Source organism: Microbacterium sp. X-17 (assembly GCF_039615055.1).
The window spans coordinates 1-112,654 of record NZ_JBDHNI010000005.1 but is presented as its reverse complement, the minus strand read 5'-3'; the positions used below and the strand labels follow the sequence as shown (position 1 = coordinate 112,654).

At 71.4% G+C, this 112,654-nt stretch carries 107 protein-coding genes, 2 tRNA genes and 1 pseudogene (1 of these 110 cut by a window edge); 36 read left to right on the top strand and 74 right to left on the bottom strand.

Going from position 1 to position 112,654, the window contains the following annotated elements; translation table 11 throughout:
• Both ABCS02_RS23445 and ABCS02_RS23440 read left to right on the top strand, forming a co-directional pair.
• On the top strand, positions 1–167 hold the 3' portion of the coding sequence (locus ABCS02_RS23445) for a long-chain-fatty-acid--CoA ligase (protein ID WP_345838115.1). It extends 1,522 nt beyond the left edge of the window; 167 of the gene's 1,689 nt are visible here — the last part of the coding sequence; its start codon lies beyond the left edge, outside the window; its stop codon occupies positions 165–167.
• A gap of 4 nt (positions 168–171) precedes the next feature.
• Positions 172–759: a GNAT family protein gene (locus ABCS02_RS23440; RefSeq protein WP_345838114.1), complete on the top strand. Its 588-nt coding sequence runs from the start codon at positions 172–174 to the stop codon at positions 757–759.
• Here the strand turns inward: ABCS02_RS23440 and ABCS02_RS23435 are convergent, their stop codons facing one another.
• The 5 genes from ABCS02_RS23435 to ABCS02_RS23415 all read right to left on the bottom strand — a co-directional run bounded on the left by ABCS02_RS23435 (position 760) and on the right by ABCS02_RS23415 (position 6,240).
• Positions 760–1,164 (bottom strand): PIN domain-containing protein, encoded by a 405-nt coding sequence (locus tag ABCS02_RS23435; protein WP_345838113.1) that lies wholly within the window; start codon positions 1,162–1,164, stop codon positions 760–762.
• The gene (locus ABCS02_RS23430; protein WP_345838112.1) at positions 1,161–1,415 is read right to left on the bottom strand and encodes a type II toxin-antitoxin system prevent-host-death family antitoxin; all 255 of its coding nucleotides are present in this window, start codon (positions 1,413–1,415) and stop codon (positions 1,161–1,163) included. The genes ABCS02_RS23435 and ABCS02_RS23430 overlap by 4 nt, the downstream gene beginning before the upstream one ends.
• 98 nt (positions 1,416–1,513) lie before the next feature.
• Positions 1,514–3,790 carry an NAD-dependent DNA ligase LigA gene (ligA, locus tag ABCS02_RS23425; protein ID WP_345838111.1) on the bottom strand — a complete coding sequence of 759 codons (2,277 nt, stop codon included), beginning with the start codon at positions 3,788–3,790 and terminating at the stop codon, positions 1,514–1,516.
• A 50-nt stretch (positions 3,791–3,840) separates the two neighbouring features.
• Complete coding sequence (gene mnmA / locus ABCS02_RS23420) at positions 3,841–4,932, bottom strand: tRNA 2-thiouridine(34) synthase MnmA (RefSeq protein WP_345838110.1); 1,092 nt, start codon at positions 4,930–4,932, stop codon at positions 3,841–3,843.
• 129 nt (positions 4,933–5,061) lie between these two features.
• Positions 5,062–6,240, bottom strand: a complete 1,179-nt coding sequence (locus ABCS02_RS23415) for an aminotransferase class V-fold PLP-dependent enzyme (protein ID WP_345838109.1) — start codon at positions 6,238–6,240, stop codon at positions 5,062–5,064.
• Between the two features lie 216 nt (positions 6,241–6,456).
• Here ABCS02_RS23415 and glgX point away from each other — a divergent pair, with 216 nt between their 5' ends.
• The 3 genes from glgX to glgB are packed head-to-tail and all read left to right on the top strand — an operon-like array spanning position 6,457 to position 12,858.
• Positions 6,457–8,544 (top strand): glycogen debranching protein GlgX, encoded by a 2,088-nt coding sequence (gene glgX / locus ABCS02_RS23410; protein WP_345838108.1) that lies wholly within the window; start codon positions 6,457–6,459, stop codon positions 8,542–8,544.
• 58 nt (positions 8,545–8,602) lie between these two features.
• Positions 8,603–10,690 (top strand): maltotransferase domain-containing protein, encoded by a 2,088-nt coding sequence (locus tag ABCS02_RS23405; RefSeq protein WP_345838107.1) that lies wholly within the window; start codon positions 8,603–8,605, stop codon positions 10,688–10,690.
• Complete coding sequence (glgB, locus tag ABCS02_RS23400) at positions 10,687–12,858, top strand: 1,4-alpha-glucan branching protein GlgB (RefSeq protein ID WP_345838106.1); 2,172 nt, start codon at positions 10,687–10,689, stop codon at positions 12,856–12,858. The genes ABCS02_RS23405 and glgB overlap by 4 nt, the downstream gene beginning before the upstream one ends.
• Before the next feature lie 15 nt (positions 12,859–12,873).
• Here the strand turns inward: glgB and ABCS02_RS23395 are convergent, their stop codons facing one another.
• Positions 12,874–13,815, bottom strand: coding sequence for a tetratricopeptide repeat protein (locus ABCS02_RS23395; RefSeq protein WP_345838105.1), 942 nt, complete (start codon positions 13,813–13,815; stop codon positions 12,874–12,876).
• Complete coding sequence (locus tag ABCS02_RS23390; RefSeq protein WP_345838104.1) at positions 13,812–15,626, bottom strand: glycosyl transferase; 1,815 nt, start codon at positions 15,624–15,626, stop codon at positions 13,812–13,814. Before ABCS02_RS23390 ends, ABCS02_RS23395 begins: the two co-directional genes overlap by 4 nt.
• Positions 15,627–15,735: 109 nt before the next feature.
• Between ABCS02_RS23390 and ABCS02_RS23385 the strand changes: the two genes are divergently transcribed.
• Positions 15,736–16,794, top strand: a complete 1,059-nt coding sequence (locus ABCS02_RS23385) for an AI-2E family transporter (RefSeq protein WP_345838103.1) — start codon at positions 15,736–15,738, stop codon at positions 16,792–16,794.
• On the opposite strand, the gene ABCS02_RS23380 is transcribed toward ABCS02_RS23385, so the two are convergent.
• The 9 genes from ABCS02_RS23380 to rpsB form a co-directional block, all read right to left on the bottom strand.
• The gene (locus ABCS02_RS23380) at positions 16,769–17,503 is read right to left on the bottom strand and encodes an alpha/beta hydrolase (RefSeq protein WP_345838593.1); all 735 of its coding nucleotides are present in this window, start codon (positions 17,501–17,503) and stop codon (positions 16,769–16,771) included. The genes ABCS02_RS23385 and ABCS02_RS23380 overlap by 26 nt on opposite strands.
• Before the next feature lie 45 nt (positions 17,504–17,548).
• On the bottom strand, positions 17,549–17,833 hold the full coding sequence (locus ABCS02_RS23375; protein ID WP_345838102.1) for a hypothetical protein: 285 nt from the start codon (positions 17,831–17,833) through the stop codon (positions 17,549–17,551).
• Between the two features lie 14 nt (positions 17,834–17,847).
• On the bottom strand, positions 17,848–18,465 hold the full coding sequence (locus tag ABCS02_RS23370) for a transglycosylase SLT domain-containing protein (RefSeq protein ID WP_345838101.1): 618 nt from the start codon (positions 18,463–18,465) through the stop codon (positions 17,848–17,850).
• Positions 18,466–18,577: 112 nt separating this feature from the next.
• Positions 18,578–19,162, bottom strand: coding sequence for a DivIVA domain-containing protein (locus tag ABCS02_RS23365; RefSeq protein ID WP_345838100.1), 585 nt, complete (start codon positions 19,160–19,162; stop codon positions 18,578–18,580).
• A gap of 1 nt (position 19,163) precedes the next feature.
• Complete coding sequence (locus ABCS02_RS23360; RefSeq protein WP_345838099.1) at positions 19,164–20,192, bottom strand: phosphatidate cytidylyltransferase; 1,029 nt, start codon at positions 20,190–20,192, stop codon at positions 19,164–19,166.
• A gap of 5 nt (positions 20,193–20,197) precedes the next feature.
• Positions 20,198–20,752: a ribosome recycling factor gene (frr, locus tag ABCS02_RS23355; protein WP_345838098.1), complete on the bottom strand. Its 555-nt coding sequence runs from the start codon at positions 20,750–20,752 to the stop codon at positions 20,198–20,200.
• Positions 20,753–20,818: 66 nt separating this feature from the next.
• Positions 20,819–21,544 carry a UMP kinase gene (gene pyrH, locus ABCS02_RS23350; RefSeq protein ID WP_345838097.1) on the bottom strand — a complete coding sequence of 242 codons (726 nt, stop codon included), beginning with the start codon at positions 21,542–21,544 and terminating at the stop codon, positions 20,819–20,821.
• A 91-nt stretch (positions 21,545–21,635) separates the two neighbouring features.
• Entirely contained in the window at positions 21,636–22,463 is an 828-nt protein-coding gene (gene tsf, locus ABCS02_RS23345; protein WP_345838096.1) for a translation elongation factor Ts, read from the bottom strand.
• A 105-nt stretch (positions 22,464–22,568) separates the two neighbouring features.
• Positions 22,569–23,522 (bottom strand): 30S ribosomal protein S2, encoded by a 954-nt coding sequence (gene rpsB, locus ABCS02_RS23340; RefSeq protein ID WP_345838095.1) that lies wholly within the window; start codon positions 23,520–23,522, stop codon positions 22,569–22,571.
• Between the two features lie 323 nt (positions 23,523–23,845).
• Between rpsB and ABCS02_RS23335 the strand changes: the two genes are divergently transcribed.
• Positions 23,846–24,397 (top strand): M23 family metallopeptidase, encoded by a 552-nt coding sequence (locus tag ABCS02_RS23335; protein ID WP_345838094.1) that lies wholly within the window; start codon positions 23,846–23,848, stop codon positions 24,395–24,397.
• Positions 24,398–24,415: 18 nt separating this feature from the next.
• On the opposite strand, the gene ABCS02_RS23330 is transcribed toward ABCS02_RS23335, so the two are convergent.
• From ABCS02_RS23330 to ABCS02_RS23290, 9 genes are all read right to left on the bottom strand, one after another.
• Complete coding sequence (locus tag ABCS02_RS23330) at positions 24,416–25,387, bottom strand: tyrosine recombinase XerC (protein WP_345838093.1); 972 nt, start codon at positions 25,385–25,387, stop codon at positions 24,416–24,418.
• A 151-nt stretch (positions 25,388–25,538) separates the two neighbouring features.
• The gene (dprA, locus tag ABCS02_RS23325) at positions 25,539–26,711 is read right to left on the bottom strand and encodes a DNA-processing protein DprA (RefSeq protein ID WP_345838092.1); all 1,173 of its coding nucleotides are present in this window, start codon (positions 26,709–26,711) and stop codon (positions 25,539–25,541) included.
• Complete coding sequence (locus ABCS02_RS23320; RefSeq protein WP_345838091.1) at positions 26,708–28,231, bottom strand: YifB family Mg chelatase-like AAA ATPase; 1,524 nt, start codon at positions 28,229–28,231, stop codon at positions 26,708–26,710. The genes dprA and ABCS02_RS23320 overlap by 4 nt, the downstream gene beginning before the upstream one ends.
• Positions 28,228–28,590, bottom strand: coding sequence for a YraN family protein (locus ABCS02_RS23315; protein WP_345838090.1), 363 nt, complete (start codon positions 28,588–28,590; stop codon positions 28,228–28,230). Before ABCS02_RS23315 ends, ABCS02_RS23320 begins: the two co-directional genes overlap by 4 nt.
• A gap of 200 nt (positions 28,591–28,790) precedes the next feature.
• Positions 28,791–29,114, bottom strand: a complete 324-nt coding sequence (locus tag ABCS02_RS23310) for a DUF2469 family protein (RefSeq protein ID WP_345838089.1) — start codon at positions 29,112–29,114, stop codon at positions 28,791–28,793.
• 41 nt (positions 29,115–29,155) lie between these two features.
• The gene (locus ABCS02_RS23305; protein WP_345838088.1) at positions 29,156–29,815 is read right to left on the bottom strand and encodes a ribonuclease HII; all 660 of its coding nucleotides are present in this window, start codon (positions 29,813–29,815) and stop codon (positions 29,156–29,158) included.
• Positions 29,812–30,567 carry a signal peptidase I gene (lepB, locus tag ABCS02_RS23300; RefSeq protein WP_345838087.1) on the bottom strand — a complete coding sequence of 252 codons (756 nt, stop codon included), beginning with the start codon at positions 30,565–30,567 and terminating at the stop codon, positions 29,812–29,814. Before lepB ends, ABCS02_RS23305 begins: the two co-directional genes overlap by 4 nt.
• Positions 30,568–30,700: 133 nt before the next feature.
• On the bottom strand, positions 30,701–31,048 hold the full coding sequence (rplS, locus tag ABCS02_RS23295) for a 50S ribosomal protein L19 (protein ID WP_345838086.1): 348 nt from the start codon (positions 31,046–31,048) through the stop codon (positions 30,701–30,703).
• Between the two features lie 171 nt (positions 31,049–31,219).
• Complete coding sequence (locus ABCS02_RS23290) at positions 31,220–31,714, bottom strand: MFS transporter permease (protein WP_345838085.1); 495 nt, start codon at positions 31,712–31,714, stop codon at positions 31,220–31,222.
• 54 nt (positions 31,715–31,768) lie between these two features.
• Here ABCS02_RS23290 and map point away from each other — a divergent pair, with 54 nt between their 5' ends.
• The 5 genes from map to ABCS02_RS23265 all read left to right on the top strand — a co-directional run bounded on the left by map (position 31,769) and on the right by ABCS02_RS23265 (position 38,206).
• The gene (gene map, locus ABCS02_RS23285) at positions 31,769–32,551 is read left to right on the top strand and encodes a type I methionyl aminopeptidase (protein WP_345838084.1); all 783 of its coding nucleotides are present in this window, start codon (positions 31,769–31,771) and stop codon (positions 32,549–32,551) included.
• 327 nt (positions 32,552–32,878) lie between these two features.
• Positions 32,879–35,458: a nitrite reductase large subunit NirB gene (nirB, locus tag ABCS02_RS23280; protein ID WP_345838083.1), complete on the top strand. Its 2,580-nt coding sequence runs from the start codon at positions 32,879–32,881 to the stop codon at positions 35,456–35,458.
• The gene (gene nirD, locus ABCS02_RS23275; RefSeq protein ID WP_345838082.1) at positions 35,455–35,835 is read left to right on the top strand and encodes a nitrite reductase small subunit NirD; all 381 of its coding nucleotides are present in this window, start codon (positions 35,455–35,457) and stop codon (positions 35,833–35,835) included. The genes nirB and nirD overlap by 4 nt, the downstream gene beginning before the upstream one ends.
• Positions 35,832–37,064, top strand: a complete 1,233-nt coding sequence (gene cobA / locus ABCS02_RS23270) for a uroporphyrinogen-III C-methyltransferase (RefSeq protein ID WP_345838081.1) — start codon at positions 35,832–35,834, stop codon at positions 37,062–37,064. The genes nirD and cobA overlap by 4 nt, the downstream gene beginning before the upstream one ends.
• Positions 37,061–38,206 carry a uroporphyrinogen-III synthase gene (locus ABCS02_RS23265; RefSeq protein ID WP_345838080.1) on the top strand — a complete coding sequence of 382 codons (1,146 nt, stop codon included), beginning with the start codon at positions 37,061–37,063 and terminating at the stop codon, positions 38,204–38,206. Before cobA ends, ABCS02_RS23265 begins: the two co-directional genes overlap by 4 nt.
• On the opposite strand, the gene trmD is transcribed toward ABCS02_RS23265, so the two are convergent.
• Positions 38,167–38,889, bottom strand: a complete 723-nt coding sequence (gene trmD / locus ABCS02_RS23260; RefSeq protein WP_345838079.1) for a tRNA (guanosine(37)-N1)-methyltransferase TrmD — start codon at positions 38,887–38,889, stop codon at positions 38,167–38,169. The genes ABCS02_RS23265 and trmD overlap by 40 nt on opposite strands.
• A 164-nt stretch (positions 38,890–39,053) precedes the next feature.
• Here trmD and ABCS02_RS23255 point away from each other — a divergent pair, with 164 nt between their 5' ends.
• On the top strand, positions 39,054–40,466 hold the full coding sequence (locus tag ABCS02_RS23255) for an MFS transporter (protein WP_345838078.1): 1,413 nt from the start codon (positions 39,054–39,056) through the stop codon (positions 40,464–40,466).
• A gap of 126 nt (positions 40,467–40,592) precedes the next feature.
• Here ABCS02_RS23255 and ABCS02_RS23250 read toward each other — a convergent pair whose 3' ends face one another.
• The 4 genes from ABCS02_RS23250 to rpsP form a co-directional block, all read right to left on the bottom strand.
• Positions 40,593–44,672: a bifunctional nitrate reductase/sulfite reductase flavoprotein subunit alpha gene (locus ABCS02_RS23250; protein ID WP_345838077.1), complete on the bottom strand. Its 4,080-nt coding sequence runs from the start codon at positions 44,670–44,672 to the stop codon at positions 40,593–40,595.
• A gap of 103 nt (positions 44,673–44,775) precedes the next feature.
• On the bottom strand, positions 44,776–45,423 hold the full coding sequence (gene rimM, locus ABCS02_RS23245) for a ribosome maturation factor RimM (RefSeq protein WP_345838076.1): 648 nt from the start codon (positions 45,421–45,423) through the stop codon (positions 44,776–44,778).
• A gap of 2 nt (positions 45,424–45,425) precedes the next feature.
• Complete coding sequence (locus ABCS02_RS23240; RefSeq protein WP_345838075.1) at positions 45,426–45,656, bottom strand: RNA-binding protein; 231 nt, start codon at positions 45,654–45,656, stop codon at positions 45,426–45,428.
• Positions 45,657–45,660: 4 nt separating this feature from the next.
• Positions 45,661–46,101 carry a 30S ribosomal protein S16 gene (gene rpsP / locus ABCS02_RS23235; protein ID WP_345838074.1) on the bottom strand — a complete coding sequence of 147 codons (441 nt, stop codon included), beginning with the start codon at positions 46,099–46,101 and terminating at the stop codon, positions 45,661–45,663.
• A 193-nt stretch (positions 46,102–46,294) separates the two neighbouring features.
• On the opposite strand from rpsP, the gene ABCS02_RS23230 reads away from it, so the two are divergent.
• From ABCS02_RS23230 to ABCS02_RS23215, 4 genes are read left to right on the top strand one after another with little or no spacing between them, the layout of a single operon-like run.
• Positions 46,295–46,639, top strand: a complete 345-nt coding sequence (locus tag ABCS02_RS23230; protein WP_345838073.1) for an SMR family transporter — start codon at positions 46,295–46,297, stop codon at positions 46,637–46,639.
• Entirely contained in the window at positions 46,636–46,959 is a 324-nt protein-coding gene (locus ABCS02_RS23225) for an SMR family transporter (protein ID WP_345838072.1), read from the top strand. The genes ABCS02_RS23230 and ABCS02_RS23225 overlap by 4 nt, the downstream gene beginning before the upstream one ends.
• A 31-nt stretch (positions 46,960–46,990) precedes the next feature.
• Positions 46,991–48,154 carry a glutamate--cysteine ligase gene (locus ABCS02_RS23220; RefSeq protein WP_345838071.1) on the top strand — a complete coding sequence of 388 codons (1,164 nt, stop codon included), beginning with the start codon at positions 46,991–46,993 and terminating at the stop codon, positions 48,152–48,154.
• Positions 48,155–48,203: 49 nt separating this feature from the next.
• Entirely contained in the window at positions 48,204–48,974 is a 771-nt protein-coding gene (locus tag ABCS02_RS23215) for an SGNH/GDSL hydrolase family protein (protein WP_345838070.1), read from the top strand.
• A 3-nt stretch (positions 48,975–48,977) separates the two neighbouring features.
• Here the strand turns inward: ABCS02_RS23215 and ffh are convergent, their stop codons facing one another.
• Both ffh and ABCS02_RS23205 read right to left on the bottom strand, forming a co-directional pair.
• Positions 48,978–50,534 (bottom strand): signal recognition particle protein, encoded by a 1,557-nt coding sequence (gene ffh, locus ABCS02_RS23210; protein ID WP_345838069.1) that lies wholly within the window; start codon positions 50,532–50,534, stop codon positions 48,978–48,980.
• A 12-nt stretch (positions 50,535–50,546) separates the two neighbouring features.
• Positions 50,547–51,107, bottom strand: a complete 561-nt coding sequence (locus tag ABCS02_RS23205; RefSeq protein ID WP_345838068.1) for a helix-turn-helix domain-containing protein — start codon at positions 51,105–51,107, stop codon at positions 50,547–50,549.
• An 80-nt stretch (positions 51,108–51,187) separates the two neighbouring features.
• On the opposite strand from ABCS02_RS23205, the gene lipB reads away from it, so the two are divergent.
• Both lipB and lipA read left to right on the top strand, forming a co-directional pair.
• Entirely contained in the window at positions 51,188–51,826 is a 639-nt protein-coding gene (gene lipB / locus ABCS02_RS23200; RefSeq protein ID WP_345838067.1) for a lipoyl(octanoyl) transferase LipB, read from the top strand.
• Between the two features lie 26 nt (positions 51,827–51,852).
• On the top strand, positions 51,853–52,824 hold the full coding sequence (gene lipA, locus ABCS02_RS23195) for a lipoyl synthase (RefSeq protein WP_345838592.1): 972 nt from the start codon (positions 51,853–51,855) through the stop codon (positions 52,822–52,824).
• 13 nt (positions 52,825–52,837) lie between these two features.
• Here the strand turns inward: lipA and ABCS02_RS23190 are convergent, their stop codons facing one another.
• The 9 genes from ABCS02_RS23190 to ABCS02_RS23150 form a co-directional block, all read right to left on the bottom strand.
• Positions 52,838–53,338, bottom strand: a complete 501-nt coding sequence (locus tag ABCS02_RS23190) for a DUF2004 domain-containing protein (protein WP_345838066.1) — start codon at positions 53,336–53,338, stop codon at positions 52,838–52,840.
• 36 nt (positions 53,339–53,374) lie between these two features.
• Positions 53,375–54,247, bottom strand: coding sequence for a signal recognition particle-docking protein FtsY (ftsY, locus tag ABCS02_RS23185; protein ID WP_345838065.1), 873 nt, complete (start codon positions 54,245–54,247; stop codon positions 53,375–53,377).
• Between the two features lie 74 nt (positions 54,248–54,321).
• Positions 54,322–57,852, bottom strand: a complete 3,531-nt coding sequence (gene smc, locus ABCS02_RS23180; protein ID WP_345838064.1) for a chromosome segregation protein SMC — start codon at positions 57,850–57,852, stop codon at positions 54,322–54,324.
• 30 nt (positions 57,853–57,882) lie between these two features.
• Positions 57,883–58,818, bottom strand: a complete 936-nt coding sequence (gene mutM, locus ABCS02_RS23175; RefSeq protein ID WP_345838063.1) for a bifunctional DNA-formamidopyrimidine glycosylase/DNA-(apurinic or apyrimidinic site) lyase — start codon at positions 58,816–58,818, stop codon at positions 57,883–57,885.
• Entirely contained in the window at positions 58,811–59,503 is a 693-nt protein-coding gene (gene rnc / locus ABCS02_RS23170) for a ribonuclease III (protein ID WP_345838062.1), read from the bottom strand. Before rnc ends, mutM begins: the two co-directional genes overlap by 8 nt.
• 7 nt (positions 59,504–59,510) lie before the next feature.
• A complete protein-coding gene (gene rpmF, locus ABCS02_RS23165) occupies positions 59,511–59,720 on the bottom strand; it encodes a 50S ribosomal protein L32 (protein WP_018188062.1) in 210 nt (69 codons plus the stop codon).
• Positions 59,710–60,207 carry a DUF177 domain-containing protein gene (locus ABCS02_RS23160; protein WP_345838591.1) on the bottom strand — a complete coding sequence of 166 codons (498 nt, stop codon included), beginning with the start codon at positions 60,205–60,207 and terminating at the stop codon, positions 59,710–59,712. The genes rpmF and ABCS02_RS23160 overlap by 11 nt, the downstream gene beginning before the upstream one ends.
• Positions 60,208–60,312: 105 nt before the next feature.
• On the bottom strand, positions 60,313–60,810 hold the full coding sequence (coaD, locus tag ABCS02_RS23155; protein WP_345838061.1) for a pantetheine-phosphate adenylyltransferase: 498 nt from the start codon (positions 60,808–60,810) through the stop codon (positions 60,313–60,315).
• A gap of 132 nt (positions 60,811–60,942) precedes the next feature.
• The gene (locus ABCS02_RS23150; RefSeq protein ID WP_345838060.1) at positions 60,943–63,099 is read right to left on the bottom strand and encodes an ATP-dependent DNA helicase RecG; all 2,157 of its coding nucleotides are present in this window, start codon (positions 63,097–63,099) and stop codon (positions 60,943–60,945) included.
• 23 nt (positions 63,100–63,122) lie between these two features.
• On the opposite strand from ABCS02_RS23150, the gene rsmD reads away from it, so the two are divergent.
• Positions 63,123–63,701 carry a 16S rRNA (guanine(966)-N(2))-methyltransferase RsmD gene (rsmD, locus tag ABCS02_RS23145; RefSeq protein WP_345838059.1) on the top strand — a complete coding sequence of 193 codons (579 nt, stop codon included), beginning with the start codon at positions 63,123–63,125 and terminating at the stop codon, positions 63,699–63,701.
• Here rsmD and thiL read toward each other — a convergent pair.
• Positions 63,671–64,660, bottom strand: a complete 990-nt coding sequence (gene thiL, locus ABCS02_RS23140) for a thiamine-phosphate kinase (protein ID WP_345838058.1) — start codon at positions 64,658–64,660, stop codon at positions 63,671–63,673. The two genes, rsmD and thiL, sit on opposite strands and share 31 nt — an antisense overlap.
• Before the next feature lie 56 nt (positions 64,661–64,716).
• On the opposite strand from thiL, the gene ABCS02_RS23135 reads away from it, so the two are divergent.
• Entirely contained in the window at positions 64,717–65,241 is a 525-nt protein-coding gene (locus ABCS02_RS23135) for a DUF3515 family protein (protein ID WP_345838057.1), read from the top strand.
• A 3-nt stretch (positions 65,242–65,244) separates the two neighbouring features.
• Here the strand turns inward: ABCS02_RS23135 and ABCS02_RS23130 are convergent, their stop codons facing one another.
• The 6 genes from ABCS02_RS23130 to leuC all read right to left on the bottom strand — a co-directional run bounded on the left by ABCS02_RS23130 (position 65,245) and on the right by leuC (position 71,548).
• Positions 65,245–66,330: a D-alanine--D-alanine ligase family protein gene (locus ABCS02_RS23130; RefSeq protein ID WP_345838056.1), complete on the bottom strand. Its 1,086-nt coding sequence runs from the start codon at positions 66,328–66,330 to the stop codon at positions 65,245–65,247.
• Positions 66,236–67,360, bottom strand: coding sequence for an NAD(P)H-dependent glycerol-3-phosphate dehydrogenase (locus ABCS02_RS23125; RefSeq protein WP_345838055.1), 1,125 nt, complete (start codon positions 67,358–67,360; stop codon positions 66,236–66,238). Before ABCS02_RS23125 ends, ABCS02_RS23130 begins: the two co-directional genes overlap by 95 nt.
• Entirely contained in the window at positions 67,357–68,061 is a 705-nt protein-coding gene (locus ABCS02_RS23120; RefSeq protein ID WP_345838054.1) for a lysophospholipid acyltransferase family protein, read from the bottom strand. The genes ABCS02_RS23125 and ABCS02_RS23120 overlap by 4 nt, the downstream gene beginning before the upstream one ends.
• Positions 68,062–68,123: 62 nt before the next feature.
• Positions 68,124–69,488, bottom strand: coding sequence for a UDP-N-acetylglucosamine 1-carboxyvinyltransferase (gene murA / locus ABCS02_RS23115; protein WP_345838053.1), 1,365 nt, complete (start codon positions 69,486–69,488; stop codon positions 68,124–68,126).
• A gap of 10 nt (positions 69,489–69,498) precedes the next feature.
• On the bottom strand, positions 69,499–70,104 hold the full coding sequence (gene leuD / locus ABCS02_RS23110) for a 3-isopropylmalate dehydratase small subunit (RefSeq protein ID WP_345838052.1): 606 nt from the start codon (positions 70,102–70,104) through the stop codon (positions 69,499–69,501).
• Position 70,105: 1 nt separating this feature from the next.
• Positions 70,106–71,548 (bottom strand): 3-isopropylmalate dehydratase large subunit, encoded by a 1,443-nt coding sequence (gene leuC / locus ABCS02_RS23105; protein WP_345838051.1) that lies wholly within the window; start codon positions 71,546–71,548, stop codon positions 70,106–70,108.
• A gap of 249 nt (positions 71,549–71,797) precedes the next feature.
• Here leuC and ABCS02_RS23100 point away from each other — a divergent pair, with 249 nt between their 5' ends.
• Positions 71,798–73,150, top strand: coding sequence for a PLP-dependent transferase (locus tag ABCS02_RS23100; protein WP_345838050.1), 1,353 nt, complete (start codon positions 71,798–71,800; stop codon positions 73,148–73,150).
• Positions 73,147–74,460, top strand: coding sequence for an LLM class flavin-dependent oxidoreductase (locus ABCS02_RS23095; protein ID WP_345838049.1), 1,314 nt, complete (start codon positions 73,147–73,149; stop codon positions 74,458–74,460). The genes ABCS02_RS23100 and ABCS02_RS23095 overlap by 4 nt, the downstream gene beginning before the upstream one ends.
• Positions 74,461–74,588: 128 nt before the next feature.
• Here ABCS02_RS23095 and ABCS02_RS23090 read toward each other — a convergent pair whose 3' ends face one another.
• The 3 genes from ABCS02_RS23090 to ABCS02_RS23080 all read right to left on the bottom strand — a co-directional run bounded on the left by ABCS02_RS23090 (position 74,589) and on the right by ABCS02_RS23080 (position 77,590).
• Complete coding sequence (locus ABCS02_RS23090; protein WP_345838048.1) at positions 74,589–75,422, bottom strand: DUF559 domain-containing protein; 834 nt, start codon at positions 75,420–75,422, stop codon at positions 74,589–74,591.
• A gap of 222 nt (positions 75,423–75,644) precedes the next feature.
• On the bottom strand, positions 75,645–76,667 hold the full coding sequence (locus ABCS02_RS23085; protein WP_345838047.1) for a TerC/Alx family metal homeostasis membrane protein: 1,023 nt from the start codon (positions 76,665–76,667) through the stop codon (positions 75,645–75,647).
• A 167-nt stretch (positions 76,668–76,834) separates the two neighbouring features.
• Positions 76,835–77,590, bottom strand: coding sequence for a class II glutamine amidotransferase (locus ABCS02_RS23080; RefSeq protein WP_345838590.1), 756 nt, complete (start codon positions 77,588–77,590; stop codon positions 76,835–76,837).
• A 215-nt stretch (positions 77,591–77,805) separates the two neighbouring features.
• On the opposite strand from ABCS02_RS23080, the gene ABCS02_RS23075 reads away from it, so the two are divergent.
• Positions 77,806–78,762 (top strand): alpha/beta hydrolase, encoded by a 957-nt coding sequence (locus ABCS02_RS23075; RefSeq protein ID WP_345838046.1) that lies wholly within the window; start codon positions 77,806–77,808, stop codon positions 78,760–78,762.
• A gap of 35 nt (positions 78,763–78,797) precedes the next feature.
• Here the strand turns inward: ABCS02_RS23075 and ABCS02_RS23070 are convergent.
• Positions 78,798–78,873 (bottom strand) — tRNA-Glu (locus ABCS02_RS23070).
• A 94-nt stretch (positions 78,874–78,967) separates the two neighbouring features.
• Here ABCS02_RS23070 and ABCS02_RS23065 point away from each other — a divergent pair.
• Together ABCS02_RS23065 and ABCS02_RS23060 are read left to right on the top strand one after the other, a co-directional pair.
• The gene (locus ABCS02_RS23065) at positions 78,968–79,603 is read left to right on the top strand and encodes an MBL fold metallo-hydrolase (RefSeq protein WP_345838045.1); all 636 of its coding nucleotides are present in this window, start codon (positions 78,968–78,970) and stop codon (positions 79,601–79,603) included.
• Between the two features lie 66 nt (positions 79,604–79,669).
• Positions 79,670–81,643 carry a glycosyltransferase family 39 protein gene (locus tag ABCS02_RS23060; RefSeq protein ID WP_345838044.1) on the top strand — a complete coding sequence of 658 codons (1,974 nt, stop codon included), beginning with the start codon at positions 79,670–79,672 and terminating at the stop codon, positions 81,641–81,643.
• A gap of 6 nt (positions 81,644–81,649) precedes the next feature.
• Here ABCS02_RS23060 and ABCS02_RS23055 read toward each other — a convergent pair whose 3' ends face one another.
• Entirely contained in the window at positions 81,650–82,423 is a 774-nt protein-coding gene (locus ABCS02_RS23055) for a hypothetical protein (protein ID WP_345838043.1), read from the bottom strand.
• A 151-nt stretch (positions 82,424–82,574) separates the two neighbouring features.
• Between ABCS02_RS23055 and ABCS02_RS23050 the strand changes: the two genes are divergently transcribed.
• The gene (locus ABCS02_RS23050) at positions 82,575–84,593 is read left to right on the top strand and encodes a DUF262 domain-containing protein (RefSeq protein ID WP_345838042.1); all 2,019 of its coding nucleotides are present in this window, start codon (positions 82,575–82,577) and stop codon (positions 84,591–84,593) included.
• Here the strand turns inward: ABCS02_RS23050 and ABCS02_RS23045 are convergent.
• The 4 genes from ABCS02_RS23045 to ABCS02_RS23030 form a co-directional block, all read right to left on the bottom strand.
• On the bottom strand, positions 84,572–85,450 hold the full coding sequence (locus ABCS02_RS23045) for an alpha/beta hydrolase (RefSeq protein WP_345838041.1): 879 nt from the start codon (positions 85,448–85,450) through the stop codon (positions 84,572–84,574). The genes ABCS02_RS23050 and ABCS02_RS23045 overlap by 22 nt on opposite strands.
• Positions 85,451–85,505: 55 nt before the next feature.
• Positions 85,506–85,871, bottom strand: coding sequence for a DUF2255 family protein (locus tag ABCS02_RS23040; RefSeq protein ID WP_345838040.1), 366 nt, complete (start codon positions 85,869–85,871; stop codon positions 85,506–85,508).
• A 97-nt stretch (positions 85,872–85,968) separates the two neighbouring features.
• Positions 85,969–86,847: an ABC transporter permease gene (locus ABCS02_RS23035; protein WP_345838039.1), complete on the bottom strand. Its 879-nt coding sequence runs from the start codon at positions 86,845–86,847 to the stop codon at positions 85,969–85,971.
• Positions 86,844–87,743, bottom strand: coding sequence for an ABC transporter ATP-binding protein (locus tag ABCS02_RS23030; RefSeq protein ID WP_345838038.1), 900 nt, complete (start codon positions 87,741–87,743; stop codon positions 86,844–86,846). The genes ABCS02_RS23035 and ABCS02_RS23030 overlap by 4 nt, the downstream gene beginning before the upstream one ends.
• Before the next feature lie 111 nt (positions 87,744–87,854).
• Between ABCS02_RS23030 and ABCS02_RS23025 the strand changes: the two genes are divergently transcribed.
• From ABCS02_RS23025 to ABCS02_RS23000, 6 genes are all read left to right on the top strand, one after another.
• The gene (locus ABCS02_RS23025; protein WP_345838037.1) at positions 87,855–88,103 is read left to right on the top strand and encodes an SHOCT domain-containing protein; all 249 of its coding nucleotides are present in this window, start codon (positions 87,855–87,857) and stop codon (positions 88,101–88,103) included.
• Positions 88,104–88,118: 15 nt separating this feature from the next.
• Positions 88,119–88,388: a DUF5652 family protein gene (locus ABCS02_RS23020; RefSeq protein WP_345838036.1), complete on the top strand. Its 270-nt coding sequence runs from the start codon at positions 88,119–88,121 to the stop codon at positions 88,386–88,388.
• 24 nt (positions 88,389–88,412) lie between these two features.
• Positions 88,413–90,077 carry a SulP family inorganic anion transporter gene (locus ABCS02_RS23015; protein WP_345838035.1) on the top strand — a complete coding sequence of 555 codons (1,665 nt, stop codon included), beginning with the start codon at positions 88,413–88,415 and terminating at the stop codon, positions 90,075–90,077.
• 90 nt (positions 90,078–90,167) lie between these two features.
• The gene (locus ABCS02_RS23010; protein WP_345838034.1) at positions 90,168–91,955 is read left to right on the top strand and encodes a TIGR03767 family metallophosphoesterase; all 1,788 of its coding nucleotides are present in this window, start codon (positions 90,168–90,170) and stop codon (positions 91,953–91,955) included.
• Entirely contained in the window at positions 91,952–92,305 is a 354-nt protein-coding gene (locus tag ABCS02_RS23005) for a hypothetical protein (RefSeq protein WP_345838033.1), read from the top strand. The genes ABCS02_RS23010 and ABCS02_RS23005 overlap by 4 nt, the downstream gene beginning before the upstream one ends.
• Entirely contained in the window at positions 92,302–92,901 is a 600-nt protein-coding gene (locus ABCS02_RS23000) for a hypothetical protein (RefSeq protein ID WP_345838032.1), read from the top strand. The genes ABCS02_RS23005 and ABCS02_RS23000 overlap by 4 nt, the downstream gene beginning before the upstream one ends.
• A gap of 2 nt (positions 92,902–92,903) precedes the next feature.
• On the opposite strand, the gene ABCS02_RS22995 is transcribed toward ABCS02_RS23000, so the two are convergent.
• Positions 92,904–92,975: transfer RNA gene (locus tag ABCS02_RS22995), tRNA-Gln, on the bottom strand.
• 115 nt (positions 92,976–93,090) lie between these two features.
• Here ABCS02_RS22995 and ABCS02_RS22990 point away from each other — a divergent pair.
• The gene (locus tag ABCS02_RS22990; RefSeq protein WP_345838031.1) at positions 93,091–93,645 is read left to right on the top strand and encodes a hypothetical protein; all 555 of its coding nucleotides are present in this window, start codon (positions 93,091–93,093) and stop codon (positions 93,643–93,645) included.
• 15 nt (positions 93,646–93,660) lie between these two features.
• On the opposite strand, the gene ABCS02_RS22985 is transcribed toward ABCS02_RS22990, so the two are convergent.
• The 15 genes from ABCS02_RS22985 to otsA all read right to left on the bottom strand — a co-directional run bounded on the left by ABCS02_RS22985 (position 93,661) and on the right by otsA (position 110,988).
• The gene (locus ABCS02_RS22985; RefSeq protein WP_345838030.1) at positions 93,661–94,893 is read right to left on the bottom strand and encodes an LCP family protein; all 1,233 of its coding nucleotides are present in this window, start codon (positions 94,891–94,893) and stop codon (positions 93,661–93,663) included.
• 70 nt (positions 94,894–94,963) lie between these two features.
• Positions 94,964–96,481: a glutamate--tRNA ligase gene (gene gltX / locus ABCS02_RS22980; RefSeq protein ID WP_345838029.1), complete on the bottom strand. Its 1,518-nt coding sequence runs from the start codon at positions 96,479–96,481 to the stop codon at positions 94,964–94,966.
• Between the two features lie 10 nt (positions 96,482–96,491).
• Positions 96,492–97,781: an MFS transporter gene (locus ABCS02_RS22975; RefSeq protein ID WP_345838028.1), complete on the bottom strand. Its 1,290-nt coding sequence runs from the start codon at positions 97,779–97,781 to the stop codon at positions 96,492–96,494.
• Positions 97,774–98,541 (bottom strand): fumarylacetoacetate hydrolase family protein, encoded by a 768-nt coding sequence (locus ABCS02_RS22970; protein ID WP_345838027.1) that lies wholly within the window; start codon positions 98,539–98,541, stop codon positions 97,774–97,776. Before ABCS02_RS22970 ends, ABCS02_RS22975 begins: the two co-directional genes overlap by 8 nt.
• A gap of 102 nt (positions 98,542–98,643) precedes the next feature.
• The gene (locus tag ABCS02_RS22965) at positions 98,644–99,747 is read right to left on the bottom strand and encodes a branched-chain amino acid aminotransferase (protein WP_345838026.1); all 1,104 of its coding nucleotides are present in this window, start codon (positions 99,745–99,747) and stop codon (positions 98,644–98,646) included.
• 46 nt (positions 99,748–99,793) lie between these two features.
• Positions 99,794–100,846: a 3-isopropylmalate dehydrogenase gene (locus tag ABCS02_RS22960; protein WP_345838025.1), complete on the bottom strand. Its 1,053-nt coding sequence runs from the start codon at positions 100,844–100,846 to the stop codon at positions 99,794–99,796.
• Positions 100,847–100,850: 4 nt separating this feature from the next.
• Complete coding sequence (gene serA, locus ABCS02_RS22955) at positions 100,851–102,443, bottom strand: phosphoglycerate dehydrogenase (RefSeq protein ID WP_345838024.1); 1,593 nt, start codon at positions 102,441–102,443, stop codon at positions 100,851–100,853.
• Between the two features lie 185 nt (positions 102,444–102,628).
• A complete protein-coding gene (locus ABCS02_RS22950) occupies positions 102,629–102,991 on the bottom strand; it encodes a bacitracin resistance protein (protein WP_345838023.1) in 363 nt (120 codons plus the stop codon).
• Positions 102,988–103,515, bottom strand: a complete 528-nt coding sequence (locus ABCS02_RS22945) for a DNA polymerase III subunit gamma/tau (RefSeq protein WP_345838022.1) — start codon at positions 103,513–103,515, stop codon at positions 102,988–102,990. Before ABCS02_RS22945 ends, ABCS02_RS22950 begins: the two co-directional genes overlap by 4 nt.
• Positions 103,516–103,603: 88 nt before the next feature.
• On the bottom strand, positions 103,604–104,629 hold the full coding sequence (ilvC, locus tag ABCS02_RS22940) for a ketol-acid reductoisomerase (RefSeq protein ID WP_345838021.1): 1,026 nt from the start codon (positions 104,627–104,629) through the stop codon (positions 103,604–103,606).
• A gap of 54 nt (positions 104,630–104,683) precedes the next feature.
• Positions 104,684–105,193 (bottom strand): acetolactate synthase small subunit, encoded by a 510-nt coding sequence (ilvN, locus tag ABCS02_RS22935; protein ID WP_345838020.1) that lies wholly within the window; start codon positions 105,191–105,193, stop codon positions 104,684–104,686.
• A 2-nt stretch (positions 105,194–105,195) separates the two neighbouring features.
• Positions 105,196–106,998, bottom strand: a complete 1,803-nt coding sequence (locus ABCS02_RS22930; RefSeq protein ID WP_345838019.1) for an acetolactate synthase large subunit — start codon at positions 106,996–106,998, stop codon at positions 105,196–105,198.
• 37 nt (positions 106,999–107,035) lie between these two features.
• Positions 107,036–108,754, bottom strand: coding sequence for a dihydroxy-acid dehydratase (gene ilvD / locus ABCS02_RS22925; protein WP_345838018.1), 1,719 nt, complete (start codon positions 108,752–108,754; stop codon positions 107,036–107,038).
• A gap of 9 nt (positions 108,755–108,763) precedes the next feature.
• Positions 108,764–109,573 carry a trehalose-phosphatase gene (gene otsB, locus ABCS02_RS22920; protein WP_345838017.1) on the bottom strand — a complete coding sequence of 270 codons (810 nt, stop codon included), beginning with the start codon at positions 109,571–109,573 and terminating at the stop codon, positions 108,764–108,766.
• The gene (gene otsA, locus ABCS02_RS22915) at positions 109,570–110,988 is read right to left on the bottom strand and encodes an alpha,alpha-trehalose-phosphate synthase (UDP-forming) (RefSeq protein ID WP_345838016.1); all 1,419 of its coding nucleotides are present in this window, start codon (positions 110,986–110,988) and stop codon (positions 109,570–109,572) included. The genes otsB and otsA overlap by 4 nt, the downstream gene beginning before the upstream one ends.
• 76 nt (positions 110,989–111,064) lie before the next feature.
• Between otsA and ABCS02_RS22910 the strand changes: the two genes are divergently transcribed.
• Both ABCS02_RS22910 and ABCS02_RS22905 read left to right on the top strand, forming a co-directional pair.
• A complete protein-coding gene (locus ABCS02_RS22910; RefSeq protein WP_345838015.1) occupies positions 111,065–111,319 on the top strand; it encodes a hypothetical protein in 255 nt (84 codons plus the stop codon).
• 370 nt (positions 111,320–111,689) lie between these two features.
• Positions 111,690–112,511 carry a hypothetical protein gene (locus tag ABCS02_RS22905; protein WP_345838014.1) on the top strand — a complete coding sequence of 274 codons (822 nt, stop codon included), beginning with the start codon at positions 111,690–111,692 and terminating at the stop codon, positions 112,509–112,511.
• A gap of 16 nt (positions 112,512–112,527) precedes the next feature.
• Here ABCS02_RS22905 and ABCS02_RS22900 read toward each other — a convergent pair.
• A pseudogene (locus tag ABCS02_RS22900) lies at positions 112,528–112,654 on the bottom strand (4-hydroxy-2-oxovalerate aldolase); the annotation flags it as partial.

The following is a 112,654-nucleotide window of genomic DNA, read 5'->3' as shown; positions in this document are numbered from 1 at the left end:
TGACCGACGGCGTGACCGAGTTCGACCCGGAGGCCGTACGCGCGTTCGCCCGCGACATCCTCACGCCCTACAAGGTCCCGCGGCGGATCGTGGTCGTGGACGAACTGCCGAAGTCGCTCATCGGCAAGGTCCAGCGCCGCCTCGTCCGCGACGCCCTGAAGCCCTAGCCGCATGGACTTCGCGGCCACCCCCACGCTCGCCCACGAGCGCGTCGTGCTCGAACCGTTGAGCCTGGCGCGGAACGACGATCTCGCGGATGCCGTTGCGATCGAGGATCTCTGGCGCACCTGGTACACGAGGATCCCGTCCCCGAGCGGGATGTGGGCGGCGATCTCGGAGCGACTCGAACGTCAGCGTGCCGGAGCGATGGCGCCCTGGGCGATCGTCGACCCGGCGACCGGACGGGCCGTCGGCGTCACCTCGTATTGGGACGTCGATCCCGCCAATCGCCGCGTGGAGATCGGCGGAACGTGGCTCTCGCGTCCCGCGCAGGGCACCGGCATCAACTCCGCGGCGAAGCTTCTCCTCCTGACGCGCGCGTTCGAAGAGCTGGGCTGCATCGCCGTCGAGTTCCGCACGCATTGGCACAACCACCAGTCGCGGCGCGCGATCGAGAACCTGGGCGCGAAGCAGGACGGCGTCCTGCGCAAGCACGTGATCTTCGATAACGGCACGGTGCGCGACACTGTGGTGTTCTCGATCACCGACGACGAATGGCCGACCGTGAAGTTCGGCCTCGAGGCACGGCTCGCGCGCTGATCAGACGCGGATCACCTCGACACCCGGTGCATCGGCGAGCAGGTCGAAGTCGGCATCCTGCGTGACGACCGGGAGCCGGTTCGCCGCCGCGATCGCCGCGATCCACAGGTCGTTGACGCGGACACGTCGGCCCGCAGCGCCGACATAGGCACGCAACCGCGCCCACTCGTGGGCGGCTTCCTCAGACGCCGAGAGGATCGGCATGCCCCGAACTTGATCGAGGGTCGCCAACCGACGCGCTCGTGTCTGCACGTCTGCGGCCACCAGAACTCCGAGCTCCAGTTCGCCGACCGTGACAACCGTCGTCAGATAGTCGTGGCCCTCGACATCAGGACCGAGCGGGCGACCGCTCTCCTGCGCGATGAAGACGGACGTATCCGCCACGGCGAGCGTCCGGGCCATCATCCCAGCCCGTCTTCGTCGGACGTCTCGCCCACGAGGTCTCGCAGCTCGTCGCGCAGCGCGGGGTCTGCCTGATGCGTCTGAAGCCGCGCGGCGAACTCCGGGCCCGGAATCGGCCGACGCCAAGGATCCACCGACACCAGCCGGGCCACGGGTCGGCCGTGGACGGTGATCGTGATCTCCTCGCCGCCCTCGACACGTCGGAGCAGTCCGGCTGTGTCGTTGCGCAGCTCGCGTGCCGGAATGTCAGCCATGGGAGCAGTGTAGCTCTCCGTAGCACTATGTAGCAGGGTGGTCATACGTGGCGCTCCTTCTCGCGTCTGGACCCGAGAGTAGAACGGACGTACGACACTCACTCCGGAGCGGTGGCGGGCTCCCCAAGCGCGGACGGACCCTCGGTCACGAGGAGGTGGAACTGGGCGGCGTCAAGGATCCGGAGGCCCAGCTCCTCGGCCTTCGCGAGCTTCGACCCCGCTCCTGGACCGGCCGCGACGAAGTCCGTCTTCTTCGACACGCTCGATGCGGCCTTGCCGCCCGCCCGCAGGATCGCCTCCTGCGCCCCCTCACGCGTGTACCCGTCGAGCGAGCCGGTCGCCACGATCGTGAGCCCCGCGAGCACGCCGCCGGTCTCCTCCGCCGCGCCCGGCCCCGGGTGTCCCGGGGTGGCGAGCTGCGCGCCCGCGGCCTGCCAGCGATCCACGATCTCCCGGTGCCAGTCGACCTCGAACCAGTCGATGAGCGCGTCGGCGATGATCGGCCCGACCCCCTCCACGGCGGCGAGCTCGTCGCGCGACGCCGCGCGGATGGCGTCGAGCGAGCCGAACCACTGAGCCAGCGCCCGCGCGGCGACGGGACCCACATGACGGATGCTCAGCGCCACGAGGAACCGCCACAGCTCCTTCGTCTTCGCGACCTCGAGGTTCACCAGGAGCTCGAGAGCGGCCTTCGACACGACGTGGTCGGGGTCCCCGTCGAACGGCCCGTTGGGATCGAAGGCGGGATCCGCGTCCCGTCCGGTCTTCCGTCGGATGCGCCGGAACGGCGAACGGGTGTCCGGCGACCCGTCCGGCAGCAGGCGGATCAGCCCCGTCTCCGGGTCGCGCACCGTGACGTCGATCGGGAACAGGTCCTCCGCGGTCAGCTCGAACAGGCCCGCCTCGGTGACGAGCGGGGGCGTCTCGGGCCGCTCGGGCTGCGTCAGCGCTGCCGCGGACACCTCCCCCAGCCCCTCGATGTCGAGGGCGCCCCGAGATCCGACGTGCTCGACGCGGCCCCGCACCTGCGCGGGACACGACCGCGTGTTCGGGCAGCGGAGGTCGATGTCGCCCTCCTTCGCCGGCGCGAGCGGCGACCCGCACTCGGGGCAGTTCGCGGGCATCACGAACGCCCGCTCCGTGCCGTCACGCAGCTCGACGACGGGCCCCAGCACCTCGGGAATGACGTCCCCGGCCTTGCGCAGCACGACCGTGTCGCCGATCAGCACCCCCTTCGCCTTCACGACGTCCTGGTTGTGCAGGGTCGCCTGGCGCACGACACTGCCGGCGACCCGCGCCGGCTCCATCACGGCGAACGGCGTCGCGCGACCGGTCCGGCCGACCGACACGACGATGTCGAGCAGCTTCGTGTTGACCTGCTCGGGCGGATACTTGTACGCGATCGCCCAGCGCGGCGCGCGGCTCGTCGCGCCGAGCTCGCCGTGCAGCGCGAGCTCGTCGACCTTGACGACGACCCCGTCGATCTCGTGCTCGACGTCGTGCCGGTGCTCGCCGTAGTGGCGGATGTAATCCGCAGCGCCGGCCGCCGAGTCCGTCACCCGGAAGTAGCGGCTCGTCGGCAGGCCCCACGAGCCGAGCAGCTCGTACACCTCGCTCTGTGACGCGACCGGCGGATCCGGCCACGCTCCGATCCCGTGCACGGTGAGCCGCAGCCGTGACAGACGCTCGTGCATCGCCTGCAGCTGCCGCTCGTTCTTGCCCTCGGTCTTCTGCCGGAGCGATCCGCTCGCAGCGTTCCGAGGATTCGCGAACAGGCGGTCTCCGACCGACTCCTGGAAGGCGTTCAGCGAAGCGAAGTCCGCCACCGTGAAGAACACCTCGCCGCGCACCTCGACGAGGGGCGGATGCCCGGTCCCTGACAGCTGCCGCGGGATGCCCGAGATCTGGCGCACGTTCTCCGTGACATCCTCGCCCACGCGGCCGTCGCCGCGCGTCGCCGCCGACACCAGACGACCGCGCTCGTATCGCAGCGACAGGGCGAGCCCGTCGATCTTGAGCTCGCACAGATAGTGCACGGACCGGCCCGCGTCGCGCTCGACCTTGGCCGCCCACGCGAGGAACTCCTCGGGACTGAAGACGTTGTCGAGGCTCAGCATCCGCTCCGCATGCTCGACCGGCGCGAACAGGGTGCCGGATGCCGCGCCGACGGACAGCGTCGGCGAGTCCTGCCCCTGGAGCTCGGGGTGGAGCGCCTCGAGCTGCTCGAGGCGGTGCATCCAGTCGTCGTAGGTCGCGTCGTCGACGAGCACCTCGTCGCGGCCGTAGTACGCGTCGCGCGCGTCGAGGATCCGCTCCGTGAGCTCCGCAGCCTGGACCCGGGCCTCCGCGAGCGTCAGTTCGATGGCGTCGGTCACCCCGCCAGTCTACGAAGGGCCTCCGACCCTCACTCGGGCCGGGATGCGACTCAGACGGGGACGGCGGAGACCGTGCGGTCGACCGTGAACTGGCCGATCACGCGCGTGCCGTCATACAGCACGGCCGTCTGCCCGGGGGCGACGCCGTCGAGCGGGGACGCCGGCACCACGACGACCTGCGTGCCGTCCCACCGCGCGAGGGCGCGGACGGGCTCGGCGTGCGCGCGGATCTGCACCTCGCACGCGAACCGGCCGGCATCGGGCACGGCGCCGGTCCAGCTGAACCGGGCGCCGGCGATCTCCGCCGTGGCGAGCTCCTCCTTGGCCCCGACGACGACCGTGTTCGTGACCGGACGCACCTCGAGCACGAACCGGGGCCGGCCGTCCGGCGCGGGCACGCCGAGGTTGAGCCCCCGCCGCTGGCCGACGGTGAACGCGTGCGCACCCTCGTGGCTCCCCACCACGGCGCCCGTCCGATCGACGATGTCGCCCGGAGCGGTGCCGACGCGATCCGCGAGCCAGCCGCGCGTGTCGCCGTCCGGGATGAAGCAGATGTCGTGGCTGTCGGGCTTCTGGGCGACCGCAAGACCCCGCGCCTCCGCCTCGGCGCGCACGAGCGCCTTCGAGGGCGTGTCGCCGAGCGGGAACAGCGTGTGGGCGAGCTGCGCGGCGGTCAGCACGCCCAGCACGTAGGACTGATCCTTCGCGGCATCCGACGCCCGGTGCAGCTCGAGTCCGGTCGGCCCCGTCCGCACGACGGCGTAGTGCCCCGTGCACACCGCGTCGAAGCCGAGCTCGAGCGCGCGCTCCAGAAGGGCCGCGAACTTGATGCGCTCGTTGCAGCGCATGCACGGATTCGGCGTGCGGCCCGCGCGGTACTCGGCGACGAAGTCCTCGACCACGTCGTCGCGGAAGCGCTCCGAGAAGTCCCAGACATAGAAGGGGATGCCGAGCCGGTCGGCCGCGCGCCGAGCATCCATCGCGTCCTCGATCGTGCAGCATCCGCGGCTCCCGGCCCGGAGCGTGCCGCCGGCGCGGGAGAGCGCGAGGTGCACGCCGACGACGTCGTGTCCCGCCTCGACGGCCCGCGCGGCCGCGACGGCGGAGTCGACGCCGCCGCTCATGGCCGCCAGAACCCGCATGCCCTCCATGGTACGGACGCCCCCGCCCTGTCCACCGCCCCGCGAGAACGCGCTTGTGTCATGAAACGCCGGCGTGTCTGTGACACAAGCGCGTTCTCGCGGGGAAGGGGACAGGCTCCGGGGGTCGGGTCAGGGGCGAGCGGAGCGGGCGCGGGCGGATGCCGCGGCCGCGTGCACGGACGGGAGGGCCGCCAGGGCCGCATCCACGTCCGCCTCCGTCGTCGTGCGGCCGAGGGTGAAGCGCAGGACGGACCGCGCCTCCCGTTCCGTCCGGCCGAGGGCGAGCACCACGTGCGACGGCTCGGCGACGCCCGCCTGGCACGCCGATCCCGTCGACACCGCGACGCCGTGCTGGTCGAACAGGAACAGGAGCGTCTCCCCCTCGGCGTCGGGGAAGAGCACGTGCACGTTGCCCGGCACGCGGTCGAGCGGATCCCCGAGCAGCTCGGCACCGGGCACCACGGCCCGGATGCCGCGGATCAGACGCTCCCCCAGCGCCCGCAGACGCGCGGCCTCGCTCTCGCGCTCGGCCTCCGCGAGCTCCGCGGCCACGGCGAAGGCCGCGGCGCCCGCCACGTCCTGCGTCCCCGAACGGAGCCCGCGCTGCTGCGCGCCACCGTGCACGAGGGCATCCGGCGACACCGTCCGTGACACGACGAGCGCCCCCACGCCCACGGGCCCGCCCACCTTGTGCGCCGACACGCTCAGGGCGACCAGACCACCGGCGGCCGGGGCATCCGCCCGCCACGCGCGGTAGCGCACCGGGACGTGACCGAGGGCTGCGACACCGTCGAGGTGCAGCGGCACGTCCGCGCGCGCCGCGGCCCTCGCGAGCGCCGGCGCGTCGTTCACCGTGCCGGTCTCGTTCCCGGCCACGAGCGCGGTCGCGAGCGCGGCCCCGGGCAGGGCGGCGGCGAAGGCATCGGCCGGGATGCGTCCGACCGGATCCAGCGCGACGGTGCGCACCGCGGCACCCGCCTGCGCCGCGAGCCAGCCGACCGCCTCCATCGTCGCGTGATGCTCGCCGTCCGGCAGCACGATCGCGCCGTCGGCCCGCCGCCCCCACCACAGCCCCTTGAGAGCGAGGTTCACGCTCTCCGTCCCGCTGGCGGTGAAGACGACCTCGATCGGCTCGCAGTCGAGCACCGCCGCGAGCCGCTCCCGCGACTCCTCCAGCAGGCGCCGCGCCGCCTGGCCGCCGCCGTGGATCGACGACGCATTGCCGACGAGGGCCGACGCGGCGAGCCAGGCGTCGCGCGCCTCGTCCCGCAACGGCGAGGTCGCCGCGTGGTCGAGGTAGGCGCGCATGCATCCACTCTCCCACCCGCACCTCCGCCCCTGCCTCCTCCACCTCCGCACCCCCCTTCCCCCGCGCCCCCTCCCCCGTGCCCCCTCCCCGCGAGAACGCCCGTATGTCACAGACACGCCGCAGATTCGTGACATACGCGCGTTCTCGCGGATAGGAGGCCGGGGTCGGAGGACGGGGAGAAGGGCGGCGTCGAGGGGCTGGGTACTGTAGACAGCATGGCGATCTCCGACCCGGCCCGCCCCGCTCCACCCCCCGCGCCGCTCCTGTCGCCGGATCTCGACCGGCTCGGCGTGACCCTGCAGGACGGGGTCGGCACGATCCGGGTGTGGTCCGCGCACGCCGACTGGCTCGAGCTCGTGATCTTCGATCCGACCGATCTCGACTGGATCACCGACAAGGTGCCGATGCGTCTCGTCGGCGGCGGGGTCTGGGAAGCCACGACGCCGCTGCTGCGTCCCGGGGTGCGCTACGCCGTCCGCACGTCGGGTCCCCCGGGTCCGGGGAACGTGTTCAATCGCCGCACCCTGCTTCTCGAGCCGTACTCGCGCGGTCTCCAGAGCGCCGGGTTCGAGGACTGGCGCTCCGTCGTCATCGACGGCTCCTTCGACTGGGGCGGCGTCGCGAAGCCCTCCGTTCCCCTCGATCGCACCGTGATCTACGAGGGCCACGTCAAGGGGCTCACGAAGCGCCACCCCGACATCCCGCCCGCCCTCCACGGGACGTACGCGGGCCTCGCCCACCCCGCGATGATCGAGCACTTCCAGACGCTCGGCGTCACGAGCGTCGAGCTGCTCCCCGTGCACGCCTTCGCCTCGGAGCCCCGTCTCCTTCAGCTCGGCCTCACGAACTACTGGGGCTACAACACGCTCAACTTCTTCACGCCGCACGCCGCCTACGCGACGGAGGCCGCGCGGCGCGACGGACCGGAGGCGGTCCTCCGCGAGTTCAAGGGCATGGTCCGCCTCCTCCACGAGGCCGGTCTCGAGGTGATCCTCGACGTCGTCTACAACCACACGTCCGAGGAGGGCCTCGGCGGCCCCCGGTCGAGCCTGCGCGGGCTCGACAACCGCGCGTACTACCGGCAGCAGGACGACGGCACGTACATCGACCTGACCGGATGCGGCAACGCGGTCGACACGGCGACGGATGCCGCGGCCCGGCTCGTGCTCGACTCCCTCCGCTACTGGGCGAACGACGTGCAGATCGACGGCTTCCGCTTCGACCTCGCGGCGACGCTCGGCCGCGACGCGAACCACGTGTTCACCCCCGAGCATCCGCTCCTGCGGGCGATCCTCGACGATCCCGCGCTCCAGGGCGTCAAGACCATCGCCGAGCCGTGGGACGTCGGGATGGGCGGCTGGCAGACCGGCAACTTCGGCCGCGGCTGGAGCGAGTGGAACGACCGCTACCGCGACCGGGTCCGCAACTTCTGGCTGAGCGACATCGACTACGGACGCCGCGCTTCGGTGCCGCCGGTCGGGATCGGTGGCCTCGCGAACCGGCTCGCCGGTTCCGCCAACACGTTCAGCGAGGAGCGCGGCCCGCTGGCGAGCGTCAACTTCGTCACGGCGCACGACGGCTTCACCCTCAACGACCTCGTGTCGTACGACGTCAAGCACAACCTCTCCAACGGCGAGCAGAACCGCGACGGCGCCGACACGAACCGCTCGTTCAACCACGGCGCGGAGGGCCCGACGGACGACCCGACGGTCCTGGCGACACGCCGCAAGGCGATGCGGAACCTCCTCGGCACGCTGCTGCTGTCCGCCGGCATCCCGATGCTGACGGCCGGCGACGAGTTCGCCCGCACGCAGCGCGGCAACAACAACGCCTACTGCCACGACTCGCCGCTCACCTGGCTGAAGTGGGAGCACGAGCCGTGGCAGCGCGACCTGTTCGCGCACGTCCAGCGACTCATCCGGCTGCGGCAGGAGAACCCGGCGCTGCGCCCGATCCGCTTCGAGCGTCTCAACCGGCGGACGCCGTCGGCATCCGACATGGACTGGTACGACGAGCACGGCGAGACGATGTCCGCCGACCGATGGGGGAATCCCTCGCACCGGACGCTGCAGTACGTCGCGGCGTCCACGCCCGAGCGCGAGGCGTTCAACCGGATCCTGCTGATCGTGCACGGCATCGAGCGCCCGGTGGACGTGACGCTCCCCGAGATCGCGGGCGTGTCGCGCTACGTGTCGCTCTGGTGCAGCGCGGACGAGACGCCCGACCGTGCGCCCGAGACGCACGCACCCGGCGCGACCGTCCCGATGATCGCGACCTCCATGCACCTCTTCCGGGCCGAGTAACGACAGCGCGCGGCGCAAGAGGCGTGTCGCGCGCACCGGCCCGCGATAGGTTCAAATCGTGGCGTCCCCGACACGAACCGTCGTCCCTCCGGCCTGGCGCAGCGCGACCGCTGTGCCGCTGCAATCCGCGGCGCCCGAGGAGCCGGATCTCGGCGCGCGGGCGCTCCGGATCCCGCTCGCCGACCCCCGGCCGCGGACGCCCGACCCGCGGTACCGCGCGAAGGCGTTCGCCGGTGAGGTCGTGCCGTTCACGACGGTGGCCTTCCGCGAGGGCCACGACCTCATCGGCGTGCACGTGCGGCTGTTCACGCCCGCGGGCGTCGAGTCACTGCACCGCCTCGCGCCGCTGGACGACGGCTTCGATCACTGGCGCACCGACGTGGCGCTCCTTGAGGCGGGGGTCTGGCGGTTCCGGTTCGAGGCGTTCGCGGACGAGGGCGCAACCTGGCGGCACACGGCCGGGGTGAAGATCGCCGCCGGTGTCGACACGGTGCTCATGCGGGAGACCGGCGCACGGCTCCTGCAACGCGCCGCCGCCGACCGGTCCCGTCCCGCCGCCGAGCGGGTGGTCCTGCGCGACGCCATCGGGCGCCTGAGGTCCGCGGAGACCACGGATGCCGAGGCGCTCGCGCTCCTCGACGAGCCCGCGCTCATCCAGGCACTGCAGGACCGTCCGGTGCGCGCCGTCGTCTCTACCGGTCCGGAGCTCGAGCTCCTGGTGGAGCGCGAGCGGGCCGGCGTCGGCGCCTGGTATGAGTTCTTCCCGCGCTCGGAGGGCGCGAAGCGGAGGAAGGACGGGTCGATCAAGACCGGCACGCTGCGCTCCGCGGCGAAGCGGCTCCCGGGCGTGGCCGCGATGGGCTTCGACGTCGTCTACCTGCCGCCGATCCACCCGATCGGCCGCACGAACCGCAAGGGCCCGAACAACACGCTCACCGCGGGCGCCGCCGACCCCGGCTCGCCGTGGGCGATCGGCGCGGAGGAGGGCGGGCACGACGCGGTCCACCCCGACCTCGGCTCGGTCGCGGACCTCCGCGCGTTCGTCCGCGCCGCACGGGCGGAAGGCCTCGAGGTCGCCCTCGATCTGGCGCTGCAGGCGGCCCCCGACCACCCGTGGGTCCGCGAGCACCCCGAGTGGTTCACGACCCTCTCGGACGGCTCGATCGCGTACGCCGAGAACCCGCCGAAGAAGTACCAGGACATCTACCCCCTCAACTTCGACAACGACCCGGAGGGGATCCGCGCGGAGATCCTGCGGATCGTGCGCCACTGGATCGCGCAGGGCATCCGCATCTTTCGCGTCGACAACCCGCACACCAAGCCGCTGTGGTTCTGGGAGTGGCTGATCGGGACGGTGAACGCGGAGCATCCGGATGTCGTGTTCCTCGCCGAGGCGTTCACCCGCCCCGCTCCCCTGCGGGCGCTCGCCCAGGTGGGGTTCCAGCAGAGCTACACCTACTTCACGTGGCGCAACACGAAGCCGGAGCTGGAGGAGTTCCTCGGCGAGGTGTCCGGCGACACCGCGGACTTCCTGCGGCCCAACCTGTTCGTGAACACCCCCGACATCCTCACCGAGTACCTGCAGTTCGGCGGCCGGCCGGCCTACCGGATCCGGGCGGCGATCGCCTCGACGGCGGCCCCGACGTACGGCGTCTACGCCGGGTACGAGCTCTTCGAGAACGTCGCACGACCGGGCTCCGAGGAGAACATCGACAACGAGAAGTACGAGTACACGCTGCGGGATTGGGCGGCGGCGGAAGAGGCGGGCGACTCGCTCGCGCCGTTCCTCCGGCAGCTCAACGACATCCGGCGCGCGCACCCCGCGCTGCGTCAGCTCCGCAACTTCTCCGTCCACTGGAGCGACGACGACGCGATCCTCGTCTACTCCAAGCACCTTCCCGCCGCACTCTCGCCGACCGGCGAGGCGGACACGGTCATCGTGGTGGTCAACGTCGACCCGCACTCCGTCCGCGAGACGACGGTGCACCTCGACACGCGCATCTGGGGGGTGACGCCGGGCGAGCCGTTCGAGGTGGAGGAGCTCCTCACCGGCGCGCACTGGACCTGGACGGACCACAACTACGTCCGGCTCGACGCGTTCGCCGAGCCCGTCCACATCCTGCACGTGAAGGAGACCCGACGATGAGCACCCTCCCCGACGACCAGATCCTCGACACGGTCGCGACCGGCTCGTACCACTCCCCGCACGACGTGCTGGGCCTCCATCACGACCCGGCCGGGCGCGGCTACCTCGTCCGGGCCCGCCGCCCCCTCGCCCGCACCGTGACCGCGATCTTCGCGGACGGCACGGACGTCCCGCTCCAGCACGTCCGCGGCGGGATCTGGGAGGGAGGCCCCGTCCGCGCCGCCGGGTCGTACGTCGTGCGCGCGACGTACGAGGACGGCTCCGTCCACCTCGCCGACGACCCGTACCGGCACCTTCCGACGGTGGGTGAGCTGGACCTGCACCTCATCGCGGAGGGGCGGCACGAGCAGCTGTGGCACGTGCTCGGCGCGCACGTCCGCACCTCCGACGGCGTGCCGGGGACCGCGTTCACGGTGTGGGCGCCGAACGCGCGCGCCGTGCGCGTCATCGGCGACTTCAACGACTGGGGCGGCGAGGGTCACGCGATGCGCTCGATGGGCCGCAGCGGCATCTGGGAGCTGTTCGTCCCCGCGGTGGGGGCCGGAACGTCGTACAAGTTCCAGCTCCTCACCCGTGCGGGCATCTGGATCGAGAAAGCGGACCCGATGGCGCGGTGGGCCGAGGTGCCGCCGGCGACCGCGTCCGTCGTCGTCGAGTCCGCGCACGCGTGGGGCGACGGCGCGTGGATGTCGGCGCGACGGCACACCGAGCCGGTCCAGCGCCCGATGTCCGTGTACGAGCTCCACTTCGGCTCGTGGCGGCCCGGGCTCTCCTACCGCGACGGCGCGGACCAGCTCATCGAGTACGTGCAGGACATGGGGTTCACGCACGTCGAGTTCCTGCCCCTCGCGGAGCATCCGTTCGGCGGCTCCTGGGGCTACCAGGTCACCGGCTACTACGCGCCGACCAGCCGCTACGGGCATCCGGACGACCTCCGCTACCTCATCGACCGTCTCCACCAGGCGGGCATCGGCGTCATCGTCGACTGGGTGCCGGGGCACTTCCCGAAGGACACGTGGGCGCTCGCGCGTTTCGACGGCCAGGCGCTCTACGAGCACCCGGATCCCCGCCGCGGCGAGCACCGCGACTGGGGCACGCTGATCTTCGACTACGGCCGCAACGAGGTGCGGAACTTCCTCGTCGCGAACGCGCTGTACTGGTTCGAGGAGTTCCACGTCGACGGGCTCCGCGTCGACGCCGTCGCGTCGATGCTGTACCTCGACTACTCGCGGGAGCCGGGCGACTGGGCGCCGAACGAGCACGGCGGCCGCGAGAACCTCGACGCGATCCGCTTCCTGCAGGAGGTGAACGCCACCTCGTACCGCCGGTACCCGGGCATCACGATGATCGCCGAGGAGTCGACGAGCTTCCCCGGTGTCACCGCCGCGACCAACCACAGCGGGCTCGGCTTCGGCTTCAAGTGGAACATGGGCTGGATGAACGACACGCTCGCGTACATCTCGCGGGATCCGCTCTACCGCTCGCACCACGAGGGCGAGCTGACGTTCTCGTTCATGTACGCGTTCAGCGAGAACTTCATCCTCCCGATCAGCCACGACGAGGTCGTGCACGGGAAGGGCAGCCTGTTCTCGCGGATGCCCGGCGACCACTGGCAGAAGCTCGCGAACACCCGCGCGCTCCTCGCGTACATGTGGGCGCATCCGGGCAAGCAGCTGCTGTTCATGGGGCAGGAGTTCGGGCAGATCTCGGAGTGGTCGCAGGCCCGCGCCCTCGACTGGTGGCTGCTCGAGCAGCCGTCGCACCAGCAGCTGCAGCGGTTCGTCGCGACCCTCAACCGCACCTACCGCGACAACGAGCCGCTGTGGGCGCGCGAGCGCGACGGCACGGGCTTCACGCGCCTGGGCGCGCCCACGTGGAACCCGAACGTGCTGGCGTTCGCGCGGCGCGACGGACGCGGCGTCGTGGTCGCCGTGTGCAACTTCAGCGGCAACCCGATCGTGAACTACGTGCTCGACCTCCCCGAAGCGGGCGTCTGGCACGAGATCCTGAACACGGACGCGCTGGAGTTCGGCGGATCGGGCGTGGGGAACCTCGGCGTCGTCCGCGCCGACGCCGACCGTCGAGCGCGCATCACGCTTCCGCCGCTCGGCGTGCTCTGGCTCCGCTACGAGCGCGACCCGCACATCCCGTCGCCCGAGCGCGACTGACGCGCGAGCGCCGGGCTAGAAGAGGAGCGAGGCCAGGCGGCGCCGGGCCGAGAGGACGCGGGGGTCGGCGTCGCCGACGAGCCCGAACAGCTCCAGGAGCCGGTCGCGGACCGGGCCCCGGGCATCCGCGGGCAGCGCCGCGAAGAGCTCGAGCAGCCGGTCGAAGGCGTCGTCGATGTGGCCGCCCGCGAGATCCAGGTCGGCGACCGCGAGCTGGGCGTCGACATCGGTCGGGCCCTCCGCCGCAGCAGCGCGCACCGCGGCGGCATCCGCGTCTTGCAGACGGGCGAGGAGGCGCACCTGGCCGAGGCCGGCGCGCGCGTCCTCATCGCGCGGGTTCTCGGCGAGCGCCTGCTCGTACGCGCGCTGGGCGCGGGCGTAGTCGCCCTCCTCGATCGCCGCGAACGCCTCGGCATGGAGCGGCGGCAGCGGCGGCTCCTCGTCAGCAGCATCCTCGGCCGGCGCCTCTTCCCCGGACACCGCGACGCGGCCGGCGACGCCGTTCTGCGCGGCGAGCTGGAGGAGCTGCGCGAACACCTCGCGCACCTGCTGCTCGGGCACGGCGCCCGTGAACAGCGGCACCGCCTGACCGGCGACGAGGGCGACCACCATCGGGATCGACTGCGCACGGAACGTCTGCGACAGCTGCGGATTCGCGTCGACGTCGACCTTCGCGAGGATGACGCGACCGTCGAGCTCGCGCACGACCCGCTCGAGGATCGGGCTCAGCTGCTTGCACGGCCCGCACCACTCCGCCCACAGGTCCACGACGACGGGCACGACGCGCGAGAACTCCAGCACGCTCGCGAACGTGTCGTCCGTCACGTCCAGCACGAGCGACGGCACGGTGCCGACGGGCGCCGGCGCCTCGCCGTCGGCGGGCACGGGCGGGCGGTTGCGGAGAGCGGACAGGTCGACGGCACCGCGCATGACGGCGCCCGGGGCAGGCTGGCTCACTGGATCACCTTAGCTCCGAGGATGTTGGACGAGTACCCGAGCAGCTGGATCTTCTCGTTCGACCCCTGACCGGGCACGTAGAAGAACAGCTGGTCGCTGAACGTCGTCGTGAAGCCGGACTGCGACTGGTCCGCGCCGGCGAGCGCCTTCACGGTCGGGTTGTTGTCGAGCTTGATGACCGCGGCCGCATCGGTGGGCTTGACCGTGTCGATCTCGTTGACGTTCACGGCGACGATCGCCCCGCTCTCGAGGGTCGCGAGCGCGAGCGGGCTCTGCGAGCCGGCCGCCGAGGAGAACGACAGGTTCCCGGTGTTCGCGCCGGTGGCGTTGAACTCGTTCAGGCGCTTCTGCCGGTCGGCCGCCACCATCGGGCGGAACTGGTCGGACTGGTCGTCGAACAGGGTCGCGAACTTGCTGTTCGCGCCGTTGTTGATGACGTCCGAGTAGGCGGCCGCCAGCTGACCCGGCGGGATGAGGAGGAACGTGGAGTCCGGCGGCACGGCCTTCGCACCCACGTACACGGGCGCGACGCCGGGCAGCTGCGTGCCCGCCTCGATGCCCGCGGCGTAGTCGAGCTTGTAGTTCGACCACGGGTCCGCCTGGGTCATCATCATGATCGTCGGCGGCGGGTTGGTGGCGTTGGCGTCCCCGACCACCAGCATGACCGTGCGGGGCCATCCGCTGTACGCCTGCGGGAGCACCACCGACAGCGGGGTCGTCGCGATCGGCGGGAGCGCCGCCGCGTCCGGCACCGCGCCGCGCAGCGTGTAGTTCGTCTGCCGCTCCGCGAGCATCGCTCCGGCCAGGCGCGTCGCGGCCGTATCGGCGCCGCGCGAGCTGTCGGCGTCGGCGACGGTCTTCGCGATGCGCGCGAGGACGTCCTGCGCCTGGGCCTCCGTGACGGCCGGGGCCTGCTGGCTCTCCGCGTCGATCACGGATGCCGTCGGCGACGGCGTCACGCTGGCCGCGCCGAACTGCGGCCAGACCTCCGCGGAGCACCCCGTCAGGGCGACCGCGGATGCGGCGATCAGCACCGGGACCGCGAGCAGGGAGCGGCGCGAGCTCAGCGACCGCCGGCTGGGCGTCGTCGAGACGACGCCCTTGGCCTCGTCGCCGGCCGCCTCGTCATCCGCGGCCGCGATCGAGATCGGCTCCGTCTTCGGCAGCGGCGGCGGTCCCTTGCGACGGGGGCCGCGCGAACGGCGCGCATGCCGGATGCCGAGGATGTACAGCACCACGCCGCCGATCAGGAACAGGCCGCCGAGGAGGAACAGTGGGCCGGCCCACGGCGTCGCGTTGTCGGCGGGCCACGTGACCGTCACCGTCGCGGGAGCCGGCGCCGTGCCGTCGGACGCGACGACGACGCTCATGGACGCCGGGACCTGCATCGGGATGCTGAGGTTCCCGCTCGTGCCGGTGAACTCCTGCACCCACAGGTCGGAGCCGGACGGCGCCTGCTTCGCGGGCGTCTGCGTGGTACTCGCGGTGGGGGCGACCAAGGTCGAGGTGACCGCACCCGAGCCGTCCACGCCGATCGCGGTGTGCGGGACGTCGGCGACCCACGCGTCGACGTCCGCGGTGCGCCCGTAGGCCGCGAAGACCGTGCCGGTCCCCCGGACGGCCAGCGTCTGGGCGCCGGGGTGCTGGGTCAGGACGGCACCGTCGATGACCGTGTACGCCGCGGTGGCGCTGGCGGTCTCGATCTGTGCGGACTGCGTCGGTGGTCCTTGGAAGATGGTGCGTTGGGCGATGCCCGCACCGATCATGACCGCGGCGACGATGAAGGCCAGGACGGCCCAGACGAAACGCACGAATAACCTCCCGGAGCCGGGATCGGACAGCCCGGACCGTACACTCGACATTTCAGACTATCGGAGCGCCCTGGGAGAGCCCAGAGAGACGTCACGAGAGGATGGCGCTGTGAAGATTCAGAACCCGTTCCGCGTCGCATTCGTCGCGACGCTCGGGGTGGGCCTCGGCATCATGCTCATCACGAGCATCACCACGCTCTCCACGATCCTCCTCTACGTCGGTACGGCGCTGTTCCTCTCGCTGGGCCTGGAGCCGATCGTCGGCTGGCTCGTGAAGCGCCGACTGCCGCGGTGGGCGGCCGTGCTCGTCACGATCCTCATCGTGCTGGGCGTCTTCGCCGGGATCGTGCTGATCATCATGCCGGTCATCGTCGGGCAGATCGGCCAGCTCGTCACCGAGATCACGGGCTATCTGCAGAACTCGCCGTCGATCGACGACTTCCGGAACTGGACGCACTCGCTCTTCCCCGCGCTCCAGCCGTCGTTCATCGACGACACGGTCTCCAACGCGCAGACGTGGCTGCTGGAGAACTGGGGCTCGATCACCAGCGGCGTCATCAACGCCGGGATCGCCGTCGTCGGCGGCCTGTTCGGCGCGTTCATCGTGCTGATCCTGACGATCTACTTCACGGCATCCACGCCGTCCCTGAAGGCCGCGGTCTACCAGCTGGTGCCCGCGTCCAAGCGGCCCCGGTTCATCGACCTCGCCGAGCAGATCGTCGACTCGGTCGGCTACTACGTCATCGGCCAGCTGAGCCTCGGGCTCATCAACGGCGTCCTGAGCGCGATCTTCCTGTCGATCATCGGCGCGCCGTTCCCGGCCGTGCTCGCCGTCGTCGCGTTCGTCTTCTCGCTCATCCCGCTCGTCGGCACCCTGACCGGCTCCGTCATCATCGTGCTCACGTGCCTGATCCCCGGTCTCGGGTCCCCGACGACCGCGCTCATCGCGGCGATCTACTACCTGATCTACATGCAGGTCGAGGCGTACGTGATCTCGCCGCGCATCATGAGCCGCGCGGTCGCTGTTCCCGGAGCCGTCGTCGTGATCGCGGCGCTCGCCGGCGGCTCGCTCCTCGGGCTGCTGGGCGCGCTCATCGCGATCCCCGTCGCGGCGAGCATCCTGATCCTCTACCGGCAGGTCGTCATTCCGCGGATGAACGCACGCTAGCCCCGTCCCACTCCGTGGGGAGGGGCAGGGCGGCGGGGTTCACGACCGCGACGATCTCGTCGAGGACGCGACGCGTCTGCGTCTCGCCCACCCACAGGTGCCGGCCGTTCTGGACGGCGACGAGCCGCGCCTGCGGGACCGCCGCGAAGCGCTCGGCGGCCTCCGGCGGACGCAGATAGTCGTCGAGCTCGGGCACGAGGGCGATCACGGGACGACCATCGCTCGCCCACGCCGCCAGTTCGTCGGGCGTGGTCCGGTGCAGGGGCGGCGACAGCAGGATGGCGCCCGCAATGTCGTGCTCGCGACCGTACTTGAGCGCCAGCTCGGTCCCGAACGACCAGCCGAGCAGCCACGGCACAGGCAGGCCGCGCTCGCGGACGAACGCGACCGCCGCGGCGAGATCCAGCGCCTCGGCACGACCCTCGTCGAACGCGCCGTCGCTCGTCCCCCGCGGCGAGCTCGTGCCGCGCGTGTTGAACCGCAGCACCGCGAGATCGGCGAGCGCGGGCAGCCGCGCCGCGGCCTTCCGGAGGATGTGCGAGTCCATGAAGCCGCCCGCTGTCGGCAGCGGATGCAGCGTCAGCAGCGTCGCGACCGGGTCGCGCTCGAGCGGCAGTGCCAGTTCCCCGACGAGGGTGAGTCCGTCGGCGGTGACCAGCTCGATGTCCTCGCGGCGGGCGGGCAGCTCGACGGGGCCTCTTATTTCCATCGTCACCGCACACGGCCTTCCATCGTCACCACACACGCCCTTCCATCAGCGAATCCTCCAGCAGCGCGTATGCCAGTGGCGCCGGGCGGCGAGATCGGCGGCATCCCCCAGCACGCCGTCTGCGCGCCACACGACGACGTGCGCGACGCCGGGGTCGATCGTGCCGCCGCACCCGGGGCACGTGTACGCCTTCTGCGCCTGCGACTCGGAGATCGGCTGCACGGTCCACGTCGTGCCGCGCTTGGTCTCGGTGCGCTTCCACCCCGCGAGAAGCCGCTCGAACGAGTCGTCTCCGGACGGCTGGGGCCGCCGCTTGCGGGAACGCGGCATGGTGAGGGGTCGACCTACCACCAGCCGTGGCTGGCCCAGAAGTCGTAGGCCCCCGCCCAGCTGCCGTATCGACCATTCGCGTAGCCGGTGCCCCACGACAGATTGGCAACGGGATCGTAGGTACCGGCGCCCAGCTTGCCGCACTCCGTCTGCACGAGACCGCAATAGCCGTTGCTGCTCGTCGCGTTCGGATTCCAGCCGCTCTCGTGGCTCACGATGTAGTTGACGTAGCCCCAGTCGCTCTCCGCGATACCGGCCGCCGTCATCCACTCCGCCGGCGCGCCGCCTCCGCTGTAACGGGGCGCGCCTCCCGAGCCGGATCCGCTGGACGCTGAGGCCTGGGATGCGGTCTGCGTGGGCGTCGGCTTCGGCGTCTCGTACACGGTGTACGAGCTGCGCGTGAGCGCCGCGCCCGTTCCGGCGCCGCTGCTGGAGACGACGAGGCTCTGCGGATCGCCGACGGCGGCCGCGTAGGAGGTCGTGCCGGGCTCGTCCATGACCGGTCGCGGGGCCGCCAGGGCGATGCTCGCGGGGCCGGCGTAGGCGCCGAGGAAGCCGACGGCGGCGAGTGCCGCGAACACCCCGAGGGTGCTGCGACGGCGCGTCCAGGACGGGCGGGGCCGTGTGTTCATCGAGCGGGATGCTGCGGGAATCAGCTCTGCGCGGGAAGTCACAATGTCACGAGTCTAGCCACGAGGCTCCGGAACCTGCCATCCGGCGCACGGATTCGCCGTCATGTCGCGATCAGCCGACCGCGAGCATCACCTCGACCACGGCGTCCAGGACGGCGTCGACCTGGACCTCGCTGTAGCCGCCGCGCTGCATGCGGAAGGCGACCGAGCGCACCTGCTCGACCGTCACGGAGTCGCCCGCGGAGAGGAACCGGGCGATCCGGTCGGTGACCAGATCGACCTCGTCCACGCGGTATCCGTAGCGCATGATGCCCGTGCGGGCGAAGCGGTGGCCCTTCGGGCGGGTGAGCCGGTCGAGGATCGTCTGCGCCGCCTCGCGGGTCTGCTCGACCCATACGCCGGCGCCGACGCGGCCAAGGGCGTGAGCGCGCTCACGCTCCGCGAACGCGTCCTCGATGCGGGCGAGCGCCGCGTCGACGGACTCGACGACGTAGCCGCGCCGCACGAGCGGGAAGGCGGCCTCGCGGACGTCGCCCGCCTGGAGCGGCGGCGCATCGGAGTCGCCCTCGAACGACGCACGGGCGCGCGCGAGGAACGCGTCGACCGCGGCGCGGTCATAGCCGCGCGCACGTCCGGTCGCGACCGGGAACGGGCTCGCGGGCCGCGGCGCGGCCGCGGTGGGCTCGGAGATCGTCATGTCACACCGCCAGCGGGGAGAGCAGGTAATAGAGGGCGAGGGCCGCCACGGCGGACGGCAGAATGGAGTCGAGTCGGTCGAGCACGCCTCCGTGGCCGGGCAGCCACGAGCTCATGTCCTTGATGCCGAGATCCCGCTTGATCATCGACTCGCCGAGATCCCCGACGGTCGCGGTCAGCAGAAGCGCCAGCCCGAACACGATACCCGTCCACCACGGCAGACCCAGCATCAGCCAGGCGAGCAGGATGCCCGCCGCGACAGCCGCGACGACGGCGCCGGCGAAGCCTTCCCACGTCTTCTTGGGGCTCACGCGCGGCGCCATCGGATGCCGTCCGAGGGTGAGGCCCGTGACATATGCGCCGGTGTCGACCGCGATCACGACGATGAGGAACGCGAGCACCCACCACGTGCCGTCCGGCTGACGGAGGAGGACCAGCGCCATGCTCGCGAGGAAGGGGACGTAGATCTGCACGAAGCCCGCCGTGAGGGCATCCCCGACGACGTCGAGGTAGACGCGCCCGTCGCGCGCGGCCATCTGTGCGATGAGCCGCCACACGATCACGAAGCAGACCGACACGAACAGCGCGACCCAGTGCTGCCAGCCGCCGAAGAAGTAGCTCGACAGCAGCACGAGCAGGCCGCCGATGAGCTGCGGCACGACATCCACCCGGCGCCCGGCCGACTGAAGCGCCCGGCTCAGCTCGAAGACGCCCAGCAGACCCACCCCGGTCACGAGCACGACGAACGGCCAGTTCGCGAACACGATCGACACGAACACGATCACGCCGACGGCGAGTCCGATCAGGATCGCGAGGATGAGGTCACGGCCGGTGCGCTCCCGGATGCGCGCGTTCGTCTCCTCGAAGCCCGCGCGCGCGAGCTCGACCTGGTGGTCGAACTCCGACCGCGCCGCGCGCATGTGCCCCTGGAACGACGACGACGGCTGGCCGTGCGGCGGGGACGGCGGGATCGGCGCCGTCGCATCGTCGTCCTGCGGCTCCGGCGTCCGCTCCTCCCCCGGGTCGGTCATGAGGATCAGACCTCGAGGAGCTCGGCCTCTTTGCGCTTGAGCGCCTCGTCGATCGCGTCGACGTGCGCGCGGGTCAGCGCGTCCAGTTCCTTCTCGGCGCGGGCCAGCTCGTCCTCGCCGATGTCGCTCGCGAGCTTGTCGAGGTCGTCCTTCGCCTTCCGGCGGATGCCGCGGACGTGGACCTTCGCGTCCTCGCCCTTACCGCGCACGAGCTTCACGTACTCCTTGCGGCGCTCCTCCGTGAGCTCGGGCATCGTGATGCGGACGAGGTTGCCGTCGTTGGTCGGGTTCGCCCCAAGGTTCGGGATGTCGCGGATCGCCTGCTCGATCGACTTCAGCGACGACTTGTCGTAGGGGGTTACGAGAAGCGTGCGCGCCTCGGGGCTGTTGATCGAGGCCAGCTGTGCGAGCGGCGTCGGCGAGCCGTAGTAGTCGATCATCACTTTCTGGAACAGCTGCGGGTTCGCCCGCCCGGTGCGCACCGTCGCGAAGTCCTCCTTCGCGGCCTCCACCGCCCGGTCCATGCGCGAACCTGCATCGGCCATGACGTCGGCGATCACGGGGACTCCATTCGTGTGAAGCGGATATTTCAGTCTAGTCCGGGGATCTCCCGGGAACCGGGCGACTCAGGCGTCGACGGTGACGAGCGTGCCGATGGACTCGCCGAGGAGGGCGCGCGTGACGTTGCCCTCGGGCTCCATGCCGAACACGCGCATGTCCATGCGGTTGTCCATGCAGAGGCTGAACGCGGTCGAGTCGACGACCTTCAGACCGCGCTGCAGCGCCTCCATGTACTCGATCCGGTCGATCCGCGTCGCGGTGGGGTCGGTACGGGGGTCGGCCGTGTAGACGCCGTCCACGCCGTTCTTCGCGACGAGCACTTCGTCGGCCTTGATCTCCAGCGCGCGCTGTGCCGCCACCGTGTCGGTGGAGAAGTACGGGAGGCCGGCGCCCGCGCCGAAGATCACGACGCGGCCCTTCTCCATGTGCCGCTCCGCGCGCCGCGGGATGTACGGCTCCGCGACCTGTGTCATCGAGATAGCCGACTGTACGCGGGTCGCGGCACCGGCCTGCTCGAGGAAGTCCTGGAGGGCGAGCGCGTTCATGACGGTGCCGAGCATGCCCATGTAGTCCGCACGGCCGCGGTCCATGCCGCGCTGGCTCAGCTCCGCACCGCGGAAGAAGTTGCCGCCGCCCACGACCACCGCGATCTCGACCGTGTCGACCGCCGCGGCGATCTCCCGGGCGATCTGGCCGACGATGTCCGGGTTGACCCCGAGCTGACCGCCACCGAACGCCTCACCCGAGAGCTTGAGAAGGACCCGTCTCCGATCCGTCGTTTCCGTGATCATCCGGTTCCTCTCGTGTTTTCGCTCAATCTATCGTCCGCACGGGCGTGCGAAGAGGCCCGCATCCGGGGATGCGGGCCTCTTCACGGGAGAACTACGCTCCGACCTTGAATCGGGCGAAGTCGGTGATCGTGATGCCGGCGTCGCTCGCGACCTTGCCGACGGAGAGCTTGTTGTCCTTGGCGTAGTCCTGCTCGAGCAGGGCCACCTGCTTGAAGAACGCGCCGACGCGGCCCTCGACGATCTTCGGCAGCGCCGCCTCCGGCTTGCCCTCGTTGCGCGAGATCTCGGTGACGATCTGGCGCTCCTTCTCGACCTCGGCCTCGGGGACGTCCTCGCGGCTGAGGTAGCTCGGGTTCGCGAAGGAGATGTGCTGCGCGATCGAGCGCGCCGTCTCCGCGTCGTCGCCCGTGTAGGCCACGACGACACCGATCTGCGGCGGGAGGTCCTTGCTGGTCTTGTGGAGGTAGATCTCGAAGTGCGCGCCCTCCAGCGTGCGGACGCGGCGCAGCTCGACCTTCTCGCCGATGATCGCGGCCTCGTCCGAGATGAGGTCGGTGACCGTCTGGCTGCCGGCAGAGGCGGCGAGCGCCGCCTCGACGGAATCGGCGGACGCGGCGGCCGCAGCATCCGCGACCTTGTCGGCCAGCGCGATGAAGCGGTCGTTCTTCGCGACGAAGTCGGTCTCGCACGCCAGCTCGACGAGGGTGACGCGGCCGTCCTGCTCGCGGGCGACGACGAGGCCCTCGCTCGTGGAGCGGTCGGCGCGCTTCGCGTTGCCCTTCGCACCCTTGAGGCGCAGGATCTCGACGGCCTTCTCGACGTCGCCGTCCGCCTCCTCGAGGGCCTTCTTCGTGTCGACCATGCCCGTGCCGAGCTGCTCGCGCAGCGCCTTGATGTCGGCGATCGTGAAGTTTGCCATGGGTGGTGGCTCCTTGTGTGTCGTGGGGTGAGATCGGCGGGGCCCCTCGAGGCCCCGCCGATCGTAGTCGTTGCGGACGTCCGGAGGGTTACTCCAGACGCGGGATCACTCGGCCGTGTTCGGCTCGACCGTGGTCGGCTCGGTGGCGCTGGACTCGGCCTCGGCGGCCGCGAGCTCGTCGGCGTCCACGCCGGCGGCGGCGGCGATCGCCTCGTCGTGCGCCTCGGCGCCGGCGACATCCGCCGCCGACTCGGTGGCGGCCTCGACGGCGTCGGCGCCCGTGAGGGTCTCCTCGGTGCCGGGCTGCTCGAGGAGCTCGCGCTCCCACTCGGCCAGGGGCTCCGCGGCCTCCGCCTCGTCGGCGGGCTGGTGGCGCTGGATGAGGCCCTCGGCGGCGGCGTCAGCGATGATGCGCGTGAGCAGGCTCACCGAACGGATCGCGTCGTCGTTGCCGGGGATCGGATACTGGAACTCGTCCGGGTCGGCGTTCGTGTCGAGGATGCCGATGACCGGGATGCCGAGCTTCGAGGCCTCGTCGACCGCGAGGTGTTCGCGCTTCGCGTCGACGACCCAGATCGCCGACGGGGTCTTCTGCAGGTTGCGGATGCCGCCGAGCGACTTGTGGAGCTTGTCGAGCTCGCGCTGCTTGAGGAGGAGCTCCTTCTTGGTGAAGCCGCTCGCCGCCGGGTCGTCGAAGTTGAGCTCCTCGAGCTCCTTCATGCGCGCGAGGCGCTTCGACACCGTCGTGAAGTTCGTGAGGAGACCGCCCAGCCAGCGCTGGTTGACGTAGGGCTGACCGACGCGCGTCGCCTGCTCGGCGATGATCTCCTGCGCCTGCTTCTTCGTGCCGACGAAGAGGATCGTGCCGCCGTGCGCGACCGTCTCCTTGACGAACTCGTACGCCTTGTCGATGTACGTCAGCGACTGCTGCAGGTCGATGATGTGGATGCCGGAGCGCTCCGTGAGGATGAAGCGCTTGACTTTCGGGTTCCACCGGCGGGTCTGGTGTCCGAAGTGGACGCCGCTGTCGAGCAGCTGGCGAATGGTGACGACGGCCATGACCGTCCTCCTCTTCTGGCGCGGGGCGCCGTTTGCGGTTTTCGCGCGGAACGTTCGTTCCGGCGAGCCTGGTGCCCGGCTCACCTCCGCCCTTCCGTGCGGAAAGGACCGGTGGAGGTGGATGCCGCGCGATCACGGCGACCGCGATCGCGCTGAGGGCACGCGTAGTCACCCCGACGAGCGAGGTGCGGACAAGAGTCTATCAGGCACGGCTCGCGGCCGTGCCGGCGCGGCCCCTCCCCCGGGTCGCCGATCGCGGACGTTGTCCACGGATGCCGGGCCGGCCGGCCGGGCGCCCCGCGCGGGCCGCGAGGCTCGGGAGCATGAAGCGTGTCATCCGCGTCGCCGGGCTCGTCGTCGCCCTCGCCCTGACCGTGGGCGGGATCCCCGCCGCCGCATCCGTGAGCAGCCCCGAGGCGCCCGGCGCGAGGGCGACCCCCGGGGACGCCGTGGGGACGCCGTCGTGGGCGTGGCCGCTCGACGCGTCCCGCGTCTCCCGTCCGTACCTCGCCCCCGTGCACCCGTACGGCCCGGGGCATCGCGGCATCGACCTGACGCCGCTCGGCCCCGCGATCGTGCGGGCGCCGGATGCGGGGGTCATCGCCTACTCGGGGCGGGTGTTCGATCGCGGCATCCTGACGATCGACCACGGCGGCGGACTCGTCTCCACGCTGGAGCCGGTGACGAGTGAGCTGCTCGTCGGCGCGCGCGTCGAGCGCGGCCAGCCGCTCGGCACGATCGGCAGCGGGGGCCACGTCGCCGGCGGAGAGCTGCACCTCGGTGCCCGCCGCGACGGGGAGTACGTCAATCCGGTGCTGTTCCTCGGCGGCATCCCGCGCGCGGTGCTGCTCCCCTGCTGCGGGCCACTGCCGTGACGCGTGTCTCGTTCGCGATCAGGCGCGCGGGTGCGCGAGGCGGTAGGCCGCCGCGAGACGCTCGCTCGAGACGTGCGTGTAGATCTGCGTGGTCCCGAGGCTCGCATGCCCGAGCATCTCCTGCACGCTGCGGAGATCCGCCCCGCCGTCGAGGAGGTGCGTCGCCGCTGAATGGCGGAGCGCGTGGGGTCCCACCGTCTCCGCGCCGACCACGGGGCCGAGCAGGCGGGAGACCAGCTCGTACGCGGCGCGGGGACCGAGCCGCCCGCCGCGGACGCCGAGGAAGAGCGCGCGGCCGGCGCCGCTCGCGCCGGTGCCTCTGCCCGCGCCTGTGGTGGCGGTGGTGGTGGTGGCGGTGGTGGCGGCGGTGGCGGTGGTGGCGGCGAGCCGAGGGCGTCCGCGCGCGAGGTAGTCGTCCAGGGCCCGCTCGGCCGGCAGGCCGTAAGGCACGACCCGTTCCTTGGAGCCCTTTCCCGTCACCCGCAGGGTGCGCCGCTCCCGGTCGACGTCGTCCACGTCGAGGCCGCACAGCTCCGATACCCGGACCGCGGCGCCGTACAGCAGCTCCAGCACGGCGCGATCCCGGAGGAGCACGGGCTCCCCGTCCTCGGCCCGCACGGCGAGCTCGTCGAGGAGAGCCCGGATCCCGTCGGCGGTCGCGACCTTCGGCAGCGTGCGCCCGCGCTTGGGCGCCACCAGCCGCAGGCTTGGGTCGAGCGGCACGATCCCGCGCTCCTGAGCCCAGGCGAAGAAGCCGCGCACCGCTGCCGTCCGCCGGGCGAGCGTGCTCCGCGCGTCGCCGCGCTTCGTCGCCTGCCACAGCCATTCGCGCAGCTGCTCGAGTTCGACCTCGGCCGCGTCGACACCAGGCGGGAGGGTCGCCGCGAGATCGGCGAGGTCGGACCGGTACGCGCGCACGGTGGCGGGCGAGAGCCGGCGGACCCGATCGAGCTCCCCGAGCCACACCTCCCCTGCCTCGTCCATCCGCATGCCCCCAGCATGCCGCTCGCCCACCGCCGTCGGATCGCCGCCGTCGGCGGGTCGGCCACCCCGGACTCCCCCGTCGCCGACGCAGCCACCGCAGCCGCCGCAGCCGCAGGCGCCACAGCCACAGGCGCAGTACCCGAAGACGCAGCCGCCGTCATCGCCGCAACCGCCAGCCGAGATCGGAGCGCTCCGCCGCGCCCTCCAGTTCGAGGAGGCCCAGTGCGGCCTGCGCGTCGGCGACGGACAGACCGCTCCGGCGCGCGATGTCCGCCGTCTCGCGCCACGCGCGAGTGCTCACCGCATCCTCTACGCGGGTGCGGACGCTCGAGCCACCGGAGGGCGCCGCGATCGCAGCCGCCGGCTCTATCCCCAGCAGCTCGCGCACGTCGTCGGCATCCGTGATGCACTGCGCGTCGTATTCGCGGAGCAGCCGATGACACCCGGCCGAGGCGGCGCTCGTGATCGGCCCCGGCACGGCACCGAGCGCCCTCCCGAGCGTCGCAGCGTGACCGGCGGTGTTGAGCGACCCGCTGCGCCAGCCGGCCTCCACGACGACGGTGGCCCGCGCGAGAGCCGCGATGAGTCGGTTGCGCGCCAGGAAGCGCCACTTCGTCGGTGACGTTCCGCAGGGCACCTCGCTTGCGACGACCCCGGTCTGCGTGATCCGCTGGACCAGCGGCCCGTGGTCGGCGGGGTACGGCCGGTCGACGCCCCCGGCCAGCAGCGCAACCGTGACGCCCGCCACGCCGAGCGCCGCGCGGTGTGCCGCCCCGTCGATGCCATAGGCCGCACCCGAGACCACCGTCACGCCGCCCGCCGCGAGGTCGCTCGCGAGCTCCCAGGCGACATGGTCGCCGTACGAGGTCGAGGCCCGCGCCCCGACGATCGCGACCGTGGGCGCCGGATCCGCGAGCCGGGCGGGATCACCCCGCAGCCACAGGCAGGCGGGCGCGTGCTCACCGAGGTCGTCGAGGGCCGTCGGCCACTCCGCGTCCTCCGGCACCAGGAGCCGGACCCCTGACGCTCCGGCCTGATCGAACGCCTCGCCGACGGTGACGTCGTCGAGGCGTGGCGCCCAGCGCGCCCGCCCCCGCGCGAGCTCCGCGGCATCCGTCTCGGGCGGTGCCGCCGCGCCCTGCGCGATCTCAAGGGCACGCACGGGGCCGACCGCCGCGACGAGGCGGCCCGCGACCCCGTCGCCCGGCTCCGCGAGCACGCTCCACACGGCCCGCGCATATCGGCTCAGGGCCGCGTCGCCGTCGAGGCTCCCGTCCACGACGCGGTGGAGGCGGGCGACGGCGAGCGACGCCGACAGCCGCAGGCTCACCCCGCCACCCCGCGCTTCAGATACAGCGCGCGGCCGACCTCGTCGATCCCCGGAGCGTCGACGCCCGCCAGATCCGCCACCGACCAGGCGACCCGCAGCACGCGGTCGTAGCCGCGGAGCGTCAGCGCCCCACGCTGCAGGGCGGCATCGAGCGGACGCCTCGCGGCCGCCGGCAGCGCCCGCGGCCCCCGCCGGAGCCACACCCCGGGAAGCTCGGCGTTGATCCGCCACGGGGCGTCCCGCAGCCGCCGCGCCGCCCGGTCCCGCGCGTCACGGACCCGCTCCCGCGCCTCCGCGGAGGTGGTCACCGGACCCGCCCCGAGGCCCGGATCCGCGACCCGCAGCATGTTCAGCTCGATGTCGATGCGGTCGCGGAGCGGACCCGACAAACGGCCCCGGTACCGGCGGATCGCGGCCGGTGGGCACGCGCAGACGCCGCCGCGCACCCCGTAGTTTCCGCACGGGCAGGGGTTGGTCGCCAGCACGAGCTGGAACCGCGCCGGGAAGGAGGCCGAGAAGCCGACCCGGTGGATCTCGATCCGGCCCGACTCCAACGGCTGCCGCAGGGCGTCGAGCGCCGCGCCGGACACCTCGCCGGCTTCGTCGATGAACAGCACGCCGTCGCTCGCCCGCGCGATCGCGCCCGGCCGGACCACGCGCGAGCCGCCGCCGACCAGCGCGGCCGTGCTCGCCGAGTGGTGCGGCGCCTCGAACGGAGGCGTGCGCGAGAGCGCACGCACGGGCCGCCCGGCGAGCGAGCGCACCGATGCCACCCGCAGGGCCGCCGCGTCGTCGAGCGGAGGCAGGATGCCCGGGAGCCGGCGCGCGAGCATCGTCTTGCCCGCGCCGGGTGGCCCGCTCAGCAGGAGATGGTGGCCGCCCGCCGCCGCGACGACGAGCGCGTCGACGGCGTCGCCCTGGCCGACGACATCGGCCAAATCCATCGGTTCCGTCGCCGGCTCATCGACGGGCGGCGGCACGAGCGGCGGGAGGTCGACGGGCTCGACGTCGGCGCCGTGCCACTGCAGCACGTCCGCCAGCGTCGTCGCCCCGAGCACCTGGACCCCGCCGACGAGCTCGGCCTCGTCGCGGAGCGCGCGCGGCACCACGACGCGCCGGATGCCCGCGCGCGCGGCGGCGAGCACGGACGGAAGCACCCCGGGGACCGCGCGCAGCCGACCGTCGAGCCCGAGCTCGCCCAGGTGGACCGTCGCACCGACCGACTCCTGATCCAGCGCCAGCTCGGTCGCGAGCGCCGCGACCGCGATCGCGACGTCGAACCCGGATCCGTGCTTCGGAAGGCTCGCCGGCGACAGGTTCACCGTGAGCTTGCGCCGCGGCAGCTCCAGCCCGCAGTTCGCGCACGCGTTGTGCACGCGCTGAGCAGCCTCCCCCAGAGCCTTGTCGGGCAGTCCGATGATCTGGAAGCCTGGCGTCTGCTGCGACAGGTCGGCTTCCACCTCGACCAGCGCCCCCTCGATGCCGGTGAGCGCGACCGCCCACGTCCGCGCGACGGTCATCGCAGGTCCTGCAGGTGCTCGAGCGCGGCAGTGGCGGGGTTGCGCCCGAGGAGCGCGATCGCGTCCACGCGGAGAACACGTCCGCGCGCATGCTCCGGATGTGCGGCGCGCCACTGCAGCGCCAGCCGCCAGAGTCGTGCCAGCTTGCGCGCGTCGATCGCCTCGAGCGGATGCCCGAAGCGCGGCCCGCTGCGCGTCTTGACCTCGATCACGACGAGCTCCGCGCCACGGGCGGCGACCACGTCGAGCTCACCGCCGTCACCGCGCCAGTTGCGGGCCAGCACCTGGTAGCCGCGGGCCGTCAGGTACCGCGCCGCGCGCTCCTCGCCCGCGCGCCCGAGCTCGTCTTTCCTCGCCATGCCCGCAAGCCTCGCCCGCGGGCGTCACCCGGCGGGCCCGGCACGGAGCATCCGTGGACTCCTGCCCCGCACCTGCCCCCTGTGGAGGAATCGACCATCACCCGCCGGATCAGGAGATCTCGCTGAATCAGGAGGATCTCCGCGCGAATCGTCCTGACTCCGCGTATTCACCTGATCTGGCCACGGGCGGGACGGCGGGCTCAGCTGTCGAGCGAGAGCTCCTCGGGAAGCTGGAAGTCGCGGCGGGAGAGCTCTTCCACGTTGACGTCCTTGAACGTCAGCACGCGAACCGACTTCACGAAGCGGTCGGCGCGGTAGATGTCCCACACCCACACGTCGTTCATCGTGATCTCGAAGTAGAAGTCGTGCTCCGTGTCCCGGCGCACGACGTTGACGTCGTTCGCGAGATAGAACCGTCGCTCGGTCTCGATCACGAACTGGAACTGCCCCACCACGTCGCGGTACTCGCGGTAGAGCGCGAGCTCGAGCTCCCGGTCGTAGTCCTCGAAGACATCGTCATCCATCGAGGCCATCCTAGGAGCACGCCGTCATCCGGGGGAATCGGTCAGAACAACGTGGGCGCGTCGGCGATCGACCACGACGCGCGATGGTGCGGGCTGAGACCCCGCGCGCGGATCGCCTCGCGGTGCTCGGGGCTCGCGTAGCCCTTGTTCCGATCCCACTGGTACTCCGGCAGGTCGTCGTGCAGGTACTGCATCAGGCGATCGCGCGACACCTTCGCGATGACGGATGCCGCGGCCGCGCTCGCGCAGTCCCGGTCGGCCTTGATGACGGGCCGCACCGTGAGGGGACGCGCCGAGGACGCGGAGATGTAGTCGTGATTCCCGTCCAGGATCACGATGGCGTCGGAGACGGGCACGCCGTGGGCGGCCAGGTCGGCGATCGCCCGCACGGCCGCAAGACCTAGCGCACGCATGATCCCGATCTCGTCGATCTCGACCGAGCTCGCCCAGCCCACCGCGCTCGCCGAGACCCAGGCCGCCGCCCGCCGCGCGACCTCGGGCCGCCGCAGTTCGGGCACGAGCTTCGAGTCTCGGAGCCCCTCGGGCACGCGCCGGCGCGCGTCGCGCTCGTCGACGACGACCGCCCCGACGGCGACCGGACCGGCGAGCGCTCCGCGGCCGACCTCGTCGCACGCGATCACGAGGGTCGTCTCGCGCAGCAGCCGCCGCTCGAGGGTCAGGCGCGGAGCCACCACGGTCATGGCGAGGCGGGCGGAACGCTCGCGAACACCGCGTGATGGAAGTCGAGGGGACCGAATCGGCTGAACGGCCAGGTGATCACGAACGCGCGACCGACCACGTTGGCGATCGGCACGAAGCCGTGGCCCGGCTGATCCTGGTGGTAGCGCGAATCCTGGGAGTTGTTCCGGTTGTCCCCCAGCACCCAGAGCGAGTCCTTCGGCACGACGACGTCGAACGGGATGCTCGACGCCGGTGCCCCCGGTGGCAGCAGGACATAGGACGACTCGTCGATCGCGGTGCCGTTGACCGTGATCTGGCCGAGCTGGTTGCAGCACACGACGTGGTCGCCGGGCACCCCGATGACGCGCTTGATGAGGTGATCGTCGCTGTCGGACACCGAGAGGCCGACGAGGCTCAGGAACCAGTCCGCGGCATCCGCGATCGGGCCGCCCGACTTCTGAACCGGCGCCCCCTCCAGCCAGCCACCGGGATCGCGGAACACCACGATGTCCCCGCGCGCGTATCCGCCGAAGCGCGGCGTGATCTCGTCGACGAGGATCCGGTCGTCGATCTGCAGCGTGTCCTTCATCGACCCGGACGGGATGTAGAACGAGCGGACGAGGAACGTCTTGACGAGGAACGAGACGAGGATCGCGACGAGCACGATGATGAGCACGTCACGGAGGAAGATGAGCCCCCCGCGGCGACGCCGCCTCGGCGCGGTCAGCTCCGGCTCCGCCGGTGCATCCCGCGTGGTGTCCTCCGACGTCATGACCATCCCCTCGGTGGGCGGCGCATCCCGCCCACGACCCCTCAAGACTCGCATACGCGCGAGCGTCCCGTGCGCACATCCGGAGACGACGAAGCCCCGCCGACGTGCGTCGCGGGGCTTCGTGCGGAGAAGGTCAGTTCTCGCGCTTCTCCTTGATCTTGGCCTTCTTGCCACGGAGGTTGCGCAGGTAGTAGAGCTTGGCGCGGCGGACGTCACCGCGGGTCACGACCTCGATCTTGTCGAGGATCGGGCTGTGCACCGGGAAGGTGCGCTCGACGCCCACCTGGAAGCTGATCTTGCGGACCGTGAACGTCTCGCGGACGCCGTCGCCGGAGCGACCGATCACGACGCCCTGGAAGACCTGGATGCGGGAGCGGCTGCCCTCCGTGATGTTCACGTGCACCTTCACCGTGTCGCCCGGGGCGAACGGGGGGATGTCGGAACGGAGTGAGGCCGCGTCGACGGCGTCGAGGATCTGCATGATCGTCTCTTCCTGCGACCGCCGCAGATCGGTTCGCGCAATGGGGAAGTGTTCAGGGAGTGAACGTGCCCCGCGTCGCACATCGGCGACAGGCTCCCCTGCGGCAGAGCCGGGTCAGGGCACAAAGAACCATTCTGCCATGCGCCGGCACCCCGCGACAAACCGCGGGGGTCACTCCGGAGGCGGAGTCTTCTCCGTAATGATGATGATGTCGTCTGGCGGGGGCGGCGGTGCCTGCCGCGGCGGGGGTGTGTACGCGACCCCCTCCGTGGTCCGGAGAACGACGCGCCCGGCCGAACGCACCTCGCGCAGCAGCTGCCAGAGCTCGAGCCAGATCATGCCCACGCCGACGAACATCGTCAGGATGAAGACCGGCGCCCACCAGGCCTGGTTGTAGAACCCGAGCGAGATCGTCAGGCAGTGCCAGATCGTGAAGCCGAGGACGTCCCACCAGGAGACCGCGCGGGTGCTGCGCACACTGGGGCGGGCACGGACCAGCAACGTGAGGATCAACTGCCCCCCGAAGACCGAGGGGATCGCCAGGAACAGCACCCAGAGGAACGCCCACCCGCCGGCGTTGAACAGGAGCCAGCCGACGAACAGCCAGAGCGGCAGCAGGAACGCCGCCGGCGTGAGCCAGCCGAAGAACGCCCGTCGGAGCCACATGGCTGCGATGGTACGCCGCGCATCCGGGAGAATGGTCGGAACGGAAGGACCAGAATGATCGAGTTGCGCACCCCGGCCGAGATCGACGCGATGCGCCCCGCGGGCCGCTTCGTCGCGGAGACGCTCGCGACGCTGCGCGCCGATACGAAGGTCGGCACCAACCTGCTCGACATCGACCGGCGCGCCCACGACATGATCCGCAAAGCCGGCGCGGAGTCCTGCTACATCGACTACCACCCGTCGTTCGGGGCGATGCCGTTCGGGAAGGTCATCTGCACGTCGGTCAACGACGCCGTGCTGCACGGCCTGCCGTTCGACTACGCCCTGCAAGACGGTGACCTCGTCTCGCTCGACTTCGCCGTCTCGGTCGACGGCTGGGTCGCCGACTCCGCCGTCTCCTTCGTTGTCGGCACCCCGCGCGACGAGGATCTCGCGCTCATTGACACGTCGCAGCGCGCCCTCGACGCGGCGATCGCGGCGGCCGTCGTCGGCAACCGGATCGGCGACATCTCGCACGCGATCGCGGCGGTCGCGCACGCCGACGGCTATTCCATCAACACCGACTTCGGCGGCCACGGTGTCGGCCGCACGATGCACGGCGACCCGCACGTTGCGAACGACGGCAAAGCCGGACGCGGCTATCCGCTCCGGGCGGGCCTCGTCCTCGCGCTCGAGCCCTGGTTCCTCGCGACCACGGACGAGCTGGTGACCGATCCCGACGGCTGGACCCTGCGCAGCGCCGACGGCTCGCGCGGCGCCCACTCCGAGCACACGATCGCCGTGACCGACGACGGTCCGATCATCCTGACCGACCGCTCCTTCCTCGGCGTCGACTGACCCCACGGCTCTCCTGCGGCCGAAGCCCCCGCCCCTCACTCGCGAGAACGCGCTTGTGTCACGTTTCCCCGGCGTGTCTGTGACATACGCGCGTTCTCACGTGGGTGGGGGCGGGGCGGGGGCGGCCGGGGGTTCTCACATCGGGGGGCGCGGGGCGGTGAGGGAAACGTTCGCTCGCGGAAACCGAAGGCGGCCGGGGGGCGAAACACGCCGCTCCTAGCGTGACGGTCACGAACCCCGGATCGGAGACCCCATGACCGAGTCGCCGTCGACAGACCGAAACACGACGCTGACCGTGCCGCAACATCCCGCGCGTACGGTGACGGCATGACCGCCGCGGAACCCCTCGACACGCACGTCGTCGTGGTCGGGGCCGGGATGGTCGCCCACCGCTTCGTCGACAGCCTGCTGAGCCGGGCCGGCGAGGGGTGGCGGGTCACCGTGATCGGCGATGAGCCGCGCGCACCCTACGACCGCGTGGGGCTCACGAGCTTCTTCGCGGGCGCGAACGCGGACGACCTCACCCTCGACCCCGCGGTTCTCGCCGACGACCGTGTGCGGTTCCTCGCGGGAGACGCGGTCGCCCGCATCGACCGCGACACACGCATCGTCGAGACGGCGAGCGGCCTCCGCGTCGGGTACGACCGGGTCGTGCTGGCGACCGGCTCCTACGCCGCCCGGCCTCCCGTCGAAGGCTCGGACCGGGACGGATGCTTCGTCTACCGCACGCTCGATGACGTCGAGCGCGTGCGCGCGTACGTCGAGGACCGCCGGCGCGAGCTCGGACGGCCCCTGACCGGCGTGGTGATCGGCGGAGGGCTTCTGGGCCTCGAGGCCGCGGGCGCACTGCAGAGCCTCGACGTGGCGTGCACCGTGCTGCAGGCTCTCGACCGGCTCATGCCTGCGCAGCTCGACCTGCCGAGCGGCGCCGCCCTCGGCCGTCTCATCGAGGCGCGCGGCATCGCCGTCCGCACGGGGGTCATCACGACGCGGATCGACGCTGACGAGTCCGGGCACGTCCGCGGCATGGATTTCGAGGACGGCGAGCACCTGGCCGCGGACATCGTCATCCTCTCGGTGGGCGTGCGTCCGTACGATGCGCTCGCGCGCGACGCCGCGCTCGAGATCCACCCCCGCGGCGGCGTCGTCATCGACGACGGATGCGGCACCTCCGACCCGCTCGTCCTGGCCATCGGCGAGGTGGCGAATCACGGCGGGATGTGCGTCGGCCTCGTCGCTCCGGGGTACGCGATGGCGGAGGTCGCCGCGACGCGCCTGCTCGGCGGCGACGCGACGTTCCCGGGATACGACCTGTCGACCAAGCTGAAGCTGTCGGGGGTCGATGTCGCGAGCTTCGGCGACGCCTTCGCGACGACGCCGGGGGCGCTCGACGTCGTCTACGCCGATCCGGTCGCGGGCGTCTACAAGAAGCTCGTCGTCTCGGACGACGCGAAGACGCTCCTCGGTGGGATCCTCGTCGGCGACGCATCGGCCTACGGATCGCTACGCCCGCTCGTCGGGAGCGCGCTCGGCGCCGACCCGGTCACCTACCTGATGCCGGAGGGCGGCGTCGCCGCACCGACCACGGAGCTCCCCGACGAGGCGCTCGTCTGCTCGTGCAACAGCGTTTCGGCGGGCACCATCCGTCGGGCGGTGCACGAGGACGGATGCACGGACGTCGCGGGCGTCAAGGCGTGCACGAAGGCCGGTTCGGCCTGCGGATCGTGCGTCGCGATGGTGAAGAAGATCGTCGGCGCGGAGCTCCAGAAGTCCGGGGCGACGCTGTCCTCCGCCCTGTGCGAGCACTTCGACATGTCGCGCCGGCAGCTCTTCGACGCCGTGCGCGTCTCGGGGCTCACCACGTTCAGCGCAGTGATCGAGCGCTTCGGATCGGGACGCGGATGCGACATCTGCAAGCCCGCCCTGGCCAGCATTCTCTCGACGCTGACCGGCCGCCACGTCCTGGACGGGGAGAACGCCGCCTTGCAGGACACGAACGACCACGTCATGGCGAACCTGCAGAAGGACGGGAGCTACTCGGTCGTGCCGCGCATCCCCGGCGGCGAGGTCACGCCCGAGGGGCTCATCCTCATCGGCGAGGTGGCGAAGGACTTCGGGCTCTACACGAAGATCACCGGCGGCCAGCGGATCGACCTGTTCGGCGCCCGGCTGGAGCAGCTGCCCGACATCTGGGGGCGTCTCGTGGAGGGCGGCTTCGAGTCCGGACACGCGTACGGGAAGTCGCTGCGCACCGTGAAGTCGTGCGTCGGCTCGACGTGGTGCCGCTACGGCGTGCAGGACTCGGTCGGGATGGCGGTGCGCCTCGAACTGCGATACCGCGGGCTGCGCTCGCCGCACAAGCTGAAGCTCGGCGTCTCCGGATGCGCGCGGGAGTGCGCCGAGGCCCGCGGCAAGGATGTCGGCGTGATCGCGACCGAGGCGGGCTGGAACATGTACGTCGGCGGCAACGGCGGGTTCACGCCGCGCCACGCGACCCTGCTCGCCGAGGGGCTCAGCGACGCGGAGCTGCTGACCGCGATCGACCGGTTCCTGATGTACTACATCTTCACGGCCGACCGGCTGCAGCGCACCGCGCCGTGGCTGGAGGACCTGGACGGCGGCATCGAGGGCCTGCGCGCCGTCATCTTCGAGGACCGCCTGGGCATCGGCGACGACCTCGACGCGGCCATGGCGGCACACATCGGCTCGTACGAGGACGAGTGGAAGGCCACCCTGGAGGATCCGGAGAAGCTCCGGCGCTTCGCCTCCTTCGTGAACGCGCCCACGACCCCCGACCCCTCGCTCGCGTACACGGTCGAGCGCGGGCAGCCCCGGCCCGCGACGGCCGCCGAGCGCACCGACGGCGGCATCCTCATCGCCGGCACGACCCTGGAGGTACGACGATGACCCTCGCCCCGACGCACGAGTCCGAGACCGACACCGGCACCTGGGTGCGCGTCTGCGGGCTCGCGGACCTCGAGGTGGAACGGGGACGCGCCGCCCTCGTGGACGGGATCCAGGTCGCGCTCTTTGTCGCGCACACCGGGAACGTCTTCGCCGTCTCGAACCTCGACCCCTACTCCGGCGCGCACGTCATGTCCCGCGGCATCGTGGGGACGCGGCAGGATGCCCCCACCGTGGCCTCCCCGATGTACAAGCAGGTCTTCGACCTGCGCACCGGCGTCTGCCTCGACACGCAGGGCAAGGAGCAGATGCCCCTCGCCGTCTGGCCCGTGGCGACCCGGGACGGCGACGTCTACCTCCGGAAGGACGGTCGTGCATGACGACGATGCTCGGCGTCTCCCTGACCGGACGCGACGTGCTGATGGTGGGGGCGGGCGAGGTCACGGCCCGTCGCTTGCGCCGATTCGTCGAGGACGACGCGCGCGTGCGGATCGTCGCCCCGGAGCTGTCCGACGAGGTCCGCGCACTCGTCGCGGAGCACGGGATCCCGTGGATGCCGCGCGTCGTGCGGGAGAGCGACGTCGAGGGCGCCTGGCTGGTCCACACGGCGACTGGTGAGCCCCGGGTCGACGCCGACGTCGCCGCGGCCTGCGAGCGCCGCCGCATCCTCTGCGTCAACGCGTCCGATGGCGCCCACGGCTCGGCGCGCCTCGCCGCGGAGACGCGCTCGGGCGACGTCGTGGTCGGCGTGGTCTCGGATGCCGGCGTCGACCCGCGACGCGCCGGCCGCCTGCGCGACGCGATCGCGGCCGCGCTGCGCGACGGCCGGCTCCCGCTCCGGCGGCGCCGCGCGACGGCGACCGGACGTGTCGATCTCGTCGGCGGCGGCCCCGGTCCGGTCGATCTCCTGACCGTGCGCGCCCGGCGCCTGCTGGCCGAGGCCGACGTCGTGGTCGCCGATCGCCTCGGTCCCCTCGACGTCCTTCCCGAGCTCGACCCCGACGTCGAGGTGGTCGACGTCGGCAAGCGCCCGGGGCACCATCCGGTCCCGCAGGAGGAGATCAACCGACTCCTCGTCGCCCACGCCCGGGCGGGCAAGCGCGTCGTCCGGCTCAAGGGCGGCGACCCGTTCGTCTACGGCCGCGGCGGCGAGGAGGTCGCCGCGTGCCTCGCGGCCGGCATCCCGGTCGACGTCGTCCCCGGCCTCACGAGCGTCGTGTCAGTGCCGCAGGCCGCCGGCATCCCTGTCACGCACCGCGGGGTCGCGGCATCCCTCCACGTCGTCAACGGGCAGGCCGACGTGTCCGCCGCGACCGTCGCTGCCCTCGCCGACCCGGCGGTCACGACGGTCGTGCTGATGGGCGTCGCCGCGCTCCCCCGCCTCGTCACGACGGCCCTGGACGCGGGAGCGCCGGCCGACCGACCCGTCGCGATCGTGGAGAACGGGCACACCCCGCGGCAGCGGACGACCCGCACGACCCTCGGGCGCGCCGTCGCCGACGCCCGCCGCGCGGGCGTCGAGAACCCCGCCGTCATCGTGATCGGCGACGTCGCCCGCGCCGACCTCCTCCTGCCCGCGCCCCTGCTCGCCGGCGAGGCGGCCGGGTGAGCGACCTCCCCCGCCCCGCTCTGTCGGCGGCCCTCGACGGCTGCACGATCGTGATCGCCGTCGATCGCCGCTCGGGCGAGCTCGCCGCCGCGCTGGAGCGTCACGGCGCGACCGTGCGCCACGCGCCGGCGCTGACGATCGTGCCGCACATCGACGACGAGGCCCTCATCGCCCGCACCCGCGAGCTCATCGCGCACCCGCCCGAGGTCGTTGTCGTAACGACCGGCGTCGGCTTCCGGGGGTGGATGGAGGCCGCCGACGAGGCCGGCCTCCTCGACGAGCTGCACGGTGCCTTCGCAGGAGCGCAGATCGTGGCGCGCGGCCCGAAGGCACGAGGAGCCATCCAGCAGGCGGGCTTCACCGCCGACTGGGTCGCCGAGTCGGAGACCTCCGCGGAGCTCGGCGAATTCCTCGTCGCGGAAGGCCTCGCCGGACGCCGGGTCGCCGTACAGCACCACGGCTCGGGCGCGGACGGGCTCGACGAGCTGTTCGCCGGACACGGCGCCGACGTTGTCAGCCTCACCGTCTATCGCTGGGGCCCGCCCGCGGACCCCGAGCTCGTGCGGCGCTCGGTCGTCGCGGCGGGCGCGGGTGAGATCGACGCGGTCCTGTTCACCTCGGCCCCCGGCAGCGCCGAATGGGTCGCCGCGGCGCAGAGGGCCGACGTGCTCGACGCCATCCGCACGCGCGTCTCCCGCGAGCGCGTGCTCGTCGCCGCCGTCGGCCCGATCACGGCAGGCCCCCTGCAGGATGCCGGCCTGGAGCCCCTCGTGGCGGACCGCGGCCGCCTCGGCTCCCTGGTCCGTGCGGTCGTGACGCACTTCGGCGGCGGGCACGGCCCGTCGCGGCCGACGACGGTCGGTCAGCTGGAGCTCCGCAGCGGCGGGGCGGTCCTCGACGGCCGCCTCGTCCCGCTCTCCCGCACGGGCCTCGACCTGCTCGGCGTGCTCTTCGACGCGAACGGCTCGGTCGTCTCGCGCGAGACGCTCCAGAGCGCCCTGCCGCGCTCCGGACAGAACACGCACGCGGTCGAGATGGCCGTTGCACGGGTGCGGGAGGCGCTCGGCGCCCCCGAACTCATCAAGACCGTCGTCAAGCGCGGCTACCGCCTCAACGTGGTGGATCCCGGAACATCCGGGTGACCGTCGGGCGAGGATAGATCGGGACGGCGCTCGCGCGTCCGGGCGAGGCTCTGCTCCCGCCGCCACTCCGCGATCGCCCCGTGATGGCCGCTCAGCAGGATCGGCGGCACCTCCAGGCCCCGCCACACCGGCGGCTTCGTGTAGATCGGATACTCGAGCAGGCCGTCTTCGTGCGACTCCTCCACGAGGCTCTCCGGATTGCCGACGACGCCCGGGACGAGGCGCGCGACCGCCTCGATCATGGCCATCGCCGCGACCTCGCCGCCGTTGAGCACGTAGTCGCCGAGGCTCACGCTCATCACCCGCCCGCGGGCGGCGTAGTGGTCGACCACGCGCTGGTCGATGCCCTCGTACCGGCCGCACGCGAAGACGAGCTGCGACTCCTCGGCCAGCTCCCGTGCCATCGCCTGCGTGAAACGCGCCCCCGCCGGCGACGGCACCACGAGCAGGGCCTCGTCCGTCAGCACCGCGTCGAGCGCTTCGCCCCACGGCTCGGGCCGCATCACCATGCCGGCCCCGCCACCGTAGGGCGTGTCATCGACCGTGCGCCGGCGGTCGTGCGTCCAGTCGCGCAGGTCGTGGACGCGCAGATCGAGGACGCCACGCTCGCGAGCCTTCCCGATCAGCGAGACGTCGAGCACATCGAAGAACGTCGGGAAGATCGTCACGATGTCGATGCGCACGGCACCGATTCTAGGATCCGGTCCGTGTTTCCGACGTGTGACGCGGGGCTCACCCGGGCCCGACGCGGCCCGTGACCGACCGGTGACGAGAACGTCATGCCGGGGCTGAAGCGCGGAAACACGGCATCCGTAGCGTCGCCTCATACCGTCCCGAGGAGAGTGCGATGACCACGTCCGCGACATCACCCGCCGTCGGCGCCCCCGCCGACCAGAGCAGCATCCCCGTAACCCTCACCCGCCGCCCCGGTCGCTGGATCGACGGCTGGAACCCCGAGAACACGACCTTCTGGCAGCAGGAGGGGCGCGCGATCGCCCGGCGCAACCTCGGGTGGTCGATCTTCACCGAGTTCCTCGGATTCATCGTCTGGCAGCTGTGGAGCATCGTCGTCGTGATGCTGCCGCACGCCGGCTTCACGTTCACGAGCTCCGAGGCGTTCTGGCTCATCTCGCTGCCGAGCCTCGTCGGCGCGACGATGCGCTTCCCGTACACGTTCATGGTCGCGCGCGTCGGCGGACGGAACTGGACGATCATCTCGGCGGCGCTCCTGCTGATCCCCGCGATCCTGCTGGGCGTCGTCGTGAGCAACCCGGCGACGCCGTTCGGGGTCATGCTCGTCGTCGCGGGTCTCGCCGGGCTCGGCGGTGGCAACTTCGCGAGCTCCATGTCGAACATCACCTACTTCTTCCCGCAGAAGGAGAAGGGATGGGCGCTCGGGCTCAACGCGGCCGGCGGCAACATCGGCACGGCCGTGGCGCAGTTCGCCGTGCCGATCGTCGTGACCCTCGGCGCGGCCGCCACCCTCAACGTCCCGCTCGCGGGATGGATGTGGGTGCCGCTCATCCTGCTCGCGATCTGGGGCGCCTGGCGGTACATGGACAACCTGTCGAACGCGAAGGCCGACCTGGCCGGATCCGCGGCCGCACTCCGCGAACCGCACCTGTGGATCCTCTCGCTGCTCTACATCGGCACGTTCGGCTCGTTCATCGGCTTCGCGAGCGTTTTCCCCAAGCTCATCGCCGACCAGTTCCCGGCCTTCTCGACGATCCAGGTGGGACAGGCCACGCTCTCGCTCGCGTTCCTGGGCGCCCTCGTGGGCTCCCTCGCGCGGCCGTACGGCGGGCGGCTCGCCGACCGGCTGGGCGGCGCGCGCGTCACGGTCGGGGCGTTCGCGGTCATGGCGCTCGGGGCGCTCGCCGTCCTCTGGACCATGCCGCTCAAGAGCTTCGGGATCTTCCTCGTCTGCTTCCTCGTCCTCTTCGCCGCGACCGGGATCGGCAACGGCTCCACCTACCGGATGATCCCGAACGTCTTCGCGGGACGGACCCGCGCGATGGGCGGCGACGCCGCCGCTGCGGCCGCGATGCAGCGGAAGGCGGCCGCGGCGCTCGGACTCATCTCGGCGATCGGCGCCTACGGGGGCTTCGTCATCCCGCAGGTCCTCAACGCGTCGCAGTCCTCGACCGGCGGGTACACGGCCGCTTTCGTCGGCTTCGTCATCGCCTACGCGGTGCTCCTCACGCTCACGATCGCCGTGTACGTGATCCCGCGCCGCTCCCTGGCCGGCCAGCGCATCTAAGTCCCCCCCATCGCGGCTCACCTGTCGCGTTCTGCCGGCTCGGCCGGTCAGACGCGACAGGTGAGCCGCAGTGGTTTGGGGAGAGCCCGCGCGGACGGGGGCGGCGAGGGGTCAGGACGCGGGCGGTCAGTAGACGTCGCGGACGTAGCGGCGCTCGGCCGCGAGCGCGCGCATGTACTCCGCGGCATCCGCGTCGGAGAGGCCACCGTGCTGGCGCGCGATCGCGACGAGGGTCTGGTCGACGTCGTTCGCCATGCGGCTCGCGTCGCCGCACACGTACAGGTGCGCGCCGTCCTGCAGCCAGCGCCACAGCCGGGCCCCGTGCTCCTGCATCCGGTCCTGCACGTACACCTTCTGGCGCTGGTCGCGGGAGAAGGCGACGTCGAGGCGGGTGAGGAACCCGTCGTCGCGCATCGCCTCCAGCTCGTCGCGGTAATAGAAGTCGGTGGCCTCGTGCTGTTCGCCGAAGAACAGCCAGTTCCGGCCCGTGTGCCCGTCGGCGCGGCGGTCCTGCAGGAACGCGCGGAACGGCGCGATCCCGGTGCCCGGACCGATCATGATCATCGCGGCATCCGGCCCGGTGGGCGGGCGGAAGCTCGCCGACCGCTGGAGGTAGATGGGCGCCTGGCCGGAGCCCACGACGTCCGCCAGGTAGGTCGAGCAGACCCCGCCCCGCCGGCGTCCGGCCTCGGTCTCGAAGCGCACGACGGAGACCGTCAGCTGCACCTCGTCGGGACTCTCCTTGGGGCTCGACGAGATCGAGTACTGGCGCGGCTGCAGGCGGGAGAGCACCGACATCCACTCGGCCGCGTCAGCGCGCACGGGGAACGCCTGCAGCAGATCGACCCCCTGCATGCTCCACAGGTACTGCGCGAGACGACCGGTGTTCTCGCGCTTCCGCAGGGTCGCCAGCGTCGAGTCGCCGCTGCGCTCGGCCACGAACTCGACCAGCGCGGGCGTGATGCGCGCGATGTCGAGCCGCGTCGCGAGCGCGTCGTCGAGGTAGCGCTCTTCCCCGTCCAGCTCTACGACGGTGCGCGCCGCGAGGCCCGTCGCCGCGAGCCACTCGGCGACGAGCTCGGGCGCGTTGGCGCAGACGACCCCGAGCGAATCCCCCGCTTCGTAGGCGGCCCCGGTGTGCGCCAGCTCGAAGCCGAACTGCCGCACCTCCTTGCGGGACCCGGAGCCGCTCAAGAGCGTGTTGGTGACCAGCGTCGAGCGCACGGGGTTCGCCCGCGTGAACAGCCGCCGCGTCGCCGGCGCGGGCGCCTCGACCGGGGTCGCGGACGCCCCATCTGGCGCGAGCACGACGAGGACGTCCTCGAGCCAGGCCGCGACGGGGGCGGCGTAGTCCGGCTCGCAGTCGACGCGAGGCAGCAGCGCGGTCCCGCCCAGAGCGCCGAGGCGCTCGTCGATCCCCCGCCCGTGACCGCAGAAGTCGTCGTAGCTGGAGTCGCCGATCGCGAACACGGCGTAGCCGACGTCGGACAGGTCGGGCGGATCGTCGTCGTGCAGCGCCGTCCACAGGTTCGCGGCGTTGTCGGGCGGCCCGCCGTCGCCGAAGGTCGAGGTCACGACCAGGAGCCGCTCCGTCTCCGCGAGCTCCGCGAGCGACAGATCGAGCATGCTCACGGCGCGGGCCGGCACCCCGCGCGCGGCCAGGGTCGCGACGCAGGTCGCGGCGATCTCCTCGGCGTTGCCCGTCTGCGAGCCCCAGAGCACCGTCACCGGCGCGCCGGGGCCGTCCGCGACAGCCGCCCCGAGCGGCGCGCGCGCGTAGAGCCCGGCGAGGACGCCCTCGAACCACGCGCGCGCCACCGCGCCGAGCGGCGCCGTCGCCGGCAGCACGGGGATCTCCCCCGCCGCGACGGGGGCCGCCTCGAGGGCGCCGAGGAAGCCGGTCACGTACGCTGCCTCGGCGGGCCCGAGGGACGGCGGACGGCCGGATGCCGCGAGCCCGTGCGCGAACGCGGCCGCCGGCATCCCCCGCGCCTCTCCGCTCGGCTGCTCGGCAGCGGACCCGACGCGACGCAGGGACACCGCGGCGTGCTTGAACTCGGGCTGGAGCGAGTCGCGGTCGACCGCGTCGTTCGTGACCGCGTTGACGGTCAGGTACTCGCCGTGCTCGTCGTTCCAGTGGAACGGAGCGAAGCAGCATCCCGGACGCACCCGGTCGGTCACCGCCGCCGGCAGCACGACGCGGCCGCGGCGGGAGGAGACCTCGACCTGATCGCGTTCGGCGATCCCGAGACGCTCGGCGTCGGCGGGGTGGATCTCGACGTACGGGCCGGGGTTGAGCCGGACGAGCTTGTCCACCTTCCCGGTCTTGGTCATCGTGTGCCACTGGTGTGGGAGCCGGCCCGTGTTGAGGATCCACGGGTAGTCGTCGTCGGGCAGCTCCTGCGGCCCGAGATGCGGACGCGCGAAGAACTGCGCCCGCCGGGACGGCGTCGCGAACGCGAGCCGCGGCACGGTCCCGTCCGGGGCGCGGAACGGCGTCTGGCTCACGCCGTCGTTCCGGTAGCGGATCGGATGCCGGTCCTCGTCGTCGTCCGGCGGCGCCGGCCACTGCACCGGGCCGCGACGCAGGCGCTCGTAGCTGACGCCACGCACGTCCCAGCCGGTCTGCGGGTTCCAGAAGCGCCGGATCTCGTCGAACACCTCCTCGCTCGACGCGAACGAGAAGCCGTCCCGGAACCCCATCGCGTTCGCCACGCGGCAGATGAGCATCCAGTCCGGGATCGCATCGCCGGGCGGCTCGGCGGCGCGTTGCACGAGCGTCATCGTGCGGTCGCTGGCCGTCATGACGCCCTCGGACTCCACCCACAGCGTCGCGGGCAGGAGGATGTCGGCGTACGCGTTCGTCGCCGTGTCCAGGAACACGTCCTGCACGACGACGAGCTCGGCGGCCTCGAGGCCCGCGATGACGGTCTTCCGATTGGCGACGGACGCGACAGGGTTCGTGCAGATGATCCAGGCGGCCTTGATCCCGCCGTCCGCCATCGACCGGTACATGTCGATCGTGCCCGTGCCGGACTCGGCCCGGATCGTCCCGGGCGGCACCCCCCAGACGTCCTCGACGAATGCACGGTCGTCGGCGCTGAGGACGGAGCGCTGGCCGGGGAGGCCGGGGCCCATGTAGCCCATCTCCCGGCCGCCCATCGCGTTCGGCTGCCCCGTCAGGGAGAGGGGTCCGCTGCCGGGCCGGCAGATGGCGCCGGTCGCGAGGTGCAGGTTGCAGATCGCGTTGGTGTGCCAGGTGCCCTGCGTGGACTGGTTGAGACCCATCGTCCAGAGCGTCATCCACTCGCCGGCCTCGGCGATCCAGCGCGCGGCGGTGCGGATGTCCTCCTCCGGGAGCCCCGTCACCTCGGCGACGCGCGCGGGCGGGTAGTCGGCGAGGAAGTCCGGCATCGCCTCCCAGCCCTCGGTGTATGCCGCGATGAAGTCCGCGTCGATCGCGCCGGACGCGACGAGGAGGTGCAGGAGGCCGTTGAGCAGCGCGAGGTCTGTGCCCGGCGCGATCGGCAGGTAGAGGTCGGCGCGCTCGGCGGTCGCGGTGCGCCGCGGATCGACGACGATGAGCTTCGCGCCGCGCTTGAGCCGGTCCGCCATGCGGAGGAACAGGATCGGGTGGCAGTCGGCCATGTTGGCGCCGATGACGAGGAAGAGGTCGGCGCGGTCGAGGTCCTCGTACGCGCCCGGCGGTCCGTCCGCGCCGAGCGACTGCTTGTAGCCGGTGCCGGCGGAGGCCATGCACAGCCGCGAGTTGGACTCGATGTGAACGCCCCGCAGGTACCCCTTCACGAGCTTGTTCGAGAGGTACTGCGCCTCCATCGACATCTGCCCGGAGACGTACAGGGCGACCGAGTCCGGACCGTGCTCGTCCACGATCCGGCGCAGGCGCCCGCCGGCCTCCGCGATCGCGGCGGCGAGGGGCGCCGGTACCGCGGACTCCCCCCGGGCGGGTCGCACGAACGCGGACGCCATCCGGCCGGGCGCGTGCATCAGCTCCACGTGCGTGGCGCCCTTCGTGCACAGGCGCCCGGCGTTGGACGGATGCCCCCGATCGCCGACCGCGCGGACGACGCGCGACCCGTCGGTGGTGACCGTGATCCCGCATCCGACGCCGCAGTAGGAGCAGGATGCGTGCACCTCACCCGTCGGCGCGGCGGTCTGCGCGGCCGACTCGGCGAGAGAGGTCATCCCCCGATGATCGCGAACGGATGTTCCGCGCCGTCGCGCGGGGTGTTACCGGCGGATCACGCCGCCCTCACCGCGCGCGACCGCGCCCCGTGAGGTCGAGACCTCACTCGGTCTCGTCGTCGCCCTCGGGAGCGGCCGCATCGTGCGGCTCGGGATCCTCGTCGGGCAGGTCCTCGAACAGGCCGTCCGGCGGGGTCACGACGACCCGCCCACCGGGGACGTCCACCTCGGGCACGATCGCCCGGACGAACGGGACCAGCACCTCTCGGTCGCCGCCTACGCCGACGACGAGCAGATCCTGCGCCGGGAGGTGGTCGACGCGCAGCACACGGCCGACGACGGCGCCGTCACGGACGACCTCGAGGCCGGCGAGCTGGTGGTCGTACCAGGCGTCGTCCTCCGCCGGCGTCTTCGCGGCATCCTCGTCGATCCAGAGGATGGCCCGGACGAGGGTCTCGGCGGCCGTCCGGTCGTCGACGCCCTCGAAGAACGCCACCGGATGCGAGTTCATCCACTTCAGCTCGCGCACCGTGAGGGTCTCCCCGTGCCACGGCGACGCCTCCGGCACCTGAAGCGTGAACGTCGCGCCCGGGACGAAACGGCCGTCCGGGTCGTCCGTGTACAGCTCCAGCCGGAGCGCGCCCTTCAGTCCGTGCGCCTTCACGAGTCGGCCGACGCGTAGCTGTGTGCGTGCGCTCTGCGGCGGGTGGGCGACGGCCCGGGGGCTCTTTTTACGGTCGGGCTCGGCCATCATCAGTCGTCGGCGACGTCGACGCGCACGCGGCGACCGTCGGCGAGCGCCGTGATGAGCGTGCGCAGAGCCTTGGCCGTCCGGCCGGCGCGCCCGATCACGCGACCGCGGTCGTCCGGGTGCACGTGCACCTCGAGCACGTCCCCCCGCGACGACGTGGAGGCGTCGATGCGCACGTCGTCCGGGTGATCGACGATCCCCTTGACGACGTACTCGAGCGCGTCGGCGAGCAACGGACTACGCCTCGTCGGTCGCGGCGGCCTCGTCGGCCTCCGCAGCCTCGGCGGCGGGCTCCTCGGCCGGCGCGGCCGGCTCTTCGGCCTTCTTCTCGGCCTTGGGCTTGATGACCGACTTCTTCGACGCGTCGGCCTCGAACACGGCCTTGGCGTCGGCCGTCTTCACGGTCGAGACGGCGTTCTCGTCACCCTGGAACGTGCCCCAGTCGCCCGTCAGCTTGAGGATCGCAAGGACCTGCTCGGTCGGCTGGGCGCCGACGCCGAGCCAGTACTGCGCGCGAGCCGAGTCGACCTCGATGTACGAGGGCTCCTCGGTGGGGTGGTACTTGCCGATCTCCTCGATCACACGACCGTCGCGCTTGGTGCGCGAGTCGGCGACGACGATGCGGTAGTAGGGCGCGCGGATCTTTCCGAGGCGCTTGAGGCGGATCTTGACAGCCACGATTCTCCTGAATGTGTTCTAAGACGATGAACGTCGCCTGGAGCGTGGGGTGCACACCTCGGCGGAAGCTCTGCGGGCGGGCCTGCGCCGGATAGAGGGTCGGGCGCGGGTCCGACCCTCTATCCTGCCAGATCGCGACAGCCCGCGCGAACCGCCCGGGTCCCGGTTCACGTCGCTCCGCTAGGGTGACGACGTGCTGCGCTGGCTCCTCCTGTCCGCCGCCATCCTCCTCGAGGTCTCCGGCACGCTGTCGCTCCGCGCGATGACCGACAACGTCGCCTGGGTCGTCCTGTTCGTGATCGGCGAGGCGGGATCCTTCGTCCTCCTCGCCCTCCTCCTGCGTCGCGGCGCCCCGATCGGGCTCGTGTACGGGATCTGGTCGGCGTGCGGCGTCGTCCTCACCGCCGTGCTCGCGGCGTGGCTCTTCCATGACCCGCTCACCTGGCTCATGGGACTCGGCATCGCGATCGTCGTCGGCGGCGTCTTCCTCGTCGAGCTCGGGGCCGCCCGGCACGCCCGGCAGGCGGACGACCGATGAAATGGGTGCTGCTGGCCGGAGCGATCCTCTCCGAGGTGGGGGCGACGCTGGCCCTGCGCGCATCCGAGGGGTTCCGCAAGCGCATCTGGATCGTGCCGGTCGGCGCCGGCTATCTCCTCTCGTTCGTCCTGCTCTATCTCTGTCTCGGGCAGGGGATGCCGATCGGCGTCGCGTACGGCATCTGGTCCGCGGTCGGGGTCGCGCTCACCGCGGTCCTCGCCCGGATCCTGTTCCAGGAGCCGTTCACGTGGACGATGGCGCTCGGGATCGTCGCGATCGCGATCGGGGTGTTCCTGATCGAGGTCGGCGCCGCGCGCTGATCCCGCCCGGGACGCGTGCCAGACTGACCGCGTGACCGTGACCTTCGCCCCCTCCCGCCGATCGACGGTCGGCCTCGAATGGGAGCTGATGCTCGCCGATCGCGACACGGGACAGCTCCGCGGCGACGGTCCGGCCGTCGTGGAGGCGCTCGCTGAGCGAACCGCTGCCGAGCGCTTCACGGTGACGGAGGAGCTCCTCACGAACACGGTCGAGGTGACGAGCGGGATCGGCGACACGGTCGAGGCCGCGGTGGACGACATCGCCGACGCGATCGCCGCGGTGCGCAGCGTCACGGATCCGCTCGGGATCGGACTCCTGTGCGCGGGCAGCCACCCGTTCGCGCAGTGGTACGACCAGCAGGTCACCGACAAGACGCGGTACCACTCGCTCATCGAGCGGACGCAGTGGTGGGGCCGCAACATGATGATCTGGGGCATCCACGTCCACATCGGGGTCGAGGACGTCGCGAAGGTCATGCCGATCATCCGCGCGCTCGCGGTCTATCTCCCCCACCTGCAGGCGCTGTCGGCGTCGAGCCCGTTCTGGGCCGGCGAGCGCACGGGGTACGCGTCCAACCGCGCGCTCGTGTTCCAGCAGCTCCCGACCGCCGGCCTCCCCTGGCTCCTGCCGGACTGGGCCGCGTTCGAGTCGTACCTCGACGACCTGATCCGCACCGGCGTGATGGCCGACGCGACCGAGGTCCGGTGGGACATCCGCCCCGCGCCGCGCTGGGGCACGATCGAGGTCCGCGCGTGCGACGGGATGTCGACGCTGCCGGAGCTCGCCGCGGTCGCAGCCCTCGTGCAGGTGCTGGTCGAGGACTTCTCGCGCCGCCTCGACGCGGGCGAGACGCTGCCCGAGATCCAGCCCTGGTTCGTCCGGGAGAACAAGTGGCGCGCCGCCCGGTACGGCCTCGATGCGCGCGTGATCGTCGACGCCGCGGGCACCCAGGTGCCCGTGCGCGAGCACATCGGCGAGACCGTCGCGCGGCTCACCGACGTCGCGTCCGAGCTGAAGTGCGCGCGCGAGCTCTCCGAGATCTCGCGCATGACGACGAACGGGGCGAGCTACAGCCGGCAGCTCCTCGTCGCCGACGCCGCGGACGGCGACCTCAACGCGGTCGTCCGCCACCTGATGCACGAGTTCCGGGACGGGCCGACGCTCCGCGAGCACCTCGCCTCCGCGGGAGCGTGACAGGGCCCGCTCACGGCGGACTCAGAAAGTGCTCGCCTAGGCTGGAGGCATGATCTCCCCGCGCCGGATCCGTGCCCTCGTGGTGTTCGGCGCGCTCAGCGCGGTCACGGCCCTGGCCGGATGCTCCGCGCTCGCGACGCCGGCCGTGGCGCCCGTCGGCCCGGTCGCGTCCGCACCGGACCCGACGCCGACGCCGACGGACACCGCGAGCCCGTCGGTCGCCGTCGCCGACCCGACGTGGACCTCCACCGCCCCGACGGCGCGCATCGTCACGATCGGCGACTCGCTCATGTCCGGCTACGGACTCTCCGCCGGCGATGCCTGGCCGGACCTGATCGCCGCGTCGGACGGGGCGTGGATCGCGGACCTCGCGTGCGCCGGGATGGGCTTCGTCGCCGACGGCGACTGTGGCACCACCTACGCGGGGATGATCCCCGCCGCGACCGCGATCGCGCCGGACGTCATCATCATCCAGTCCTCCGACAACGACTCCCTGGAGAACCCGGGAGACGTCTACCGGGCGACGCTCGACACGATCAACTCGCTGCGCGGGGCCCTGCCGAACACGCGCCTCATCTGCCTCGGGACGCTGTGGAGCGATACCGACATCCCGGAGGACGTACAGATGACGACCGCTGCGATCCAGACCGCGGCTGCGCAGGCGGGGTGCGAGTTCGTGGACATCGGGCAGCCGCTCGCGGGGCATCCGGAGTGGTATCAGGAGGACGAGGAGCACCCGAACTCGATCGGGCAGCAGCTGCTCGCCTCGGCGATCGCCGCGCAGCTCGGCCCGCTGGGCGTGTTCGCTCCCGCGAGCTGAGCCTCAGCCGCGGCCGAGGAGCTTCTGCAGCTCGGCGAGGTCGGCCTCGCTCGGCGCGCCCTGGGCGCCGCCTCCGCCGAGACCGAAGCCGGAGCCGGTCGGCGTGGCCGGTGCCTGCGCGGCGATCCCCGCGTTCTCGGCGGCGCGCTTCGCCGGGTTGCCGGACCGCGAGCCCTTCGCCTTCTGCGGCTTGCCGCGCTTCGACGAGGCGCCGGGGCGGCCGACCGGGCCGGCGCCGGGGATGCTGGGCACCCCGCCGCGCGCGACGGTCTTCATCATCTTCGCGGCCTGCTCGAACCGCTGCACGAGCTGGTTGACGTCGGTCACCGTCATTCCGGAGCCGCGCGCGATGCGCAGGCGCCGCGACCCGTTGAGGAGCTTCGGGTTGCGCCGCTCCCCCGGGGTCATCGACCGGATGATCGCCTCGGTGCGGTCGAGGTCGCGCTCGTCGAAGTTGTCGAGCTGCTGCTTCATCTGACCCATGCCCGGCAGCATCCCGAGCATCTTCTTCATCGAGCCCATCTTCTTGAGCTGCTGCATCTGGTCGAGGAAGTCCTCGAGCGTGAACTGCTCCTTGGCGAGCTTCTCCGCGACCTTCGCGGCCTCCTCCGCGTCGAAGGTCTGCTGCGCCTGCTCGATGAGGGTGAGGATGTCGCCGAGGTCGAGGATGCGGCTCGCCATGCGGTCCGGGTGGAACGGCTCCAGGTCCTCGAGGCCCTCACCGGTCGACGCGTAGATGATCGGGCGCCCGGTCACGGAGGCCACGGACAGCGCGGCGCCGCCGCGGGAGTCGCCGTCGAGCTTGGAGAGGACGACGCCCGTGAAGTCGACGCCGTCCTGGAAGGCCTTCGCCGTGTTGACGGCGTCCTGACCGGTGAGGGAATCGATGACGAAGAGGACCTCGTCCGGGTTCGTCGCCGCGCGGATGTCGGCGGCCTGCTTCATCAGCTCGGCGTCGACACCGAGCCGGCCGGCCGTGTCGATGATGACGATGTCGTGCTGCTTCTGCTTCGCCTGCTCGACACCGGCACGCGCGACGCGCACCGGGTCGCCGACGCCGTTGCCGGGTTCGGGCGCGAAGATCGCGGCCCCCGCGCGCTCGGCGACGACCTGGAGCTGGTTCACGGCGTTGGGGCGCTGGAGGTCGGCCGCGACGAGGAGCGGGGTGTGCCCCTCCTTCTCGAGGAGCCTCGCCAGCTTGCCGGCGAACGTGGTCTTGCCCGAGCCCTGGAGGCCCGCGAGCATGATCACGGTCGGGGGGTTCTTCGCGAACTGCAGGCGTCGCTGCTCGCCGCCGAGGATCGCGACGAGCTCCTCGTTGACGATCTGCACGACCTGCTGCGCCGGGTTGAGGGCGCGGTTCACCTCGTCGCTCAGCGCGCGCTCGCGCACCTTCGCCGTGAAGTCCTTGACGACGGGCAGCGCGACGTCCGCGTCGAGCAGGGCGCGCCGGATCTCCCGGACGGTGCCGTCGACGTCGGCCGGCGTGAGCCGTCCCTTCGTGCGGAGATTGCGGAAGGTCTCGGTGAGCCGGTCGGAGAGCGTGCCGAAAGTCGCCATGATGCGGAAAGTTTACGCGGTGGGGACCGCGGCGAGCGCGACGCGGATCGCGTCCGCGAGCGACGCGCCGGGCCGCGCGGCCCAGCGGCGCAGCGCCGCGGCCACCGCACCTCCGTACGCCGCGCCCCGCACGTCGGCGACGAGCGGATCGACGCCGCCGCGGCGGAGGCGGTCCGCGGCGAGGTGCCCGATCCGCACCTGACGGGACGCGGCGTCCCGCTCGAACTCGACCCCGAGCCCCATCGCGTCGGCGTGCAGGAGCGCGAGCGCGAGGCTGTCCGGCGCGAAGCCCTCGCCCAGCCCGGCGAGCGCCCGCCGCACTGCGGCATCCGGGTCCGCCTCGTCGTCCGCCTCACCGAGACGCGCGATGCGCTCGTCGAGGCCCGCCCAGAACACCTCCGACTTCGCCTCGAAGTAGTTGAAGAAGCTCGAGCGGCTGACCCCGGCGCGCTGCGCGATGTCCGCGACCGACGTCCGTTCGTAGCCCTGCTCGAGGAAGAGCTCGCACGCCGCCTCCGCGAGCGTCTCCCGGGAGGACGCCCGCGGGCGTCCGGTCCGCCCCTCTGTCGTCACGCCCCCAGGGTACGGCCGGCCCCACCGCCGCGGGAGGGGCGTATTGTTGGACGGGATCCAGCAAGCTCGGGAGAAACACCGTGATCGAGATCGTCGATGCCGGACTCGCGCCGGCGTACGTGCCCTACCACGACGGATGGGCGCTGCAGCGCCGCATCCACGGAGAGGTCCTCGCCGGAACCCGGCCGGACACCCTCCTCCTCCTCGAACACGAGGCGGTCTACACGGCCGGCAAACGGACCGAGCCGCAGGAGCGGCCGCAGGACGGCACGCCGGTCGTCGACGTCGACCGCGGCGGCAAGATCACGTGGCACGGTCCGGGCCAGCTCGTCGGGTACCCGATCGTGCGTCTGACGGAGCCCGTCGACGTCGTGGCGCACGTGCGGCGGATCGAGCGCCTGCTGATCGCGGCGCTCGCCGAGCACGGCGTGGACGGATACCAGGTCGAAGGGCGCAGCGGCGTGTGGGTCCGCCGCCCGCTCTCCGAGGACAAGATCGCGGCGATCGGCGTCCGGGTCGAGAAGGGCGTCACGATGCACGGGTTCGCGGTGAACTGCGACAACACCCTCGCCGGCTTCAGCGGCATCATCCCGTGCGGCATCACGGATGCCGGCGTCACCACCGTCAGCGAGGTGGTCGGACGCGACGTCTCCCCCGCCGACCTGGTCGACTCCGTCACGCGGGTCTTCGAGACCGAGTACGCGGCGGTGACCGCGTGACCGCCGCGAACCCGGACGGCCGCCGGATGCTCCGCCTCGAGGTCCGCAACGCCGAGACGCCGATCGAGCGCAAGCCGGAGTGGATCCGCACGAAGGCGAAGATGGGCCCGGAGTACACGGCCCTGCACACGCTCGTGAAGGACGAGGGTCTGCACACGGTGTGCCAGGAGGCCGGCTGCCCCAACATCTACGAGTGCTGGGAGGACCGCGAGGCGACGTTCCTCATCGGCGGCTCGCAGTGCACGCGCCGCTGCGACTTCTGCCAGATCGACACCGGCAAGCCCGCCGACTACGACACCGACGAGCCCCGCCGCGTCGCGGAGAGCGTGCAGCGGATGGGCCTGCGCTACGCGACCGTCACGTGCGTGGCCCGCGACGACCTCCCGGACGGCGGGGCCTGGCTGAACGCGGAGACCGTGCGCCGCATCCACGCGGACAACCCCGGCACCGGCGTCGAGCTGCTCGCGACCGACTTCAACGGCGACCCGGCGCTCCTCGGCGAGGTCTTCGACGCGCGCCCCGAGGTGTTCGCGCACAACGTCGAGACCGTCCCGCGCATCTTCAAGCGGATCCGCCCGGCGTTCCGCTACGACCGCTCCCTCGGCGTGCTCACGCAGGCGCGCGAGGCCGGGCTCATCACGAAGTCGAACCTCATCCTCGGCATGGGCGAGGAGCCGGAGGAGGTCGTCCAGGCGCTCCGTGACCTGCACGAGGCCGGCACCGACATCGTCACGATCACGCAGTACCTGCGCCCGTCACCGCGGCACCTGCCCGTCGCCCGCTGGGTGAAGCCGGACGAGTTCGTCGGCTTCAAGGAGGAGGCGGAGCGGATCGGCTTCCTCGGTGTCCTCGCCGGGCCGCTCGTGCGCTCGTCCTACCGCGCCGGCCGCCTCTGGGCGCAGTCGATGCGGGCGAAGGGCCGCGACATCCCCGCGGCGCTGCAGCACCTCGCGGCCGACATCGCCGCCGACGGCCTGGAGTTCGCGCAGGCCGTCTGACCGTCGTTCGCGGTCAGTCGGCGCTGGTGACCGAGTGGACCTCGCCCGCCGGGGTGAGGTTCACGAGGAGCACGTCGTCGGCCTCGTCCGGATCAAGCGCGTACTCGAGGACCGCGAAGGGATCCTCCCCGCCCATCTCGTCGGCGAGGATCGTCATGCTCATGAGGTGCAGGGAGCGGATGATGTCGACGTGCGCATCGCCGGAGATGTCGGCGAGCAGCGCGTCGAGCTCGGTCCCGTAGGTCTCCTGCTGCTGCAGCAGGTACTCGGTGACCTCGCTCGTGCGATCGTCCAGCTCGGAGAGCATCGCGCCGCGGGCGCGGAGGTCGATCGCCTCGATCGAGGAGATCATCGACGCGGCGATGTCGAGGGCCGCCTGGGAGACGTCGTCCTGGTCGGGCGCCGTCAGATCCACGGTCACCGTCTGGTCGCCGAACTCGACGTTCTCCGACCAGAAGATCGAGCCGTCCGGGCCCGATTCGAGGAGTCCGAAGAAGTCGTGCTCGATCGCCATGTCCCCATGAAACCAGCCGAACCGCCCGGGGGGAAGTCAGTCCACCAGGGCGGCGGCGAACACGTGCGGAGTGAAGCCCGTGAGGTCGCCGATCCCCTCGCCCTGACCCAGCAGTTTCACGGGGATTCCGGTGCGTTCCTGGACCGCGAGGACGAATCCGCCGCGCGCGGATCCGTCGAGCTTCGTGAGGACCAGACCCGTGACTCCCGCGTGTTCCAGGAACGCCTCCGCCTGCAGGAGACCGTTCTGGCCGGTCGTCGCGTCGAGCACGAGCAGCACCTCGCTGATGGGCGCCAGCTTCTCGACGACGCGCTTGATCTTGCCGAGCTCGTCCATCAGGCCCCCCTTCGTGTGGAGGCGGCCCGCCGTGTCGATCAGCACGATCTCCGTGCCCGTGCGCTGCGCGTACTCGATCGTCTGGAAGGCCACGGAGGCCGGATCCTGGCCCTCCTGCTGCGGGCGCACGATGGCCGCGCCGCCCCGCTCCGCCCACGTCGCGAGCTGGTCGACGGCGGCGGCCCGGAACGTGTCGGCGGCGCCCACCACGACGGTGCGCCCGTAGCGCTGGAGGAACTTCGCGAACTTGCCGATCGTCGTGGTCTTGCCGACGCCGTTGACCCCGACGACGAGCACGACCGCCGGGCGGTCGGTGAGCCGCAGCGTCGTGTCGAACTTCGCGAAGTGCTCCTCGAGCGTCTCGCGCAGCATCCGTTGCAGGTCCCGGGGATCGGTCGTGCGATACCGGTCGACCTTTTCGCGCAGGTCGTCGACGATCCGCTCCGTGACGTCGGGGCCGAAGTCCGCCGTGAGGAGCGCGGTCTCGAGGTCGTCCCACGTCGTCTCGTCGATGACCGGCTTCACGAACATCCCGCGCAGCGCGCGGCCGAGCGACCAGGGTCTTTCCGCCATTCCCCCAGCCTACGGTCGCGCTCGCCCGGTCTCGCGCCGCACGAGCCCGTAAGGGCAGACCGCGAGAGCGGGAGCTACGCGGAGAGCTCGGCGCGGATGCGCTGGCCCACGACGGCGGAGACGCCGTCCTGGCGCATCGAGACGCCGTAGAGGGCGTCGGCGATCTCCATCGTGCGCTTCTGGTGGGTGATGACGATGAGCTGGCTGCTCTCGCGGAGGCGCTCGAACACCGTCAGCAGGCGCCCGAGGTTCGCGTCGTCGAGCGCCGCCTCCACCTCGTCGAGGATGTAGAACGGGCTCGGCCGGGCCGTGAAGATCGCGACGAGCAGCGCGACGGCCGCGAGCGAGCGCTCGCCGCCGGACAGCAGCGACAGCCGCTCGATCTTCTTGCCGACCGGGCGCACCGCGACCTCGATGCCGGTCGTGAGGGGGTTGTCCGGATCCGTGAGCGCGATGTGCCCGGAGCCGCCGGGGAACAGGATCGGGAACACCTCCGTGAACGCGGCCCGCGTGTCCTCGAACGCCGCGAGGAAGATCTCCTGCATCCGGCCGTCCAGCTCCTCGATGATGGTCAGGAGGTCGGTCCGGGTCTGTGTGAGGTCGGCGAGCTGGTCCGTCAGGAACTTGTGGCGCTGCTCCAGGGCCGCGAACTCCTCGAGCGCGAGCGGGTTCACGCGTCCCAGCTGGGTGAGCTTCCGCTCGGCCTCCTGCAGGCGCTTGCGCTGCTCGGCGCGGTCGTACGGCACCGTCTGCGGCTCGTGGTCCTCCGCATGGTCGGCGATGTCGCCGTCCGGCTCGACCGGGATGCCCTGCTCCGGACCGTATTCCGAAACGAGAATGTCCTCGTCCAGGCCCAGCTCGGATGCCGCCCGCTCGAGCAGGCCGGTCACGTGCAGGCGCTTCTCGTGGATCTGGAGCTCGAGCCCGTGGACCCCCTCGGTGACGGCGGCGAGCCGCGTGCGGGCGTCTCCGTCCTGGCGCCGGAGCTCCCCCAGCTCGGCCGACACGGCGGTGCGCGCGGCTTCGGCCGCGGCGAGCTCGACGCGCGCCTGGCTCACCGAGCGGTCGACGGAGTCCAGCACGAGGGGAAGGCGCGCGTGAACGTCCGCCGCGACCTCGCGCTGCGCCCGGCGCACGACGGCGCGGCGCGCGGCTTCGGCCGCGGCCGCCCGCTCCTGCTCGCGCTGCCGTTCGAGCCCCGCGATCCGCGCCTGTCCCGCGCGGATGCGCTCGCGGAGCGTCTCCACGTCGAGGCGGACGCGCATCTCGTGGTCGCGCGCGATCTCGAGCGCCTCGAGCAGGCCGTCGCGCGCGGAGGCGTCGAGGATGGGCCGCGGCGCCTCCTGCGCGATCGCGAGGCGATCGGACGCGACGCGCGCGGAGTCCTCCGCCTCTTCGAGCGCGGTCTGCGCCTGCCGGAGCGCGGCTTCCAGCCGCTCGCACTCGGCGACGCTCGCCTCGTGCCGGACCGTGGCACGGTTCACGAGCTCTGCGTGGGCGGCGAGGGCGGCGTCGTGCTCGCGGAGCGCGTGGAGCGTCGCCTTCGCCGCGCGGCGCGCCTCCTCCAGGGCCGCGGCACGTTCGGTGAGCGCCTCGCGGAGCGCGTCCGCGATGACCGTGATCTCCGCGAGCCGGGCTGCGGCGGCATCCCGCTCCGACGCGAGCTCCAGCCGGGAGCGACCGGCGCCGGAGCCCGCCCGCACCGTGTGGACGGTGCAGACCTCGCCCGCGCGCGTCACCACGGTGACAGTCGGGGCGCCTGCCGGGAGTGCCTGCAACGCGCGATCGGCGGCGTCGAGGTCGTCCGCGACGAGCACGGAGCCGAGGAGGCCCAGAACACCGGGCGGCGCCGTGACGACGTCGACCGCGCGTACGACGCCGGGAACCTCGGGGAGCGCGGGCGCCGTTGACGCGGCATCCGCGATCACGAGGTCGACGACGCCGAGGTCGGCCGAGCGGAGCCGCTCGGCCACGGCGAACGCGTCGCGCCGGGTGGCCACGAGGCCGCCCTCCGCGAGCGGCCCGAGGACCGCCGCGATCGCGGCCTCGAAGCCGCTCCGGACCTGGACGGCGTCGCCGACGAGCCCCTGCACAGCCGCGTCCGTGGCGACGAGCTCGGCGGCTCCGCCGCGGACGTCGAGGGCGCGGGCGAGAGCGGCGGTCTGCGCCGTCAGCGCGTCGCGCTCGCGCTCGGCGGCGTGGAGTCGCTCGCGCAGGGAGCCGACCTCGGTCTCCGCATCCGTGCTCGCCTGCTGCGCCCGCTCGTACGCGAGCGCGTGGTCCGCGGGGGCCTCCTCGGGCAGGTCCGGGCGCACACCCGCGAGCTCCTCCTCGGCCTCCGTCCGGCGCGCGAGCGCGGCGTCGAGCGCGCGCTGCTGACGCTCCCGGGCGGTCTGGACGGCCGACACCGCGGACGCGGCCGCCTCGGCGGTCCCGCGGAGCGATGCGATCCGCATGTCGTGCTCCGAGACGAGCGCGCTCTGCGCGGCGATGTCGGCATCGAGCGCGTCGAGCTCGCCCCGCGCGCGGACGACCTCGCGCGTGGCCTCGTCCGCGGCATCCTGCGCGTCGCCGAGGCCGGCGGCGAGCTCCGAGACCTCCGCGGTCGCCTCGTCGATCGTCGCCTGGGTCACCGTCACGAGGGGCGCTGCGGCATCCTCCTGGTCGCCGAGCAGCGCGAGCCGCTGACCCGCGAGCGTGTAGAGGCCGCGCAGCCGCTCCTGCACCTGCTCGAGCGCGAACGAAGTCCGCCGGGCCTCGTCGACGGCCTCGGAGCGCTGCTGCCCCTCGAGCCGTTCGATGCGGAGCTTCAGCTGGTCGAGCTGGTCCTGCAGCACGAGGCGCTCGGCGTGGCGCTCGTGCTCGGCGCGGGCATGGTCAGCGAGCTGCGTGCGCAGGCCCACGAGCTCGTCCGCGAGGAGGCGTGCCTTCGCGTCCCGGACCACGGCGGCGATCGTCGCGGCCTCCCGCGCGATCTCCGCCTGCCGCCCGAGCGGCTTCAGCTGCCGGCGCAGCTCGCCGGCGAGGTCGCTCACGCGCGTGAGGTTGGCCTGCATCGCCTCGAGCTTGCGGAGCGTCTTCTCCTTGCGGCGCCGATGCTTGAGGATCCCGGCGGCCTCCTCGATGAAGCCGCGGCGATCCTCGGGGGTGGCCTGCAGCACGGTGTCGAGCCGCCCCTGGCCGATGATCACGTGCATCTCGCGGCCCAGACCCGAGTCGCTGAGGAGCTCCTGCACGTCGAGGAGCCGGCACGAGTCGCCGTTGATCGCGTACTCGCTCGCTCCGTTGCGGAACAGCGTGCGGCTGATCGTCACCTCGGCGTACTCGATCGGCAGCGCGCCGTCGCTGTTGTCGATCGTCAGCTGCACCTCGGCGCGACCGAGCGGGCCGCGCGTCGCGGTCCCCGCGAAGATGACGTCCTCCATCTTCCCGCCGCGGAGGGTCTTCGCGCCCTGCTCCCCCATGACCCACGCGAGCGCGTCGACGACGTTCGACTTCCCGGACCCGTTGGGCCCGACGATGCACGTGACGCCCGGCTCCAGCGCGAACGTCGTCGGCTGGGCGAACGACTTGAACCCTTTGAGCGTGACGCTCTTCAGGTGCATGGACGCCCTCCGACCCCGTGGATTACCGACCTACGGTACCGGATGACCCGGGATCCGCCCCGGCGGCGCGACACGCATCCGCTGGCAGTGCGGGCACAGGTGGCTGGAGCGGTTCATGAAGCTCACCCGCACGATCGGCCGACCGCACCGCGAGCACGGCTGCCCTTCGCGCCCGTACGCCTCCAGGGAGTGCGCGAAGTAGCCGGCCTGGCCGTTCACGTTGACGTATTGCGCGTCGAAGCTCGTGCCGCCCTCGGCGAGCGCCTTCCGCAGCACGCCCCGCAGCTCCGCGAGCAGGCGGTTCACGGCAGGCGTCGGGAGCAGGCGCGCGGGCGTCTCCGGATGGATTCGCGCCGCCCACAGCGACTCGTCCGCGTAGATGTTGCCGACGCCGCTCACGAGCGTCTGGTCCAGCAGCACGCGCTTGATCGCGGAGCCCTTGCGCGCGAGCGCCGCCCGGAAGCGCCCGTCGTCGAACGCGGGGTCCAGGGCGTCGCGGGCGATGTGCGCGACCATGAGCGGTGTCGCGGGCCGCGGATCGCCGTAGCCGCCGGGCGCGCCGTCGCGCGTGGGGACGAGCGTGTCGACGGCGAGGGAGCCGAACGTGCGCTGGTCGGCGAAGACGACCGCCAGCTCGCCGTGCACCGGATGCTCCAGGAAGATGCGGATGCGTTCGTGCCGCTCGAGCGGAGCGGCGGGCTCGCGCAGCAGGAGCTGTCCGCTCATGCCGAGGTGGCCGACGAGCGCGCGTTCGTCGGCGCCGTCCAGCGGCATCCACAGGAACTTCCCCCGCCGGACCGGGGCCACGATCGTGCGGCCGGCGAGCGTGGCCGCGAAGTCCGCGGGAAGCCCCGGATGCCGCGTCAGGGCGCGCGGGTCGCGCACGTCCACCGCGGAGATCCGCGCCCCCGTGACCGCGGGGGCGAGCCCCGCTCGGACGACCTCGACCTCGGGGAGCTCAGGCACGACCGCTGAGCTCGTGCCACGCCTTGAGCGCCGCCGTCATCTCGGCCTGCTTCTTGCTCGACCCGGTGCCGAGCGCGGCGAGGTCGCCCACCACGACGGTCGCCGTGAACGTGCGGTCGTGGTCGGGTCCGGTCGCCGTGACGGAGTACGCCGGCGTCGGCCGGCCGAGGGCCACGGCGAGCTCCTGCAGGCTCGTCTTCGGGTCGATCGCGGCGCCGAACCGCTCGGGGTCGGCGAGGAGCGGCTCGACGAGCCGCAGCACGAGCCCGGTCGCGGCATCCTGACCCGCCGACAGGTACGTCGCGCCGATCAGCGCCTCGGTCGTGTCGGCGAGGATCGAGTCCTTGTCGCGCCCGCCCGTCAGCTCCTCGCCGCGGCCGACGAGGAGGTGCTCGCCGAGCCCGATCGCGCGGGCGACCTCGGCGAGGGCGACCGTCGACACGAGGCCGGCCCGCCGCTTCGCGAGCGTTCCCTCGTCGAGGTCGGGATACCGCGTGTAGAGCATGACCGTCACGGCCTGACCGAGAACGGAGTCGCCGAGGAACTCGAGACGCTCGTTGTGCGGGATCTGACCGTGCTCGTAGGCATAAGAGCGGTGCGTCAGCGCAAGCGACAAAAGCTCGGGGTCGATGTCGACCCCGAGCGTGTCGGTGAGGCGCGACCGCACGGGGCGGACGTCGGTCACGGGTGGATCAGATGTCGGCGACCTTGCGGCCCTTGTACTCGAGGAACAGCTCCGTGCCCTGCGAGTCGGTGACGACCTTCGCCTGGTGCGGACGGCTGTAGACGACCTTGCCGTTCTCGATGGTCTTGACGAGGGTCGGCGCCTCCGCCTTCCACTGCGCGCGGCGCGAGCGGGTGTTGGAGCGCGAAACCTTCCGCTTCGGGGGGTTACCTGCCATGGTCTTCTTCTCTCGTTCCGAGGTCTGGGTCCGCCGGGTTCTCCGCCAGCTTCGCGAGCGCGGCCCACCGGGGATCGATGGTCTCGCGCGGCGCGAGCTCGGGATGGTCGGCCAGCCGCTCGCCTGTCTCCGGGTCGAGTCCGGGGCAGTCGGGCCGGCACACCGGCTGAAACGGAAGCGAGAGGACGAGTGCATCCCTGACCAGGATCTCCAGGTCGACATGGTCGTCCTGAACCTCGAAGTCGCTCGCTTCCCGATCAGAATACGCGAAAAGCTCCTGAAACTCGACTTCGACGGGCTGGACGATGTCGGTCAGACAGCGTCCGCAGACTCCCGCGTACTCCGTGCTCGCGGTCCCCGAGACGAGGATCCCCTCGTGCACGGACTCCAACCGCACGTCGATGTCCACCCGCTCGCCTTCGGGCACCGCGACGAGTCCTTCGCCCCAGCGCTCGGCTAGGACGACATCGCGGCTCGTCTCACGCATCTCCCCTGGACGGTGGACGATGTCGCGGACGCCGATGCTGAAGGGTCCCGGGCGGCGCGTGCTCACCCCGGGATTCTACCGGTGGTCGGTCCGGCCGCGGGCCGGTCAGATACCCCGGGCCCCGGTGTCCAGGAACCGCGCGACCGCCTCCGGTACGTAGGGCGTCACGTCGCCGCCGAGGCTCGCGACCTGCCGCACGAGCGAGCTCGAGACGAGGGTGTGCGCGGGGTCGGGCAGGAGGAAGACCGTCTCGATGCCGGCGAGGTGACGGTTGACGATCGCCATGGGGGTCTCGTACGCGACGTCGATCTGCGAGCGGATGCCCTTCACGAGCACGCCCGCGCCCACGTCGGTCGCGTAGTCGACGAGGAGTCCGACGCTCCAGGACGCGATCGTGATCTGGCCGGTGATCCCGGTCTCGGCGATCGACTGCTCCAGCAGCGAGAGGCGCTGCGCGATCGGCAGGAGCGCCTCCTTGCCCGGATTGTGCACGACGACGACGTGCAGCGAGTCGTAGAGGGATGCCGCTCGGCGGATGACGTCCAGGTGTCCGAGGGTCGGGGGGTCGAACGACCCCGGAACGACGGCGATCCGGTTGCTCACCGGATCAGCCTACCCGGCACCCTCCCCGCGAGAACGCGCCCGTGTCACGAAACGACGGCGCGTCTGTGACATACGCGCGTTCTCACGGGGAGTGGCGGGACGGCGGGGGCTGGGGGCGGAGAGGGGCTGGGGTCAGGACTTGTTCAGGGCGGCGCGGGACTCGCGGTCGAGGCGGCGCTCGATCGCCTGGGCGAGGCCGGGGTGGGTGAGCAGCGCCGGGTCCTCGTCGAGGATCCCCTCGGCGGCGGCGCGCGCCCGTGCGATGAGCTCGGCATCCTTCACGACGCGCAGGAGACGCAGGGAGGACCGGACGCCGGACTGGGCCTCCCCCAGCACGTCGCCCTCGCCGCGCAGCACGAGGTCGGTCTCGGCGAGCTCGAAGCCGTCGTTCGAGCTCGCGACCGCCTCGACGCGGGCGCGGCCCGCCGTGCCCGCCTGCGCCTCGGTCACGAGGAGGCACAGACCCGGCACGGATCCGCGGCCGACGCGTCCGCGGAGCTGGTGCAGCTGCGACACCCCGAACCGCTCCGCCTCCAGGATCACCATCGTGGAGGCGTTCGGCACGTCGACGCCGACCTCGATCACGGTCGTGGCCACGAGCACGTCGACGTCGCCCGCGGCGACCGCGCGCATGATCGCGTCCTTCTCGTCGCCCGGCATCCGCCCGTGCAGCACCGCGATCCGCAGGCCCTCGAAGCTCGGATGCCGCGCCAGCAACTCCGCGACCTGCACGACACCCCACTGGATGCCGCCCGTGCTGTCCTCCTCGAGCTCGGCGTCCTGCTCCTGGCCGCCGCGCCCGCCCTCCGCGTCGATCGCGGGGCAGACGACGAACGCCTGATGCCCCTTCCCGACCTCCTCCGCGACCCGGTCCCAGACACGCGCGAACCAGGCGGGTCGCTCGGCGACGGGTGCCACGAACGTCTCGATGCCCGCGCGTCCGGCCGGCAGCACCCGGATCGTCGACACGTCGAGGTCGCCGAACACGGTCATCGCGACCGTGCGCGGGATGGGGGTCGCGGTGAGCACGAGCGCGTGCGGGCTGGATCCCTTCGCCCGGAGAGCCTCGCGCTGCTCGACCCCGAAACGGTGCTGCTCGTCCACGACGACGAGCGCGAGGTCGGCGAACGTCGTGCGATCGCTGAGGAGCGCGTGCGTGCCGATCACGATGAGCGCCTGCCCGGATGCCACGCGGAGCGCGGCCTTCCGTCGCTCCGCCGCGGTCAGCTGCCCCGTGAGGAGCGTCGGCATGAGCCGCGGCGCGAGCTGCGGGCCGAGCATCGCGGCGATCGACCGCAGGTGCTGCCCCGCCAGCACCTCGGTCGGCGCGATGAGCGCGGACTGCCCGCCGGACTCGGCAACCTGCAGCATCGCCCGCAGCGCCACGAGGGTCTTCCCCGACCCGACCTCGCCCTGCACGAGCCGGTTCATCGGCCAGTCGCCGACGAGATCGTCCGCGATCCGCTCCCCGACCGCGACCTGATCGGCGGTGCGGGTGAACGGCAGAGCGGCATCGAACGCCTCGAGGATGCCGCCCGCCGGGCGCTTGGTCGCGGACATCGCGCGGACGAACTGGCGCTGCTGCAGCAGAGCCGTCTGCAGGACGAGCGCCTCGTGCCAGCGGAGCGTGTGGACCGCGGGCCGGATCTGCTCCTCGAAGTCGGGGCGATGGACGCGATCGATCGCGTCGCGGATGGGGAGCAGCCCCTCGGCGCGCCGGAGGTCGTCCGGAAGCGGGTCGTCGAGCGGACCGAGCGCATCCAGGACGAGCCCGACGCTCTTCGCGATCTGCCAGCTGGGCATCGTCGACGTCGCCGGGTAGATCGGGATCGGCTGGTTCGCGTAGGCCTCCGCTGACATGAGCGCGGCGTCCTCGTCCTCGAACAGCTCGTAGTCGGGATGCGCGAACTGTTTGCCCTGTCGGTACTCGCCGACCTTCCCGGAGAAGATGCCGCGGCGCCCCGGCGTGAGGTCTTTCGCCCGCCAGTCCTGGTTGAAGAACGTGAGTTGCACGTCGCCGCGGCCGTCGGTGATCATCACCTCGAGGATCGAGCCGCTCCGCTGCCGCATGCGCCGGACGTTCGCCGAACGGACCTTCGCCACGATCGTCACCTGCTCGCCCACGACGAGGGAGTCGATAGGGGTGAGCTCGCCGCGCAGCGCGTAGCGCCGCGGGTAGTGCGCGAGGAGATCCCCTACGGTCCGCAGGGTGAACGCCCGCTCCAGCGCGCCGGACGTCTTTCCCCCGATCACGCCGTCGAGCCGGGTCTCCAGGCGCACGGCGGGCATGCCCAGAACTCTAGTCTGGGGGGATGACGCGGATCATCGCCGGCGGGGCCAGCGGCATCCGTCTCACGGTCCCCCCGAAGGGCACCCGGCCCACGAGCGACCGCGTCCGCGAATCGCTCTTCGCCGGCCTCGAGGCAGCCGACGAGCTGGCGGGCGCCCGGGTGCTGGACCTCTACGCGGGCTCCGGCGCTCTGGGCCTGGAGGCCCTCAGCCGCGGAGCGGCGAGCGCCGACCTCGTCGAGCAGTCCCGGCCCGCGGCGGCGATCGCGCGCGAGAACGTGCAGCGCGTCGAGCGGTCTCTGGGCCGCTCGGGCATCGCCCGGGTGCATGCCGTGGCCGTCGACGCGTTCCTCCGCGGCGCGGCGGATGCCGTCGACCTCGCGTTCCTCGACCCGCCGTACGAGCTCTCCGAGGCGGACCTCGCCGGTACGCTGGCGCTGCTCGCGCCGCACCTCACGCCGCACGCGCTCGTTGTCGTGGAGCGGGCGAGCCGCTCGCCGGAGCCGAGCTGGCCCGGCGGGCTGGAGCGGATCCGCGAGCGCGGGTACGGCGACACCGCCCTGTGGTGGGCTCAGCCGCGCGCGGAATCCCAGTCGCGGTAGGGATCCCAGCCGCCGCGCCCGGTGAACGGCCGGTCGTCGACGAGAAGCGGTGCCTCGCCGCGCTCGCGTACGACGCCGATCGCGCGGAATGGGTGCGGCAGCGCGGCATCCGCGGGGAACGTGGCGAGCAGCGCGTGGTCCTCCCCGCCAGTGAGGGCGGCGGCGAGATCGTCGCCGAGCACGCTCGTGTCGAGCGCGATCGTGACGCCGGACGCATCCGCCACCCGGGTCGCGTCCAGCGCGAGCCCGTCGGACACGTCGATCATGGCCGTGGCTCCGGCGCGCGCCGCATGCACACCGGCGTCCACAGGCGGCGAGGGCCGCAGCTGTGCGCGCAGGACCACGCGCTCCGAGGCGTCGAGGACGGCCTCGTCGACCGGGAGCGGGATGCCGTCCGCATCGCGGAAGCGGTCGAACAGGAGCGCGAGCCCGCGCGCGGCGTGCCCCGCCTCCCCCGCGAGCGCGACGACGTCGCCGACCCGCGCGGTGCGCCGGAGCACCGGCGCCGGCGGATCCGCGGCGCCCAGCGCGGTGACCGCGATCGTGAGGGTGTCCGAGACCGTGAGGTCGCCGCCCTCGACGGCGCAGCCGGGCGCGAGCGCGTCGCACGCCGCGCGGAGGCCGTCGGCGAGGTCCTCGACGAAGCCGATCCGCGTGTCTTCCGGCATCGCGAGCGCCACGAGCAACGCGATCGGCCGCGCGCCCATAGCCGCGATGTCGGCGAGGTTGACCGCTGCGGCCTTCCAGCCGAGGTCGTGTCCGCTCGACCAGGCGAGCCGGAAGTCCGGGCCGTGCACGAGCGTGTCCGTGGTCGCGACGAGGGGCGCGCCCGGCTCGGCGAGCACCGCGGCGTCGTCGCCGGGACCGACGAGCGCCCGCGACGGGCCGAGCCGGCGCACGATCCGGGCGAGGATCTCCGCCTCCGAGAGCGCACCGACGGGAGTGTCTCGCTCGGTCATCCCTCCACGCTATCGCCCGGGTCGGGCCCCGCCCGCGCCCGGGTTACGCTGGACCGATGATCCGCGCGCGACACCTCCGCTCGGTCGCCGCCCCGCTCGTAGTCCTCGCCGCTCTCGCGGCCGCGTTGGCCGGCTGCTCGTCGACGGTCTCGCTCCCGGCTCCGCCGGATGCGAACGATCCGCTGTGCGCGCAGATCATGGCCCAGCTGCCCTCCTCCGTCGCCGGGCAGCAGCGCCGCTGGACGGATGCGCAGTCCACGGGGGCGTGGGGGGATCCCGCGGCCGTGCTGTTCTCCTGCGGCGTGACGCCGCCCGGGCCGACGACGCTGCGCTGCATTCAGATCGGCGGCGTGGACTGGGTCGTCGACGAGTCCGATGCGCCGCGCTACCGCATCACCTCGTTCGGCCGCACCCCTGCGGTGCAGCTCTACGTCGACAACGACACGGTCTCGCCGAACGACGTGCTGGACCAGTTCGGCCGGCTCATCGCGGGCCGCCTGCCGCAGAACGCGCAGTGCACGGACCCGGAGACCGCCACGCCCGACCTGTCCTCGACCCCCACCCCGACGCCGACGCCCTGAGGATCAGCGCGCGAGGGCGACGTCGATCAGCTCGGAGATGAGCTCGGGATACGTCATCCCGGACGCGATCCAGCACTTCGGGAACATCGAGATCGGCGTGAAGCCCGGCATCGTGTTCAGCTCGTTGACGACCGGGCCGTCCGGGGTGAGGAAGAAGTCGACGCGCGCGAGGCCGCGGCCCTCGACCGCGCGGAAGGCGCGGAGCGCGGCATCCTGCAGGGCCGCGAGCTCGGCATCCGTCACGACGGCGGGGCACACGACCTCGACGCCGTCGCCGCCGAGGTACTTGCCCTCGAAGTCGTAGAACTCGCGGGTCGTGAGCACGATCTCGCCCGGCACCGAGACCCGGTCGGGAGCGTCGCCGCAGCCCTCCAGCACCCCGAGCTCGATCTCGCGCCCGCTCACGCCCGCCTCGACGAGCACCTTGTCGTCCTCGCGGAACGCGACGGCCAGAGCCTCGTCGAGCTCGGCCGCCGTGTGCACCTTCGAGACGCCGACGCTCGAGCCCGCCCGCGCGGGCTTGACGAACCACGGCAGCGGCAGCTCGGCAGCCCGCGCCCGCACGGCGTCGGCATCTGACGCCCACTCGCCCGCCCGCACCGTGGTCCACGGCGCGACCGGCACGCCGGCCGCCTCCAGAACCACTTTCATGAAGTGCTTGTCCATGCACAGCGCCGAGTCGAGCACGCCGCCGCCGGCGAACGGCAGCTCCAGCGTGTCGAGGAAGCCCTGGATCGTGCCGTCCTCCCCGTGCGTGCCGTGCAGGATCGGCAGGACCACGTCGATCTCGCCCAAGCTCTCGACGGTGCCGTCCGGGCGGCGGACGCGCAGCGCGCGATCCCCCGCGGCCTCGGGCCAGAGGATCCGCGTGCCGTTGTCCGCGATCTCGGGCAGGTGCACGGGATCCAGTGCGAACTTCTCCGGGTCGTCGTCCTCCAGGACGAAGGCGCCGGCGCGCGTGATCCCGATCGGGATAACCCGGAAGCGCTCGCGATCAATCGCCCTCAGGACGCCGCCCGCGGTTACGGAGCTGATCGAGTGCTCGCTGGATCGACCTCCGAAGAGCACCGCCACCGCCAAGCTGTCCATTCGGGCTTCTCTCCTCTTGGGGGGTGTCGTCGTCGGTGGTCAGATGGGGGGCGATGTCGCGGGGATCCATGGTCCCGTCGAGCACGCGCTTGACCTGCTCGACGATGGGCATCTCCACGCCGGCCTCACGCGCCAGCTGCAGGATCGGCGCCACCGAGGCGAGACCCTCGGCGGTCTGCTGCATGTGCTTCACGACGTCCTGGAAGCTGTACCCCTGCCCGAGGAGCCTACCGGCCGTGTTGTTGCGGCTGAGCGGCGACTGGCACGTCGCGATCAGGTCGCCGAGCCCGGCGAGCCCCTGCAGGGTCTCCGGCTCCGCGCCCTGGGCGACCGCGAAGTCGGTCATCTCGACGAGGCCGCGCGTGATGATGGAGGCCTTCGTGTTCTCGCCGTAGCCGACGCCGTCCACGATCCCGATCGCGACCGCGATGAGGTTCTTGAGGACCCCGCCGAACTCCGTGCCGATCACGTCGGCGTTCACGAAGCTGCGGAAGTACGCGTTGCGGGCGCAGCGGGCCACCGCCTCGGCGGTCTCCGGGCTGAGGGAGGCGATCACCGCGGCGGTCGGCTGCTCCCGGGCGATCTCCAGCGCGAGGTTCGGACCGGATGCCACGGCGATGCGATCCGGATCGCAGCGCAGCTCCTGCTCCATGACCTGGCTCATCCGCAGGCCGGTGCGCTTCTCGACGCCCTTCATGAGGGAGACGATCGGCACCTCGGTCCGGGAGAGGATCGGGCGGAGCGTCTTCAGGTTCTGGCGCAGCGCCTGGCTCGGGATCGAGAGGTAGACCTGCTGGGCACCCTCGAGCGCGTCCGCGACCTTGCTCGTCGCGGACATCGTGCGCGGGAGGTTCACGCCCGGCAGGTACTGGCTGTTGCGCTTGGCCTGGTCGATCTCGAGTGCGAGCTCGGGGCGGCGGGCCCACATGACGACATCCGCCCCGCCGTCGGCGAGCACCTTCCCGAACGTCGTGCCCCAGCTGCCCGCGCCGAGCACGGCGACCCGGGGGCCCGTGGCCCGCGGGCTCACAGCCGGCCCGTCTCGGCCTGGCCGTGCGCGGCCGGATTCCAGCGCTCGGCCGGCGGCGTCTGGCCGCGCAGGCCGCCCAGGAGGTCCGCGATGTCGTGCATGACCGCGTCCGTCGCGTTCGCGAGCACCTCGGGGGTGGCGGGGACGCCGCGGTAGGCCGACAGGTCGACCTCGGGGCCGATCACGAGCCGCACGCGCTTGCGCAGCGGCCAGAGGCTCGGCTTCTTGCCGTACCGCGGAAGCACCGCCTGCACGCCCCAGTGCGCCATCGGAATCAGCGGGATGTCACCGGCGAGCGCGAGGCGCACGGCACCGGTCTTGCCCCGCATGGGCCACATGTCCGGGTCACGGGTCAGCGACCCCTCCGGGTAGACGATGATGCCCTGGCCGTTCGTGGCGAGCCGCTCGGCGGCCTCGATCGTCTGCTTCGCCGCCCGGCTGCTCGACGAGCGCGCCACGGGCACCATCCCCGTCGAGCGGAATGCCCACCCGATCGCCTTGTTGCGGAACAGGCTCTCCTTCGCGAGGAACCGTGGCGCTCGCCCGAGGTGGTAGACCGCGATCGCGACGGCGAGCGGGTCGAGCTCGGAGTAGTGGTTGGGCGCGAGGACGAACGCGCCCTCCTCGGGGAGGTGCTCCTCGCCCTCCAGGTCGAGCTTGATGAAGAGGCTGAAGATCGGGATCACGGGAGCTGCGAGCACCCAGAAAGCACTCGGCCGCGTCGTCTCGGGAGAGCGGCGGCGCCGTCGAGAGCGGGCCACGGCTATCCGACGACGTCGAAGTCGGCGCCGAGCGCGGTCAGCTTGTCGAAGAACTTCTCGTAGCCGCGGCTGAGGATCCCGACATTGCGGACCGTCGAGGTGCCGTCGGCCGTGAGCGCCGCGATGACGTGGCTGTAGCCCCCGCGGAGGTCGGGCACCGTGATGTCGGCGCCGGTCAGCGCGGTCGGCCCGTTGATGACGGCGGCCTGCTCGAGGCTGCGGCGCGGCACGCGACGCGGCCCGCCCTGCAGGCCGTGCGGGTAGACGGTGATGTCGGCGCCCATCTTCACGAGCGCCTCGGCGAAACCGAACCGGTTCTCGTACACCGTCTCGTGCACGGTCGACTGCCCGGTCGCCTGCGTCAACGCGACGATCAGCGGCTGCTGCCAGTCGGTCATGAAGCCGGGGTGCACGTCGGTCTCCACCGTGACCGGACGGAGGTCTCCGCCGCGGCGGAAGAGGATGCCGTCCTCGCGGATGTCGAACGAGCCGCCGACCTTGCGCAGGACGTTGAGGAACGTCAGCATCTCCTGCTGCTTCGCGCCGCCGACGAAGATCTCGCCGTCGGTCGCGAGCGCGGCGCTGGCCCAGCTGGCGGCCTCGTTGCGGTCGAAGATCGCGCGGTGGTCGTAGCCGTCCAGCCGCTCGACGCCCTCGATGAGGATGACGCGGTTGGGCTCGTACGAGATGATCGCGCCCATCTTCTGCAGCACTGCGATGAGATCCATGATCTCGGGCTCGATCGCCGCGTTGCGCAGCTCCGTCACGCCGCGCGCGCGGACGGCCGTCAGGAGCACCTGCTCGGTGGCGCCGACGCTCGGGTACGGGAGATGGATGCTCGCACCGCGCAGGCCGCGCGGCGCGGAGAGACGGATGCCGCTCGGGAGCTTCTCGACGACCGCGCCGAACTTGCGCAGCGCGTCGAGGTGGAAGTCGATCGGACGGTCGCCGATGCGGCACCCGCCGAGATCCGGGATGAACGCCTGGCCGAGCTGGTGCAGCAGCGGGCCGCAGAAGAGGATCGGGATGCGGGAGGCGCCCGCGTGCGCGTCGATCTCCTCCATGTGCGCCGACTGGACGTCGCGCGGATCGAGCCGCAGGGAGCCGGGCTCGTCGCCCTCCTCGACGCGCACGCCGTGCACCTCGAGCAGCGAGCGGACGACCGCGACGTCGCTGATGTCGGGGACGTCACGGAGCACGCTCGGGGCCTCGCCGAGGAGCGAGGCCACCATCGCCTTCGTGACGAGGTTCTTCGCCCCCTTGACCTCGACGCGCCCGTGCAGCGGACGACCCCCGTGGATCGACAGCGTCTCTCCGGCTGCGCTCTTCGCGTTGTCCTTCGTGGCGGTGTCTTCCACGAGTGTCATCTGGTGCGCCTCACTCTGCAGTGGGGACCGGCAAGGTGCGCGGCCGCCAAGACTCGCGTCGTGCCTCGTAAGCGGCGATGCGATCTTCGTTCCTGAGCGTGAGCCCGATGTCGTCGAGTCCCTCCAGGAGCCGCCACCGAGTGTAATCGTCGATGTCGAAAGGAACCCGGAGGTCGCCCAGCGTGGCTTCGCGCGCCTCCAGATCCACCGTCATCGAGACCCCCGGCTGCGCCTCGATCGCCGCCCAGAGCCGCTCGATGTCCGGCTCCGAGACCACGCCCGTGACGAGCCCCTGTTTCCCCGCGTTCCCGCGGAAGATGTCGGCGAACTTCGGGCTCAGAACCGCCCGGAACCCGTAGTCCCGGAGCGCCCAGACCGCGTGCTCGCGGCTGGATCCGGTGCCGAAGTCGGGACCCGCGACGAGCACGGACGCCGACGAGTACGCGGGCTGGTTGAGAACGAACTCCGGGTCCTGGCGCCAGTTGGCGAACAGCGCGTCCTCGAAGCCGGTCTTGGTCACCCGCTTGAGGTAGACGGCCGGGATGATCTGGTCGGTGTCGACCGCGGAGCGGCGCAGGGGCAGCGCGACGCCGGTGTGGCTCGTGAACTTCTCCATGTCAGACTCCCGCCTGGATCGCATCGGCCGGAACGAGATCGGCCGGGCTCGACAGCGTGCCGCGGATCGCCGTGGCGGCCGCGACGAGCGGCGACACCAGGTGCGTGCGCCCGCCCTTGCCCTGCCGGCCCTCGAAGTTGCGGTTGCTCGTGGAGGCGCAGCGCTCCCCCGGCGCGAGCTGGTCGGGGTTCATGCCCAGGCACATCGAGCATCCGGCGAAGCGCCACTCGGCGCCGAACTCCTCGAACACCTTGTCCAGACCCTCGGCCTCGGCCTCCAGGCGCACGCGCGCGGAGCCCGGCACGACCATGACGCGCACGCCGTCGGCCTTCTTGCGGCCCTCGACGACGGACGCGAACGCGCGCAGGTCCTCGATGCGGCTGTTGGTGCAGGAGCCCATGAAGACCGCGTCGACCCGGATGTCCTTCATCGGGGTGCCGGCCTCGAGGTCCATGTATTCCAGCGCGCGCTCGGCAGCGGCGCGCAGGTTCGGGTCCTCGATCTCGGACGGCGTCGGCACGACGTCCGACAGCGACACGCCCTGCCCGGGATTGGTGCCCCACGTCACGAACGGCTCCAGCTCGGCCGCGTCGATGAAGACCTCCGCGTCGTAGACGGCGCCCTCGTCGGACGGCAGCGTGCGCCAGTAAGCGACCGCATCCTCCCAGTCCTGCCCGCGCGGCGCGTGCGGGCGGCCCTCCAGGTAGGCGAACGTCGTCTCGTCCGGGGCGACCATGCCGGCGCGGGCGCCGGCCTCGATCGACATGTTGCACATCGTCATCCGCCCTTCCATCGAGAGGCCCCGGATGGCGCTGCCGCGGTACTCCAGGACGTAGCCCTGGCCGCCGTTCGTGCCGATCCTCGCGATGACGGCGAGGATGATGTCCTTCGCCGTGACGCCGGGGGCGAGCTCCCCCTCGACGGTGATGGCCATCGTCTTGAACGGCTTCAGCGGCAGGGTCTGCGTCGCGAGGACGTGCTCGACCTCGCTCGTGCCGATGCCGAACGCCATCGCGCCGAACGCGCCGTGCGTGGAGGTGTGGCTGTCGCCGCACACGACGGTGATGCCCGGCATCGTGAGGCCGAGCTGCGGGCCCACGACGTGGACGATCCCCTGCTCCGCATCCCCCAGCGAGTGCAGCCGCACGCCGAACTCCGCGGCGTTGTGGCGCAGCGTGTCGATCTGCAGACGGCTCGTGAGGTCGGCGATCGGCTTGTCGATGTCGAGCGTCGGGGTGTTGTGGTCCTCGGTCGCGATCGTCAGGTCGAGCCGGCGGACCGGTCGGCCCTCGGCGCGCAGGCCGTCGAAGGCCTGGGGGCTCGTCACCTCGTGCACGAGGTGCAGGTCGATGTAGATGAGGTCGGGCTGGCCGTCCTCGCCCTTGACGACCAGGTGGTCGTCCCAGACCTTCTCGGCGAGCGTGCGCGGAATCGGGGTGCTCATGTGTGTCGTTCTCTCCTCGGGAATCGGATCAAGCCCACGACGGACTCCGCGACGAGTGAGGCCTGAAGGAGATTAGGACTCGTCGCGGCCGCTAAGGAGAAGGCGGGCGATCAGCACCCGCCCAGGCTATCACTTCGCCCTGGGCGAGTCGCCGGGCGTAACAGTCGTTCGCATTCCGGGTCCGCGACGCCGCGCGTGCGATCCTGAGGGGTGCGCTCCGTGAGCGCGAGAGCGAGTGAGAGGAAACCGATGTCCGTGTTCGGTGAGGACGGATTCAGCACGCGTCAGGTGCACGTGGGTGCCGACGCGATCGACGCGTCGCCGCGCGCCCTGCCGATCCACCTCACGGCGGGCTTCCGCTTCGGGGACTTCGACGGCGCCGCGAACCACTTCGGCACCGGCGACGGCTTCGGCTACACCCGCACCGGCAACCCCACGATCGAGGCCGTGGAGCGCAAGCTGGCATCGCTCGAGTCCGGGGTGCAGGCGCAGCTCGTCGCGAGCGGCCAGGCCGCGGTCGCGATCACGTTGCTCGGGCTCCTGTCCGCCGGCGACCACCTCGTCGTCTCCAACCACATCTACGAGGGCACGCGCGGCTTCCTCCTCGACAGCCTGTCGCGCTTCGGCATCACGACGGACTTCGTGGGCGACATCGACGATCCGGATGCCTGGCGTCGCGCCATCCGGCCGACCACCCGCGTGCTGTTCACCGAGTCGATCGCGAACGCGCGCAACGACCTCGTCGACATCGCCGCGATCGCCGCGATCGCCGACGAGCACGGCATCCCGCTCGTGGTCGACAACACGCTCGCGACCCCCTACCTCCTGCGTCCGCTCGAGCACGGCGCCGCCATCGTCGTGCACTCGGCCAGCAAGTTCCTCGCCGGCCAGGGCTCGGTGCTCGGCGGTGTCATCATCGACGACGGCCGCTTCGATGCCGAGCGGTCGGGCGCCCTATTCCCGCACCTGGTCGCGCGGACCCGCACCGGCGGACCGAGCTTCGCCGAGCAGCACGGGGGCCTCGCTCGTATCGCCTATATCCGGGAGAGCGTCGCACCGCGCTTCGGCCCCACGATCTCGCCGCTGAACGCCTTCTTCATCGGCCAGGGCGTCGAGACCCTCAGCCTGCGGGTCCGGCAGCAGTCGGCGAACGCGCTCGAGGTCGCGCGCTGGCTCGAGGCACGGCCCGAGGTCGCGTCGGTCGACTACATCGGTCTGCCCTCGCACCGCGATCACGCGCTCGCCGAGCGCTACCTCCCGCGCGGCAACGGGTCGGTCTTCCAGTTCACGCTGCGCGGCGGCCTGGAGGCGGCGCGCGCCTTCGTCGAGTCGGTGCGCGTCTTCACGCACATGACGCACCTCGGCGACGTCCGCTCGCTCGTCCTCCACCCCGGCACGACGAGCCACGCGTTCCGCACCGACGACGAGAAGGACCTGCAGGGCGTGCAGCCCGGCACGCTCCGCGTCTCGATCGGGATCGAGGACCTCGACGACCTCCTGCAGGACCTCGACAGCGCGCTGCGCGCCACGGCCGCAGCCGCGATCGGCGGCTCTCCGATCGACGGACAGGCGGAGGGGCTCACGGACACGGTGCCGGCGTGAGCCGACTCCAGCACTTCGGCTGGTTCCTCGCGCGCGGGTTCGGCCCGCAGGGATGGGGCCACCCGTACCTCGACTGGAACTACCGCTGGACCGAGCCGCGTCTCTACCAGGAGTCCGCGCGCGTGCTGGAGCAGGCCGGCTTCGACCTGCTGATCATCGAGGACGCCCCCTCGCTCGGATCGGCCGAGACGATCGACCTGCGCGTCCGCCAGGCCTTCGGCGGACCCAAGCACGACCCGCTGCTGCTCGCGCCCTACCTCTTCGACGCGACCCGCCATCTCGGGATCGCGCCGACCGTGAACCCCGCCGCGTACCTCCCCTACACGGCGGCGCGGCAGTTCGCGACCCTGCAGCACCTCAGCGGACACCGACTGGGCCTCAACGTCGTGACCGACACCGGCAGCGCGCGCCACTTCGGCGATGCGCCGCAGCTCGGCCACGACGCCGCGTACGACCGGGCCGAGGAGTGGCTCCGCGGCATCCAGGACCTGTGGCGCAGCTGGGACGACGACGCCCTCATCGCCGACCCGGCGCGCGGCCGGTACGCGGACGGCGACAAGCTGCACGCCGTGCCGCACCGCGGCGCACACTTCGCGTTCGACGGCCCGCTCAACGCCATCCCGTTCACCGAGGGCGACCCCGCGATCGTGTCGCCCGGCGGATCCGGCCGCGGCCTCGCGTTCGCCGGGGCCAACTCCGACGTACAGCTCGCCCTCGCCCCGCTCGATCGCGAGAGCATCACCGCGTACCGCGCGAAGATCCATGCGGCGGCCGCGGCCTCGGGCCGCGCACCGTCGGACATCCGCATCCTCTTCGCGATCCAGCCCGTCCTCGTGTCGTCGCCCGAGGAGGCCGACCGGGTCGTCGCCGCGTCCGCGCACCCGGACGACGCCGCCCTCCGCTGGATCGCGGAGCGCCAGTCCAGCGACCTCGAGACCGACCTCACCGCGGTCGACCTCGACCGCCCGCTCGACACCGCGATCTTCGGCGAGCACGTCTCGGAGGGCAGCATCCGCCGGCTCGTCGGCGCGCACGATGCCGCGACGCCTCTGCGCACGATCCTCGCGGCGCACGCGCGCCTCGGCCGGCTCCGCGACGGCAGCGGCTTCGTCGGCACCGCCGACGAGCTCGCCGACCGGATCCAGGAGCTCGGCGACTGGGGCAACGACGGCGTATTGCTGTGGGGCGACCTGCACCCGGTCGCCGTGCATCGCACGCTCGGCGAGCTCGTGCCGATCCTCCGCCGCCGCGGCATCCTCCGCTCCGAGTACGTCGACGGCGGCCTGAAGGCCAACCTCCACGCCTTCTAGCCCCTCCCGCGACCCCACCCCCTCCCCGCCACCCCACCCCCTCCTCGCGCCGCAACGAGCGGAGGAGATGTGAGGAAGGGAGGAGGGGATGGCGGCCACGGGTCCTCCCCTCGTCCCATCTCCTCCGCTCATGACGCGCGGTGGAGCCCCTGGGCGACGGCTCGCTGGATCCGATCCTGGACGGCGGGCCAGTCGTCGATGACCTGCTGGTAGCTCACCCGGATGACGTGATCGCCGAGCAGCATCAGCTCGGCGTCATGGGCGATGTCGCTCGTGCGCTGCGAACCCACGTGATGACTGCCGTCGACCTGGAGCACGAGCCGCTCCCCGACGAGGAAGTCCACGCGGTGGCCGGCGATCCAGGTCTGCGACAGGATCCGCAGCCCCAGCCAGCGCAGCCGGGTTCTCACGAGCGTCTCGAGCCCGGAATCGACGTACGGTTCGGCGCGCGCGAGGACAACGCGGGCACGCCCCGGCAGCGGCAGACGCTCCAGCGCCTGCCGGTCCGCGAGACCCTGCCTCATCGCGGACTCCCAGACCGCGAGCGCCGACTCGAGCGGCTGGCAGGTCGCGACCACCGCGAGGACGTTCTCGATCGGATCCTCCAGCGCGTGCGGATGCCGGGGCACGAGCGGTGCACTCCAGTGCACCCGCCCGTATGCGAGGTGGACGCGACCCGTATGCGCGGGCGCCGCGACGTGCGGCAGCCCATCGGCGAGCACCCAGAGTCCGAGACGCCGGGCCTGCGTTACACAGGTCAGGACCACCCCGTGCGTCGCTGCGGCGACGAGATACGGATCGGCGTCCGGGAGGACGAGCCAGACACGGCGGACACGTCGAACCGCATCCGCCGAGACCGCGGCCGCGATGGCCCGCTGCGACAGACCGGATCGCACGAGCTCCGCGGCTCGCGCCACCCCTCCGCGGGCGCGCACTCCCTCGGCGACACGGTCGTTCTCCATGGCACCAGCGTCCCTATCGCCTGCCGCATCCCCGCACTCCGACCCCTTGCATGGGGAAAGCGCAGGCCACCACGAGGCCTGGGGAGGAGCCGCGACCGTTGCCATCCGCTCCTCCGCCGCGCGTCCGACCCCCGCCCGGCGCGTGACGAGCGGAGGAGATGTGAGGAAGGGAGGGCTCGCGCGGGCCCGGGGATCCTCCGCTCGTCCCATCTCCTCCGCTCGTTACGCGGGTGGGGGCGGCGTGGCGGGGGCGGGGACCTGCTTCGCGCGATCGCGGCGGGAGGACAGGAGGCTCGCGCCCGTCGCGACGACCATCGCCACCACGATCACGGCGAGCGACAGGCCGGTGGAGATGTCCGGGGCCCACTCGACGGGGTGTCCGCCGTTGATGAAGGGCAGCTCGTTCTCATGCAGCGCGTGGAAGACGAGCTTCACGCCGATGAAGGCGAGGATGAACGCGATCCCGTAGTGGAGGTACTTGAGCCGATCGAGCAAGCCACCGAGCAGGAAATACAGCTGCCGCAGTCCCATGAGGGCGAACAGGTTCGCGGTGAACACGATGAAAGGGCTCTGCGTGATGCCGAAGATCGCGGGGATCGAGTCGATCGCGAAGATGAGGTCGGTGAAGCCGATCGCCACGAACACGAGGATCATCGGCGTCCACAGTTTCGTGCCACCCACGATCGTGCGGAGCTTCGACCCGTCGTAGTGGTCGGTGATGTTGATGAACCGCCGGAGGAAGCGGACGATCCCCGTCTCTCGTTCGGCGTCCTCGTGCTGCTTGCCGGGGAACGCCTGCCGCCAGGCCGTGTAGACGAGGAACGCGCCGAACACGTAGAAGATCCAGCTGAAGTTCTCGATGAGGGCTGCGCCCAGCAGGATGAAGGCCGCCCGCAGGACGAGGGCGATGATGATGCCGACCATCAGCACTTCCTGCTGATACCGGCGCGGCACCGAGAACTGGCTCATGAGCAGCACGAACACGAACAGGTTGTCGATCGACAGGCTGTACTCCGTCAGCCAGCCGGCGACGAACTCCCCCATCGCGGTGGTGCTCCCGGTCACCAGGAGGAGCACCACGGCGAAGACGAGCGCGAGCACGACGTAGAACACGACCCACAGCGACGCCTCCCGCATGGAGGGGATGTGCGGACGCCGGAGGATGAGGAGCAGATCGCCGACGAGGATCAGAACCAGCACGATCAGTGCGGTGACCTCGAACCAGACAGGGATCTCGAAACCCATTTGGGGGCCTTTCGGACGGGACGACAAAGTCCGAAAGTCTCTCCCCCGCTTCCGCGGCGCGCGCCCGGAGCCGATGACGGTCGTGATGACGGGACGCGCGAGTCGGGATACTCCCCCTCGCTGAGCCGAGTCTATCGGTCGCGGGCGGCGGGCAGCGTGCAGCGAACTCAGGCGGCGAGGAACGGCTGGTGCCGGTAGCCCGTCCCGTCGAGGATCACGACGGTGGACTCGCCCACCTCGACGAACGCCCCGGGGAGGTCGTTCAGCGGCTCCGAGACGACGACCTGCGCATGGTCGCCGAACGCCGACAGCCGCTCGGCGTCCGGGTACATGTGACGCAGTGTCGGGATGTCGGTGGAGTGGAACAGCGTCCGCGTGCGCCCCTGCGTGGAGTACCGGAACGCCCAGAGCGTGTGCCCATCCGAGACGGCGATCGTGCCCTGCATGGGGAAGGGGATGTCGACGGCCTGACCCGCCGCCTCCACGCGGCGGATCGCGTCGCCCATCGCCCGCACGGGGTCGTCGGTGAGGCCCATCGTGAGGGCGAGGTGGAAGAGCACCTCGCTGTCGGTGGTGCCCTGGATGGTGGGGTACAGCTCCGGGTCGACGTCGAGGACCAGGTCCCGCTTGATCCTCGAGAAGCCGGCGATCGCGCCGTTGTGCATGAAGAGCCAGTTGTCGTGGCGGAACGGGTGGCAGTTCGTCTGCTGGATCGGTGGCGCGGCCGCCGCCCTGATGTGGGCGAAGAACAGGGGACTCCGCAGCGAGCGGCTGATCTCCCGTAGGTTGACGTCATTCCAGGCGGGCTCGGTGCTGCGGAAGACGAACGGCGCCGCTCCTGCCGCCGCATCCTCCGCATACCACCCGAACCCGAAACCGTCCCCGTTGACCGTCTCGGCGCCCAGCGGCGAGTTGAGCGACATCGCCACGACCGAATGCTGCGGATCGAGGAGGAGCGTGGAGGGAACCAGGGGCTCCCCCGCGTAAGCCAGCCAACGGCACATCGTCGTACCTCCCCCACCGCTCGCCAGCCGAGCAGACACGAGTCATGCTAGGGCGCGCGACGCGGCGGCGACAGGGGCAGGGGCAGCGCTTGTCCCCCGGCGGCAGGGCTCGTAGCGTGGCCGCGGAGGGGTCCATGAGACGACGGATCGCGGCGGTCGCCTGCGGGCTCGCGGCGGCACTGGTGCTGTCCGGGTGCACGGTCGCGGCCCCGATCGACGCGTCGCCCTCGATCGCCCGCACTGTCGAGATCCCCGGCGGGCGGAAGATGTACCTCGAGTGCGCGGGTTCCGGCTCACCGCGGGTCGTCCTGATCTCCGGACAGCGCGGCTCCGCGCAGGAATGGTCGATGGTCGCGGCGGGGGTCTCGTCCCCGCCGGTCTTCGCGCAGATCGCGCAGCACACGCGCGTGTGCGCGTATGACCGGCCGGGCACGCCCGTCGGGAACGGGTTCAGCCGCAGCGACCCGGCGCCGCAGCCGACGACGGCCGCCGCGATGGCGGACGACCTGGCCGCGCTGCTGGTCGCGGCCGGCGAGACGGGACCGACGGTCATCGCCGCGCACTCGGCCGGCGGCCTCGCCGGCCTCCTCTACGCCGCGAGACACCCGGACGACGTCGACGGCCTCGTCTTCGTCGACGCGACCTCGACCGGTCTCCGCGCGGCCGAGACCCCCGCGCAGTGGCGGATCCAGCTCGAGCTCCTGAGCGGCGATCTGCGCGACTCGCTCGCGGAGTACCCCGACATCGAGCGCATCGACTTCGACACGAGCTTCGATCAGGTGCTCGCGGCGCCGCCCCTGCGCCAGATGCCGCTCGTCGTCCTGTCCGCCGACCGGCCCTGGGGGCCGATCCTGCGTCAGATGCACGACGCGGGCACCCTGCCCCCGGACGTGCCGGCCGACTTCGGATACGTCATCGACCACGCCTCCGCGGAAGGGCAGGCCGGGCTGGCCTCCCTCGTGGAGGGATCGATCCACATCACCCGGACCGACAGCGGGCACGACGTGCACCAGGAGCAGCCCGACCTCGTGTCGATCCAGATCCTCCGTGTCGTCGACCGCGTCCGCGCGGGCGACGACACCGCGGAATGAACGAAGCCCCCTCCGAGGAGGGGGCTTCGTGTCGCTGGTGACCCCAGCGGGATTCGAACCCGCGTTACCGCCGTGAGAGGGCGGCGTACTAGGCCGCTATACGATGGGGCCGAATAGGCAACCGTTCGATTATGCCATGCCCCGAGAGGCCCGGCCAAATCACCGTCGAGTTGCCGAGGCGGTCGGCGCGGGGTTGACTCGGAGCATGCGAGTCACGAAGTTCGAGCACGCCGCCCTGCGCCTGGAGAAGGACGGGGCCGCCCTCGTGATCGACCCCGGGACCTTCACGCGGCCGGTGCCCGCGGACGACGTCGTCGGCGTCGTGCTCACGCACGAGCATCCCGACCACTGGACCCCCGAGCAGCTCGACCGGCTCCTCGCCGCGAACCCGGGCATCCCGATCTTCGCGCCGGAGGGCGTCGCCAACGCGGCCGCCACGTACGACGTCACCGTGGTGAAGCCCGGCGACGAGCTCGTGGTCGGCCCGTTCTCCCTGCGGTTCTTCGGCGGCCGGCACGCGGAGATCCACTCCAGCATCCCGATCGTCCAGAACGTGGGCGTGCTCGTCGACGACGCGTTCTACTACCCGGGCGACTCGTACGCCGTCCCGGAGGGCGTCCTGGTCGACCTCCTGGCCGCGCCGATCGCCGCGCCGTGGCTGAAGATCGGCGAGGCGATGGACTTCGTCCTGGCCACCGCACCCCGGCGCGCGTTCGGCACGCACGACATGACCGTGTCGCCGACGGGCCTGGCGATGCACCGCGCCCGACTGCAGTGGGCCGTCGAGCAGGACGGCGGATCGTTCCTCCCCCTCGATCCGGGAGACAGCACCGAGGTCTGACCCGGCATAGCCGTTCCATAGCACCGCCCTATGGCCTCCTCCGGGAGCCCCCTTAGCCTCGCTTCTGTGACCGCCCTCGCCGACCGACCGCCGCTGCCCGCTGCTCCGCCCGCCGCGACCCTCGTGCCCCGCCTGCGGCACGGCTGGACGATCGGGATCCTCCTGCTCACCCTCGCGACGCTCCTCCTGACGACCTGGGCGATCGCCACCGGCTCGCAGTCCGACTACTACGCCGCCATCGCCCTGTCGATGAGCAAGAGCTGGCCGAACTTCTTCTTCGGCGCGCTCGATCCCGCGGGCACCGTCACGCTCGACAAGATCCCCGGCTCGTTCTGGATCCCCGCCCTGTTCGTGAAGGTGTTCGGGTTCTCGACCTGGGCCGTCATCCTCCCGAACGCCCTCGCCGCCGTCGGCGCGACGCTCCTCGTCGCGGTCACCGCGCGGCGCCTCGCCGGCACGACGGCGGGACTCGTCGCGGGCACGGTCGTCGCGACCACGCCCATCCTCATCGCGGTGTCGCGCTCCAATCAGCCGGAATCGTTCTTCGTGCTCGGGCTCGCCCTCACCGCGTGGGCCGCCGTCCGCGCCCTGGACCGCCGCAGCCTCGGCTGGCTGGTCACGGCGGGACTCTTCGTCGCGTTGTCGTTCCAGATGTACATGCTCGAGGCGTGGGCGGTGTGGCCCGCGCTCGCGATCGCGTACCTGCTCACGGCCCAGCCGCTTCTCCGCAGGATCTGGCATCTCGCGGTCGCGGGCGTGATCAGCCTCGCGACGTCCGTCGTGTGGATCGTGATCGTCTCGCTCGTGCCGGCCTCGGCCCGCCCGTACATCGGCAGCACGCTCGGCAACAGTGCGTGGGAGATGGTGTTCGGATACAACGGCCTCGGCCGCTTCGGCGCGACGTCGGACACGTCGGCCTACCGGTCCTTCACTCCCCCGTTCTCGGGGAGCCCCGGCGTCTTCCGGCTGTTCAACACCGAGCTCGCGGGGCAGATCGCGTGGCTCGTCCCGGCGACGCTCGTGGCGATCGTCGTGCTGGCGGTCCTGCGGTTCCGGCGCACGATCACGGTCCTGCTCGGCGTCTGGTTCCTGACGTTCGCGGCCATGTTCTCGGTCGTCGGCGGGATGCACCAGTTCTACACGGCGGCCCTCGCCGTGCCGATGGGGCTCGCGCTGGCGACCGCCTTCGCGCACGCGCGGCGGCTCGGCGTGGTGTGGGCGCAGGCCGCGCTCGTCGCCGCGGCGGCGATCACCGCGCTCGGCATCGGCTTCGCGTCCGGCGGCTACTCCGTGCCGGTCGCGATCGCGCAGGCGGTCGCCGCCGCGGCCGCCGTGGGCCTGTTCGTCTGGGAGAAGCGGCGCGCGCGCACGACCCCGTGGGTCGCGGCGCTCGCGGTGGTCGGGGTGCTGCTGACCCCGGCGACCTGGTCGGTCGTGACCGTCGCGCACCCCAGCGCGACCAACCCGGTCGCCGGCGGCGTCCCCGACATCGGCGGCGCGGGCGGGTTCGGCGCGGGCCCGGCCCGCGCGGGCGCGCCCGGACGTCCGGGGGCCGGCCAGGCCGCCCCGCAGGGACGTCCCGGCACGGACGGATCCGCGCCGGGCCGTCCGACGACGGGCCGGGGTCCGGGCGGACCGGGCGGCTTCGCCGCCGGCGGGTTCGGATCCACCTCGGCCTCGACCGAGCTGATCTCGTACCTCCGCCAGCACCGCAGCGGCGCGGAATACCTCGTGGCCGTGTTTGGCGCGCAGACCGCCGCGCCGCTCATCCTCGCGTCCGGCGGCGATGCCGTGCTCCCCATCGGCGGGTTCGACGGCCAGGACCCCGCGCCGACCCTCGCCGAATTCGAGGACCTCGTGCAGTCGGGCCGACTGCACGAGGTCCTCATGGGCAGCACGCCCCGACAGGGCGGCGGCCTCGGCTTCGGCGGCGGCACGGGATCGTCGACATCCGATCAGATCCAGTCCTGGGTCCAGCAGAACTGCGCCGTCGACGCGAACGCCCCCTCGGCGAGCGGCGAGCTCTACGTCTGCGGCTGAGCGCGGTCAGGCCTCGCTCATCGCGACCTTCTCAGCCTGGCCCTTCGCTGCGTAGTACGCCGCGCGCGCGGCGTCCTTGCGGGCCTGCTCAGCCTGGCCGGCGTCGAGCTCGGCCTGGGACAGCTCCACCGACTCCGCGTACGGCGTGCCGTGGTACTTCTCGATGTATGCGTCGAGCTCGGGGCCCGAGGTCCAGGACGTGATCAGGCAGTACCGGGGGTCGGTGCCACGGTGCGTAGCCGCGTGCCAGAGCCGCTGCGTGTCGATGATGAGCTGCGCGCCGGCGGGCAGCGCGATGCGCACCTCGCCTTGCGGGTCGGTGCGGTTCTCGCGCAGGACGAAGAAGCTGTCCGCGTCGTCGGTCAGGTTGAAGAAGCCGCGCACGACCCAGCCGGTGCCGTCTGGGTTGAGGCGGTTGTTGTCGTCCTGGTGCAGGTTGTAGAGGCACTCGCCGTAGGGGGTGGGCTGCAGCTCGATGACCCGGCAACGGCCGACGTTCGCCCCCGGCTCCTGCGCGCGGCGCGTCAGGTTCGGCGCCTTCGCGACCTGGGAGTCGATCCACACGCCGTCCTTGTCGGTACGCGGCGGCTTGTGGTTCCAGAACCCGTTGCACTCGATCTCGCCGAACGCGCTCGCGAGCGGAGCGAAGCGGGTGTCGCCCGACGACTTCCAGTCGTTGTACTCGATGTCGAGCCATTCCTTCGGGTCGAGCGCCTGGTCGTAGCGGTCGAGGACGACGAAGCCGGTCTCCTCGAGCGCCGCGGAGGTGATGTATGCCATGAGCGAGTCATGCCTTTCGTAGGGGGCCAGCACGTTTTAACAGGCCCGACTGAGGCAAGACTACTTCGGGCTTTCGAGGGCTCCCGGTGTCCCCGCCGGGAGCGATCGACGGTCGGTTAGACTCGCCGGCGGCGATCGGAAGGCGGGCGGGATGAGCGTACCCACGGAGGCGACGGCGACGAACGTCGACGCGACGGCCGTCAACACGGTGGGCTGGCTGTCGGCATCCGAGGCGACGATCGTCGTCCCCGTCTACCAGCGCCAGTATCGCTGGGACATCGCCGGCTGCGAGCAGCTCCTGGCCGACGTCCGCGCCGTCGCGGACGCCGACGACCGGCACATGCACTTCATCGGATCGATCCTCTCCAGCGTGAGCGGCCACGGGGATGCCGCGGAGCTCGTCCTCATCGACGGCCAGCAGCGCATCACGACCGTCATGCTGCTCGCGGCCGCCCTTCAGCACGCCGTCCGTGAGGAGCATCCGGAGATCGCGGCCGAGCTCGAGCGCCTCCTCGTCCACGCGGGCGGCGGCGGGCGCACGAAGCTCCGCCCGCACCGCGCCTGGGCCGACGCGTTCGAGAGCGTCGTGCTCGACCGCCGGCAGGACCGGGACGGGCGCACGTCGCGGTTCGACGACAACTACGCGTTCTTCCGCAGCCGCATCGGAGCGGACGAGGCGCCGCGGATCTGGCGCGGCCTGCAGAAGCTCGAGCACGTCGCGATCACGCTCGGAGCCGGAGCGAACGCGCAACAGATCTTCGAGAGCCTCAACTCCACCGGCGAGCCGCTGCGCGACCACGAGCTCATCCACAACTACGTGCTCATGGGCCTCACGCACGCGGAGCAGCGCGAGATCGAGGACGAGTTCTGGATCCCGATCGAGGAGAACACCGGCGAGGCGATCGGCCAGTTCTGGCGGCACTACCTCGTCATGCGGACCGGTCGCGAAGTCGCCGTCGCGGACGGGCGGGGCGTCTACGACACGTTCCGGCAGGTGTTCCCGCGGCTCGACCTCGCGGCCCTCCGCCGGGATGCCGCGGAGTGGAAGACGTACTCGGAGATCTATCGCGTGCTGCTCGAGCCCGCGCACGCCCCCGACGCGGAGATCGGACGGCACCTCGGCTACGTCGGCACGTTCGGCCGCGCGACGTTCCCCCTGCTCCTGCGCCTCTACCGCGACGCGCAGGGCGGCGGCGGCACTCACGACGAGCTCGCGCAGACGCTGGAACACGTGCAGTCGATGCTCCTGCGCCGCTCGATCGTAGGCACCCCTACCGACCGGCTCGTCGCCCGGCTCTGCCGCGCGAGAGAGGACGGTCCGGATGCCCTGGTCCGGGCGATCGCACGCATCACGCCTTCGGACGAGCGGATCCGCGTCGCGCTGAAGTTCGGCCCGCTCCCCCATGCCGCCTATGTCCTGGGTCGGCTCGCCGGAGTCCCCTCGCTCGCCGACCTCGCGGTCGAGCACGTCGCGCCGCTCGCCCCCGGCGACGCGTGGACCGGGGACGGCATCCGTCCCTGGAGCGCGTACACCGAGGACGAGCAGAATAGCCTCCGTGCGCTCGCCCCCACGCTCGGCAACCTCACGCTGCTCGAGGACCGGCTCGCGGAGCGCGTGTTCGATCGCCCCTTCCCGGACAAGCGCGACGCGTATGCCGCGAGCGGCATCCCTCTGTCGAGCGAGCTCGCCGAGACGGAGGCCTGGAGCACCGCCGCGATCTCCGCGCGCACGGTCCGCCTGTCCGACACCGTCGTTCGCGTGTGGCCGCGGCCCGGATCCGGCGGGATCGACGACGACGACCTCACCCCGATCCTCGACGCGGTCAAGCGTCGTGGGTGGCCGTACGGGTGGGAGCGCGAATGGGACTACGTCGAGTACCGCGGCGAGCACTGGGAGGTGAAGGACGTCCGACACCTCTTCCACCGCGTGTTCGCGCGCCTGTGGGCCGAGCGGCGTGACGCCGTCCTCGCCTACAGCGCGGGTCGCGGGGGTCCGGTCTACGAGGCGCGGGCGTGGAACGGGCAGTGGGAGGCGCTCGACGCGCGGCATCACCTCTACCTGGGCTGGGACTCGCGGTACATGCTGACGGCGGTCCAGGGGGTCCTCGAGGAGGCCGGCTTCGCGTCCGAGGTGTTCGTGAAGTACAGCTACCTCGGCGCGGTGATGTAGAGATCCGCCAGGACCTCGTCGCGCCGCGTCACCGCGATGAAATGCCCCTCGTCGGGATACCGGTGCAGATTCGCGACGGGCAACCGCGACGCGAGCTCCTCGCCCCAGCTGGCCGGGATGAGCCGGTCGGCGCCGCCCTGATAGACGTGCGCCGGGATGCGGATGTCCTCGGGCGCGAAGCCCCAGGGCTTGACGAACGCGCGGTACTCCTCGATCGCCCCGGGACGATTCGCTAGGGCGCCCTCGAGGCTTCGCGCGAACCACCGCCGGTTCGCGCGCACGACGGCGGCATCGGAAGGATCCAGGGCCCGGGCGGAAACGCCCGCCGTCGCGCCCGGCGAGAGTCGGGCGAACGCGTGCGTGGTGCCGAGGTAGAGGCGAGCGAGGGTGGGCCGGTGCGCGGCGAGCGTCGCGAGCCGCCGGTCGACCGCGTTCAGCTCGCCGAACCGCGTGCTGTCGTCGAGGGGCAGAGCGCCCGCGATGACGGCGACACCGTCGACCCGATCGGCTAGCCGGTGGGCGAGGGCCAGCGCGTACTGCCCGCCCTCCGACCACCCCATCGCCCGGAACCGCGGGATCCCGAGCCGGTCCACGAGCTGCTCGACGTCGCCCGCCCAGTCGAGGATGGTGCGCCCCGGGCGCGGCGAGCTGCTGCCGACGCCCGGCCGATCGGGCGAGAGGACGCGGAGCCCGAGAGCGCGTGCCGCGGCGTCGGCCAGCGACACGTCGCGGCCGTCCATGAGCCCGCCGTGGCAGTTGACGACGACGTCACCGGAACGGTGCTCGCCGTACGTGCGGTAGGCCAGCATCCGCCCGTCCGCCAGCGCGATCCGCTCGACATCGGGATCCTGCTTCACAACGGCCAACGTAGGTCGGCCGTTGATGACTTCCCTGGGATGTCCGCGCCCGGACTCAGCGCGGGTCGACCCGCAGCGTCGTCTCGGTGGCGAGCGCGTTGGTGATGGCGCGCGTCGGCGATCCATTGCCGTACTTCGCGGAGTACGCGACATCGATCGCGCCATCGCGCGAGTCGTCGTGCGTGTAGGTGACCTCGCGGGTCTGTCCGCCCCAGTTGAGGAATCCCTCGCCGTATCGCGTGACGCCCTGATACCACTTGCCCTCGGGGCCGCGCACCGAACGGAGGTACAGCACGCCGTCGACGACGACGTGCCAGACGATCACGAGCGGCCGCGCCGATCCGTCCTGACGGCGGCCGGCGACGCGCACCTCGTAGGCGCGCGAAAGCTCGTTGAGTTCTTCCTTCGTCCAGTCGGACATGACCACCACTCCCGGGATAGAAAACGACGTGTACTGGCATCATCCACCGTAGGGGCGGGCGACGTGCCGAGGGAGGCTCTGACATGACGCCCCTCGACTACCGGATCGTGCGCGACAGCCGCCACGTGCCGAGCGCGGCGAACACGACGAGCACGCCCACCAGGACCGTGACCGCGATCCCGACGGTGATCTCCGTGCCGCCGACGGACGCGGTGATGCCGTAGAACTCGGACATCGCCGAGACGGCCTGCGGCTGTCCGCCGGCGACGGCATCCAGGGCGCCGGCGGTGTAGGGCTGACGGATGAGCATCGCCGACTGCGCGAACGGCAGCGCGTTCATGACGTTGACCACTCCCGCGGGCAGGGTCCCGGCGGGGATATAGGCGCCGGCGAGGAAGCCGATGAGCGTCCCGACCACGGTGGACAGCGCGGCGAAAGCGCCCGCGCTCGTCAGGAACGTGACGGCGAAGCTGGCCAGCGCCGCGAACGCCGCGCTGGAGAGGGCGATGTAGCCGAGGACCTGCGCCAGCTCCCCGACCGACAGGAGCGGATCGCCCTGCGTGACCAGATACAGCTGGCCGACGATCAGGATGACGATCGACATGACGACCGACACGATGAAGCTCGCGGCGAGGTAGCCGAGGATCAGCTGCCACCGGCGGATCGGGGACACGATGAAGTCGCTGAACCGGCCGGAGGCCCGGTCGTCGACGAACACCGCGAGGGCGGCGAGCGCCGTCGTCAGCGTCGTGATCATGGTGATGCCGGCGAACACCCACGCGTTCACGAACCAGTGGATGTCCGAGTCGCTGGCGCCCGGCAGCCGTTCGGTGAGGTTCTGGACCTGCAGGTTGCCGAGGAACAGCGCGTACAGCCCGATGAGGATGAGGGCGGAGAGCAGGGAGAAGAACACTCCCGCTCGGTCGCGGAAGAACAGCCGCAGGTTGCGGCCGGTCAGCAGGGTGATCGACCTCATGCGACCTCGCCTCCCGTTACCGCGAGGAAGACGTCATCCATCGTCCCGTGCCGGAACTCGAAGTCGTTCACCGGAAGGAGGGCGAGCAGTTCGCGGGCCACGGAGGACGACGGCACGGGGATCCGTATCCCGTCGGTGTCGACGGTCGGATCCAGCCCGCGACGCCGGCACTCCTCGACGACGACGGCCGGCTGCGAGGAGCGGACCGTCAACACGCTGGAGCTGTAGGTGGCCCGCAGCTCGGCGGGCGTGCCCTCGGCGACGATCTCGCCCTTCTCGATGATGCAGACGCTGCTGGCGCGCTCGGTCTCCTCCAGGTAGTGCGTCGTGAGGAAGACGGTGGCGCCGCGCGTCGTGCGCAGCTGCTCGATCGCCGTCCAGATGTGCTCCCGCGACTGCGGATCGAGTCCCGCGGTCGGCTCGTCGAGGAACACCACGGACGGATCGTGCATCAACGCCCGCGCGATGTCCGCCCGGCGCTTCTGGCCCCCGGAGAGCCGGCCGTACCGGCGGTCGAGGAACGATCCGAGTCCGACGAGCTCCGCCAGCGTCCCGACGCGGGCCGCGGCCTCCCGGCGCCGCAGTCCGTAGAAGCCCGCGCGGACGGCGAGGTTCTCCCTCACGGTCAGGAGCGGATCGAGGAGCGAGGTCTGGAAGACCGCTCCGATCACCCCGCGGACCGCGTGCGCGTCCTTCACCACGTCGTGACCGTCGACGCGGATCTCCCCCGACGTCGGCATCAGCGTCGTGGTGATGCAGCCGATCGTGGTGCTCTTCCCCGCCCCATTCGACCCGAGGAATGCGAACAGCGACCCCGACGGCACCGTGAACGACAGATCCTTGACCGCCGTCAGGCTCCCGTAGTCCTTCCGCAGATGTCTGACCTCTACCGACATGCATTCCCCCCTTGACGACTACCGACGCTATCGGTCCGCCGTGCACGGGACGAAAGACCTGCTCCCGCATCCGCGCCCCGGCCCATCGTTAGGGATGACGAAGGAGTTCGAATGTACGGATGGATGATGGGCGCAGGCGGTCTCTGGTGGGTGCTCTGGGTGGTCCTGGCTCTGGTCGTCGTCGCCGGGGCAGCCGTCGTCCTGATCCTCACCCTGGCGCGACGCCCCGTGCCGACTGCGGGATCCGAGACGCCCCCGCGCGAGCCGACTGCCCGCGAGATCCTCGACCGCCGGTACGCCCGGGGCGAGATCGACCACGACGAGTACACCCGACGCCGCGACGAGCTCGGCCGGACGTGACGGACGGAGGTGCGCATGAGAGCTCTCAAGGAAGCGCCCCACGGAATGCATAGGATGCCGCGATCCACAGGTCCCCTGGTCGTCGCCGCCCTCGCGTGGAGCCTCGCCTGGAAAGGCGCGTCGCTGTGGCGGGCCGCCAAGAACGACAGCAAGCCCTGGTTCGTGACGTTGTTGCTGACCAACACCCTCGGCCTGCTCGATGCTGCTTATCTGTTCGGTTTCGGCCGCCGCAGCGGCAGGGGGCATCTCGAGGCTGAGCAGGTGGGGCACGCACAGGACTCCTGAGGGGAGCCCGGATCGGGCGATTGCATGCTGTCGATTCCCGGCCTCCTCCGGGGGCGGATCCTTGCCGGCCTGACATTTCGAACGCTTCCGCGCGAACTGCTCGCCGGGGTGACGCTGCTCGCCATCTCGGTCCCGGTGAACATCGGATACGCCCAGATCGCCGGCCTTCCGCCCACGACGGGGCTCTATGCGCTGATCGTCCCGGCAGTCGTCTACGCGCTTATCGTCTCGTCCCGCCAGCTCGTCGCCTCACCGGACGCTGCGGCGTCCGCGCTCGTCGCGTCGTCCCTGGGCGGCCTCGCGGTGGCCGGCTCGGCCGGCTACCTTGCGCTCGCCTTTGCGCAGGCGATCATCGGCGGTGTCATCTTCCTCCTCTGCGCGGTCTTCAACCTCGGGTTCCTGGCGGACTTCCTCTCCAAGCCGATCCTCGTCGGCTTCGTGAGCGGCCTCGCCCTGGACATCCTCATCAGCGAGATCGCGACGATGCTCGGGGTGAAGATCACCAGCAGTGCCGGCTTCATCACCCGCGTCTCCGAGCTCGTCCAGGGAATCGGCGAGGCCAACGTCTGGGCGATCGCGATCTCGGCCGCATCGTTGATCGTGCTGCTCCTCGGGCGCCGATTCTGGCCGCTGGTGCCGTGGGCCCTGATCGTCCTCATCCTCTCGACCGCGGTCGTGGCCCTCACCGGATGGGAGAGTCGTGGCGTCTCGACTCTGGGCCCGGTCGAACGCGGCGCCCCGTCGTTCGCCTGGCCGGCGATCGAGTGGTCCCAGTGGCTGGCCCTGGTTCCCTCTGCGCTGTCGCTGACGATGGTCGCGATGAGCGAAGGTCTGCTGGTCTCCCGCGCGTTCGGCGAGCGCCGCGGCTATCGGGTCAACCCCGGCCGGGATCTCCTGGCGTTCGGGGCGGCGAACATCGCGTCGGGCCTCACCGGCGGGTTCACGGTCGGGTCGTCGACGTCCCGTACCGCGGCCATGGATCACGCGGGGTCACGCACCCAGCTGCCGACGCTCGTGACGGCGGCGGGCACGTTGCTCCTACTCGTCTTCGGTACCGCGCTGCTCGAGCACATCCCCTCACCGGCGATCGGCGCGATCGTCGCGGTCGCGGTCCTCCCGCTGCTCGACGTGCGGGAGTTCGTCTCCCTGTGGCGGTTGTCGAGATTCGAGCTCGCGATCGCTGTGACCTGCTTCCTCTCCGCCCTGCTCATCGGCCCCGTCGCGGGAATCGTGATCGCCGTCGTCCTCGCTCTCGTAAACCTCGCGCGGAGGGCGGCCAACCCCGCGATCGACGTACTGAGCACGACCGACTCCCCCGAGCATTCCCTGCTACCCGTCGAGAGCGAGGTAACCCAGACCGCTCCCGGTCTGGTCGTGCTGCGGTTCGCCGCTCCCTTGTTCTTCGCCAACGCCGGAGTCTTCGAGCTGGCCGTGAAGACCGCGGTCGCCGAGGCCGGCCCCGATCGTCTTCGGCATCTCGTCCTCGACATGGAGGCGGTCACGGACATCGACGTGACGGCCGCCGAGCGTTTCCACGCCGTGCAGCTTTGGCTCACCGAGCAGGAGGTCGAGCTGCACTACTCGCGCGTGCGCCCGGACCTCGAGCTGCGGCTGGAGCATTTCGACCTGATCGACCACCGGACCCTGTTCGGGACGAACCAGGCGGCCATCGATGCGCTCGCCCCGTGAGGCGTCTGCGCCCGCAGGCTATTCCGCGAAGCGGGGCGAAGACAGCCTGCGCGTTCGCGGAGATGCGCATGGGCTGGCACGATGGCTGTCATGACGGGACTCTCGCGGCGCCAGTTCCTCACTCGGGCTGCGATCCTCGCCGCGGCCCTCGGCGTCGACCTGGAGACCATCGCGCCCGCGCTCGCGGCCGAGCGGACCGAGGCTCCTTTCGACGTTCTCAGCACGCTCCAGCAGACCATCCTCTTCGGCCCGGTCTCGACGAAGAGCTACCGCACCCTGAAGACGGGCCCGGGTGAGGGGTACGTGCCCCGCTTCGACGTGCTCCGCCGCAACGCGGACCCCACGCGCGCCGGTCGCCGCCGCTCTCTCCTGTACCTCGGCCATCTCTCGGACCTGCACGTCATCGACGCGCAGTCGCCAGGCCGCATCGAGCCGATGATCGTGCAGGACCACAGTGCCTGGGGCTCCGCGTTCCATCCGCAGGACCCGCTCAGCCCACATACCACCGCGGCGATGGTTCACGCTTTCTCCGACGCACGCTACAGCCCGTTGACCGGCGTTCCGATGGGCGCAGCCGTCGTCACCGGCGACAGCGCCGACATGCACTCGCACCTGGAGCTTCGCTGGTATATCGACCTCATGGACGGCATCACGATCGACCCGGCGACCGCGGGCTCGACCTACCAGGGCGTGCAGGCATGGGCCGATGCCGTGTGGGCCTATCGCCCCGGTGACCCGGCCGGCGGGTCGTTCGGCGACTACGGCTTCCCCCGGCTGCCATCGCTGCTCGCGGACGCCATCGCGAACCCTGTCGCATCCGTCGGGCTGCCCGCCCCCTGGTACGCGGTGTACGGCAATCACGACACATTGTTGCTCGGCACGTTCGACCTCAGCCCACAGCTGCACGCGCTCGCCATCGGCGGGCAGAAGGCATACACGCTCGAGGCGACGTCGTCGATGGCGCTCGCGGGATACGGGTCGAGCGGGAGCATCCTGCAGCAGGCGGCGGATGCGCTCGGGCTGGCTCTGGGCCTGCGCCCCGGTTTCCGGGCTGTGACCGCCAACCCGGAGCGCCGGCTGTTCGAGCAGATCGAGTTCATGAAGGAGCACTTCGCCACGCAGAGCCAACCCGGGCCGGTCGGCCACGGGTTCACCCCGCACAATCTCGACACCGGCGAGACGTGGTGGTCGGCGGAGCTCTCCCCGTTCGTGCGCGCGCTCGGGCTCGATACGTGCAACGCGGTCGCCGGGCCCGACGGCGCACTGCCCGACGTGCAGTTCCAATGGTTGCGCGCTCAACTGCAGCAGGCACAGGCCGAGCAGAAGCTCGTGCTCGTCCTGAGCCACCACAACAGCCTCACGTTGGAGAACGACGCGCAGCGGCCGGGCGACACGCAGGTGCTCCACCACGCCGAGGAGGTGATCGACCTCCTCCTCCAGTACCCGGTCGCAATCGCGTGGCTGAACGGGCACACCCACCTGAACCAGATCCTCGCGCACACCTCCGCGACGGGCGGCTTGTGGGAGATCACGACCGCGTCGTGCATCGACTTCCCCCAGCAGCAGCAAGTGGTCGAGATCGTCGACAACCGCGACGGCACGCTGTCGCTGTTCACGACCGTGCTGGACCACGCGTCGGCGGCGGTGCCGACGGGCTCGGGCGCCTCGGCCGATCTCGCGTCGCGGGCCCGGGAGTTCGCGGCGAACGACTGGGCGGAGTCGCCGGCGATGCGCCGAGGCTCGGCCCTCGACCGCAACACCGAGCTGCTGATGCCCGCGCCGTTCGACCTGTCCACGATCACGGATGCCTCCCTGGAGGCGCAGCGTATGACCGAACGCGCCCGCATCCTCGCCCACGAGCAGAGGGCAGGCACATGATCCGGCGTCGGATCGGAGCCGCGGCCGCCCTCGCGCTGGGCGTTCTCGCCCTGGCGGGGTGCTCCCAGATCGCGGCGATCGCTCCCGTCGGCGGTGCGCGCCTCGGCGACGTCCGCTACGCAGCGATCGACGTCCTGCAAAGCAAGGGAATCGAGATCATGACCGCACCGGTGTGCGCCGAGACCGACAACGCCGTCGCGTGCACGGGTTCCACCAGGGACGGCGCTCCGATCGAGGTGGAGTCACCTGCGGCGGATCGAACGACGTTCACCCTCAAGGTCGGCGGCTCGACGCTCTACAGCGGCTCGGTCCAAGCGGTGCTCGATGCCGCCGTGGAGGGTGCGGGGTGAGGTTCGCGACGTGGTGCGTGCTCGGAGCCGCGGTGGTCGCTGGCGCCGTGGCGCAAGGGCTGACCGCGGAGCCTGGGATAACGCTCCTGCCGGCCTGGCTGGTCGTCCTGCTCGTTGTGGCGTCCACGGCCGTGCTTGCGGCACAGCTCGCCGTCGGCGCCTGGGCGACACGCGCGCTCTCCGATCGCGCACCGCTCGGCGGCATCCCCGGCACGCTGCTCGTATGGTCGGCCGGGATCGCGGTCGCCCTGTTCACCGTCGCCCTCCTGGCGCCGCTCGTCCTGCCGCTCCTGCTCGCGGCGGCGCTGTGCGTTCTGCCGGCGGCGGCGCGCGGCCGCCGCAACGCCCTCGTCGGGTTCGCGGCGTTCCGATGCGCACCCTGGGGCTCGGTCGCCGCGACGATCGTGACCGTGGTCGTGTCGATCCTGGCGGCGGTCGGTGCCGTGCTCGCGGGACTCCTTCTCACCGGCGTGCCCGGCGGAATCGCGATGTGGCTCGGCTTCGGCATCCTGGCCGCGCTGCTGCTGCGCTGGTGGTCGCGCCTCACCCGCACTCGGCCCCGACCGGAGAAACTTCCGCTGACCGGGTCCTTCTAAAGCTGGGGTGCCTGGACTCGAACCAAGAACAACTGAACCAGAATCAGCCGTGTTGCCAATTACACCACACCCCATCGGCCCGCCGAGGCGAGCACCGAGGGTCAAGTCTACGCGACCGTGGAGGCCGCGACCAAACCGTGACCCGCCGGGGTTTGACCGCCATTCGGCGGATCCTCCACACTGAGTGCCATGCCCGCAGCCTCCGCCCGGATCGCCTCGATCGGCCTCGCCGTCGCCGCATCCGCTCTGTCCCTGTCTGCATGCTCTGCCGGCGTGAGCCCGACCCCCGGAGCCACCACGGCCTCGTCGAGCCCCGTGGGCGACGCGTACGCCACCGGCGATTCCACCGCCGCCGCGACGAGCGATGCGGCGAGCGACCCGATGTACGGGTGCACGGATGCGATCCTCTCGTTCGCGAACGATCACGGATACCCGGATGCCGTGCCCCAGCCGCCGGGCACGATGATGCAGCTCGGCGGTCAGCCCGTGCTCACCGCCACACCGATCTGCGTGATCGAGGACGAGAACGGGGGCGCACCGCGCTTCGGGGCGTTCTTCCCCGCGGACGTGCCGATCCACAACAAGCTGGCGGCAGCGCTCGCGGCGGGCGGCTACATGCAGTCCGACAACTACGGCACGAACGTGTGGTGGATCAACGGCGACAGCCCGACATCCGCGGAGCACGCCGTGAGCTATGCCCCGCAGTCGATCGGCGACATGTCGGTGAACTGGCTCGTCTGGTAGCTCCGCCCGGAGGCGTCAGTTGACGCAGGGGATCGCGCCGGACGGCATGGCCTGCTGCGAGTCCGTGTAGCTCTGCGTCGCGGGGGCGGTCGGCTCCGGCGACACGGACGCGGGCGCAGAAGCGGCGTCGGTTGGCGCGCTCGTGGGCGACGGAGCGGCGGTCGGCGTCGGCGGGTTCAGCAGTCCCGACACGATCGCCTGGATCTTGTTCACGTCGACGATGTTCACGCTCTCGCCGCCGATTGTCCCGAAGCGCTCGACCGGGAGGGTCTGGAAGGTGATGTTGCCGCCGGACAGACGCTGCATGTCAGACGCGAGCGAGAGCAGATCGAATCCCTGGTCCAGCGCGATGTACTGCTTCGCCGCGTCGATCAGGGTCTGCATCGTGCCGAAGTTGGTGAAGGTCGAAGCGTCCCGTAGCTTCACCGCGAGGGAGATCATGAACGCCTGCTGCCGGCGGGTGCGGTCGAGGTCGGTGAGGGAGACGGCGTCGTAGACCGTGTCGCGGCGCTGACGCACGAACGCCATGGCCTGCGACGCGTTCAGCTGCTGCATCCCCGCGACGAAGTTCGCCCCCGAGTACTGCGGATCGGCGGTGGCGTGATTGAGGCAGACCGTGATCGGCTGCACCGCCTGCGCGACCTCGTAGAACGCGGCCATCGTGACCTCGACGAAGTGATCGATCCGCACGCCGCCGAGGAACTGTGAGACCGTCTGGATCTCCTCCTCGCGCGCAGCGTCTCGCGCCTGCTGGTACGCCTGGTCCTGGGGCACGCCCTGGTTCACCAGCTCCGTGAGCTTGGCATCCATCTCCCGCCCGTACGCCTCCTTGATCTTCCCCTTGGAGACACCGCCGGGAGTGCCGGCATAGGACACGTAGTCGTCGCGCGGGATCGAGATCCCGACGGCCGGGCCGCCGCCGGCCGGGATGTGGACGTACATCAGCACGTTGGTGTTGTATCCGCCGACCGAGGCGTCCTCGGCGTGGATCGCGTCGTAGATGGCTTGCGGGTACGGGTTGCCATTCTCGTCCACCCGACTGTCGAGCCCCATCACGAGGATGTTCACCTCCCCCGTGTTCTGCGGAACCCCGGGGTCGGCGCTGCCGGCGGGCATCGCGATCGTCGACCGGTGGATGCCCGAATTCAGGCTCACGAGGTTGACGATCACGACGGTGATCGAGATGACCAGGGCGACGACGATCACGCCGGCGATCCATAGGAAGACACGACGGCGATTTCGGCGCACGCGAGGACTGGATGGCACGCGTCAAGCATGCCGCCCGGTCCCTGAGAAGACGTCGAGGACTCGCCCGGGTTCAGCCGGCGGTCAGGCGCTCCACGAGAGCGCCGAGACGCCGGATCGCCTCGCCCTTGCCGAGGAGTTCCAGCGACTCGAACAGCGGGGGCGACACGCGGCGCCCGCTGACCGCCACGCGCAACGGCCCGTACGCCACCCGAGGCTTGAGTCCGAGCCCGTCGATGAGCGCCTCCGTCAGGGCGGTCTGGACGGCGTCCGCGGTGAACTCGCTCTCCGGGACGAGCTCCAGCGCGCCGACGCTCGCGACGAGCACCTCCGCCGCGTTCGCGGGCAGCCCGGCGAGCGCGTCGTCCTCGTACGTGACCTCGTCGCGGAACAGGAAGCCGAGCAGGCCCGGAGCGTCGCCGAGCAGCGGCAGTCGCTCCTGCACGAGCGGGGCGGATGCCGCGAGCAGGGCGGCCTCGTCGACGGTCGGCGGCTCGGACACGAGCCCCGCCTCCGCCAGGTAGGGCACGAGGCGGCCGGCGAAGTCGCCGGGCTCCAGCATCCGGATGTGGTCGCCGTTGATCGCCTCGGCCTTCTTCTGGTCGAAGCGGGCCGGGTTCGGGTTCACGTCGGCGATGTCGAACGCCGCGATGAACTCCTCGAGCGAGAACACGTCGCGATCGGGGGCGAGCGACCAGCCGAGCAGGGCGAGGTAGTTCAGCAGCCCCTCGTGGATGAAGCCCTTCTCGCGCTGCAGGAAGAGGTCCGCCTTGGGGTCGCGCTTGGAGAGCTTCTTGTTGCCCTCCTCCCCCAGCACGAGCGGCATGTGCCCGAAGCGCGGCACGAAGTCGGTCACGCCGGCATCGATCAGCGCACGGTATAGCGCGAGCTGCCGTGCGGTGGACGGCATGAGGTCCTCGCCGCGGATGACGTGCGTGATCCCCATGAGCGCATCGTCGACGGGGTTCACGAACGTGTACAGCGGGATGCCGCCGGCCCGGACGATCACGAAGTCGGGAAAGGAACCGGCCGGGAACGTCACCTCGCCGCGGATGAGGTCGACGTACGTGAGATCCTCGTCGGGGACCCGCAAGCGCCACGCCGGCTCGCGGCCCTCCGCGCGGAACGCGGCGCGCTGCTCGTCGGTCAGGTTGCGGTCGAAGTTGTCGTAGCCGAGCTGCTTCGCCCGGCCGTTCGCCTCGTTCCGCGCGTCGATCTCCTCGGGCGTGGAGTAGCTCTCGTACACGGCACCGGCCTCGATGAGCCGACCGAGCACCTCGCGGTGCAGATCGTGCCGCTCCGACTGGCGGTAGGGAGCGTGCGGGCCGCCGACCTCGACGCCCTCGTCCCAGTCGATCCGGAGCCAGCGCAGCGCGTCGAGCAGCTGCTGGTAGCTCTCCTCGCTGTCACGTGCGGCATCCGTGTCCTCGATGCGGAACACCAGCGTGCCGCCGTTGTGGCGGGCATACGCCCAGTTGAACAGCGCCGTGCGGATGAGCCCGACGTGCGGGAGACCGGTCGGCGAGGGGCAGAAGCGCACGCGGATGTCGGAGCCTGCGGCCGTCGTGGTGCGGGGATCGGGAGAAGCCATCCCCCCCAGCTTAGGAGAGCCGCTGCGCCGCTCGGGCGCGGCGGCTGCGCGCCAGCGGCGAGAGCGCGGTGACCGCGGTGACCGCGGTGACGATCGCGAGCGCGCCGAGCGCGAGTCCGCTGTATCCGATCCATCCGAGCACGAGGCCGGCGACGATCGCACCGCCCCCGGCCACGAGGTTCATCACGAAGTCACTGCGTCCCTGCCGACGAGTGCGGAGGTCCTCCGCCGACGACTCCGTGAGGAGAGCGGCGCCCGCCACCGTGGATGCGCTCCATCCGAGGCCGAGCAGCACGAGGGCGATCGTGACGAACATCGTCGACTCCTGGCCGAACGCCGCGATGAGGAGGGATGCCGCGAGCAGCGCCTGGCCGACCAGCACGATCGCGACACGCCCCACGCGGTCCGCCAGGATGCCGAAGACCGGCGAGAGCGCGTACATCCCGGCGATGTGCAGACTGATCGTGAACCCGACGATCTCGATCGTCGCCCCCTGGTGGAGCAGGTGGACGGGCGTCATGGCCATCACGGCCACCATCACGCCGTGCGCCCCCGCGATCGCGAAGATCGAGTATCGCGCGGCGACTGGTCGATCCGCGCGCGCGATCGGCTGCGCATCCTTCCGGGCGGCGCTCGCGACGAACCCCTGGGCGAGCAGGAGCGGGTCCGGCCGCAGCGCGATGAAGTACAGCGCGACAGCCAGCAATTGCGCGACGACGGTGAACACGTACGGGCCGGTGAGCGGGGGCATCCCGATGGAATCGCCCAATGCCTGCCCGGGTCCCACGAGGTTCGGCCCGAGGACGGCGCCGATCGTCGTCGCCCACACGACGACCGAGAGGTCGCGTGCTCGGGACGCATCCGTCGAGAGGTCCGTGGCCGCGAAGCGGGATTGCAGGTTCGCAGCCTGCCCGGCACCGATGAACGCGAACCCCACGAGCAGCAATGGGAACGATCGCACCCCTGCTGCCCAGATCACGAGCGCGACGCCGACCAGGGCGAGCAGCATGCCGCTGCCGAGCGCGATGCGCCGGCCCCGGCGGCGCGCCATCGCCGCGAGCGGGATCGCCACCCCGGCAGCGCCGAGGGTCACGAAGGCGGTTGCGAGCCCGGAGAGCGCGTCATCCCCGGAGATCGCGCCGGCCAGGACGGCACCGAGGGAGATCGTCGCCCCGAACGCGACTCCGCCGAGCACCTGCCCGAGTGAGAGCACCCAGATCGTGCGCGTGCGGACGCGCGCGATCCGCTCCGCGTCCGGCTGCGGCCGGACGGACTCTCCTGGCGAGCCGGAGTCAGGCATCCCGCACGGGGTTGCGGAGCACCCCGATTCCGGACACCTCGACCTCGACGTCGTCGCCCGCCTGGAACGGACCGATGCCCGCGGGCGTGCCCGTGAGGATCACGTCGCCGGGCAGCAGCGTGAACACCGCCGAGGCGTACGCGATGATGTCGGGGACCGAGTGGATCATGTCGCTGAGTGCGGCATCCTGCCGCACGTTGCCGTTGACGCGGACCGTCAGCCGTGCGCCGGCCGGATCGAACTCCGTCTCGATCGCGGGTCCGAGGGGGCAGAACGTGTCGAAGCCCTTCGCGCGCGTCCACTGGCCGTCGAGCTCCTGCAGATCGCGGGCGGTGACGTCGTTCGCGACCGTGTAGCCGAAGACGACCTCGTGCGCGCGATCCGCCGGCACGTTCTTCGCAATCGCGCCGATCACGACCGCGAGCTCGCCCTCGTGGTCGGTCCGCTCCGACTGCGGCGGACGCACGATGGCGTCGCCCGGGCCGATGACGGACGTGTTGGGCTTGAGGAAGAGGAGCGGCTCCGCCGGCGCCTCCTCGTCGCCCATCTCGGCGGCGTGGTCGTGGTAGTTCTTGCCGACGCACACGATCTTCGACCGCGGGATGACGGGCGCGAGCAGCACGGCATCCGCCAGCGCGACGCGCTCCCCCGTCGTGTCGAAGCCCGAATACAGCGGATCGCCGTCGAGCACGACGATCTCGTCCTCGTCGACGATGCCGAAACGGATGGAATCCTGGTGGCTGAAGCGCACGATCCTCACCCGACCCAGCCTACTCACCCCCGAAAACGCGCCTATGTCACGAATGAGGGCGTATTTCGTGACATACGCGCGTTCTCGCGGGGAGGGGGCGCGGGAGCGGGGTCAGGCGTCGAGGCGGAGGAGCCAGTTGTGGCGGTCTTCGATCCGGCCGTACTGGATGTCGGTCAGCTCCTGGCGAAGCTCGAGGGCGAGCGTGCCGGCGGGCTGCTCGTCGAGGAAGTCGCGCCCCTTCAGCGCACCGATCGGGGTGACGACCGCCGCGGTGCCGCAGGCGAACACCTCGACGATGTCGCCGGATGCCACGTCCGCGCGCCACTGGTCGATCGTGACCTGGCGGCCCTCGACGCGGTGGCCGCGGTCCTCGGCGAGCTGCAGCAGCGAGTCGCGCGTCACGCCCTCGAGGATCGACGGCGACTGCGGGGTCACGAGCGTGCCGTCCTTGTAGACGAACACGATGTTCATGCCGCCGAGCTCCTCGACGTTGCGGTCCTGGTCGAGGAAGACGACCTGGTCGCAGCCCTGCTCGTACGCCTCGGACTGCGGCAGGAGGCTCGCGGCGTAGTTCCCGCCGGTCTTCGCGGCACCCGTGCCGCCGCGGCCGGCGCGCGCGTAGTCCTCGCTGAGCCAGATGCTCACCGGGGTGACGCCGCCCTTGAAGTACACGCCCGCGGGGCTCGCGATGACGTAGTAGTTGACCTTGTTCGCCGGGCGAACGCCGAGGAAAGCTTCCTTCGCGAACATGAACGGCCGGAGGTACAGGCTCTGATCCTCGCCCGACGGCACCCAGGCGCCGTCGATCGCGACCAGCTCGCGCAGCGACTGGATGAAGTACGGGACCGGCAGCTCCGGCAGCGCCAGACGGCGGGCGCTGCGCTGCAGACGGCGGCCGTTCTGGTCGGGACGGAAGGTGTGCACCGACCCGTCCGCGTGACGGTAGGCCTTGATGCCCTCGAAGACCTCCTGGCCGTAGTGCAGCACGGCGGCGGCCGGGTCGAGCGCGATCGGACCGTACGGCTGCACGCGCGGCCGGTGCCATCCACCGCCGACCGACCAGCAGATGTCGACCATGTGGTCGGTGAAGAACGTCCCGAACCCGGGGTTCGCGAGGATCTCCTCGCGGCGGGCGGGCGTGGCGGCGGTCAGGCTGCGGGAGACCGCGAACTCCAGCGGGGCGAGTCCGGTCTCGTAGTCGTCGATGAGAGTCATGAGGTTCCTGGCGTTCGTGTGCGGGCGGACCCCGCGCTCCCCCAGGCTACGCCCGGAGACGCTCGGCGATCGCGTCGCCGATCTCGGACGTGGTCCGGGACCGGCCGTCGCGCTCGGCGATATCCGCCTCCGCGGCCCGCGTCACCCGGGCTGCCTCGTCGGCAAGACCGAGGTGATCGAGCAGGAGCGCCGTGGAGAGGATCGCGGCGGTGGGGTCCGCCTTCTGCTGGCCGGCGATGTCGGGCGCGGAGCCGTGCACCGGCTCGAACATCGACGGGAAGGTGAGATCGGGATTGATGTTCCCGGAGGCGGCGAGGCCGATCCCTCCGCTGATGGCGCCGGCGAGATCGGTCAGGATGTCGCCGAAGAGGTTGTCGGTGACGATGACGTCGAAGCGACCCGGGTTCGTGACCAGGAAGATCGTGGCCGCGTCGACGTGGAGGTAGTCTACGGCGACATCCGGATGCTCGGCCGCGACCTCGTTCACGATCCGCTGCCAGAGACCGCCCGCGTTCACGAGCACGTTCGTCTTGTGCACGAGCGTCAGCTTCTTGCGGCGACGCTCCGCGAGGTCGAACGCGAAGCGCACGACGCGCTCGACGCCGAACGCCGTGTTCACGGACACCTCGTTCGCGATCTCGTGCGGCGTGCCGCGACGGATGCTGCCGCCGTTGCCGACGTACGGACCCTCAGTCCCCTCGCGGACGACGACGAAGTCCACCTCGCCGGGGCTCGCGAGCGGCCCGGGCGCGCCCGGGTACAGCTTCGTGGGCCGGAGGTTGACGTAGTGGTCGAGGTCGAAGCGGAGCTTCAGCAGCAGCCCGCGCTCGATGTTCGCGTCCTTCAGGCGCGGGTCGCCGGGCAGGCCGCCGACCGCGCCCAGCAGGATCGCGTCGTGCGCCTTGATGGCGGCGAGGTCCTCGTCCGTGAGCGTGTCGCCCGTCTCGAGGTAGCGCGCGGCTCCCAGCGAGAACCGCGTCTTCTCGAACGTGACGTCGGAGCCGGCGGTCGCCGCATCCAGGACCTTCTCCGCCTCCGCGATGACCTCGGGGCCGATGCCGTCGCCGGCGATGACGGCGAGCTTCACGACACGCGACACGCGCTCAGTCCTCGACGATGTCGATCAGCCGGAACAGGTCCGCGCCGGCCGCCTCGCGGATCGGCGCGAGCAGGCCCTCGGGCACCGGCGAGTCGACCGTGACGACCGAGAGCGCGCGACCGCTGGCATCCGGCTTCGCGACCTGCAGGGCGATGATGTTGACGCCCGCATCGCCCAGGACGCGGCCGTAGCTGCCGACGACCCCGGGGCGGTCCGCGTAGCGCATGACCATGTGGTGCTGCTCGATCGGCACCTCGAGCTCGTAGCCGTTGACGCCGACGATCTTCGGCACCATACGGGTGCCCGCGAGGGTACCGGCGACCGAGAGCGTCGTGCCGTCACTGAGCGTGCCGCGGAGCACCGTCAAGTTGCGATAGAGCGGGCTCTCCGCCTCGACGATCATGCGCGTCTCGACGCCGCGCTGCTCGGCGAACAGCGGCGCGTTGACGTAGGAGACCTTCTCGCTGACGATGCGGCTGAAGATGCCCTTGAGCGCCGCGAGCCGGTACACGCTGACGTCGTAGGCGGCCAGCTCGCCGCGGACCTCGATGTCGAGGCTCGTGAGGGCGCCCTCGGCGAGACCGCTGAAGAACTGCCCGAGCATCTCGACGAGCGCGATGCCGGGACGCACGAACGGGTCGATGACGCCGCCCGCGACGTTCACGGCGTCGGGGACCAGGTCGCCCTCGAGCGCGAGCTTGACGGACTTCGCGACGGCGACGCCCGCCTTCTCCTGCGCCTCGTCCGTGGACGCGCCGAGGTGCGGCGTCACGACCACGTTCGGGAGGCCGAGGAGGCGCGTGTCGGTCGGCGGCTCGCTCGTGAACACATCGAGGCCGGCGCCCGCGATCTCGCCGTAGCTGAGCGCGTGATAGAGCGCGTTTTCGTCGATCAGACCGCCACGGGCGACGTTCACGATGTACGCCGTGGGCTTCATACGGCTGAGCTGCTCAGCACCGATCATGCCGGTGGTCTCCGGCGTCTTCGGCATGTGGATCGTGATGAAGTCACTCGTCTCGAGGAGCTCGTCGAGCGTCAGGAGCGTGACGCCGAGCTGCTGTGCACGCGCGCTCGTGATGTACGGGTCGTAGGCGACGATGTTCACCTCGAAGCCCTGCAGCCGCGCCGCGATGAGCGCGCCGATGCGGCCGAGGCCGATGATGCCGACCGTCTTCTCGTACAGCTCGGTGCCGGTGTAGGCGCTGCGCTTCCACTGGCCGGCGGCGAGCGACGCGTGCGCGGCGGGGATGTGCCGGGCGAGGCTCAGGATGTGGCCGACCGTGAGCTCCGCGGCCGAGACGATGTTCGAGGTCGGGGCGTTGACGACCATGACGCCGGCGGCCGTGGCCGCCTTGATGTCGACGTTGTCGAGGCCGACGCCGGCGCGCGCGATCACGCGCAGGACCGGAGCGGCGGCGATCGCCTCGGCATCCATCTTCGTCGCCGAGCGGATGAGGACCGCGTTGGCCTCCGCGAGCGCCGCAAAGAGCGCGGTCCGATCCGTGCCGTCGACGTGACGGACGTCGAAGTCCGGTCCGAGGGCGTCGATCGTGGCGGGAGAGAGTTGTTCGGCGATGAGGACAACAGGCTTCGTCACAGGCGTGGATCCTTAGGTGTGCAGTGCCACGCCGTGGGCTTCGACGGGCCTCCGCCATCTTACCGGCCCGCCACACCACCCCCGACCCGGTCCACTCCCCCGTGACAACGCGCGTGTGTCACGAAATCGGCCCGATTTCGTGACACACGCGCGTTCTCAGCGGGAGGGGGCGGGCGGGGTGGTGGTCAGGTGCCGAGGAGGGAGGCGCCGGCCACCTGGGTGTAGGCCAGGACGTTGAGCCAGAACACGCATGCGACGCACAGGCCGGTGAAGAGGATGAGGGCGAACGGGAACGCCTTCCGGCGCCAGCCGATCGCGAACGCGATCGCGAACACGATGACGGGGAACGCCGCCGCGAGGAGGAGGACGAACCATCCGTAGCCGTTGATCCCGAGACCGCCCGAGACCTGCTGGAAGAGGAACGACAGCGCGTTCCAGAACGCGTATGCGTAGAAGAGTGCGAACACGCCCGAGATTGTCGCGATCGCCCAGACGGGCAGTGCCGTCCGGCGTGCGGGCTCCGGCGTCCGCTCGGCATTCGTCGTCATGCGCCCACCGCCCCGACCATGATGAACGGCCACGGCAGCAGGAGCAGCGCGCCGGCGACCAGAAGGAGGAACCGCACCCAGATGCGCGCGGAGCGCGTCAGCAGCGCCACGGCGGTGAACCACGCGGCCGGCGCGAGGACCGCGAGCCACATGCTCACCTGGTACGCGACGGGCGCGATGAAGAACAGCGCGTAGCCCTGCAGGCGCAGGGCACCGACGATCCAGCCGATCGTGAGGAGCGCGTACACCCCGCCCAGGACGCCGAACGCGACGAGCGCGACATTGCCGACGGGCGGATGCTGCTCCTCCGGCGTCTCCCCCAGCGCCCAGTGCGCGTCGCCTCCGGCGGCGGCTACGGCCGGCTCCGGCTTCGGCTCCGCCTTCGCGGCCTCGGCGGCCGGCGGGGTCGCCGCGGGCCGGGCGTCGGGCTTCCTGCGGGATACGTACGTGCGGTCGTCGTCGCCCTCCCACGAGAGGGCGTCGTCGTCCCGCTCGGGATCGTCGTCCCGCTCGGTGTCACTCACCCTCCCAGCGTATCGGCGCCACCCGCACACGAGTTCGGGGCGCGATCGCAAGGATCGCGCCCCGAACCGAAGGGAGGAAGGACCGAGGTCAGCGCGCGGCGCTGCCCTCGACGTAGTCGCTGTCCTGCTGCTTCCACGCGAAGAGGGCGCGCAGCGTCTTGCCGGTCGCCTCGATCGGGTGCTGCGCCTCCTTCTCGCGCAGCGCGAGGAACTCGACGGCCCCGTTGTCCTGGTCGGCGATGAAGCGCTCCGCGAACGCGCCGGACTGGATGTCGGCGAGCACGCCCTTCATGTTCTCCTTGACGTCCGGCGAGATGACGCGCGGACCGGAGACGTAGTCGCCGTACTCGGCCGTGTCGGAGATCGACCAGCGCTGCTTGGCAATGCCGCCCTCCCACATGAGGTCGACGATGAGCTTGAGCTCGTGCAGCACCTCGAAGTACGCGATCTCGGGCTGGTAGCCGGCCTCGACGAGCGTCTCGAAGCCGTACTCCACGAGGTGCGACATGCCGCCGCAGAGCACCGACTGCTCACCGAACAGGTCGGTCTCGGTCTCCTCCGTGAACGTCGTCTTGATGACGCCGGCGCGCGTGCCGCCGATCGCCTTCGCGTACGCCTTCGCGACGTCCCAGGCCTGTCCCGACGCGTCCTGCTCGACCGCGATGATGTCCGGGATGCCGCGGCCCGCGACATACTCGCGGCGGACCGTGTGGCCCGGGGCCTTCGGCGCGACGAGGATGACGTCGACACCGGCCGGCGGCTGGATGTAGCCGAAGCGGATGTTGAAGCCATGCGCGAACGCGAGCGTCTTGCCCGGCGTCAGGTTGTCGCGGATCGACTCGGCGTAGATCGCACGCTGGTGCTGGTCGGGCGCGAGGATCATGATCAGGTCGGCCCACTGGGTGGCATCCGCGACGTTCTTGACCTCGAAGCCGTCCTCCTGCGCCTTCGCCGCGGACTTCGAGCCCTCGCGAAGCGCGACGACGACGTCGACGCCGGAGTCGCGGAGGTTCTGCGCGTGCGCGTGACCCTGCGAGCCGTAGCCGACGATCGCGACCTTCTTGCTCTGGATGAGCGAAAGGTCGGCGTCGGCGTCGTAGAAGATCTCAGCCATGTGTGTTCTGTCTCCTTGGGTGGTGAATGCCTGTACTCGTGAAAAAGGGTGCGCTCAGCTGCGCGGAACCCGCTCGGTGATGCTCTTCCCGCCGCGTCCGATCGCGAGCAGGCCGGACTGGGCGAGCTCCTTGACGCCGAACGGCTCGAGGGCCCGCAGGAACGCCTCGACCTTGCCGGAGTCGCCCGTCACCTCGACCACGAGCGCGTCCGGCGCGTAGTCCACGATCTGGGCACGGAAGAGGCTCACGACCTCGAGCACGTTGGAGCGCGTCTGGTTGTCGGCGCGCACCTTGATGAGCATGTGCTCGCGGAGCACCGCGGCCGAGGGCTCGAGCTCCACGATCTTGATGACGTTGACGAGCTTGTTCAGCTGCTTCGTCACCTGCTCGAGCGGGAAGGCCTCGACGTCGACCACGACCGTGATGCGGGACAGGCCCGGCACCTCGGTCACGCCCACCGCGAGGGACTGGATGTTGAAGCCGCGCCGGGCGAAGAGCCCGGCGACGCGGGTCAGCAGACCCGCCTTGTCCTCCACGAGGAGGCTCAGCACGTGACTCGCCATGCTCAGTCCTCCTGCTCGAACGCCGGCGCGTGGTCGCGCGCGTACTGGACGTAGCTGTTGCTGACGCCCTGCGGCACCATCGGCCACACCATCGCGTCGGCGCTCACCACGAAGTCGATGACGACGGGCCGGTCGTTGGTCTCGAGAGCGGTGCGGATCGCGGCATCCACGTCCTCCTCCTTCTCCACGCGCAGCGCGAGGCAGCCGTACGCGTCGGCGAGCTTCACGAAGTCCGGGATGCGCGCCGTGCCGTGCCCGGTGTTCAGGTCGGTGTTCGAGTGGCGGCCGTCGTAGAACAGCGTCTGCCACTGGCGCACCATGCCCAGCGACGAGTTGTTGATGATCGCGACCTTGATGGGGATGTTGTTGATGACGCAGGTCGCGAGTTCCTGGTTCGTCATCTGGAAGCATCCGTCGCCGTCGATCGCCCACACGACGCGGTCGGGCTCGGCGACCTTCGCCCCCATCGCGGCCGGGACCGAGTAGCCCATCGTGCCGGCGCCGCCGGAGTTGAGCCACGCCCGCGGTCGGTCGTACGTGATGAACTGCGCCGCCCACATCTGGTGCTGGCCGACGCCCGCGGCGTACACGCCCTCGGGTCCGGTGAGCTCGCCGATGCGCTGGATCACGTGCTGCGGCGAGAGCAGGCCGTCGCTGGTCGGCGTGTACCCCAGGGGGAACTCCGCGAGGAGCCCCTCGAGGAACGACCACCACTCCGTCAGATCCGGGGTGGTCCCGCCGGAGGCCTCGCGGAACGCGGCGTCGAGGTCGACGAGCACCTCGCGGACGTCGCCCACGATCGGCACGTCGGCGAAGCGGATCTTCCCGATCTCGGCGGGGTCGATGTCGACGTGCACGACCTTCGCGTTCGGCGCGAACAGAGACGCCTTGCCCGTCACGCGGTCATCGAAGCGGGCGCCGAGCGCCACGATGAGGTCGGCCTCCTGCAGCGCGAGCACCGCCGGGACCGTCCCGTGCATGCCGGGCATGCCGAGGTGGTGCGGGTGGGAGTCGGGGAACGCACCCCGCGCCATCAGCGTCGTGACGACCGGTGCGCCGGTCACTTCGGCGAGCGTCTCCAGCTCGGCCGACGCGTTCGCGCGGATGACCCCGCCGCCCACGTACAGCACCGGCTTGCGTGCCTCGACGAGCAGCTGCGCCGCGGCCTGGATCTGCTTGCCGTGCGCCTTCGTCACCGGCCGGTAGCCGGGCAGGTCGATCTTCGGCGGCCACACGAAGGGCGCGGAGTCCTGCTGCGCGTCCTTCGTGATGTCCACGAGCACGGGGCCGGGACGGCCGGTCCCGGCGATCTCGAACGCCGCGGCGATCGCTGCGGGGATGTCCTCCGCGCGCTTCACGAGGAAGGAGTGCTTCGTGATCGGCATCGTGATGCCCACGATGTCCGCCTCCTGGAAGGCATCCGTCCCCATGAGGTTCGAGAACACCTGACCGGTGATGCAGACGATCGGCACGGAGTCCATGTAGGCGTCCGCGATCGCGGTCACGAGGTTCGTGGCGCCCGGCCCAGAGGTCGCGATGGCGACGCCGATACGACCGGAGGCCGCGGCGTATCCCTCGGCGGCGTGGCCGGCGCCCTGTTCGTGGCGCACGAGGATGTGACGGACCGCCCCGTCGTCCATGAGCGGGTCGTAGACGGGCATGATGGCGCCGCCCGGGATCCCGAAGACGTCGGTGACGCCGAGGAGCTCGAGGGCGCGGACGACCGCTTCCGCGCCCGTGAGCACGGGCGCAGCGGCGGTGCGAGCGGGGGGCCGGGGAAAGGCCGGGGCGGGTTCGGCAGACATGGTGCGGACCTCGTTGAGAAGAGATGGATGGATGCTGCTACCCGGTGACAGCGCCCTCGGCCGCCGAATGCACGAGCTTCGCGTACTTGGCGAGGACACCACGGGTGTAGCGCGGGGGAAGGGGCTCCCAGCCGATGCGGCGGGACGCCAGCTCGGTCTCATCGACGAGTAGGTCGAGAGTGCGAGCAGCGATATCGACCCGTATCAGATCACCATCGCGCACGAAGGCGACCGGACCTGCGTCGACCGCTTCGGGTGCTATGTGGCCGATGCAGAGGCCGGTTGTGCCGCCTGAGAATCGTCCGTCCGTCAACAGTAGTACATCCTTGCCGAGGCCGGCTCCCTTGATGGCAGCGGTGATCGCGAGCATCTCGCGCATCCCGGGACCGCCCTTCGGGCCCTCGTAGCGGATGACCACGACGTCGCCGGCGTGGATCTCCCCCGCCTCCAGCGCGTCCATCGCGGCGCGCTCGCGCTCGAACACGCGCGCGGGTCCTTCGAACACGTCGCCGTCGAACCCGGCGGACTTGACGACCGCACCCTCAGGAGCCATCGAGCCATGGAGGATCGTGATGCCGCCGGTCGTGTGGATCGGGTCGTCGAAGCGGTGGATGACGGTCCCGTCGATCGGGTCGGGGTTCAGGTCGCGGAGGTTCTCGGCGAGCGTCTTGCCGGTGACGGTGAGCGCGTCGCCGTGCAGGAGGCCCTCGTCGAGCATCGCCTTCATGATGACCGGGATGCCGCCCTGACGGTCGACGTCGTTCATGACGTACTGACCGAACGGCTTCATGTCGGCCACGTGCGGCACCTTGTCGCCGATGCGGTTGAAGTCGTGGAGGTTCAGCTCGACCTCAGCCTCGCGGGCGATCGCGAGGAGGTGCAGCACCACGTTCGTCGACCCGCCGAGCGCCATCGCGAGGGCGATCGCGTTCTCGAAGGCCTCCTTCGTGAGGATGTCGCGGGTGCGGATGCCGAGCCGCAGGAGGTTCACGACCGCCTCGCCGGACCGGTGCGCGTAGGCGTCGCGACGGCGGTCGGCCGACGGCGGCGCGGCGGAGCCGGGCAGGCTGAGGCCGAGCGCCTCGCCGACGGAGGCCATCGTGTTGGCCGTGTACATGCCGCCGCAGGCACCCTCACCGGGGGCGAAGGAGCACTCGATCCGCTTCAGGTCCTCTTCGCTCATGCGACCCGCGAGACACGCACCGACGCCCTCGAAGGAGTCGATGATCGTGATCTCCTTCTCGGTGCCGTCCGTGAACTTCACCCAGCCGGGGGCGATCGAGCCGGCGTAGAGGAACACGCTCGAGAGGTTGAGGCGGGCGGACGCCATCATCATGCCGGGGATCGACTTGTCGCAGCCGGCGAGCAGGACGGTGCCGTCCAGGCGCTCGGCCATCACGACGGTCTCGACCGAGTCGGCGATGACCTCGCGGCTCACGAGCGAGAAGTGCATGCCCTCGTGGCCCATCGAGATGCCGTCCGACACGGAGATCGTGCCGAACTGCAGCGGGTACCCACCTCCGGCATGCACACCCTCCTTGGCACCCTGGGCGAGCCGGTCGAGGCTCAGGTTGCAGGGCGTGATCTCGTTCCAGCTGGAGGCGATGCCGATCTGGGGCTTGTCCCAGTCCTCGTCTCCCATGCCGACGCCGCGGAGCATGCCGCGCGAGGTCGTCGCCTCGATGCCGTCCGTGACGACGCGGCTGCGGGGCTTCATGTCGACGGGCGCGGCCGAAGGCGGAACGTTCTCAGGCATGCATCGAGTCTATTCCCGGGCAGCGCGGGCGGTGGCCAGGGCGAGGAGCGCCTCGGCCATGGCCGGCGGGCTGGGCACCGAGACGGTCGCCGCCGTCGGACCCGCGCCGACGTGGATGCCGAGGTCCCCCGCACCGAGGCTCGCGAGGGCGTCCTCGTCGGTCGTGTCGTCGCCGGCATACACGACGCACGTCGCGTGGACACGCTCGCGCAGCGCGGCGACCGCGGAGTCCTTGCCCTCGTGCCGGAACGCGTACTCGACGATGTTCTTGCCGGTACGCCGACGCCACGCGGGCGCCTTCTCGGCGACAAGCGCGTCGACGCCGGCATCCGCCCGACGGGCGTCGTCGGGGCTCGCGAGACGCGTGTGCACGCCGAATCCGAACGTCTTCGGCTCGATGAAGGTGCCCGGGATGTCGGCGACGATCGCTTCCGCCTCCGCGCGAAGCCGGTCGCGCAGCGCCACATCCGCATCGGCCTCCGCGGGCTCGACGGCGCCGACGCCGGGGAACCAGAACTCGGCGCCGTGGGATCCGGCGAGCAGGACCTGCGACGCGTCGTCGTGCTCCGCGATGATCCGGAGATCGGCCAGACTCCGCCCCGAGATGAACGCGACGGTCGTGCGGGGCAGGCGGACGAGCTCCGCGATGGCCCGCACCGCCTCCGGCAGCGCACGCGCCGCCATCGGGTCGTCCTGGTGGAGCGAGAGCGTGCCGTCGAAGTCCAGCGCGACGAGGAGCACGTCGCTCACCGCCGCGCGGTCCAGCGCCTCGGCGAGCTCCCCCTGGGCCTGGTCGGTCATGGCCGTCTGCTCCGTCACGCGATGTCCTCTCGTTGCGCGCGCATCTGTCCGAGGGCGTCGAGGAAGTCGCGCGACCAGTCCTCGACGTCGTGCTCCCGCACGCGCCGGCGGAGCGCGCGCATCCGGCGAGCCTGCTCGCCGACGGGCATCTCTACGGCGCGCATGATCGCGTCCTTGACCCCGCCGATGTCATGCGGGTTGATCAGCAGAGCGCTGCCGAGCTCGTCGGCGGCCCCGGCGAACTCGCTCAGCACGAGCACGCCCCGGTTGTCGAGGCGGCTCGCGACGTATTCCTTCGCGACGAGGTTCATGCCGTCGCGAAGGGCCGTGACGAGCATCACGTCGGCAGCGAGATAGAGCGCCACCATCTCCTCGCGCGGGTATGCCTGGTGCAGGTACCGGATCGCGGTGTGGTCCATCGTGTCGAAGTCGCCGTTGACGCGTCCGACCATGAGCTCGATCTCGTCGCGGAGCTGCACGTAGGCGTCCACGCGCTCGCGGCTCGGACTCGCGACCTGGACGAGTGTGACGTCCTCGACCGCCAGCCGGCCGTCCTCGAGGAGCTCGCCGAAGGCCTTCAGACGGTGCTGGATCCCCTTCGTGTAGTCGAGCCGGTCGACGCCGAGCAGGATCTTCCGGGGGTTGCCGAGGCTCTCGCGGATCTCCGCGGCGCGGGCGCGGATGTCCTCGCGCTGCGCGAGCTGGATGTAGGCATCCGCGTCGATCGAGATGGGAAAGGCCTTCGCGAGCACACGGCGCGTGCCGCCGGTCGGGGTGGGCACACGGATGCCGGAGGCGCGCGTCTCGTAGTGGAGCTGGCGTCGCACGGCACGGGCGAACTCCCCCGCGTCCGCGACCCGCTGGAACCCGATGACATCGGCGCCGAGGAGCCCCTCGAGCACCTGACGGCGCCACGGCAGCTGCGCGAAGAGACTGTGCGCAGGGAACGGGATGTGGTGGAAGTAGCCGATCGTGAGGTCCGGGCGCGCCTCGCGCAGCATCCGCGGGACGAGCTGAAGCTGGTAGTCCTGCACCCACACGGTCGCCCCGTCCGCGGCGACCTCCGCGGCGGCGTCGGCGAAGCGGCGGTTGACAGCGACGTACGCGTCCCACCAGGCCCGACGGAACCGCGGGGCCGCGATCACGTCGTGATAGAGCGGCCAGATCGTGTCGTTGGAGAAGCCCTCGTAGTAGAGCTCGACATCCTCGGCCGTCAGAGCGACCGGAACGAGCTGCACGCCGTCGAACTCGAACGGGTCCAGCTCGAGGTCGGGCTTGCCCGGCCAGCCGACCCAGGCGCCATCGGCCTTGCGCATGACCGGCTCCAGCGCCGCCACGAGGCCGCCCGGCGAATGCCGCCAGCCCGACTCGCTGTCGTCGTCACGGTCCACGGGGAGGCGATTCGCGACGACGACGAGGTCTGCCTTGGTCACGTGCGCTCCCGCTCTGCCGACTCCCCCCACCATATACACCCCCTTCCGCGCCATCACCGCCCGGTAGCGTGGTGCCATGCGCAAGTATCTTTTCGGCACGGGTGTGATCGGAGCGATCATCGGCGGCATCACGCTGCTGCGAGACCTGCGCAGCGGTGCGCCGTTCACGTGGCGCACCGCCCTCGCGTGGCTGAGCTGGGGGATCGCCGTCGTGCTCGCCGTCGGCGCCATCACCGATGTGTACCGGGCCTCGCGCGGCGGCTCGGTCGATCCGGACTCGCCGATCGCCGGCAAGGAGCAGAAGCTCCTGAAGAGGCACCTCGCCCGCTGAGTCCCGCGCCAGAGTTCCCGGTCCTGAGAGATCGGCATGGATCAGACGGCATCCAGGTGTTCTTGGCTAGAGTGGGGCGATCACGGACCCGGAGTCCACGAGCACTGCATCACCCGACAGCTCACGATGCCGACACCTGATTGCCTCTGCTTTGACCACTGAGAATTCGAGCGACGCCGCTCCCACGCGACGCTCGCTGCGAGAAGCCGCTGCCCGCGCGCACGCGGAACCCGCCAACGTCCCTCCGAAGAACGACACCCCCCCGAAGAAGCAGCCGCGACCTTCGCGCGCCTCAATGCCGCGACCTCCCCGCGCCACGCCGCATCGCGCCTCAACGCCGCGACCTCCGCGCGCAGCGAGGCCACGACTGATGAAGCGGATCGCCGCCGCGTCGTTCTCGATCGGCGTCCTCGGCGTCGTAGGGGTCCTGACCATCGGGATGACGGCCGCACCGGAGGCGGTCGCGGCGGCCAATCGCAGCGTCGACAGCTCCTCCACGGGCGACGTGCAGGTCGTCTCCGTCCGCAGCATCATGGCCCACGAGGCGCAGTCGTACACGGCGCCGACGAGCGCGCAGCTCACCGCGCTGCAGCGGTCCGACTACTCGGCCGCATCCGTCGTCGCCGCCGGGGTCCCGAGCGCATCGACGAAGAGCGGCGCGCCCGCGGAGGGCGGCTTGACCCTGGCGCAGGCGCAGGACCTCATCGCGGAGTACGTGAGCACGGCAGACACGGCGCCGCTGCGCAAGGGCGAGGCGGTGCTGGACGGCCTGTACCCCGGCTCCGAAGGTCCCGGGGACTGCGGCAGCGGCGGGACCGTCGACAAGCTCGACAACTGCGTGGGCTTCGTCACCTATTTCATGAACGTGTACACGAGCTTCAATCGGTACGTGATCGCCAACGGCGGCCAGGAGGCCGCCAACATGGCCGCGGTCCTGCAGCGGAAGACGAGCTCCTCCCCCTCGGTCTATTCGGTCGGCTCGAGTTGGGGCACCAGCGCGGACGGGCACACCTTCGTGGTGCTGGGTATCCACGGCGACCAGGCGATCGTCGGCGAAGCCGCGTGCGGTCTGACCGACGGCTGGCCGCGGGCCCGTGCCGTCTCGGTGTCATCGCTGCAGGGCGACACCTTCGTGGACGTGTCCGACCTGATCCTGCCGCAGCAGCGCACCCTCGCCCAGCTTCTGGGCTGAGCCGGTCTCGCCCCCCTCAGGTGTGGGTGGCAAGGAGGTCGAGGGAGACGTCGATGATCATGTCTTCTTGGCCGCCGACGAGGCCGCGGCGTCCGCATTCGACGAGGATGTCGCGGACGTCGAGCTGGTAGGTGGCGGCCGCG

Excerpts from the sequence above, each read along its gene's own strand:
- ABCS02_RS23440 (WP_345838114.1), top strand. The coding sequence starts at position 172 with ATGGACTTCGCGGCCACCCCCACGCTCGCCCACGAGCGCGTCGTGCTC.
- ABCS02_RS23435 (WP_345838113.1), bottom strand. The coding sequence starts at position 1,164 with ATGATGGCCCGGACGCTCGCCGTGGCGGATACGTCCGTCTTCATCGCG.
- ABCS02_RS23430 (WP_345838112.1), bottom strand. The coding sequence starts at position 1,415 with ATGGCTGACATTCCGGCACGCGAGCTGCGCAACGACACAGCCGGACTG.
- mnmA (WP_345838110.1), bottom strand. The coding sequence starts at position 4,932 with ATGCGGGTTCTGGCGGCCATGAGCGGCGGCGTCGACTCCGCCGTCGCG.
- ABCS02_RS23415 (WP_345838109.1), bottom strand. The coding sequence starts at position 6,240 with ATGCGCGCCTACCTCGACCACGCGGCGACCTCGCCGTTGCGGGACGAG.
- glgX (WP_345838108.1), top strand. The coding sequence starts at position 6,457 with ATGGCGATCTCCGACCCGGCCCGCCCCGCTCCACCCCCCGCGCCGCTC.
- glgB (WP_345838106.1), top strand. The coding sequence starts at position 10,687 with ATGAGCACCCTCCCCGACGACCAGATCCTCGACACGGTCGCGACCGGC.
- ABCS02_RS23380 (WP_345838593.1), bottom strand. The coding sequence starts at position 17,503 with ATGGAAATAAGAGGCCCCGTCGAGCTGCCCGCCCGCCGCGAGGACATC.
- ABCS02_RS23375 (WP_345838102.1), bottom strand. The coding sequence starts at position 17,833 with ATGCCGCGTTCCCGCAAGCGGCGGCCCCAGCCGTCCGGAGACGACTCG.
- ABCS02_RS23370 (WP_345838101.1), bottom strand. The coding sequence starts at position 18,465 with ATGAACACACGGCCCCGCCCGTCCTGGACGCGCCGTCGCAGCACCCTC.
- ABCS02_RS23365 (WP_345838100.1), bottom strand. The coding sequence starts at position 19,162 with ATGACGATCTCCGAGCCCACCGCGGCCGCGCCGCGGCCCGCGAGCCCG.
- ABCS02_RS23360 (WP_345838099.1), bottom strand. The coding sequence starts at position 20,192 with ATGACCGACCCGGGGGAGGAGCGGACGCCGGAGCCGCAGGACGACGAT.
- pyrH (WP_345838097.1), bottom strand. The coding sequence starts at position 21,544 with ATGATCACGGAAACGACGGATCGGAGACGGGTCCTTCTCAAGCTCTCG.
- tsf (WP_345838096.1), bottom strand. The coding sequence starts at position 22,463 with ATGGCAAACTTCACGATCGCCGACATCAAGGCGCTGCGCGAGCAGCTC.
- rpsB (WP_345838095.1), bottom strand. The coding sequence starts at position 23,522 with ATGGCCGTCGTCACCATTCGCCAGCTGCTCGACAGCGGCGTCCACTTC.
- ABCS02_RS23335 (WP_345838094.1), top strand. The coding sequence starts at position 23,846 with ATGAAGCGTGTCATCCGCGTCGCCGGGCTCGTCGTCGCCCTCGCCCTG.
- ABCS02_RS23330 (WP_345838093.1), bottom strand. The coding sequence starts at position 25,387 with ATGCGGATGGACGAGGCAGGGGAGGTGTGGCTCGGGGAGCTCGATCGG.
- ABCS02_RS23320 (WP_345838091.1), bottom strand. The coding sequence starts at position 28,231 with ATGACCGTCGCGCGGACGTGGGCGGTCGCGCTCACCGGCATCGAGGGG.
- ABCS02_RS23315 (WP_345838090.1), bottom strand. The coding sequence starts at position 28,590 with ATGGCGAGGAAAGACGAGCTCGGGCGCGCGGGCGAGGAGCGCGCGGCG.
- ABCS02_RS23310 (WP_345838089.1), bottom strand. The coding sequence starts at position 29,114 with ATGGATGACGATGTCTTCGAGGACTACGACCGGGAGCTCGAGCTCGCG.
- ABCS02_RS23305 (WP_345838088.1), bottom strand. The coding sequence starts at position 29,815 with ATGACCGTGGTGGCTCCGCGCCTGACCCTCGAGCGGCGGCTGCTGCGC.
- lepB (WP_345838087.1), bottom strand. The coding sequence starts at position 30,567 with ATGACGTCGGAGGACACCACGCGGGATGCACCGGCGGAGCCGGAGCTG.
- rplS (WP_345838086.1), bottom strand. The coding sequence starts at position 31,048 with ATGCAGATCCTCGACGCCGTCGACGCGGCCTCACTCCGTTCCGACATC.
- ABCS02_RS23290 (WP_345838085.1), bottom strand. The coding sequence starts at position 31,714 with ATGTGGCTCCGACGGGCGTTCTTCGGCTGGCTCACGCCGGCGGCGTTC.
- map (WP_345838084.1), top strand. The coding sequence starts at position 31,769 with ATGATCGAGTTGCGCACCCCGGCCGAGATCGACGCGATGCGCCCCGCG.
- nirB (WP_345838083.1), top strand. The coding sequence starts at position 32,879 with ATGACCGCCGCGGAACCCCTCGACACGCACGTCGTCGTGGTCGGGGCC.
- nirD (WP_345838082.1), top strand. The coding sequence starts at position 35,455 with ATGACCCTCGCCCCGACGCACGAGTCCGAGACCGACACCGGCACCTGG.
- cobA (WP_345838081.1), top strand. The coding sequence starts at position 35,832 with ATGACGACGATGCTCGGCGTCTCCCTGACCGGACGCGACGTGCTGATG.
- ABCS02_RS23255 (WP_345838078.1), top strand. The coding sequence starts at position 39,054 with ATGACCACGTCCGCGACATCACCCGCCGTCGGCGCCCCCGCCGACCAG.
- ABCS02_RS23250 (WP_345838077.1), bottom strand. The coding sequence starts at position 44,672 with ATGACCTCTCTCGCCGAGTCGGCCGCGCAGACCGCCGCGCCGACGGGT.
- rimM (WP_345838076.1), bottom strand. The coding sequence starts at position 45,423 with ATGGCCGAGCCCGACCGTAAAAAGAGCCCCCGGGCCGTCGCCCACCCG.
- ABCS02_RS23225 (WP_345838072.1), top strand. The coding sequence starts at position 46,636 with ATGAAATGGGTGCTGCTGGCCGGAGCGATCCTCTCCGAGGTGGGGGCG.
- ABCS02_RS23215 (WP_345838070.1), top strand. The coding sequence starts at position 48,204 with ATGATCTCCCCGCGCCGGATCCGTGCCCTCGTGGTGTTCGGCGCGCTC.
- ffh (WP_345838069.1), bottom strand. The coding sequence starts at position 50,534 with ATGGCGACTTTCGGCACGCTCTCCGACCGGCTCACCGAGACCTTCCGC.
- lipA (WP_345838592.1), top strand. The coding sequence starts at position 51,853 with ATGCTCCGCCTCGAGGTCCGCAACGCCGAGACGCCGATCGAGCGCAAG.
- ABCS02_RS23190 (WP_345838066.1), bottom strand. The coding sequence starts at position 53,338 with ATGGCGATCGAGCACGACTTCTTCGGACTCCTCGAATCGGGCCCGGAC.
- ftsY (WP_345838065.1), bottom strand. The coding sequence starts at position 54,247 with ATGGCGGAAAGACCCTGGTCGCTCGGCCGCGCGCTGCGCGGGATGTTC.
- smc (WP_345838064.1), bottom strand. The coding sequence starts at position 57,852 with ATGCACCTGAAGAGCGTCACGCTCAAAGGGTTCAAGTCGTTCGCCCAG.
- rpmF (WP_018188062.1), bottom strand. The coding sequence starts at position 59,720 with ATGGCAGGTAACCCCCCGAAGCGGAAGGTTTCGCGCTCCAACACCCGC.
- ABCS02_RS23160 (WP_345838591.1), bottom strand. The coding sequence starts at position 60,207 with ATGCGTGAGACGAGCCGCGATGTCGTCCTAGCCGAGCGCTGGGGCGAA.
- ABCS02_RS23150 (WP_345838060.1), bottom strand. The coding sequence starts at position 63,099 with ATGCCCGCCGTGCGCCTGGAGACCCGGCTCGACGGCGTGATCGGGGGA.
- rsmD (WP_345838059.1), top strand. The coding sequence starts at position 63,123 with ATGACGCGGATCATCGCCGGCGGGGCCAGCGGCATCCGTCTCACGGTC.
- thiL (WP_345838058.1), bottom strand. The coding sequence starts at position 64,660 with ATGACCGAGCGAGACACTCCCGTCGGTGCGCTCTCGGAGGCGGAGATC.
- ABCS02_RS23135 (WP_345838057.1), top strand. The coding sequence starts at position 64,717 with ATGATCCGCGCGCGACACCTCCGCTCGGTCGCCGCCCCGCTCGTAGTC.
- ABCS02_RS23130 (WP_345838056.1), bottom strand. The coding sequence starts at position 66,330 with ATGGACAGCTTGGCGGTGGCGGTGCTCTTCGGAGGTCGATCCAGCGAG.
- murA (WP_345838053.1), bottom strand. The coding sequence starts at position 69,488 with ATGACACTCGTGGAAGACACCGCCACGAAGGACAACGCGAAGAGCGCA.
- leuD (WP_345838052.1), bottom strand. The coding sequence starts at position 70,104 with ATGGAGAAGTTCACGAGCCACACCGGCGTCGCGCTGCCCCTGCGCCGC.
- leuC (WP_345838051.1), bottom strand. The coding sequence starts at position 71,548 with ATGAGCACCCCGATTCCGCGCACGCTCGCCGAGAAGGTCTGGGACGAC.
- ABCS02_RS23100 (WP_345838050.1), top strand. The coding sequence starts at position 71,798 with ATGTCCGTGTTCGGTGAGGACGGATTCAGCACGCGTCAGGTGCACGTG.
- ABCS02_RS23090 (WP_345838048.1), bottom strand. The coding sequence starts at position 75,422 with ATGGAGAACGACCGTGTCGCCGAGGGAGTGCGCGCCCGCGGAGGGGTG.
- ABCS02_RS23085 (WP_345838047.1), bottom strand. The coding sequence starts at position 76,667 with ATGGGTTTCGAGATCCCTGTCTGGTTCGAGGTCACCGCACTGATCGTG.
- ABCS02_RS23080 (WP_345838590.1), bottom strand. The coding sequence starts at position 77,590 with ATGTCGCTCAACTCGCCGCTGGGCGCCGAGACGGTCAACGGGGACGGT.
- ABCS02_RS23075 (WP_345838046.1), top strand. The coding sequence starts at position 77,806 with ATGAGACGACGGATCGCGGCGGTCGCCTGCGGGCTCGCGGCGGCACTG.
- ABCS02_RS23065 (WP_345838045.1), top strand. The coding sequence starts at position 78,968 with ATGCGAGTCACGAAGTTCGAGCACGCCGCCCTGCGCCTGGAGAAGGAC.
- ABCS02_RS23055 (WP_345838043.1), bottom strand. The coding sequence starts at position 82,423 with ATGGCATACATCACCTCCGCGGCGCTCGAGGAGACCGGCTTCGTCGTC.
- ABCS02_RS23050 (WP_345838042.1), top strand. The coding sequence starts at position 82,575 with ATGAGCGTACCCACGGAGGCGACGGCGACGAACGTCGACGCGACGGCC.
- ABCS02_RS23040 (WP_345838040.1), bottom strand. The coding sequence starts at position 85,871 with ATGTCCGACTGGACGAAGGAAGAACTCAACGAGCTTTCGCGCGCCTAC.
- ABCS02_RS23035 (WP_345838039.1), bottom strand. The coding sequence starts at position 86,847 with ATGAGGTCGATCACCCTGCTGACCGGCCGCAACCTGCGGCTGTTCTTC.
- ABCS02_RS23030 (WP_345838038.1), bottom strand. The coding sequence starts at position 87,743 with ATGTCGGTAGAGGTCAGACATCTGCGGAAGGACTACGGGAGCCTGACG.
- ABCS02_RS23025 (WP_345838037.1), top strand. The coding sequence starts at position 87,855 with ATGTACGGATGGATGATGGGCGCAGGCGGTCTCTGGTGGGTGCTCTGG.
- ABCS02_RS23020 (WP_345838036.1), top strand. The coding sequence starts at position 88,119 with ATGAGAGCTCTCAAGGAAGCGCCCCACGGAATGCATAGGATGCCGCGA.
- ABCS02_RS23015 (WP_345838035.1), top strand. The coding sequence starts at position 88,413 with ATGCTGTCGATTCCCGGCCTCCTCCGGGGGCGGATCCTTGCCGGCCTG.
- ABCS02_RS23010 (WP_345838034.1), top strand. The coding sequence starts at position 90,168 with ATGACGGGACTCTCGCGGCGCCAGTTCCTCACTCGGGCTGCGATCCTC.
- ABCS02_RS23005 (WP_345838033.1), top strand. The coding sequence starts at position 91,952 with ATGATCCGGCGTCGGATCGGAGCCGCGGCCGCCCTCGCGCTGGGCGTT.
- ABCS02_RS22990 (WP_345838031.1), top strand. The coding sequence starts at position 93,091 with ATGCCCGCAGCCTCCGCCCGGATCGCCTCGATCGGCCTCGCCGTCGCC.
- gltX (WP_345838029.1), bottom strand. The coding sequence starts at position 96,481 with ATGGCTTCTCCCGATCCCCGCACCACGACGGCCGCAGGCTCCGACATC.
- ABCS02_RS22975 (WP_345838028.1), bottom strand. The coding sequence starts at position 97,781 with ATGCCTGACTCCGGCTCGCCAGGAGAGTCCGTCCGGCCGCAGCCGGAC.
- ABCS02_RS22965 (WP_345838026.1), bottom strand. The coding sequence starts at position 99,747 with ATGACTCTCATCGACGACTACGAGACCGGACTCGCCCCGCTGGAGTTC.
- ABCS02_RS22950 (WP_345838023.1), bottom strand. The coding sequence starts at position 102,991 with ATGACGACGAATGCCGAGCGGACGCCGGAGCCCGCACGCCGGACGGCA.
- ilvC (WP_345838021.1), bottom strand. The coding sequence starts at position 104,629 with ATGGCTGAGATCTTCTACGACGCCGACGCCGACCTTTCGCTCATCCAG.
- ilvN (WP_345838020.1), bottom strand. The coding sequence starts at position 105,193 with ATGGCGAGTCACGTGCTGAGCCTCCTCGTGGAGGACAAGGCGGGTCTG.
- ABCS02_RS22930 (WP_345838019.1), bottom strand. The coding sequence starts at position 106,998 with ATGTCTGCCGAACCCGCCCCGGCCTTTCCCCGGCCCCCCGCTCGCACC.
- ilvD (WP_345838018.1), bottom strand. The coding sequence starts at position 108,754 with ATGCCTGAGAACGTTCCGCCTTCGGCCGCGCCCGTCGACATGAAGCCC.
- ABCS02_RS22910 (WP_345838015.1), top strand. The coding sequence starts at position 111,065 with ATGCGCAAGTATCTTTTCGGCACGGGTGTGATCGGAGCGATCATCGGC.
- ABCS02_RS22905 (WP_345838014.1), top strand. The coding sequence starts at position 111,690 with ATGAAGCGGATCGCCGCCGCGTCGTTCTCGATCGGCGTCCTCGGCGTC.